This is a genomic window from Ruegeria sp. ANG-R, assembly GCF_000813985.1.
In the GTDB taxonomy this organism is placed as follows: Bacteria; Pseudomonadota; Alphaproteobacteria; order Rhodobacterales; family Rhodobacteraceae; genus Ruegeria.
Map to the genome: position 1 here is coordinate 1 of NZ_JWLJ01000011.1, position 114,484 is coordinate 114,484.

Genomic DNA, 114,484 nt, shown 5'->3' on the forward strand with positions numbered 1-114,484 from the left:
AAAATACCTCCGCCGGAGGCTTGGCTTCTTTGAAGCCAATCAGCTCGCAGGTGTCGACGATACGCCGACCTGCGCCGGACGCAGCAAGCGGTCATGCAACATGAACCCTTCTGCGGATACCTGAATGATATCGCCCGCTCGCGTGCCCGGCACCGGAGCTTCAAACATCGCTTCGTGCACATTCGGATCGAACCGGTCGCCCACTTCGGGCGTGATCACCTCGATCCCGTGCTTCTGGAATACGTCCTTCAGTGCACGCATGGTCAGTTCGACACCTTCGATCAGGCCAGCGGCAACCTCTTTCTGTTCATCCGTCGCAGCTTCGAGCGCGCGTTTCATGTTGTCGTAAACCGGCAGCATATCGCGGGCCAGCTTCGACCCGCCGTACTGTTCCGCATCCCGACGCGCCTTATCGCCGCGTTTGCGCGCGTTTTCGGCATCGGCCAGCGCACGCATGAACTTGTCTTTGTAATCATCACGCTCTGCGCGCAGTTGATCGACCTCAAGCGCCTCATCGCTGATCTCAGCAAATTCCTCGGCAAACTCTTCCGCCTCGGCGGACATGATGTCGTCCAGAAAATCTTCGTTCTTGGGCTCTGCCATCTCTTACCCTCTAGCTCCGGTCGGAAATCAGCTTGCCGACCAGTTGCGCCGTATAATCCACGATCGGCACGATCCGTCCATAATTCAGACGTGTGGGCCCGATGACCCCAACCGCACCGATTATCTTACGATCAGCGTTCATATATGGAGACACCACCAAAGAGGAACCCGAAAGTGAGAAAAGTTTGTTCTCAGAGCCAATAAAAATGCGCACACCCTCGCCTTCCTCGGTCAATTCAAGGAATTCAGCGATGTCACGTTTGCGCTCGAGGTCATCAAACAGGGTTCGGATTCGATCCAGCTCCTCAGTCTGACCAGGCTCATTAAGTAGATTCGCGCGTCCGCGTACGATCAATCGGGCCGAGTCGCTGCCATCCCCGTCCCACGCGGCAATGCCGCTTTCGACCATCTCACGCGCCAGAATATCGATTTCCTGCTTCCGCGCATCTATCTGCGACAACATCTGACGACGCACTTCGCTAAGCGTACGCCCTTCGATCAGCGCATTGAGAAAATTCGCAGCCTCACGCATCGAGCTGGGCGTCTGCCCGGGCGGAGGCGTAAACAGCCGGTTTTCTACCTGCCCGTCCGAAAACACGAGAACCACCAAAGCCCGGTCATGACCAAGTGAGACGAACTCAATATGTTTGATCTCAGCCTCGTGTTTGGGTGTCAGCACCAGCGAGGCGCCTTGTGTCACGTGTGACAATGCCGAACCCACACGATCCAACATTCCACCAACATCGCCTGCGTTAGAGCCTAATGTTTCGTCCAGTTTCTGACGATCATCCGCGCCCAGATCGCCCATTTCAAGCAATCCGTCGACGAACATCCGCAACCCCTGCTGCGTCGGAATCCGACCAGCACTGACATGCGGGCTGTCCAGCAAACCCAGAAATTCCAGATCCTGCATCACGTTACGCACGGTCGCCGCGCTGACTTTTTCCGAAAGCGTGCGTGTCAGAGTGCGGCTGCCGACCGGCTCACCGCTGTCTAGATAGCTTTCGACGATCAGCCGGAACACCTCACGTGACCGGTCGTTCATCTCGCTCAGAATTTTGCTCGCTTCGCTCATCGGCAATCCTGTCTTGGATCGTCATTAAATAGCAGGCACAAGAAAGGTCAATCGGGGTTGCATCGTAACGCTGCAGGGCGGTATCCCCAACCCAGCAAACAAAGGATTTTCCATGCGACCCTCAGGACGTGATCTAAACGAAATGCGCGCCGTTTCAATTGAAACCGGCTTTACCAAACATGCCGAAGGTTCCTGCCTGATCAAGATGGGTGACACCCATGTACTGTGCACCGCCACGATCGAGGATCGCGTACCGCCCTTCATCAAGGGTTCGGGCCTGGGCTGGGTCACCGCCGAATACGGGATGTTGCCCCGTGCGACCAACACGCGGATGCGCCGTGAAGCGGCAAGCGGCAAGCAAGGCGGCCGCACTGTGGAAATCCAGCGCCTGATCGGGCGCGCATTGCGAGCCGGTGTGGATAGAGTCGCCTTAGGCGAACGTCAGATCACCGTTGACTGCGATGTCATTCAAGCCGATGGCGGAACGCGTTGTGCCTCAATCACCGGTGGCTGGGTGGCGCTGCGTCTGGCGGTAAACAAGCTGATGAAAGCAGGCGATGTGATCTCTGATCCTCTGGTTGATCCCGTTGCTGCCGTATCCTGCGGGATTTATGCCGGTCAGCCGGTTTTGGACCTCGACTACCCCGAGGACAGCGAGGCCGGCGTCGATGGCAACTTCATCATGACCGGATCTGGCAAACTGATCGAAGTGCAGATGTCAGCCGAAGGCTCGATTTTTAGCCGCGCCCAGATGGATCAGCTGATGGATCTGGCCGAGAAAGGCGTAGCGGAACTGGCGGCTGCCCAAAAGGCCGCGACCGCATGACCCGCAAGTTCGACGGAGACCGGTTGCTGGTCGCCACGCACAACAAAGGCAAGCTTGAGGAGATGGCACATCTCCTCGAACCCTTTGGTGTTTCCGTCGTGGGTGCTGGCGAAATGGATCTGCCCGAACCAGAAGAAACAGAAGACACCTTCGTCGGCAACGCCCGGATCAAGGCCCACGCCGCCGCTCAAGCCACCGGCCTGCCCGCCCTGTCGGACGATTCCGGGATCACCATCGACGCGCTGGATGGCGCGCCAGGCGTCTACACCGCCGATTGGGCAGAAACCGGCAATGGCCGTGATTTTCAGATGGCGATGAACCGCGCACATAACGAGCTGGAAGCGAAGAATGCTGCCCACCCTCGCACAGCGCAATTCCGCTGTACGCTGGTTCTGGCCTGGCCTGACGGGCATGACGAGGTGTTCGAGGGCGTGGCCCCCGGCCATTTGACCTGGCCGATCCGTGGCAAAGACGGCTTTGGATATGACCCGATGTTTGTCCCCGAAGGGCACGACATTACATTTGCCGAGATGGATCGCTGGGAAAAGAACAAGATCAGCCATCGTGGCCGCGCGGTGGAGTTGTTCGTGAAAGGCTGCTTTGGCGGATGATTGGCGCAACGGTGGCTTCGGCCTGTATGTGCATTGGCCTTTTTGCGAGGCCAAGTGCCCTTATTGCGATTTCAACAGCCATGTTTCAAAAAGTATAGATCAAAAACAATGGCTTAACTCCTATCTAAGCGAATTACCCCGCTCTGCTTCCGAGACGCCGGATCGGGTACTGAACACGATTTTCTTTGGTGGTGGCACGCCGTCATTGATGGCGCCTGAAACGGTTTCGGCAATAATTGACGAGGCCCGCGCGCTCTGGCGACCCGCCAATGATATGGAAATCACACTCGAGGCCAATCCGAGCTCAGTCGAAGCCGGACGTTTCGCTGCCTATCGGGATGCGGGCGTAAATCGCGTATCGATGGGTGTGCAGGCGTTGAACGACGATGATTTGCGCCGTCTGGGTCGCATTCATACCGTGGCCGAGGCGCGTGCCGCATTTGACATTGCCCGCGCCTGTTTTGAACGCGTCAGTTTTGATCTGATCTACGCCCGCCAACACCAAACTCTGGATGATTGGCGTGCAGAATTGACCGAAGCGCTATCGATGGCTGTCGATCATCTGTCGCTTTACCAACTGACCATCGAAGACGGCACCGCCTTTGGTGACCGCTATGCAGTGGGGAAACTTCGCGGCCTGCCCGAAGATGACAGCGCTGCGGATATGTATCTGGCCACACAGGAAATCTGCGAGGCACACGGCCTACCCGCCTATGAGGTTTCAAACCACGCCCGTCCCGGAGCGGAGTCACAACACAATCTGATCTATTGGCGCTATGGTGATTATGTTGGCATCGGACCCGGTGCACATGGACGGATCACCCTCGATGGTCGAAAATACGCGACAGAGACTCACCTGTCCCCGGCTAAATGGCTAACTGCGGTCGAAAATGGTCTGGGGGAAAGCGGTCGATTTGAGCTAAACCACAAAGAACAAGCATCTGAATACCTTATGATGTGTCTTAGGCTAACCGAAGGTCTATATATAGACCGATACGAGCGACTATCTGGTGACGTGTTACCTGAAGGAAAGCTCGACACTTTGATCGATTCAGGCATGATTGCGCTTGATGGTGACCGATTGCGCACCACCGCAAATGGACGCGCAGTACTCAATGCAGTGATCCGAGAGCTATTGGAGTAGCAGATGCAGTATCTCTGGGCCGGATTGGGGTTACTGTGCGTCGCGTTAGCCATGATCGGAGTTGTTTTACCGCTGCTGCCAACGGTGCCATTTCTGTTGCTGGCCGCCTTCTTTTTCGCCCGGTCTTCATCCAGATTGCATAACTGGCTGCTGAGCCACCGAACCTTTGGGCCACTGATTGTAGATTGGCAAAGCTCGGGCGCGATAAGACCCAGCGCGAAAAGGGCGGCCACCATATCGGTTGCCGCCGTATTCGGTCTTTCAATTCTACTTTCTGTGCCCTCTCACGTCCTGGTCATTCAGGCGTTCGTGTTAAGTAGCGTCATGATCTTTATCTGGAGCCGCCCTAACGGCTGAGCTTGGCGCAAAGATCATCCAGTTGATCAAGGTTTTCATAGGCCAAAACCACCTGACCGGATTCCGCACCAGCCTTGTGATTGATGGTTACCTTCATTGCCAGAATTGCCGATAAGTCCTTTTCGAGCGCACGCGTATCTGCGTCTTTCCCGACATTCAGGTTCTTAGACTTTGGAACTTGTTTCTCAGCGCCGCCCTGCTGTTTCTTGACCAAAGCCTCGGTTGCGCGGACAGAAAGCCCTTCGCACACGACCTGTTTAGCCAGACCTGAGGGATCCTCGGCCGTGATCAGCGCTCTTGCATGGCCGGCAGACAGTTTTCCCTCGATCACGAGCGATTGCACATCCATCGGCAAAGACAGCAGGCGCAGCAGGTTGGCAATGTGGCTGCGGCTTTTGCCCAACGCTTCGGCCAGTTTCTCCTGAGTATGTCCAAAGCGATCCATTAATTGCTTGAATCCCGCCGCTTCTTCAACCGCGTTCAAATCGGCGCGTTGGATGTTTTCAATGATCGCGACTTCAAGCACCTCTGTATCGTCAAATTCGCGAACAATGACTGGAATATCATGCAGTTGCGCCATCTGAGCAGCCCGCCAGCGGCGCTCACCAGCCACGATCTCGTATTGTCCACCCGCAATGTTACGGACGATCAGTGGCTGGATGATCCCCTTCTCTTTGACCGAGGCCGCGAGCTCATCCAATTGCTCCTGAGCGAACCGGCGTCGTGGCTGATCAGGGTTCGCCTGCAGTTTCTCGATAGGAACTGTGAGATCCGGGCGACGAGGTTCAGAGGCAATTCGACCTTCCGCCTCAGGTGCAACATCGGCCATCAGCGCCGACAGCCCACGACCTAACCCTCGGGGTTTTCCTTTCCTGGCGTTCATTATGCCCTCCTCATGACCATTTAGATGGCTACTTTGTTGTTCTTGTGCATGACTTCTCTGGCCAGATGCCGATAAGCCATCGCCCCGAGTGAGCCCGAGTCATATTGTAATACAGGAAGCGCGTAGGACGGCGCCTCGCTGACCCGTACATTTCTGGGTATCTTGGTTTTAAATACCATCTCACCCAGATTGTCACGCGCATCCTTTTCAACCTGACGAGACAAGTTGTTGCGGTTGTCATACATGGTCAACACAACACCTTCGATTCTCAAATCAGGATTTGCTGTCTGTCGAACCTCACGAATTGTCAGCATCAACTGAGACAAACCTTCAAGAGCGAAGAATTCGCTTTGCAATGGAACAAGGACCGAATGTGCCGCAACCATGGCATTTACGGTGAGCAAGTTCAAAGATGGCGGGCAATCGATCAGCACGAAATCCAGATCGAAGGCATCGATGGCAGTCTGGCGCAGCGCGTCATGCAATAAGTAGCTGCGTTTTTCATTCGATATCAGCTCAATATCCGCAGAGCTGAGGTCGACGGTGGCCGGAACCACAAACAGGTTACCGATTTCTGTCTCCTGCACCACGGCTTCCAAAGGCGCATCGTCCAGTATGAGATCGTATGTCGTCCAATCCCGGTCTTCGACGCCCAGTCCGGTTGATGCATTTCCCTGAGGATCAAGATCAACCACCAAAACCTTGCAGCCAGCCTCGGCCAATCCGGCCGCCAGGTTTATAGCTGTTGTGGTTTTTCCGACCCCGCCTTTCTGATTGGCAACCGCGATAATCCGAGGCCCGGCAGGACGAGACAGATCAACCACGTGTAACTCCTTTGATTTTCAGGATAACAGACTGGGGTTCCGTTAGACTTGTAATGGGTTCAGCGTCAAATTTCCATTCCTTGCGCGCATCAGAAAGTTCTTTTTCCCAAGTCGCGCCTTTCGGCAACAAAGCCGTGCCATCTGCGCTTAAGTGCCTGTCACAAAAAGACATTAGTGTTGTCAGATCGGCAAGCGCCCGTGCCGATACAATATCTGCACCAAGCGGATCGACAGCCTCGATTCTTCGGGAGATCACGGTGCATCTCGCACCACACTCTCTGGCCACATTTCGAAGGAACGCGGATTTCCTTTGGTCGCTTTCAACCAGCGTAAATCGTGTGGCGGGTGCTGCTTCTATCGCCATGATGGCGCAAACCATGCCGGGAAAACCTCCGCCGCTGCCCAAATCTACCCAATGATCTACCGATTCAACACACCGGAAAACTTGAATCGAATCCAGTATGTGGCGAATCCAAATGTCCTTAAGGCTATTTCGTGACACCAGATTAATCTTGGGATTCCAGCGTTCGAGCAAAGCAACATAATTGGAAAGACGCGCAAATGTTTCACGTGAAACATCCAACGAGTCTGCCGTTACAGCGTTCTGGGCATTCATGCTCTTAGGGCTTTCATATCGCGCCTGAGCTTCGCCAGGACCAGAGTCAAGGCAGCTGGTGTCACCCCTTCGACCCGACCCGCCTGTGCGATGTTGGCCGGCTTCGCCTGCGACAGCTTTTGCTTCATTTCTGCCGACAGCCCATCAAGCGCAAAATAGTCGAAATCCCGAGGGATTTCATGCGCTTCATCTCGTTTCATCGCTTCGACATCTCGTTGCTGTCGCGCAATATAGTTGGCGTAAAGCGCATCGCGCTCGACCTGTCGACGGGTTTCACCATCGGTGTCCGAAAGTCTTGGATCAAGCGGGATCAAGTCTTCGAACGTCACATCCGGGAAGGCCAGCACCGCCATACCGTCACGCCGGTTTCCGTCCTGATTGACGCTAATCCCAGCTGATCGGATTTCTTTGGGTGTATAGGTTTGCGCGGTCAGCCTGTTTTTTGCGACGGCCAACTTTTCCAGTTTTTCCCCAAACACGGACCGACGGTTTTCACTTATACAGCCAAGTTCTTCACCGATGGGCGTTAATCGTTGATCAGCATTATCAGCACGCAGCGACAGCCGAAACTCCGCCCGGGACGTGAACATCCGATAGGGTTCAGCAACCCCGCGGGTTGTTAGATCATCTACCATCACGCCGATGTAACTGTCCGACCGTGTAAAGTACGCCGGCGCACGACCCTGTACCTCTAGTGCGGCATTCAGCCCAGCGACAAGACCTTGGGCAGCCGCCTCCTCATACCCCGTGGTTCCGTTGATTTGACCCGCGAGATACAAGCCAGAAACATCAGGCACCGACAACGACGCTGACAGAACTCGCGGATCGACATAGTCATATTCAATCGCGTATCCCGGTTGCAGAATCTTGGCATGTTCCAGCCCCAGGATTGATTGAACATAGTCAACCTGAACGTCCTCAGGCAGAGATGTTGAAATCCCGTTTGGGTAGACCGTATGGTCCTGTACACCTTCCGGTTCCAGAAAAATCTGATGTGAATCCTTATCGGCAAAGCGTACAATCTTGTCTTCGATCGAGGGACAGTACCTGGGACCGACCCCATCAATATGGCCACCATACATGGCGGACCGGGACAGGTTTTTCTCAATAATCTCATGTGTTTTCGCATTTGTATGCGTGATTCCACATGAGATTTGCGGGGCAGATACAGTACTGGACATAAATGAAAACAAGGTCGGTTCGGGATCACCGTCCTGCCGTTCCAGAATATCCCAGCTAATTGTCCGTCCATCCAGCCGGGGCGGTGTCCCTGTTTTTAAACGCGCCATGGGCAATGCAAACTCATCCAGGCGCTCTGCTAACTTAACCGACGGGCGACCCCCCATACGCCCGCCCGGCCTTGAGACATCTCCGATATGAATTACACCGCGCAGAAAAGTGCCCGATGTCAGAATAACGGTGCGGGCCGGTACCTCGGAATTGTCCGCCAACTTCACTCCGGCCACCCGATGACCATCCATCAGGAAATCAACAACTTCTCCAGTAATAACAGATAAGTTGTCTTGTCTGCGTGTTACATCTGACATCGCTTCCCGGTAAAGAGCGCGGTCCGCTTGTGCCCTCGGGCCCTGAACGGCAGGGCCTTTGCGCCGATTTAACAGTCGGAACTGAATACCTGCGCGGTCCGCTACGCGGCCCATTACCCCGTCAAGCGCGTCGATTTCCCGGACCAGATGTCCCTTACCCAATCCGCCTATTGCCGGATTACAGGACATAACGCCGATGTCTCGGCCAGATAACGTAACCAAAGCGGTATTCGCACCCATGCGTGCTGCGGCATGTGCAGCCTCAGTGCCTGCATGACCCGCACCGATGACAACCACATCAAACTTCGAATGTTTCACGTGAAACACTCCCTATTTTCCCAGGCAGAAACTCGCAAAAATCTCATCCAGAAGGGTTTCGACATCTATTCTGCCAACCAGAGACTCAAGAGACCGAATGGCGGTCCGTAATTCTTCCGCGGCTATATCATACATATCTGGACCTGATTCCAGAACCGTCTGCGAAGCAGCAAGCGATTCGACCGCGTTTGTCATGGCGATGCGATGGCGTTCCCGCGTTGCTATACCATGGCTAGTAGTTCGTTCACTCAGGACACGCGATATATCGTCTATCAGCTGATCAATTCCCTGCCCTGTTTTACCGGAAATCCCACCAGTGGACTCATCGCGTAAATCAGATTTCGGAAAAACATGAATGTCATCGACTTGCATCGAAACACCCAAGATATCAGGAGTATCCGTCAAAAAAACGCGCAAATCAGCGGCTTCTGCCCGTTTACGGGCCAGCTCGATCCCCAGATTTTCGACATGATCCTCAGTTTCGCGTAAGCCAGCCGTATCCAACAGAGTAACTGGTAAACCAGCCAGGTCCATCCGAACTTCGATTATGTCACGGGTCGTCCCGGCATATTCGGATGTAATCGCGGCCTCGCGCCCTGCTAATGCGTTCAGCAATGTCGACTTACCCGCGTTCGGAAGACCAACAATGGCAACTTCAAAACCCGAGCGAATCCGTTCGGCGATCCGAACGCCCTTTGCCTCACGAGTCAGGTCTTCCATGACACCCGAGATCAGCTTGCGAACCTCCGGCGTTACATCTGTCGGAACGTCTTCATCCGCAAAATCTATCACGGCTTCCAATAACGATGCTGCACGGATCAAGTCTCGCCGCCAGCCTTCGGCCAATGTGCCCAATGCGCCAGCCAATATGGTCTGCGCCTGTTTCCTTTGCGCTTCGGTTTCCGCGTCGATCAGATCGGCAAGGCCCTCGACCTGCGCCAGATCCAGCTTACCGTTTTCCAATGCGCGACGCGTGAATTCGCCCGGTTCGGCCAGATGAACATCATTCATATCCGAAAGGCATCCCAGGACGGCGTTCACCGAAGCCATACTACCGTGAATTTGAAGCTCGGCCACATCCTCACCGGTAAAACTGGACGGGGCTTGAAAGGTTAAAACCAAGCCCTCATCCAACCGTGATCCATCCGGCGCGTTCAGTGTTCGAACAGACATCCCGCGTGATGGCAAGCCACCTCCGGCCAACAGGTTCGCAACCGAATGCGCCTGCGGACCGGACAGTCGGATCACAGCAACGCCTGCTTTACCCTGGGCGCTGGCCAGGGCGAATATCGTATCCATTGATAGCCCTCGCGTCAGTGCCAGAACCCTATCAGGTGTTCATCGAATCGAAGAACTCGCCGTTCGTCTTGGTTTGTTTCAACTTGGACAGCAGGAACTCGATCGCGTCGGTTGTGCCCATCGGGTTGAGAATACGACGAAGTACGAAGGTCTTGGCCAGATCGCCCTTGTCGACCAGCAAGTCTTCTTTCCGAGTACCGGATTTGAGGATGTCGATCGCCGGGAACACGCGCTTGTCTGCAATCTTGCGATCCAGAACGATTTCCGAGTTACCGGTGCCTTTGAACTCTTCAAAGATCACCTCGTCCATCCGGCTGCCGGTATCGATCAGCGCGGTGGCGATGATGGTCAGCGAACCGCCTTCTTCGATGTTCCGCGCCGCACCAAAGAAGCGCTTGGGACGCTGAAGCGCATTTGCGTCTACACCACCGGTCAAAACTTTACCCGAGGATGGCACCACAGTGTTAAATGCCCTACCAAGTCTTGTGATCGAATCGAGAAGAATAACAACATCTCGTTTATGCTCGACCAAACGCTTCGCTTTTTCGATGACCATTTCCGACACGGCCACGTGGCGAGTCGCCGGTTCGTCGAAGGTCGAAGACACGACCTCACCCTTCACCGAACGCTGCATATCCGTCACCTCTTCCGGGCGTTCGTCGATCAGCAGGACGATCAGATAACACTCCGGATGGTTCTGTTCGATGGAATGCGCGATGTTCTGCAGGATCACTGTTTTACCGGTCCTCGGTGGCGCCACGATCAGCGAACGCTGACCTTTACCAATCGGCGAGACCAGATCGATCACCCGGGCCGACTTGTCCTTGATGGTGGGATCTTCGATTTCCATCTTCAGACGCTCATCCGGGTACAGAGGCGTCAGGTTGTCGAACAGGATCTTGTGCTTGGCTTTTTCCGGATTCTCAAAGTTGATCTTGGTGACATTGGTCAACGCGAAATAGCGTTCGTTTTCATCGGGTGCTTTGATCTCACCTTCAACCGTATCTCCAGTGCGCAGCGAATGCTTACGGATCATGTCAGGCGAAACATAGATGTCATCCGGACCCGGAAGGTAGTTCGCCTCGGGCGAGCGCAAGAAACCAAAGCCGTCCTGCAGCACTTCCAGCACGCCATCGCCACCGATGGTCCAGCCCTCATCCGCGCGTTCACGCAGAATCTGGAACATCATTTCGCCTTTGCGCATGGTCGAGGCGTTCTCGATCTCAAGCTCCTCGGCCATGGCGAGCAGGTCTTTGGGGCTTTTGGCCTTCAGATCGGCCAGATTCAGAGTTTCAGTTGTCATGATGATACGAGCCTTGGCCGCTTGCATCGCGGCACCAGAGTGGAATTTCAGAACGGAAGATACCTCGCCCGGACGGGCGCGTTATGCGATAGATAAGCGCTTACTCAAAAAGAGTCAAACAGGCCCTCAGAACTTCAGAACAACCGCCAGGACGATGATTACCATCAGAATGGTCGGAACCTCATTCATCATGCGGTATTGCCGCCCAGTGAGCTTATTTCGCCCCTCTGCCAGGTCTTTGCGCCGTGCCATCAGCCAATGATGGAACCAGGTCATCCCGATCACAGCTGCACCCTTGACCCAGGGCCAACTCCAGTCCCATCCGACAATACCGGGCGTGAAGACCATGATCAGCCCGCAAACCCAGGCCACGATCATCGCCGGGCGCATGATCACACGCATCAGCTTTTCTTCCATTTCAAAGAAAATCTGTTGCGCGCCATCGACGGCCTGCGCTTTTTCAACGTGATACACGAACAATCTGGGTAAATAGAACAACCCTGCCATCCATGAAATCACAGCCATGATGTGCAGGGATTTGACCCATGGGTAGATCGTGAAAAGAAGATCGGTCATCGGGCTTTCCGGATTTGCCTGAAACCCTCCTAATAAAAAAAATAGAAAAGAAAAAGGATGATGGTTTTGTAGAGAGATCAAAATCCGTGGATTACTTTTTTGTCCTGCTCTTTTCCCCAGGTGGACAAAAAAGTGAGATTTGGATCTGGATGTGTTGGCTAAATTGAAAATATAATTATTACAAATACTTATGATGGTTTTATGCTGTCTTGATTGTGGATAACCTGTTGAGCAACGCAGGATAGTTCGCTTATCCGAAGTTTCCAACTTATCCTTGTCCCGTCTGGACAGGAACCGGGCGACTCGGGGAAGTCTTACGTCAAATTCCCGGGGTTGCGTGTCAACCGGAAAGCCATACAAACCGTCCAAGAACGTTCAATGATTTGCACACGGGGTTTTCCACATGACTGTCCCCATACTTCTTGCTTCGGGTTCTGCGATCCGGGCGCAGCTGCTGGAAAACGCAGGCGTGCCGTTTTCAGTCCAGGTCGCCCGGGTTGATGAAGAGACCGTCAAACGCGCCCTGCTGGCCGAGGGCGCTTCGCCTCGTGATATTGCCGATGCGCTGGCTGAGATGAAAGCACGTAAGGTCAGCGACAAGGTTCCCGGCGCGATGGTTTTGGGATGCGATCAGGTGCTGGATTTCGAAGGGCAGCTGTTGTCGAAACCGGAAACGCCCGAGGATGCGCTGGTTCAGCTCAAGTCCATGCGCGGCAGGCGTCATATGTTGCTGTCCGCCGCGGTGATCTATCAGGATGGTCAGCCGATCTGGCGCCATGTCGGGCAGGTGCGTCTGAGGATGCGGGCTAGTTCGGATGCGTATTTGCGTGATTATGTGGCACGGAACTGGGACAGTATTCGGCATTCAGTCGGAGCATACAAACTGGAAGAAGAAGGCGTGCGCCTGTTTGCCACCATTGACGGCGACTATTTTAACGTCTTGGGTATGCCTCTGTTGGAGCTGCTCAATTTTCTGGCCGTGAAGGGAGTGATCGATCAATGACGGAGCATCGAATTCCTCTGGCCGGGGTGATCGGGCACCCAATTGCCCATTCCCGATCTCCCAAGCTGCATGGTCATTGGCTGAAAACATACGGGTTGGCTGGCCATTATGTTCCGATGGATGTGGCTCCGGCGGATCTGGAAACCGTTCTGCAGACGCTACCGAAAGCCGGGTTTGTCGGTGCCAATGTAACGGTGCCGCATAAAGAGGCTGCGCTACGTCTGGCGGATCATGCCTCGGATCGTGCCTCGGTGATTGGTGCGGCGAATACACTTGTGTTCCGCAGGGATGGCTCGATTCACGCGGACAATACGGATGGGTATGGCTTCATGGAGAACCTGCGCAGCGGGGCGCCGGATTGGAACCCTCAGGATGGGCCGGCGGTTGTGTTTGGCGCAGGCGGTGCAGCGCGGGCAGTCCTGCAGGCGCTGGCAGAGGCCGGAGTGCCCGAAATCCTGCTGACCAACCGCACTCGCACCCGTGCCGATCATCTGAAAGAAGAGTTCGGGCAACGGATTACAGTTGTCGACTGGGTACAGGCGGGCAATGTGATCGAGGATGCCGAATTGGTGGTTAACACCACGTCGCTCGGGATGCAGGGGCAGCCGGAATTGCGCGTTCCGCTGGACGGATTGCAACCCGGTGCCGTTGTAACCGATCTGGTTTATGCGCCGCTTCAGACGCATTTGTTGCAACAGGCAGAAGAGGCGGGATGCACCACCGTCGATGGTCTGGGGATGCTGCTGCACCAGGCCGTGCCCGGGTTCGAACGCTGGTTTGGCGTGCGCCCCGAAGTGGATGCCGAAACCCGCGCGGCGGCATTGGCATGAGTTTTGCACTCGGGCTCACCGGATCAATCGGGATGGGCAAAAGCACGACCGCTCTGATGTTCGCGGATGAAGGCTGCGCGCTGTGGGATGCGGATGCCGCTGTACATCGGCTTTACGCAGAAGGAGGTGCCGCAGTTGGACCCATGCGAACGCTGTTTCCTTCGGCTGTCGTCGACGACTCGGTCAGCCGCGAAGGGTTAAAGCGGATCATCGCCAGGGATTCCACCGCGCTGAAGACGATAGAGAGCATTGTGCATCCCCTTGTGGCGGCGGACCGCGCAGCGTTTCGTGCAGCGGCGTCTGCCGATATTCTGGTTTTTGACATCCCGTTGCTGTTTGAAACCGGTGGCAATGCCGCGATGGACGCCGTGGCCTGTGTCCGGGTCCCGGCTGACGAACAAAAGCGACGAGTCATGGCGCGTGGCACGATGACAGAGGCGCAGTTTGAGCAGATCCGCGCCAAGCAGATGCCGAATGACGAAAAATGCGCCCGGTCCGATTTTGTGATTGAAACGGATACACTGGACCATGCCCGCGCACAGGTGCAGGATATCGTCAGGCAGATACGGGCAGGAATGGCAGATGCGTGAGATTGTACTCGACACCGAAACAACCGGGTTCGATCCCGAAAGCGGCGACCGGATTGTTGAGATCGGCGCGGTCGAGCTGTGGAACCATGTGGCCACGGGTGAAACCTATCACGTCTATATCAACCCCGAGCGTTCAATGCCGGAAGAGGCGTTTGGTGTGCACGGCATCGGACCGGACTTGCTGGAAAACCCGCGCCCGCCGGAAAATGGCGAGGTGACGCTGAAAGACAAACCGGTCTTTGCCAAGGTCGGGCAAGGATTTCGCGATTTTGTAGGCGACGCCAAGTTGGTGATCCACAATGCCTCGTTCGACATGAAGTTTTTGAATGCCGAGCTGGGGTGGATGGGTGTGTCACTGATTCCGATGGACCAGGCAATCGATACGCTGGCCATCGCCCGCAAACGGTTTCCGGGTTCTCCTGCTTCTCTGGACGCGTTGTGCCGACGATTTGGCATCGACAACTCGAACCGGGTGCTGCACGGCGCGCTGCTCGACTCGGAAATTCTGGCAGAAGTGTATCTGGAGTTGATTGGCGGACGTCAGCCCGATTTTGGGCTGTCGCCCGTCGCCTCAGGTGCGGCGGGCGGTGGTGAGGAATGGCGCCCCTCGGCGCGTCCCACCGTGCTGCCGTCCCGGATCACCGAAGACGAACGTGCGGCACATCAGCAATTTGTCGGGAAATTGGGCGAAAACGCCCTGTGGACCCGCGCCTGATCCAGATCACGCGCGGGTCTCAAGGTGATCAGGCGTCGGCCTGTTGTGTCTGTGCAGCGGCCTGGCGCCGCGCCAGTTCGTTGCGATAAAGCGCCACGAAATCAATATTATCGAGGTTGACCGGCGGATAGCCGCCATCACGTGTGATGTCGCTGACGATACGACGCAGGAACGGGAACAGCATACGCGGGCATTCGATCATCAGGAACGGATGCATCTGATCCTCAGGCACACCTTCCACGTGGAACAGGCCGCAGTAATCGATCTCGCACAGGAACAGAATGTCTTCCAGACCTTTGGCCTTGGACTTCAGGTTCAGTTTGATCGAGACCTCGTATTGATGATCTGTCGGGCGCTTCTTCGCGTCCAGGTTCACCTGAACCGAAATCTCGGGCTGCACATCACCCGAGACACCTTTCTGCGCCATGACGTTTTCAAAGGACATATCGCGAATGAATTGTCCCAGAACGCGCATCTGGATCTGTGGGGCAGCCTGTGCCGCAGTGTTTTCTTGGGGGCTTTCGTCAGCCATGTAACTACTCCGGAAATGAAATTCGCCACTGCTTAACAAGTTGAGCGCGGTAGCTCAATGCTACTGCGGGCCTTCGACCCATTTAGACGGCTTCTCCGGGTTCTGGCGGGGCCTGACTTCGGTGTACTCGCCGTCGATCACGTCATCATTATCAAACGGATTTGGACGTGATCGAAACTGCGCGCCCGTACCCATCTGGAAATGCGTGATTGTCGCCTTCGACTTGAGATAGCGAAATACCGCAACGCGAATGCCCGGTATAAGCAATGCGAAACCAATGGCATCGGTGAAGAATCCGGGTGTCAGCAGCAACACGCCCGACAACAGGATCATCGCGCCATGGGCCAGCGGCTCGGTCGGATCATCCAGTTCAGCGAAGGATCGCTGCAGATTGGCCAGCGCCATGCGACCTTGTGTCCGCACCAGAACGGTGCCCAAAACCGCCGTTAGAACGACAATTGCAAGCGTCGGCCAAAGCCCGATCAAACCGCCAACCTGTATGAACAGGGCGATCTCGATGATCGGAACCAATAAAAAAGCCAGGAACAAGTACATTTGCGGTATCCTTTAGCATGTGCCGGGCTGTGGACTTGCACCCAACTGTCACCTACATAGTGGCAGAGGGCTGCGTATACAAAGCCCGGGTTCTGAAAAGAGGACGAAATGAACTCACCCCTGATCCAGCTTCTGGTGCTGGCCGGAATTGCCGTTTTCCTTATCCTGCGTCTGAAAAGCGTACTGGGTACGCGTGAAGGTTTTGAAAAACCTCCGCTTCAGCAGCAGCCGGATACCAACGGTGCGCGACGTGACTTCGAAGTGATCGAAGGCGGGCCGGATCACGACATCACCGACCATGTGGCGGAAGACAGCGAACAGGCGCAGACCCTGGCCGCGATGAAGCGGGTCGAACCCAGCTTTTCCGTCAGTGAATTCGTGCAGGGTGCGCGCGGCGCGTATGAGATGATCGTGATGGGGTTCGAAAAGGGCAATCTGGACGAGATTCAGCCTTTCCTGTCCGAAGAGGTGTTCGACAGCTTTGTTTCGGTGGTTGCCGATCGCGAAGACAAGGGCCTGACCATCGAGGCCGAATTTATCGGCGTACGCGAAACCACGCTGGCCGATGTGTCGTTCGACAAGGACAGCAATCAGGCCGAGATCACCATGCGCTTTATCGGTGAACTGACCTCGGTCGTGCGCGATCGCGGCGGGGATATCATCGAAGGCAATCCCAATACCGTCAAACGCCAAAAGGACAGCTGGACCTTTGCCCGCGTCATGGGCGCGGACGATCCGAACTGGCTGCTTGTTGCCACGGACGCATGATTGCAGCGCTCCGGTCGCTATTTCTGGGGGTCGTCATGACCACTGCCAGCGCCGCCGGAGCCGAGGCGACGCGATCCATCCTGTCATTCGATGACCTTGATGGCTGGGCTGCCGACGATCACGGGGCAGCCCTTTCCGTATTCCTGAACACCTGCGGTGATCTGAAAGACCCCGATTGGCAGGCATTGTGTGGCGTTGCCCGGACGTACGAGTCCGAGTCCGCCCGATCGTTTTTTGAACTGTTTTTCCGCCCCGTTCTGGTTGAAGACGGAAAGGACGCGCTGTTCACCGGATATTTTGAGCCTGAACTGGATGGCTCGAAATCTCCATCTGGTAAGTATCGCTATCCGCTCTATCGGATGCCGCCCGAGGCGCGCGGGGTCGACCAGTGGCTCAGCCGACGGGATTTGCTGACCGGAGATGCGATGACGGGCCGGGGGCTTGAAATCGCATGGGTCGATGACCCGGTCGAGCTGTTCTTTTTGCAGATACAGGGCTCGGGCCGTATCCGCTTGCCCGATGGCAGTGCGCTGCGGGTGGGGTATGGCGGTGCCAATGGGCATCCTTATCGATCCATTGGTGCTGAACTGGTGCGGCGTGGTGCGCTGGGTGCGCATGAAGTCAGCGCCCAGATGATCCGGGCGTGGGTGCGCAAGAACCCCGAAGCCGGGGCTGAGTTGTTGTTTCACAACCCGTCTTATGTGTTTTTCCGCGAAGTGACGCGGGTCGCGCCCGAATTCGGTCCGCTGGGTGCGATGAACCGCTCGGTCACCACAATGCGCAGCATTGCGGCCGATCCGGCTTATACGCCGTTGGGGGCTCCGGTCTGGGTCGAGAAGGATGGCAAGAATCCCTTGCGGCGGTTGATGATCGCGCAGGATACCGGTTCGGCCATCAAGGGCGCTCAGCGGGCGGACATTTTCTTTGGCACTGGGGATGAGGCGGGACAAGCTGCTGGCCGTCTGAAAGACCCGGGCCGCATGGTTGTGCTTTTGCCGATCCAGCGGGCCTATGCCCTGTTACCGGATGAATTCTGATGACACGGCGCAAACTGACGTCAGACGAGATCGAGCTGTGGCGCAAGGTCGCCAAGCAGGCTGAGCGGCTGCATCCTGAACTTCCGCAGACAGTTCATCCCACAACTCTACCCAAACCCAAGCCGACCAAAGCGCCAATAGCACGGATCGATGTTTTCGAACTTGGCCAGACCGCATCAGCCAAACCGGTGCGGCACAATCTGAAACCCTCTGTGACAGAAGGCCTGCGGGCAAACCCGGTGCAGATGGACACCAAAGCATTTGGTCGCATGAAGCGTGGCAAGCTCAAGCCCGAGGGCAAGCTCGACCTGCACGGGATGCGGATGAATGCAGCCCATCCCGCGCTGGTGCGGTTCATCCTGACGGCGCAGGCGCAGGGCAAGCGGCTTGTTCTGGTGATCACCGGCAAGGGCAAGGATCGCGATGAGCCCGGCCCAATCCCGACGCCACGCGGTGTTTTGCGAAATCAGGTTCCGCACTGGCTGTCTATTCCGCCGCTTGCGCAAGCAGTGTTGCAGGTGACCCCCGCTCATATCAGCCATGGCGGCGACGGCGCCTATTACGTTTATCTCAGGCGCATTCGTTAGGTGTTCCGCAGTTAAGGATGCCGCGGCCCATCTGGTGTGATCATCCAGTTCGACAGGGTTTTGTCCATGTTCCGCATCCGGTGGCGAAGCATGTCGCGTGTCATGCGTGCAAGAGTTGCAGCGTGTTCGGGGCGTTCGGCTACGTTCTCCAGCTCTCCCCGCCCTTTGCCGTCGAATAGTAAAGGCGGCAGATCGGCCGCAAATTGGATCAGCGTGAAACGGTCATCGCGCAGGATGCTCAGGCAGCTATCCTCCAGCCCTGTCTCAAGATCGCGCTGCCAGTGCGTTGGGATCAGCGGATCGGCGAAATCCAGTTCGGAGAACGAATAGCGGCGCCAGTCCATTGGTGGAGTTGGATCGTCATTCTGAACGAACGGCGTTAGCGAACGTCCGTTCATGGAATCCGGTACGGGCTGACCAACCCAGTCGAGAATTGTCGGTACGATATCGATGGATTCCGTCGGCGCCTCTACACGCTTGCCTTGGGCACCGCCGGGCACGCGCAAGATCAGAGGCGTATGGTATGCAGCATCATAAACCGACATCTTGCCCCAGCTGTGCCGATCACCCAGCATCTCTCCGTGATCGGCGGTGATCACCAGCAGCGTATTATCATATTGTCCGGTTTCTTTCAGGAAGGACACGACGCGGCCGATATGATGATCCACTTCGGTTGCCAGACCCAGATAAATCGCGCGCAGCGTCTGCACCACCTCGTCTGTGGGCTCAAGGTCCGGGAAGCCTTCGACGAACCCGGCAACGGTAGTGTTGGTTCGAGCCGGTGCAAAAAACGGATGCAGAGCATCTTCTGCCGCAGGCGTCGGCAAGCGCGATGGCACGGGCAGCGAGGCGGGGTCATACATCCGGTTGTATGGCGCAGGGGCGACCAGCGGCGGATGTGGGCGCAGATAGGTCAGATGCGCAAACCAGCCCCGGTCGTCATCCGCGTAAGCCGGCATGGTGTCCAGAAACCGGTCAGTCAGAAAGGCGGTGTCACTGTCTTCGGCTGCGTAGAAAGCCGGATCATTCAAAGCAGGTGTTCCGCCATCTGCTGCCACCGGTTTGAATACATCGAAATAGGTGTCGAACCGATAACCCCGGTTTTTCAGATGCGACCGCCAGGGAAATGACATCTCCATCCGCATCTCGAGCATTTCCTGAAAACCGGCCATGTGGAATTCATATGATCTGAGGGCCGGATCGCTGGCATCAAACACACGCGGGTCTTGCGAAGTGTCGGTATATCCAAACAACATCGGTAAATACCCGGCCTTGCGCATTTCACTTGCGATTGTTGGGGTATCGTGACGCAAGGGTGTGCCGTTTCGTACAGACCGATGGTTCATCGCGTATTGTCCGGTCAGCAATGAGGCACGCGATGGCCCGCACGGGTTGGTGACCGAAAAATGCCGGGTGAACGAAACGCTGTCCTCCATCAATGCGCGCATATGAGGCAGATCCACATGCGATGCCAACGCTCCGAACAGGCAATCTGCCCGCATCTGGTCGGTTATGATAAACAGGACGTTGCGTTTGTCTTTCATGTCCCGGTGCTCCTGATCGCCGGACCGAATCCTGGTGTCCGGGTGGTTTTCCTGCTTGGCATGTCCTGCGGTATTGCCCGCTTTGCCCATGATTGCGATGCCCAACCCTGAAAATCCACAAAAGGCGGCGCGATTCAACTAAAAACGGAATAATTCAGTTGAGTAAGTTGGTTTTTGTGGGTTAATGTTGGTGTGCTGTGTGGAGATTTGCGAAATTGATACCTCAAATGTGCTGCCAAATGCAGCGTTTCAGAGTGACAATACAACCGGGAAAGCCGTGTGCAACGACGATCCGTTACACATCCCGTTTGTCCGTATCATGAAAGTGCTTCGGAATACCGGACCTGACATTGCGATGAGAGGTGAAACCAGATGCTGAATTCACCCGACGCTGTTGCGACGCCTGACAACACTGCAGATATCGCGACCCACGCGAATGAAATCGCCCGTATCGCCGCAGACGCCGCGCGCGGGTATTTTCGCGGAACACTGGGCGTCGAATTCAAGGCGGATGAAAGCCCGGTCACACAAGCGGATAAGGGTGTTGAAGCCGTGGTGCGGCAGTATCTGGCGGACAAATTCCCCGATGACGGCATTTTTGGTGAAGAACAGGGGTTCGAAGGGCTGGATCGGCAAAATGTCTGGATCGTCGACCCTATAGATGGTACCCGCTCTTTCCTGTCGGGGCATCCGTTGTTTGGGTTCCTGCTGGGGTATCTGACGGACGGGGTACCTCGATTGGGTGTTATCGGAATGCCGGCGCTGAACGAAGTTCTGATCGGCATGAAGGATCAGGGGGCGACGCTGAATGGCAAGCCCGTCAGCGTCAGTGGAACATGCCGGCTGAGCGATGCTGTTCTGTTCGTCAACGAAGGCGATAAGATTTACCGGGATCACCCGGCGCTTTTTGACCGGTTGATGACATCAGGACAGACCCGGCGGTTTGCGTATGACTGCTATCCACATGCGCTGCTTGCGATGGGTCACGTGGATGCGGTGATCGACTATGATCTGCAGCCCTACGATTATCTTCCTGTCACTGCCGTTGTCGAAGCCGCAGGCGGTATCATGAGCGATTGGGACGGAAAACCGCTGGATCTGAATTCGGATGGCCGGGTGATATCGGCGGCTACACCACAATTACACGCAGAGCTTCTTGAATTGGTGAACGGATAGCGGAATGGCGATCGTCAGTTTTCTCATAAGCCTGGCCGGAGCAACAATGTTGCTGCTCTATGCCGTGCGCATGGTGCGCACGGGGATTGAACGCAGCTATGGCGCATCGTTTCAGCGGGTGATGACGACGCAGCGCAGCTACGCGCAGGCGTCGATGGTCGGTCTTGCAATGGCGGTCGTGCTGCAAAGCTCGGCGGCGGTTGCATTGCTGACTTCGGGGTTTGCGGCGGGTGGAATGCTGGCCTTTCCAGCCGGGCTGGCGATGGTTCTGGGTGGGGATCTGGGCTCGGCGCTGATCATTCAGGTGCTTTCATTCAAACTGGATTGGCTGGTGCCGATGCTGCTTGCGGTCGGCGGCTATCTGTTCGTCAAGACCGAGGCGAAGAAGTCGCGCCAACTGGGCCGTATTCTGATGGGCGTCGCCTTCATCCTGATTTCGCTCCGGTTCCTGCGCGAGGCGATGGACCCGATCCGTGACAGTGCGTTTCTGCCTGCCATAGCAGAGTATCTTGCACGCGATTATATCACTGCGTTTCTGGTCGGCGGTGCGCTGGCCTTTGTCATGCATTCGTCGGTTGCGGCGATTTTGATGTGCGTGACGCTGGTGCAGATCGGGGCGATCCCCTTTGCCGCGGGATTGTCGCTGGTGCTGGGGGCAAACTTCGGATCGGCTTTCATCCCGGTCTGGCTGACCCGTGGTATGGCCCAGTCGGCCCGGCGCATCCCCTTCGCCAATCTGGCGCTACGGGGCAGCTGGTCAATCGTTTCGCTGTTTGCGGCGAATCTGGCGCTGCGGGCCGGGGTTTTGGGGGATCTGCAAGGCGGGCAGATGCTTGTGAACGCGCATTTGATGTTCAACGCCTCACTTCTGCTTCTCGCGCTGCCATTTTGCGGTAGGTTGCGCGCCCCGTTCGAACAATTGCTGCCCGATCCGAAAAGCCCCGAAAGCGGCGCACAACCCGGGCAACCGATCAGCGCGCTGGATATCGATACAATCGGCAGACCAAGTCAGGCTCTGTCCAGCCTCAAGCGCGAGCTTTTGCGGATGAGCGACATGGTTGGCTCAATGTTCCGGCCCGCGCTGGACCTCTATCGCAGCGGCGACAAAGAGCAGATCCGCGCGATCCGGGATATGGATGCAAATGTGAATGATTGCCTGTCCGGTATCCGGCGATACGTCGCGGCGATCCCCGCTGACGCGTTTGGCAAGGAGAATGCCAAGATCGCGCGGGACCTGATGGAATACGCCATCCGGCTGGAGACTGCCGGCGACGTGGTGGCCAAGCGCCTGACCGCTCTGGCGGACGACATGCGCAAAAAGGGGGCCTCGTTCTCCAAAGAAGGCTGGTCAGAACTGGTCGAGATGCACGAGGGCATCCTTGCCAATCTGAAACTGGCCTCGAACGTGCTGATTTCGGACGATCTGGAAAGCGCACGCCTGCTGAGCCTCGAGAAGACCGAAATCAAACGCGCCGAGCGCGACAGCCGCAAACGTCACCTGAAACGCCTGCAACATGGCAGCGCAGAAAGCTTTGAGACCAGCGATATCCATCTTGAGACACTGCGCGCCTTCCGTGAATTCAACAGTCACATCGCGGCTGTCGCCTATCCGATCCTGTATCGCAACGGACAATTGCTCGAAACCCGGCTGATTGAAGAATTGCCGCAGATGGAACAAGACGCAGAGACCGAGGTCAAAGGGTGACAAGCGCGGTCACCGACCCGCCTTGCGGGAGCACCCGGGTTGAGCTGACAGTGTCTTTTTCAGGGGCAGTCTGACGGTGAGCATCAGCATTGTCTTCATAATCCTTGCCGCGGCTTTGCTTCATGCGATCTGGAACACCGTTGTCAAAACGGCCGCAGACCGAACTGTTACGCTGGGGCTGGTCGCTCTGGGGCATGTGATACCGGGGGTGTTGATGGTGGCGGTGTTGCCGCTGCCCGGTATCGAGAGCCTGCCCTATCTGGCGGGCTCCACGGTCGTGCACTTCGGGTATTTCTATATGCTGAACCAAGCCTACCGGCACGGTGATCTCAGCGTTGTCTACCCGATCGCGCGCGGTGTCGTTCCCGCACTTGTCGCGCTTTGGGCCGTGATCTTTGCGGGTGAGCATCTGCCCATGCAGGCGTGGGTCGGGATCGCAGTAATCGCCATGGGTATTCAAATATCCAGCTGGTCGGTTCTGAGACAGGGGGTCGGCAGGGCGTCGCTCGTTTTTGCATTGGGAACGGGATTCTGTATTTCCATCTACTCGCTGGTGGATGGTCTGGGTGTGCGGCTGTCGGGCAATATCCTCAGCTATTGGGCATGGCATTCGGTGCTGCACATCTTTGTTGCCGGTTTCGTCGCAATCCGCAGAGGCGCCCTTTTGCTGCAACTGCCGCTGCGGACCTGGGCCGTTGGGCTGGCAGGCGGAATGGTATCGATGACCGCCTATGGCCTGGTGCTTTACGCCAAGAATTTCGCGCCACTTGGCGTTGTATCGGCCTTGCGCGAAACCTCGGTGATCTTTGCAGCTCTGATCGGGTTCCTGTTGTTGGGTGAAGGCAACCCGATGCGTCGGTTGCTGGCGGCGGTGATGATGGCGGCGGGCGTGACAATGATCGCACTGTCGTCATGAACCTATGATGATCTGAGTGCGCTGATTCTTGTGATGGTCTGGAGATTCATCTGCCGTATCGGGTGTGGAAGTAATTTCAACATGCAAAATTGACCGAAAAAGTCAAAAAAACCAAAATTGTCGCAAAAGATTTACATTTGTTGTGGATTTTTACGCGAAAATATGACCGAGTCTAAACATGGATGATGACAGCTTAACCATCCCCCATCGCGGCCGAGAGCTGCTGGATGTGCTGGCGCGGCTGGGCGGTTCAGCGCGCAACACTCAGATCGCCCAGATCATGGACGTTTCTGAGGAAACTGTCCGCCGTCTGGTCAAGGCATTGGCGCGGGCGAACAAGGTCGAGCGCGTGCATGGCGGCACCTATCTGTCGCGTGCGCAGGACACGCCCATGTTCTCGGGCGCGCTGGAATACAACGCCGATGAGAAAACGAATATCGCCAAACACGTCAGCGGGCTGCTTGAGGACGGGATGGTGCTGTTCATTGCTGTTGGATCGACCATGACTCATGTGGCTGAACAACTGCGTGAATTGCGCGGCCTGACGGTTGTCAGCAACTCATTGTCTGTGGTTGCATCTTTGGCCGATCACAATGGTACACGGGCTGTTCTGGCAGGAGGTGAGGTGATCCGGTCTGAACGCGGCAGTTTTGGCCGTGCGGCTGAAGAACTGGCGTGTCAGTATAGCTATGATGCGGTGATCTGCGGCGCGGATGCGCTGTCACTGGTCGGTGGTGTCCTGGCGTCCAATCCGCTGGAGGCAAACTTGACTCGTGCCCTTCGGGGGAATGCGCATCGCATGATTGTTGCGGCGGACCACACTAAGTTTGGCGCGAGGGCAGCCAATGTTTCCTGCCCGTTCGACAAGGTGACGGATCTGGTGACAGATCTCGTTCCGCCAGATGCGTTTGTCCCTGTCTTTGATGAGGCCGGGGTTAAAGTGCATATCGCCTCGGATAACGGAACCGGAAACAATAAGGTGGCCGCGGATACCCGGCTTGAGAAAGTCGCGTCGCGGAAGCGAGACAAAAACAGAGAAGCCACCAAAGGCAAAGCTGTCAAATCGGGTTCTCGGAAACGCAAAAACACAATGAAAGAAACTTAGGGAGAAAACATGAAAAAGCTACTTATGTCTGGCGTGGCCTTTGCCACACTTGGGGGAGCGGCCTGGGCCAATTGCCCCGCAGCAACTGTTGCCGATATGCAGGGCGTATCTGCTGGCGCCTATCCTCAGCAATATAATCTGTCCGAGTTTCAGACGGCCGCAAACTGCACGCTCAGTTTTGCCGAAAACCCGGCGATCGGCGACCTGAATGGCATGATCCGTGGCAATGGCGACTTGCCTGCGGTGGCGGACCGTCTGCCTGCCGAGCCGCTGGTTGTGGTGCCATATGACTCGATTGGTCAGTATGGCGGTGTTCTGGACGCGCTGTCCAACGCCACCGAAAGCGGCACGTCGGACTTCCTATCGGTGCGCCACGTGAACCTGTTCCGGTATTCGGACGACCTGCAGACTCTGGTGCCCAATGTGGCGAAATCCTGGGAATGGAACGACGACTTTACCGAGCTGACCGTAAAGCTGCGTGAAGGCCACAAATGGTCGGACGGTGCGCCCTTTACCTCAGCGGATGTTGTGTTCTGGTACGACAACCTGATGATGGACACCAACGTCATCGCCGAGGCAAAAGACTATGCGTTGGCAGGCGGTGAACCCATGAAGGTCGAGGCGGTGGACGATACCACAGTCCGCTTCACCCTTGCGGCCCCCAAGCCGGGTCTGACCGAGACATTCTCGTTCACCTATGTGCAGCCCTATCAGCCCAAGCATTTCTTTGAAAAGTTCCATCCGGCGCTGGACGAGAACGCCGATGCAAACGCGCAGGCGCTTGGTTATGAGAACGGGTATGAGCTGATCAAAGCCTATTATGGCAATTCGGACTGGATGGATACACCCTCACCGATGCTGACAGCGGGTGACAAGCTGGCCGGTCTTCCGACCGATACAATGCCGACGCTTGAAAGCCACATCCTGGTGAAGGAGAGCACCGAGGGTCGTCACTATGTGGCCAACCCCTATTTCTTCCAGGTCGATACGCAGGGCAACCAGCTGCCTTACATCTCGGAAATGGATGAAACCTATGTTCCGGATGAAGAGGTCCGCACGCTCAAGCTGCTGAACGGCGAGGTCGATTACAAGTCGCAGGGTGTGAACCTGACATCGGCTCCGGTGCTGCTGGAAGGGCAGGAGAACGGAAATTACACGGTCGAGGTGATGCCTTCGATCGGCTACCCGGTTTTGACCTTTAACGTAACTGCGGAAGATGAAGCCAAACGCGCGATCTTCAACGATATCCGGTTCAGAACCGCGATGTCCGTCGCGATGGATCGTAACCAGTTGAACGAGGTTGTCGCCTTTGGTCTGGGTACTCCGACTCAGTACATTGGCTTCTCACCGCGACCTGATTTCATCGATGAAAAGTGGTCGAACCATGAGATCGCCTTTGATGCTGATCGCGCCAATGCGTTGCTGGACGAAGTCGGATTGGTCGATCAGGATGGCGACGGTTTCCGCGACTTGCCGAACGGTGACCCGTTCGTTCTGGACTGGCAGTTCTCTACCCAGCCCGCGTCGGCGCAACTGGTGGAACTGATTGCGCAGAACTGGAAAGACGTTGGCGTCAATACCGCGATCAAAGAGGTCACCTCGGACGAGTTCCGCGCCGCGCAAACGGCGAACTCGCTGGATATGGGTCTGTGGCTGAAAAGCCAGCCTGCCGGGTCGATCCTTGGAGATGGCGAAATCTGGGTGCCTCCGTTCGATGGTTATTTCGACGTGCGCACAGGGATGCTCTGGGCTGAATACATCAGCTCGAACGGAGAAAACGGTGTTGAACCCCCGGCTTGGGTCGCTGATCTGAAGGCCGCATTGGATACTTATCAGTCCAGCGCGCCGGGCTCTGATGCCTCGAAAGCCGCCGCACAGAAGATGGTTGAGATCATGACCGGCGAACTGCTGTTCCTGGGCACCGTCAACGCGCCTGCGCCGATCTATCACTCGAACAACCTGCAGAACTTTACCGAGTTCAAAACGCAGTCCTACGAGTTCTATCGGACCTATCCTTACCGCCCCGCCCAGTGGTGGCTGAGCGAGTAAGGTATAGAAGATAAGAAGGTGGGCGCCCGCGCCCACCTTCGCGCATCCTGCGGGGACAGATATGTTGCAATTCTGCAGATTTGCCGCCACCCGGGCGGTTATGGCGTTGGTCACTCTGGTCATCGTTTCGCTGATTGTTTTTTCGCTGATGGAGCTGGTGCCCGGGGACTGCGCCGAGCGCTATTTGGCGTATAAGAATACTCAAGGTTCCGCGATCACCGTTGCAGATGTTGCAGCCGAACGCGCCCGGCTGGGGCTGGATCAACCGTTCCTGACCCGATGGGCCACATGGCTGTCCGGGGCATTTCGTGGCGATTTCGGCGAAAGCTGTATTCTGCGCGTGAATATCGCACAGCTTCTGGGCGACAAGTTCTGGCTGTCGCTTTGGATCTGTCTTGGCGCTTTGACGCTGGCTTATGCCATTGCCATACCTGTGGGCATCATTTCCGCCGCCTCGCGCAGTGCCGCGCTGAACAATTCATTGCGGATTGTCAGCTATCTGGGCCTGGCAATGCCGAACTTCCTGTTGGCGCTGATGGTGATGCTGGTTTCGACCGTCTATTTCGGCGAAACGCTTACAGGATTGTTTTCACCCGAATACAAAGAGGCGCCATGGTCCTGGGGGAAATTCCTTGACTTGCTGAAACACGCCTGGCTGCCGATCTTCATTCTGGGCTGGTCGGCCACCGCCTTTGCGTTGCAGACCGTTCGCGCGCTGATGTCGGATGAGATCGGCAAGCTTTACGTCACGGCTGCCGCCGCGCGGGGCATCTATGGCCGCCGTCTGTTGTGGCGTTATCCGGCCCGTCATGCGCTGGGGCCCATCGTCAACAGCCTTGGATTTGACCTGAACCGGATTTTCAACGAGCTGCCCATCGTGGCACTGATCCTGACATTGACCGAAGCCGGGGCGCTGTTGCTTGAAGCGTTGGCGCGGTCCAATGACCAACAGCTTGCGGGGGCCATCATTTTCCTGCTGACAGCATCAATCGTGACGTTGAATTTCTTCACCGACATTCTGCTTGCGGTCATCGATCCGCGCGTCCGCAAAAGTATCCTCAGGTGACCAGATGACTGCGACAATCGACAACCAAAAGGCAAAAGAAGCCTATTTCACCGCCTCGCAGCGTCAACTGATCTGGGCCCGGTTCAAGAAACAGCGCGCCGCGATGATCGCGGCCACTGTTCTGGTCGTGCTGATCCTGTCGGGCATTTTTGCGCCGTTCCTGTCGCCTTATGATCCGACGGCGGCAGGGCGCGACAAGGACTATCTGAATGGTGCTCCGCAAATCCCTCAGTTCTGTGACAAGAACGGATGTTCTGCCCGTCCGTTCCTGCATGGTGTGACCCGAGAACGCTCGCTTGCGACGAATTTCCGCTGGGTCGAGAAAGTGAACGAAGACGAGCGCAGATATATCCAGTTCTTCGTGAGAGGCGACAAATACAAGCTGTTCGGCTTCATTCCTGGTGATATCCACCTGTTTGGCGTCGATCAGGGCTATGTCCATCTGTTCGGAACCGACAGTGCCGGCAAGGATATCTTCAGCCGTACGCTGCACGCGGTCTGGACCTCGCTGCAGGTCGGAACGCTCGGGGTGATGATCTCATTCGTGCTGGCGCTCGCGATTGGTGGGGTTGCCGGGTATTACGGCGGAATGGTGGATAGCGTGATCCAGATGATCACGGATGCGATCCGAACGGTCCCGGCCATTCCCCTGTTCATGGCGATTGCGGCCTTCATCCCGCCGGAATGGTCGGCTGAGACAAGGTTCTTTGTCATCACGGCCATATTGGGATTGGTCGGCTGGCCGACGCTGGCACGGCGTGTGCGCACTCATCTGCTGACCGAACGCAATCAGGAATATGTGCTTGCGGCAAAGCTTTGCGGCGCCTCGCCCGGTCATATCATTCGCCGCCATCTGCTGCCCAGCTTCACCAGCTATATCATCGTCGATCTGGTGATCTCGTTCCCCTACATGGTTCTCAGCGAAACTGCGCTCAGCTTTATCGGATTGGGGTTGAAAGACCCGGTCAATTCGCTGGGTGTGATGCTGCAGAACGTAACCAAGGCGGATGTTCTGCTGAATTACCAATGGTACTTCATCCCGGTCATCTTCTTCGTCGTTCTCGTGATGTCTTTCGTGTTCGTCGGCGATGGCCTGCGTGATGCGGCTGATCCTTATTCGGAGACCCGCAAATGAGCTTGATCGATGTTGAAAACCTGTCCGTTCAGTTTAAAACCGACGAAGGCTTGATCACGGCGGTCGAGGACGTTTCGTTTTCACTCGCCCCGGGCGAGGTTCTCGGGCTGGTCGGCGAAAGTGGATCGGGGAAGTCGGTGACGGCAAAATCGCTGATGAAGCTGAACCCGCCCAACGCGATCTATGCGCCGGAAAGCCGGATCGATCTGCATCTGGACAGCGGTCCGGTTGATGTCATGGCGCTGAAGCGGCCCCGGGACATGGAGATTGTGCGCGGCGGTGCGGTCAGCATGATTTTTCAGGAGCCAATGGCCAGCTTTGCCCCCGCCATCACCATCGGCAAACAGATGGTCGAACAATTGTTGATCCATACGGACCTCAGCAAGAAGCAGGCCAAGGACCTGTCGATCGAAATGCTGGACCGGGTGGGCATCCTTGAACCGGCGGCCCGTTTCAACCAGTACGCGTTCGAACTGTCGGGCGGGATGCGTCAGCGGGCGATGATCGCTATGGCGCTGTCGACCAAACCCAAACTGCTGATCGCGGATGAGCCGACAACGGCGCTGGACGTGACCATTCAGGCACAAGTGCTGGACCTGATGAAGGATCTGGTGGCTGAGTTCGGCATGGGCATCGTCTTTATCACCCACGACCTGAGCGTTGTCGCCCAAACCGCCGACCGAGTTGCGGTGATGTATCTGGGCCGGATCATGGAGAGCGGCCCGGTGCGCGAAGTGATCCGTCACCCGGCACATGCCTATACGCGCGGCTTGCTGAACGCATTGCCCAAACTCGACGATCTCGACGCACCGCTGACCCCCATTCCCGGCGACATCCCCTCACCTCTGGAACGGCCATCAGGCTGCGTGTTCCACCCACGCAACCCGGAACTCAAACCCGGATCGCGGTATGAGACCGAACGCCCGCCCCTGACCGAGGTCAGCCCCGGTCATTTCGCAGCCATTTTCCCCGAAGACGTACCGGGTCAGTCATGACAAACGCACTCATAAAAACAGAAAACCTGTCGGTCGAATTTCCCCTTGGTGGCGGGCTATTTAACAAGCGCACGTTGAAGGCGGTCGACAATGTGTCGATCGAAATCCCGCAAGGGGCTTTTGTTGGTGTCGTGGGCGAATCCGGCTCGGGCAAGACAACGCTTGGCCGTGCGTTGTTGAATGCGGTTCCCATCACCAGCGGCAGCGCAAGCTATGACGATGGTGAAGAGCAGTTTGATCTGACCAAAATGTCTGCCACAGACCTAAAGGCTTATCGCCGCCGGGCACAGCTGATTTTTCAGGACCCGTACGCGGCGCTGAGCCCACGCATGACCGTGCGCGACATCATCGCCGAACCGCTGGATGTGATGGGTCTGACCGCATCGCGAGAGGAAACTGACGCGCGGGTACGTGAAATTGCGGGTAAATGCCGTCTGAATCTGGAACATCTGCGCCGCTATCCGCACGCGTTTTCAGGTGGTCAGCGTCAACGGATATCAATTGCACGGGCCTTGGCGTGCAACCCGCGTTTTGTGGTTGCCGATGAATGCGTGGCGGCGCTGGATGTGTCGATTCAGGCGGATATCCTGAACCTACTGAAATCCCTACAGCGGGACATGGGCCTGACCTTCATGTTCATCAGCCATGATCTGTCGGTTGTGGCCCACACCTGCGATTTTGTAGTTGTGATGTATCACGGCAAGATCGTCGAAAGCGCCCCAACGCGCGAGCTGTTTGCCGCGCCAAAGCAGGACTACACCAAGCGCCTGCTGGACGCGATCCCATCGCTGGACCCCGATCACCGGATGCGCGCCTGACCAAGACACGCCAGGGCGGTTTCGCCCCAATGTGATCACGGAGTGCTGACCTGCGCCTGACCGGTTTCGGTCAACACAATCTCGGTCGCGCCATCCCTGCTGCGTTCGCTGGGTGGTACAAGGACATCTATTCCGGGTCGGTCAGGGCCAAAGGTGCTGCTGACCCGGCGGACCGAGCTGAGAATGGCCAGCAATGCGGGCGAGGTCGCGGCCACAAAGTGCGACGAGCCCGCATCGCTGTTGAACGCGGTCGTGTCGATGACGTTGATCGGATATTCGGCCAATGCGTCGACAGAGCTGATATTGCCCAACCTCTCGCTGTCTGCCGTGCCGCGCAGACGGGTTGAGATATTCAGGATCTTGTCCTTCTTCGACACCATCACGACAAACGGGTTTGGCGGATCTGTGATACTGTTCATCTGCGAACGGAACAGGTCCACATCCAGATCGGGTGAAATCAGGATGACCCCTTCCAGATTGCGTTTTGACCAGCCGGGTTCGCGCAGCTCGGCGGTCCGCATCATCTCCATTGAAAGGGCGCTGCCCATCGAATGGGCAATCAGGACCACCCGTTTCACGCCGATTGACTTGAGATATCGGATGGTCTGCTCCAACCCGTCGCGGGCAAACAGCATACTGTCCAGATCATAGGCATACCCAAGCCCGCGCGCCTGGCTGGGCCAGGAATAGATCAGGGTCGTGCCCGGAATGCCGATATCGTGGCTGAGCTGCGCCGCGCGAAAAGCGGTCTCGGTCTGTGTGGCGTTATAGCCATGCACAAAGATCACCACGTCGTCCACGCCGGTCAGACGGGATTTCAGCTCCTGCGGTCCCGCGAATTCGGTGACATCGGCAACAACAAACTGCTTGTTCGGATTTGGATTGGCGTAAGAGAACTCCAGCTCGCCGGGGGTGTGCGAGGGTGGGATCGAGACCGTCAGCTCAAGGTATCGCAGCCCGTCGGCGCGCCTGGAGCCGTAAGAGCCATCCGGTTCGCGCGCACGGGTGGTGGCGGCAAAGATCGTAGCGGGGGTGCCGACTTTCAGCGCATTCGGCATGATCTCGGTCACGGACCGATCCACACAGGCGGTCAGCAAGAACAGGTTCGCGATGATGATCAGATAGCGCAACACGGCCTGCCCTTAAACAGTTACAGGGCCACGCTACCTTATTCCTGCTCCGCGTCCAGTCACAGGGTGCGGGTCGCCGGCAAAAACCGGCTGGCCCTGTTACAAAACGTAACGGCTGAGGTCGGTGGACTTTGTCAGCTCACCCAGATTTTCGTTCACGAATGCTGCATCAACGGTGATCTCGGAGCCGGCCTTATCGGGCGCAACAAAGGACAGGTCTTCGAAAACGCGCTCCATCACGGTGTAAAGCCGCCGCGCGCCGATGTTCTCGATGCTCTGGTTCACATCCGCGGCGATCCGGGCCAGGGCCGCGATCCCGTCTTCGGTGAAGCTGACGGTGACCTCCTCAGTGCCCATCAAGGCGGTGTACTGGAGGGTCAGGGCGTTGTCGGTTTCGGTGAGGATGCGAACGAAATCTTCTTCGGTCAGCGCCCGCAGTTCCACGCGGATCGGCAGACGGCCCTGAAGTTCGGGCAACAGGTCCGAGGGCTTGGCAATGTGAAACGCACCGGACGCGATGAACAGGATATGATCGGTCTTCACCGGGCCATGTTTGGTGCTGACGGTGGTGCCTTCGATCAGAGGCAGCAGGTCTCGCTGCACCCCTTCGCGGCTGACATCGCCGCCGCGCGCGTCCGAGCGGGCGCAGACCTTGTCGATCTCATCCAGAAACACGATGCCGTTCTGCTCGACCGATTCCAAGGCCACGCGGTTGACGGTCTCATCATCCAGCAGTTTGTCAGCCTCTTCCCCGATCAGGGCATCATAGCTTTCGGCGACGGTCATGCGTTTCTTGACCGTGCGCCCGCCAAAGGCCTTGCCGAAGATATCGCCCAGATTCATCATCCCCATCTGGCCACCGGGCTGGCCCGGAATGTCGAACATCGGCATCGGGTTCGAGGTATCGGACAATTCCAGTTCGATCTCGGTATCGTCCAGCTCACCCGCTTTCAGCTTCTTGCGGAACATTTCGCGCGTGGCTTCGCGGGCGTCCGTGCCAGCGATGGCCTCGATCACGCGATCCTCGGCGGCCTGATGGGCGCGGGTTTTGACATCCTCACGCATATACTCGCGGGTTTGCAGGATTGCGGCGTCAGCCAGATCACGCACGATCTGCTCCACGTCACGGCCGACATAGCCGACCTCGGTGAACTTGGTGGCTTCGACCTTGATGAAGGGCGCGCGGGCCAGCCTGGCCAAACGGCGGCTGATCTCAGTCTTGCCAACACCGGTGGGGCCGATCATCAGGATGTTTTTCGGATAGACCTCATCGCGGATGTCATCCGGCAACTGCTTGCGCCGCCAGCGATTGCGCAGCGCGACGGCGACGGCGCGCTTGGCGTCTTTCTGACCGATGATGAAACGGTCGAGTTCCGAGACAATCTCGCGCGGGGTCAGGTCGGTCAAGGCGCAGTCCTTTCGGTCGGCAGGGCTAAACTTGGGCTTAGGTAGTTACCGTTGGAATGAAAACAACAGCGGCAGCGTTGGTTAGCAACGCCCCATCCGGTTTGCAAATGCTTTCCATAGGTGAAACGCGCGCCCTCTGATACTGTGTTATCAAGGTGTTGAGGGTCGGGAGAGTGAAAATGACGAAAATAGCCAAGATCACCCTGTTGTTTGTGGTCTTTGTCGACCTGATCGGGCAAGGGCTGGTGTTTCCGATAATCAACTCACTGCTCATGGAAACAAAGTCGGGATTCCTGCCCGAAAGCACCGCCATGGGGACCCGGCATTTCTACTATGGTTTGGTGATCGGCTGCTTCTTTTTGTCGTGGTTTCTGGGGGTGGTCTATGTCTCGAAGGTCTCGGACTCCATCGGGCGCAAAAACGCGCTTTTGGTCTGTCTGACCGGAGCGCTTATCGGCTATGCCCTGACCATCGCCGCGCTTTATATGAACAGCCTGCTTTTGCTGATCATCGGCCGGTCGATCACCGGGTTCACGGCTGGCAATCAGCCCATTGCGCAGGCGGCAATGATCGACGGCAGTACCGACGCAGCTGACCGAGATCGAAACATGGGCTATATCGTGACCGGCGTCAGCTTTGGCCTTGTGGGCGGCCCGATCATAGGTGCGGTCCTGTCTGATGCCGCGCTTCTGGGAAGTGCCGCGACCTTGAAGACACCGTTCTATGGGGCCTTTGTTCTGGTCCTGATCGCCATCTTCCTTGTGACTACATTCCTCAAGGATACCCGAACCGATCGCGAGCCCTTTGTCTTCCGGCCCCGCGACATCACCGATAGCCTGATTGCGGTGCGAGGGCACCCACTGGTTCTGAAGATCATGCCAGTCTATGCCTTGTTCATGGTCGCTAACGTCACCTTTTATGTGTTCGTCGACAACTTTCTGACCAGCGCCTGGGGCTATGGTGTGATCGGAGGCAGCATGGCGATGGTGGTGATCGGCGTTGCACTGGCCTTTTCCAGCACTTTCCTTGTGAAACCCGCACAGGAAAGGTTCAACAAGCACCAGATCATCTATGCCTCACTGGTGATGATGGTGATTTGCGGCTTTGCTTTCGCCTTCAGCCCCAGCGGGGTGCTGAGCTTTGTTCCGGTCTTCTTCTTCTACTTCTTCTTCGGCGTGTCCTACCCGACGCTGTTGGGCCTGTTCTCCTCCAGCGTTGCCGAAACCGATCAGGGCTGGGTCATGGGCGTGACCACAGCCGTGTTCTGCCTTGCGGGCGGCATCATGTCCCTGATCGGAGGTGGATTGATGAGTATCGATATCCGCCTGCCCTATTACATCGTCATCGCCACGGCCTTCATGGGCCTGATCGGGATGCACATGCGCTGGAAAGGGAAAGAGATCAAAGCGCTGCTGGCGTGAGGATATTGAAGAGTAGGTTTCACACTTGGTCTTCTTCTATTTCTTCCTGCTCCAAAGCCCGTAACTCTTCTTGAAGCGGCGCTCGCTCAATAAGAGCCCAGCCTTCTTTCTTGGACTTTTTCATCCTGGCTCCGCGCGCTTTTAACTCGATTAGAAGGGTGCGTGTTTCGTCAGGCGTGCAGCCGATGGTCCGACTCAATTTTTCAATTGATTTGAAGCGATATTTTGGATCTTCCAGCATAGATTTAAGAAGCGCCTTTCGCGGCTCTTTCCATTCTTTTCGATGCTTCTTCGATTTGTATTCGTCCAGAACAATCGGCCCAATTACACCACCAACCAGTCCGCCCAGTATAGCTGCAAGTACAGTAGTCATTATCCTATTAACTCCACCGTCAGATTGCCGTTGGTATAGACGCAGATATCAGCTGCAATCGCCATGGCCTCGCGGGCCACATCCTCAGCCGGCTTGTCGCTGTCCATCATCGCGCGGGCCGCGGCGAGGGCAAAGTTGCCGCCCGATCCGATGGCGGCCACGTTATGTTCGGGCTCAAGCACGTCCCCTGCCCCGGTGATCACCAACAGGTCCTTGCCGTCGGTGACAATCAGCATCGCCTCAAGCTTTTGCAGATATTTGTCCGTCCGCCAGTCCTTGGCCAGCTCGACCGAGGCGCGAGCCAGTTGGCCCGGCGTCGCCTCGAGCTTGGCTTCCAGCCGCTCCAGCAAAGTGAACGCATCCGCAGTCGATCCGGCAAATCCGGCGACCACTTCGAACCCGCCCGGTGTCAGGCGACGCACCTTGCGCGCGGTGCCTTTGATCACGGTCTGGCCCAGGCTGACCTGCCCGTCCCCGGCGATGACAACCTGCCCGCCCTTCTTGACGCCAATGATGGTGGTGCCGTGCCATCCGGGAAAATCGCTGTCTGCCATGAATGCCTCCGTTATCTGTGGCGGTATATATGGGCCGGGTGCGGGTTCGGCGCAACCGGTTCTCAAACCGCCTAAAAGATATGCAGCAATTGCAGACCGGGGCTGTCGAGTCAGCATTTGTGAGACTCAGCCACCGGAGGTACACGGGGCCTACAACCGACAACGGGTCGGCTGTTTCTGTTTAAAGGACTAAGCACATGGCCAAAGCTATCGCAAAAACCCATGCGCCGCTCGGAGCAGTCACCATCCTGCACGCAGTGGACGCAATCTCGCACACCTTCGAAAACGTTGTCGAATGGTACCAATCGCGCAAGACCCGCAAAGAGCTGGCGCGTTTGACCGATGCGCAATTGGAAGACGTTGGTCTGACCCGCGCCGATATCGGAAAATTCTGATCTAGTATCAGGACAAATCGTAAGATGAGCCGCTCGGACGAGCGGCTTTTTCTTTTTCAGCTTTCGACAAATTTACCTGCCAGATCGGGTAGATATGCCTCAATCGCCGCAGTGGCGACAACATGGCGCCTGCCCGCTTCGGTATCCTCGACATCCAGACCACCTTTGACGGCCCGGACCAAGGCACGCCCCCTTGGCAGATCAGAGGCAACCAGATCGCAATCGACCGCCTCGGGCTGCTGAACACCGATTGTGACCTGAACGCGCATTTCCTCGTGGCTGATGCCCAGCTTGGAAAACAACGTGATCGACGAGTGATGCAGCGCGTCCTGAACGGCGCGGCGTGCGGCCTTGGTATAGTCCTGACCGTAAAGATCGTTCCCGGTGCCCATCTCCAGAATGATGCGTTTGTCGGTCATTGGGCGGGCTCCATATCGAATGAGACCACGATCGCGGCGTTGGCGATCACCGTGCGGCCTTCGGTGTGCGGCTTTTCAATATCCAGCCCACCTTGCGTAACCGTGATGTTGGGTTGGCCGTAGGGAAACACGGCTTTCAACGCTTCGGTATCCACGCGGCCCGGCTGCTGTACTCCGATCTCGGCATCAATGATCATTGCTTCTTTCGGAAATCCGAACAGTTCCGCCATGTTGATCGAGTTATGCCAGAGCGCATCCTTGACGGCGCGCAACGCTGCTTCGGTATAGTCCTCGCGCCGCAGCGAGGTTCCCATCCCGAACTCGACCAGAACCCGTGTCTTTGCCATTGTTGTTCCTTATCAAGTAACACGCTTAAACAAAAAAAGGCGCCCCGGAAGAGACGCCTTTGATCATCTTAAACCACACCGGCTCAGATCGACTCGTCGATCCAGCTTTGCAGGGCTGCCTTGGGCGCAGCACCCGCGCGGTTCGAAACAACCTGACCGTCCTTGAAGATGAACAGCGCCGGAATGCCACGTACGCCCATAGCGGCTGCGGCGTTCGGGTTGCTGTCTACATCGACCTTGGCGATCTTGACCTTGCCGCCGTATTCGGTGGCCAGCTCTTCGAGCGCGGGACCGATCTGTTTACAGGGGCCGCACCACTCGGCCCAGAAATCCACCACAACGGGGATATCGGAATTCTTGACTTCGGCGTCAAAGGTATCGTCGGTAACGGCAACGGTCGACATGTCTGTCTCCTGAATGGGAATGCTTGGGCACAGAACGTAGGTCCGGTGCGGGGAGAGGTCAAGATATAGGGTAACGCGCCAGCGCGTCTCTCACCATATCGTGCGGAAGCCACATCAGATGTGCGGTCCGGGTCCACAGGATCGCGGTGCGGATACGGTGATTGGGATAGATTTGAGCCAGAGCATACGCGTAAGCCCCCATCTGGCGCAACAGTCCCTCGGGGCAGGTTTCCGGCCCGTCCGGGACGGTTGCATTTGATTTGAAATCAACCACATGAACCTCGTCGTCAGAGACGATCAGCCTGTCGATAACGCCATGCATCCGTGCGCCGTGCAGATCGGCGGACACCGGGATCTCGGCCAAAGCGTCGGGTGCAAACACGGGTTTCAGATGTTCTGCGGTCAGTACAGCGGTCGCCTCGTTCAACACCTCGGTGCGTTCCGCGCCCTGCATATCCGCCAACAGCCGGTTGCAGAGCTGCGGCCATTGGTCTCGCGCGACATCAGGCAGATGCTCAAGCAGCAGGTGCAGCCGTGTTCCGCGGCGCTTTGCCGCCTCTTCATCTTGTCCTGCATCTCCGGGCAACGCCTTGGCGCCCCCAAGATCAGACGGGCTGAGCGTCTCAGTCGGTGCTTGCGGCTGCGGCGCGGTCTGATCGAAAAACTCTGGCAGATCTTGCCCGGTTCTCAGGGTGCTTTCACGTTCAACAACGGGCAACGCGTCCCAGTCACCATGCGCCAGCCGCGTGATCTGGGTGCCGGGCACCTGTGTGGCCCCGGCCTGTGCCATCGCGGCCGCGACCATCTGATACCAGCTGCTGCCATCTTTCCCGACATCCCCGGTTGCCGCTACAATCAACCACTTTTCAGCCCGTGTTAGAGCCACATATAAAAGCCGCAATCGCTCATTTTCTTCGCGTATTCGCGCGTCCGCCCGCGCGTTCGCAATCAAAGCCGGAGAGGCATCGGCGGGCACTTTCCACAATGGGGTTTCCCCGGCCATCATGATCTCGGCATCACGCGGAGGCTGTCGTTTGCCGGTATCTGGCAGGATCACGATCGGCGCTTCCAGACCCTTCGAGCCATGCACGGTCATCACCCGGATCATGTTGCCGACACCGCTCATCTGGCGCTTGATTTCAAGATCATCGGTTTGCATCCAGACCAGAAAACCCGTGAGGCTGGGAATATCCGTCCGCTCATAGGCCAGCGCTTGCGACAGCAAGGCGTTGATGCCATCCTCGGCCTCGGCTCCCAGGCGGCCCAGCAGTTTGCGTCGTCCGTCATGCCGGGTCAGAATGCGTTCGATCAGATCGTAGGGGCGCAAGAAGTCGGTTTGCCCGCGCAGATCGTTCAAAACGGCCAGCGTTTCGGGGAATTCCTCGGATCGATTACGCAGAGTGGCCCACAGGTAGGTTTCTTCTCTGCGATGGGCCAGATCGAACAGCTGCTGTTCCGTCCAGCCGAACAGCGGGGATTTCAGCACGGTGGCCAGCGACAGGCTGTCTTCGGGAGTGGCCAGAAAGCTCAGCAGGGCGGCAAGATCCTTGACCGCCAGTTCCGCGCCCACTTTCAGGCGGTCAGCGCCTGCGATGGGCAGATCAGCGGCTTTGCAGGCCCGGATGATCTCGGCAAACAAGTCCGAGCGGCGCTGGACGAGGATCAGAAAGTCTCCGGGTTGCACCTTGCGCCGGACAAAGGTGCCGGGGGGGTCGCCATCTTCGGGAATGGATTCGCCCCGTTCAATCATATCCTTGATGGAACGCGCAACCTGTTGCGCTAGAATGACCGTGTGATGCCGCGCACTGGGTCGGTCCACCGGGTCAGTCCAGTCGGAGTCATCGTCGTCTTCGACCTTCTCGACTACAGGCCACAGATCAACGCGGCCCGGAAGACCGGTTTTGAACGCGCGATGTAGTGCCTCGTCCTGAAAGCCAGCCTCAGCATGTTGCTCGAATAGGACATTGACTAGAGACAGGATCGCACTGGAAGATCTAAACGAATACTCCAGCTCCATTTTTTCCAATTTAGAGCCTGACTCTTGCAGTTTTCTACCAAATTCAGCCCGCATACGGTCGAAGGCTTGCGGGTCGGCCCCCTGGAAGGAATAGATCGACTGTTTCTTGTCGCCGACCACAAAGATCGTGCGCTCAATTCCTGACCGAGCCCCCTCTCCGCTGGTGAATTCCTGCGCCAGTTTTTCGATGACGTCCCATTGGTCCGGGCTGGTATCCTGTGCCTCATCCACCAGAATATGGTCGATCCCACCATCAAGCCGATAAAGCACCCATTCCGCCACGGTCGGGTCGTTCAAAACCCGCCGCGCGCGCAGGATCAGGTCGTCGAAATCCAACCATCCGCGCACTTGCTTACGCCGCTCATATTCTGGCAGGAAGGCAGCGGCAAAACGATGTAAAACATGGGTTTTCTGGGCTGCGACCAGCGCCAGCCGCTGTTCCCGCGCGGCCTCAACGCGCAGCATCAGTGCCTCAAGCTGTGGCATCCGATCAGCCAGAGCGCCTTCGCGCAGTGCCTTGGTCGGGAAGCTGTTGAGTTTGGCTGTAAACGGCTCCTTCGCGCCCTTGCCTGTCAGCAAAACGCTTTCCAATACCAGCAGGTTGCTCAGTCGAGCCTCGGTAAAGCCCGCAAGCTTGTCAGCAGCTTTGGCGTTGTTCCCACCGCTTTCATACAGCGCAGGCAGCATGGATTGGATCAGATCGGTCTCACCGCCCAGAAAGATGGTCTGCAGCAAGACCTGTTCATCGAAACCTTCCGGCAGACCAAACCGTTGCAGAAGGTCCGGCCATTGCAGAACCCGCTCAAACTGATTGCGCCTCTGTGCGATGGCGGCGGTTAGCTTGTCAAAGCCGGTATCCGTGACGAAGCGGGCGACATCCTCGATTAACGCCGCTTGGGGGCCTTGGGCGAAATCCTCGACGATCTCTTCGCGCAGCAACGCGGCGGCGCGGTCCTCCATTTCGGCGAACTGAGGGCTGACGCCGGCCTCCAGCGGGAACCGCCGCAGCAGCGAGGCGCAGAACGAATGGATCGTCTGGATTTTCAGGCCACCCGGCGTCTCGATGGCGCGTGCGAACAGAGTGCGCGCTTGCGCCAGCCGGTCCGGGTCGATCACGCCCGGCACGCCAAGCTCGACCAGCTCGTCCTGAAGGGCGCCGTTGTCCAGCATCGCCCATTTTCCGAGCCGTTTGAACAGCCGGTTCTGCATCTCACTGGCGGCGGCCTTGGTATAGGTCAGACACAGAATGTGCTGCGGCTGTACGCCGTCCAGCAACAGGCGCGCCACGCGGTCGGTCAGCACCCGCGTCTTGCCCGACCCCGCATTGGCCGCCAGCCAGGTTGATGCATCCGGGCGCGCGGCCTGAACCTGCCGTTCGGTTGCGTCATTGCGGAGACTCATCTCAGTTCCTCCGGGTCAGTCTGAGCCGAGCGGTCCCACTCTCCAAACCGGGCAAGATGATCATAATCACCGATATCCGTGTCTTTGTGCAGCATCCGGCGTGAAGAAAATCCCTGATCAGGCTCTAAATAAGCGGAAACAAGTTCTTTCAGTTCTGCCAGAACCTTGTCGGCGGGCTCTTTTTGCAGCGGTGCGGGCACCTCTTTGTACGCTCCGCCCATGCCTATGAAGATCGCCTGCGCAACAGGGAGTGGGTCGAAGCCTTCAATCCCGCCCTGCTCTGCTATCGCGGCCTCGATCAGCAGTTGCTTGTCGAACTTGGCCTGCTGGCTTTCGGTGGGCGGCGCGCCGGTCTTGTAGTCGATGATGCGCAATGCCCCGTGCCCGTTTCGGTCGATCCGGTCAGCGCGCCCGGAGATGGTGAAGTCCAGCGGCGCAAGCGTTATGTTCATTCCCACTTCAAAGGCCACGGGTCCGCCATCGGTGCGCCGCTGAATCTCGGCGGACAGAAAGCTGTCGGTGATCCGTTCCAGCCGCGCCAGCCACAGTTTTTGCGCCGTGGGCCAGGCAACATGTTCCGCAAGCAGCGACTCAGCCCGTTTCAGGAAGTTCTCGCGACTCAGCAAGGCAGGGTCCAGAACGCTGTCGCGAACGAACTGTTCCATAACGTCGTGGATGACGATACCGCGCAACAGGGCGTCAGGGGCCTGAACCAGCGGGTCAAGCGGTTTCAGTCTCAAGACATGCCGGGCGTAGATGGCGTAAGGGTCGCGGATCAGGCGCTTGATCTCGGTTACGGACAACCGCCGGGGCCGCGCAGAAACGGGTGGCCGTGGGGACGGGCGGTGTGCGGGGGCGATCCGGGATGCCTGTTCCAACGTTTCCGCCCAATCCAGCCAGTTCCGGCCCCGCGCACGCATCGCCGCCAGAGCATCCGTCCCACCTTGCTCGGGCAAGCCTTGCAACAGGTTCGTCATGCGGTTCAGCCATCTTGATGGCACGGTTTCCGCATCATCCGAGCGGGTTGCGCGGGTCAGAAACACTTCTGATGCGCCCGCCGCCTGCTGAAAGTCATGCGCGGACAGACCGATCCGGCGTTCGGGCAGCAAAAGACCGGCGGCGTTGCGCATTTGCCGGTTGAGCCAGGGATCGGGGGCCGCAGCCTCGGGCCAGCTGCCTTCGTTCAGGCCGCCCAGAATTAACAGATCTGCGCCCTGTACGCGCGCCTCAAGCGTGCCCCAGATCATCAGATGCGGGTGGGGCGCGTCACGGTCGCGCACTTCTTCGCCTGCCAGCAATGCCCCCAGAAGGTCGGCGAAATCATGGGCTGTCATCGCGCCGCCATGCTGTGCCTCGTCTTCCAGAGCGGTCATGACGGCAAGCGCCTTTTGACCTGCGTTCTTGTCCCACAACGTGCCGGTTTCACCGGTCGCTCCCGCCGAGATCACCTCGGCCAGCGTACGCAGCTTGCCGACCCAATCCGTCAGCGGCCGTTCGCCCGGACTGTACTGATCGCAGAACGTCTCGGTCACCCAACGAACCCAACCCTCGGGCGCCTCGGCGCGAATGGCGAAGGCGCTCAGGCTGGTGCTGTCGGGGAAGGGCGGGCCGTGGCGACGCAGGTCAAGCTCAAGATCACGGGTATGCAACAGATGGCTGCCCCGATCACCGCCATCGTGGCACAGAGGATGTTTCAGCAATGTCAGCAGCCCCTCACCATCGAGACGGCGCGCGAACAACCCAGCGACATGGCGCAGAAACCGCCCCGGCGGAGACAGTTGCAGCGGCAGGCCAGCGCTGTCGTCAGGTAGGATATCCCATCGATCCAATGCTGCGCTGACCTGTCGGGTTAACATCCGGTCAGGTGTAATCAATGCAGCGGTTTGTCCGGTCTCAGCCGCCTGACGCAGACGAAGCGCAATCGCCAAAGCTTCGGCCCGGGGCGAAGACGCCTCGATCAACGTGACATCTCTGGTGGCGCCGTTCAGATCAGGCAGGCGTGGGCCTTCGGTCATCCAGGCGTCAGTCACCGGGGCCGGACGTAATGCAAGCGAAATCAGCTTGTTACGGGCGGGAGACGGTGCCTGATCTGTCGTCCAGGGCAGGATGTGTTCCGGCTTCAGATCTAGCCCGAGCATCAGTTTGCGAAAACGGTACTGGGGGTGGTCCTCGGATGTGAGTGCGTCGTCCAGATTGCGCCAGACGTGGTCGGGCTGGTCGAAATCAAAACCCGGCAACACCAACGCCCCCTGTGGCAAGCGCGCGACGGCCTGCATCAGCATCAGGGTGGTGCCGCGCGATCCGGTAGAGCCTGCCAGAATGACAGGGTGCCCGGGTGGAGCGACCTGCCAGCGTGCGATCAGGTTCCCGACCACCCGTCGTTGCCGCGCCTGAGCGTCAAGCGCATCCGCGCCGGAATGCATGAACTGATCGGCGATGCCGATAAAAGCCTGCGCCCTTGCCCAATGACCGGACATGTCGCTGACATCCAGTTGTCTGATTGCGTCGGGTGAGACCCCTTCCCCCTGCATTTCGTCGATCAGCGCGGCCAGGCTGTCGGACAGATCGAACAGTGACGATCGTGCGGCCAGATCGGGTTGCTGGTCCAGAAGTCTGGCGATCAGCTGGGTCAGCTCCAGCCTTCGGCGCAGGGGCGGGATCGCCGGCGGAACCTGTGCCAGATCCGCGCTTTCCCCGAGATCGGTGACCAGAGACACTCTCGGCAGCAGGCAAGCGGGTCCCTGATCGAACAAATCACGTACCCGGCGCGCCATGCGACGGGTATTGACTACAAGCTGAACTCTGGCCAACGCGTCGGGCGGCTGTCCCTCAAAGCGCCGATGCAGCCCTTCCACCAATACCTTGGGGAAATCCGCACCCGGTGGTGCGGCAAAAACCCGGGGCAGGGCGCTGGGCTCAAACATCGGCGATCAGCCCTTCGGCAAGTTCAATCCCTTCGGGCCGTCCCACATCGCACCAACGCCCGGGGTAAGCGAGCGCAAACAAACGCCTCTGCCGAAGCATCTGATCCCACAGCTGGTTCAGCGAAAACGCATCTCCCTCGATGCGATGCAAACCATCGGTCTTCAGAATCTGCGCACCGCCATAAATCAACCCTGCACCGCGGGTAATCCGTCCGGTGCTGTCTTGGGTGAAGTCGCCGGGGCCTGCATGGCCAAGAGTTTGCCCGACTGGGACACACATCAGCAATGCATCCATTTCGTCAGGATTCCAATGGTCTCGCAGCAGGTGCAGCGGGTTCGGCCCGGCCCAGATCGCATCGCTGTTCAGGGTAAAGACCGGCCCGGAACCAAGCAATGGCAGTGCCGCGCGCAACCCGCCGCCGGTCTCCAGAATGCGCGGTTCTTCCCGCGACAATGCCACGTCCTTGTCCGCCAGATAGTCGGCGAGCTGGTCGGCGTGGTAGTGCAGGTTGGCAACAACGCGCAAGGGCCGCAGCGGATCGACCAGATCCAGCGTATGGTCTATCAGAGGCCGCCCGGCGACCTCGATCAGAGGCTTTGGCCGGTCTTTGGTCAGGGCGCCCATGCGGGTACCAAAACCGGCAGCGAACAGCATTGCAGCTTCGGGCGCGTCGGTCATTGCGATCTCAGCTTTGCCAGGTTTTCGCGGTTTGGATGGGGCAGCGCACCGCGTAGAAGATCGGCCACCGGTATCAGCGCGGGATGTTCAAGGTCGCGCATCAGATGCGCCCATGCCGCCGGAATCAGGTCGACGTAATGAGGTTTTCCATACTCCGTCGCCAGACGGGCAAACCCGCCCAGGATACGCAGGTTGCGCTGGGCGCCCAGCACAGCATATGCGGTGCGGAAGTCATGCCCGTCAGCACCGGATGCGGTGATGTAGCGATCGATCATGCGCATTTCGATCCCGGTGGGAACAGCCCGGCGCACATCCTGCAGCAACGACATCAGGTCATAGGCGGGATGCCCGAGCATTGCGCTTTGGAAATCCAGCAGTCCCACGCGCGCCAGACCTTCGCGCTCGGGCAGCCAGATCAGGTTCTCCGCGTGATAATCACGCTGCACGACAACCCGTGTCCCACCGGTTTCACGGTGCAGGATGTCGGCAAAACGCAGTTCGAACCGGGCGCGGGCCTCTTCGTCATGTGCCCCCAGAATGCCCTGAGCATATTTTGTAAACGAGAGCGCAGCCAGCTCAGTCATCAGGGCAGGGTCGTAACTGTCGAGCGAGATTGTCGGTGCTGCGTGCAGGTGGACAAGCACATCGGTCGCGGCATCATACAAAGTGCGCTCCAATGTGGGATCGTCCCTTAAAACGCGGGCAAAAAGGGCATCGCCCAAATCTTCGAGCAGCAGAAAACCGTATTCGCAATCCTCGGCATAGATTTCCGGCGCGCTCAGCCCAATGGAGCGCAGATATTCCGCCATGCGCACGAAAGGTTCGATGGCCTCTCCCTTTTCGGGCGGGGCGTCCATTAATACGGCGGTCCGGCCGGTGGCCGGATCGGTCAGACGCTCATACCTGCGGTTCGAGGCGTCACCGGCCAGAGGCGTATGTTGGGCTTCGGCCCAGGGGGTTTGCGCGATCAGCGCTTCTGCCAGAATGGCCCGGTTCGTCATTGGATCATCTCCAGCTTGGCATTCCATTTCGGGTCCGACCACGACAGTACAAGATGTCGCGTGTCCTGATCGCCGGGGTCGGCACTGAACCGGATCAGCAGGGCGGATTGCGGCATAAGCGGACCCAGCTTTTCCGGCCACTCGATCAGACAGATGCCGGTGTCGAATGCCTCGACCAGCCCCAGCTCCTCGACCTCTTCCATGGAAGTAAGCCGATAGAGGTCAGAGTGCCAGACCTCGCCAATCTGAGTCTCGTAAACCTGAACAAGGGTAAATGTCGGCGAGGGGACGTCTTCGGGCGCCGCCAGGACCGATTGAATCAACGCGCGCGCGAAATGGGTCTTTCCGCCGCCGATCACCCCTTCAAGCAGGATGGTATCGCCCGTTTGCAATGCGCCACCCATCCGGGCGGCGATATCGGCGGTGTCCTCAGGGGATTTCAGGGTCAGTTCAAGTGGTGCCTTCATGGCGCCACAATGAACCTGCGGTTTGTCGGCTGCAACCCGGTTCAGGCGCTGATTTTCCGCATTTCCGCAATGTCTTTAGCAGCGCTGCCGGGAACGAAACGGACAATGGTCGCCCCGTTCTGCATAGGGCTGACGGTGCACGTCATCGAGCCGCCGGATTTGAGAGTTAGTTCCCCCGACCATTCAGCCCGGTTCTCGCGCCCGGTCACGAATTCCCGGATTTCGCCGAGGATCGGTGTGGCGGTGCAGTGCTCTTGCCACTGGCGGGTAATCTCAAGAACCGTAACCGGCTCAAACCCGGCTTCATCGCTGTCTCCCCACAGCATCTGATAGGCGTAGTTCGTAGTCGCCAGGGTCCCGTCATCCGAGAAAACCGCGATGGCATCGGCCAGCTTGTCCAGAATGGACTGCATCAGATCCATTTCCGCGCGGAACCGCCGGGTTAAGGTGATCTCGGCGGTGATGTCCTCGAACAGGAAAGCGACGGCGCCATCGGGGTGCGGGCGTCCGCTGACCGAATAAACCGAACCCGAGGGAAGCGACCATGTTTCCTGATAGTTGCCGTCTTGGGCGGCCTCAAGCAGATCATTCATCTGGCGCCGCCAACTGCGATAGTTCTTGGGTTCGGGCATCATGTGCTGATCGCGCAACCGGTCGAAGAAGCTGGACAGGCTTGGGCGGAGGCTCAGAAAATCCGGCGGCAGGGTGGTCAGATCGACCAGGGCCGGGTTGAAAAGAGCCAGCTGCCGGTTGCGGTCGAAGATCGCCAGGCCGATCGACAGCTGAGCGAAGGTCTTCGCCATGGTCTGCACGAACTTGCGTTGCGCGGTTTCGGCTTCGACGATCGCATTGATGTCGACCGCGTAACACAGCTGATCCTGATCCCGGGCCACGCGGGTCAGATCAAACCATATTTTGGCACTACCGCCCCTGACCGGGATCGAGACCCGGGTCTTTCGGCCCAGTTGCGCCTCATCTGTAAGCGAAGGAAATAGCGGGTCCGTCAAATCTGCGTCCTGCCCGACGATTTTGCGAACCAGCGAAACATATGCCGCGTTGCACCACTGCACTTTGTTTCGGTTGTCCACCAACCAAACGGGGTAGGGGGCCTGCTCCATTGCCAGCCGGATCGGATCATTCGGGTCGCGTCGCGGATTGGACGCAGTCCCTGTCAGGTCGCGCAGCTGAACCCGGATGATGCCGTCGATCCATTCACAAAGCACTTCCCGTTCGACCGTGCAGTCTATGGCCGAAACGGCTATATTCCCCTCAGACCGCACAATCTCGGGTGTTTCGGGGAAGGCAGGGAAATCGCGTTGCAACAGGCGTCGCAGGTCAGCCCAGTTGCTGACGGATTCGTATCCGGCCAATGCAACATCTGAGTGGCTGATCAACCGGTCGCCATCAAACAGAAATACGACGTTGAACAGCGCCCCGGGTGCCGACAAGCCATAGTCACCCGCTTTGGGCTGACGGCGTGGCAATAGCCATAGTATTGCAAAGCTGGCCGAAACCACGCTGATTGCGGCCAGAACGATCCAATCGGCCATTGGTCCAAAGTCCCTGTCAAAACAACCCGGTCTGTATGAACCGCAATGGTTAACGGGGTCTTAACTCAGATTTGGAAGGGCTGGTTGGCGCCTGACGGTACCGGAGTATCGCCGGTTTGCGCGTCGATCAGTTTGCGCGGCCAGACCACCTTGACAATCGCTCCCCGGCGTTCCGGCTGATCGGTCAGGGTCTGATAGGGGTCTGCACCGTTGGCAAAGTAAAGCTCGGCGCCGCTGCGTTCCAGCAGAGTTTTGGCGATAAACAGCCCCAGACCCATGCCTTCGTATTCAGGTCGGCTGCTGTGATCGGAGCGGCGCCGCCGCATGAAAGGATCGCCGATCCGTCCGATGACATGCGAGGGATATCCGCGCCCGTCATCCATGATCGAGACGCTGATCCGGTCCGAGGTCCACTCGGCCTCGACCCATACATTCGAGCGGGCAAAATCCACCGCGTTCTGGATCAGGTTGCGCAATCCATGGATGATCTCGGGTTTGCGCAGGATCGAGGGTTGCTGCACATCGCCATCGGCGACGGGCCCCTCGTCGAAACGCACTTCTTTGCCCCGGTTTATATGGGGTTCCGCCGCTTCATGGATCACCGTGGACAGCGGAGCCTGACGCAGGTGCAGGTCATCTTTCCCGGCGCGGCCCATATCGCGCAGGATATCGCGGCAGCGGTCAGCCTGTTCGCGGATCAGGGCGGCGTCTTCCCGCAACTCGGGGCGGTCGTCCAGCTCTTCGATCAGTTCCGAACTGGCCAGCTTGATCGTGGCCAGAGGCGTGCCCAGCTCATGCGCGGCAGCGGCCACCACACCGCCGAGATCGGTCAGCTTCTGTTCGCGCGCCAGCGCCATATGCGTTGCCGAAAGCGCTTCGGACATCGACTGAACCTCGGAACTGATGCGGTGGGAATAAGCCCCGATGAACACGATGGCGATGATGATCGCCGCCCAGTTGCCGAACAGCAGAACATCGGGGATATCCAACACAAGCCCCAGATCGGTACGCAACGGCAGGTGAAACTGCGCCAGCAACGTGGTCAGGATCACCGCAACGCTGCCGATGATCAGGGTCGAGCGTGTGCTCATCACATTCGCGGAAATCGTGACGGGACCCAGCAACAGCAGCGCAAACGGATTGTTCAACCCGCCTGTCAGGTACAACAGGATCGACAGTTGCAGCAGGTCGAACAGCACCATCAGAAAGTTCTCGAACTCTGACAGGCGCTTGTTTTCGGGGAACAGCAGGATGGCCGTCAGGTTGCCCATCACCGAAACGCCGATGGCGGAGTAGCACAAAGCCAGCTCAAGCTGGACGTGGTAATATTGCTGCGCGACCGTGATTGCGGTGAACTGGCCGATAATGGCGACCCACCGCAGCAGGATCAGTGTGCGCAACCTGATCCACGTACTGCGTTCCTGCCCACGCCAAAGGCTGGTGTTGGAATCCGTCATCTGTCGATTATGTCCTATTGCGTCGGTCCATCATGTTGATAGGTGTCCCGGCAGAAACGATCAATAACCCCCTTGGTATCAGGATATCCGCCATGGTCCGCCTTTACGCTATTCTCGCAACCGTTGTTCTGGCTGTTGGCCTTGGAACCATGTGGCTGCTGACGCGCGGAGGTACGGACGACAAGTTCGCGCAATGCCGTTCGTCTCAGATCGCAGGTGGAAGCGCAGCCATTGGGGGCCCGTTCGAACTGGTCAACGCCAAGGAAGAAACGGTGACCGACAAGGACGTGATCACCGAGCCCACGCTTGTCTATTTCGGTTACACCTTCTGCCCGGATGTCTGCCCTCTGGATATGTCACGTAATGTCGAAGCAGTTGATCTGCTGGCGGAACGCGGCCAATCGGTAACGCCGCTGTTCATCTCGATCGACCCGGACCGCGACACGCCCGAAGTCATGGGCGATTATGCCTTCAACCTGCACGAGCGCATGATTGCGCTGACCGGATCGCCCGAGCAGGTCAAGGCGGCCAGCAAGGCTTATAAAACCTATTACAAGGCGCATGACAAAAGCGACGAGTATTATCTGGTCGACCATTCCACCTTTACCTATCTGGTCACGCCCGAAGACGGGTTCCTGGAGTTTTTCAAACGGGACGACACGGCCGAGCAGATGGCGGACAAGGTTGGCTGCTTCCTCGACCAGATCTGATGCGCAACAGTCGGTTTGACCTTTGGAATGGCGCTGCTATTACTCATGTTTAAGCCAAGAGGCATGAAATAGCGGAAAGACCCACATATGGCAGACAGTTCCCAGCTTGAAATCGGCCCCGACAAATCGCTGCTTCTGGTCGATGATGACGAGCCGTTTCTGAGACGTCTGGCCAAGGCCATGGAGAAGCGCGGCTTCGAGGTTGAAACCGCCGGGTCCGTCGCCGCAGGCCGCGCCATTTCCACTGCCCGCCCGCCCGCCTATGCCGTGGTCGATCTGCGGCTCGAAGATGGCAACGGGCTCGATGTGGTCGAAGTCCTGCGCGAAAAACGCCCCGACAGCCGGGTCGTCGTTCTGACCGGCTATGGCGCCATTGCCACCGCCGTTGCCGCAGTCAAAATTGGTGCGACCGATTACTTGTCCAAGCCTGCCGACGCCACGGACATTACCAACGCGTTGCTGGCCAAAGGTGACGAGTTGCCCCCGCCGCCGGAAAACCCGATGAGCGCCGACCGCGTTCGCTGGGAACATATCCAGCGCGTCTATGAGTTGTGCGACCGGAATGTTTCCGAAACTGCGCGCCGCCTGAACATGCACCGCAGGACCTTGCAGCGGATTCTGGCGAAGCGTAGTCCAAGGTAAACCTGCAAACTCAGCTGTGCGTGTTTTTTAGACCGTTCCTGACGACGTTCAAGTCGAGTTCTGCGCCTCAGTTTGCAGTCTAAGCGCGTAATGCTTAAGGCAGGCAGAATGCGCGCTACCAACCTCGGGCAATGACAGCAACTCATCCATTTTTGCCTGCAGCCGGTCGCCCATTGCCAACATTCGATCATCCACGACGCTGTTCTGGTTGTACTTGTTCCAGTATCTTTCGCGAAATCGGCTGGACCGGTTGGGTGCATCTGTCGCTTTTGTGCCTTGCCCGCGCTGCCGCTTGAGCGCGAAACTGTCGCGCGTTTTCACCGGGTAGTGAAAGACGGCAGCCCAATCATGTGTGGACAGATGTTCTGGTGCTGCACCCAACGCATGTCTTCGCCGTGATCCCGATCGATACATGTGTTCGTGCATCGGCAGGCCCGCGGCATTTACAAATTGCGATCCATCGTTCCGAAAGTCTGGCCGCAAGTGGGGCCGGTGCAGGCCAAACCCTCTTATTTTATCGGATTTTCGAAAGAGCGTTTTGAAATAGTGATGCAAGTTATGTTCGGTAGCGGCGCGTCTTAAGAACTGTTGCGTAACCAGCCCCGGTTCCCACTTGTCGTTGCCACCATCCCCAAAGATCAACCAATTCACCGCGATGCCCTCGGCGATATCGGAACAGTGCTCAACGAGGTCTGCGACTTGATTTTCATCGTTTGCGCAGAAAAGAAACTCATCGCTATCAAGCCACATCAGCCAATCGGCATCGTCAAGCGCAGGATGTGCATAGGCTGTTTCCGCCGCGGTATGCTGCGGTGCCTGCCCCGGTTTCAAGTCCTGCAGAACATGGGAAATGATCCCGTTCTTATCCAATGAATCCAGCAGTTCGGTGGTGCCGTCCGTCGAGTCATTGCTGTAAATCAGGATCGGATCGAATCCGATCAGCAGATGATATGCGACCCACTCAAGAATAAACGGCCCTTCATCCTTGGCGCAGGAGAACAAACCGACGTTCATATCGGCTCGACCTGAAGGGGTCTGATCATGATCGCGGTTCTTCCTGGCACGGCCTATCTTCTGAAGATGATATTGCGTTGGGTTTGAAAGACATTTTCATATCCGCGATCAGAAAGCGAGGCAAACAGGCCTTTGGCGCTATCGCCAAGATTTACAGTTTCCAGCTGCATGTATTGAGGGAGCGCTTCGTCTTCTGCGGCCTCAAGAAACGGCATGAGAATGCACGCCTCGTGTCCTTCGACATCAAGCTTGGCGAAATCGGCCCCATGCAGATGTGTAAGCTCCAGAAGCGTTCTGGTTTGGACCTGCATAGTTTCGGAATTTGTTTTGTCCGTGGATGCCGGATCGTTGGTCAATTGCGCCTCGCCCAGATTGGTGGCCGTTTCGCCCCGAAGTTTTATGGAAAGCGTTGCTTCTCCGGTATCGCCTGAGATGGCGAACCTGTTCAGATTCACATTGTCGAAACCGTTCAGGCGGCAGTTTGTCGTTAAACGTTCGAACAATATCGGGTTGGGTTCGAATGCATGAATCTGGGAATCTGCGCTGAGAACAGATGCGAGAAAAAGTGAATACAGGCCAAAATTTGCCCCGATATCCAAGACCTTCAAGGATCTACCCGCAAAAGTCTCTTGCAGCCAGTTCAATTCAAGCTCTTCCGGGGTTCGGCCCTTTCGCCAGATCGCAAACTCACTGAAATTGTCATGGGGGTGTAGGTGGATTTTGCAGCCCCTGTATTCGACCATCTGCGGCAGCAACGACTTTCGGATCAGATTACGCACCCGTCCCCGACCTGCCAGGTTGTACGCTTCACGCAGGCAGGCATTGGCATATTGCAACTGCGTGTCCGCGATCTGGCTGTATGCGTCGCTCATTTGAAGCTGTGCCCGAGGATAGTCTTGTTTTAACATGAAGTAGCATAGTCAGAGACGCCGATCTATCTTCAACCTGCCGTCAGCTTGGACCGTCGAAACCTAGACGGTGCGAGCCAGCTATGGGGCGCGATGACAGTGTTCTCTCGAAAACTACAAAGCTACATGTTGTTTATCAGGGCTTGATGTCGCTGGGTGTATGCCCGCCGTACCTCGACAGGCGGGCGCAGTTTTATCTGTAGCCCCTCCAAAATCGCTTTATCGGGGCGACCAAAGAACCTGCTGGCCTCGGCTTCGGAAAATCCTGCGATCTGGGTGGCCTCCATCCAGGCGCTTATCCTGTCAGCCTTCTTGATCTGGCGTTTCACAGTTTTCGGCACCTCTGCGGGCAACCCAAAGCGGATATGGATCGCCGCAGTCAGCCGGTCGTCCAATGCGCCGTAATCCGGGCCTACGGCGGATTTGACCGGTGAAATCATGTCTCCGATCACATATTCAGGTGCGTCGTGTAACAGCGCCGCCAATCGCCATTTCACAGGCGCCTTGGGGGCAACGCGGCCAAAGAGCTCTTCGACCAAAAGCGAATGTTCGGCCACGGAATAGGCAAAATCTCCGGCTGTCTGGCCGTTCCAACGTGCCACAAAGGCCAATCCGTGGGCGATATCTTCGATCTCGATATCCACGGGCGTCGGGTCCAGCAAATCGAGCCGGCGACCCGACAGCATTCGTTGCCACGCTCTGGGTTGTGTTGCCATTCTGCCATGCCTTGTGAAGTTGGACACATTGGTTTTTCGTTTTTGTGCTATGATGTATCTGTCTGGATCACATGCTGCCAACATTTTCTTGAGCATTCGTGCTTTGAACCTACACGATACGATCCCGACATTAAGGACTGAGGGGGGTGCAGACTCCTCCCGGTTGCGCCCCTCTCGAAACGAAACCCGTATCGAAAGGAGCTTGCTATGTTCAAGCGTTTGTTTGCAATAACCCTGACCTTCGGAATGGCCGCGACCGCGCCACCCGCCTTTGCCCAAAACTGTGCAGAACGTGAGCACGTGATTACCAAACTGCAGAAAAACTATGCTGAGGAATTGACCTTTGGCGGCCTGCAGAAATCGCGCGGCGCGCAGTCGGTCATGGAGGTTTGGACCTCAAGGGAAACGGGAAGTTATACCGTTCTGGTGACCCAGGCGAACGGCATTAGTTGTATTGTCGCCGTTGGCACCGATTTTTTTGAAGCGATACCGAAAATCAAGGCAGAGGGTACGCCAAGCTAATATTTTGATACCCGACTTCCCGTTTCCGGCCATCCACATTGCCACCTGTCCCAAGGAATGCTAGGGGCAGCCCGGATCAGTAATTACCGGAGTGGAGCACCTGATGGCCGGGGACTATATCGTCAAAGACATTTCACTGGCCGGGTTCGGTCGCAAAGAGCTGGATATCGCTGAAACCGAGATGCCGGGCCTGATGGCCCTGCGCGCCGAATACGGTGACAGCAAGCCTTTGAAGGGTGCGCGGATCGTTGGCTCTCTGCACATGACCATTCAGACCGCCGTTCTGATTGAAACGCTGGTGGCGCTGGGCGCGGATGTGCGCTGGGCGTCGTGCAATATCTTCTCGACCCAGGATCACGCAGCGGCCGCAATTGCCGAAGCAGGCATTCCGGTCTTCGCCATCAAAGGCCAGACGCTGGAAGAGCATTGGGATTATCTGGACAAGTCCTTCCTGTTCGAAGACGGCCCCAACATGATCCTCGACGATGGTGGCGACGCCACGCTGTACATCCTGCTGGGTGCTCGCGCCGAAGCGGGCGAGGACATCATCCCCGTTCCGGGTTCGGAAGAGGAAGAGGTGATCAAGAAGCAGATCGTCAAGCGCATGGCCGCGTCTCCAGGCTGGTTCACCAAGATGCGCGACCAGATCCAAGGCGTGTCAGAGGAAACCACTACCGGCGTGAACCGTCTGTATCAGCTGGTGAAAGAGGGCCACCTGCCATTCCCCGCGATCAACGTGAATGACTCGGTCACCAAGTCGAAATTCGACAACAAATACGGCTGTAAAGAATCGCTGGTCGACGGTATCCGCCGCGCCACCGATACCATGATGGCCGGTAAGGTTGCCGTGGTTTGCGGCTATGGAGATGTTGGCAAAGGCTCAGCCGCTTCGCTGCGCGGCGCAGGCGCCCGGGTGAAAGTGACCGAAGTTGACCCGATCTGCGCCCTGCAGGCCGCGATGGACGGGTTTGAAGTCACACTGCTGGAAGACGAAGTCGCATCTGCGGATATCTTCATCACCACCACCGGCAACAAGGACGTGATCCGCATCGAGCATATGCGCGCGATGAAGGACATGGCCATCGTCGGTAACATCGGCCACTTCGATAACGAAATCCAGGTGGCGAGCCTCAAGAACCACAAGTGGACCAACATCAAGGAACAGGTGGATATGATCGAGATGCCCTCGGGCAACCGTATCATCCTGCTGTCCGAAGGCCGCTTGCTGAACCTTGGCAACGCCACCGGACACCCGTCTTTCGTGATGTCGGCGTCCTTCACCAACCAGGTTCTGGCGCAGATCGAACTGTTCACCAAAGGTGATCAGTACGAGAATAAGGTCTATATCCTGCCCAAACATCTGGATGAGAAAGTCGCGCGCCTGCATCTGGACCGCATCGGCGTGAAACTGACCCAGATGGACAGCGAACAGGCCGCCTATATCGGCGTTGCGCCCGAAGGCCCGTACAAACCGGAACACTACCGGTACTAATTCGGGATCAAGTGATCCGGAAACGGCGACCAGTTTTGGTCGCCGTTTTTTATCGCAGCGGTGGTATGAATTCACCCCGGCCATCTGGTGTGAAATCCAGCAGATTCCACAATGGCCATGCCGCATCGACATGTCGGGGATGCCATTCGCTGGGCTCAAAGAACATCTCGGAACTCCAGAAATGATGGATATCTGTCGCGTTCCTTTGAAAGACGTTCAGGATTGGGAGCTGACTGCCATCGGCTGACTCGGCCAGGTAATCGCTCTGATATCCGGTTCCTAATGCCGAATAGATCGGCAGGGATGTCCACCCCATTGCCTGCTTTAAAGCTAAGAGCTTTTCGGGCGTATTCTGCGCCACGACTGCGACTGAGACCATTTTTGACAGATGATCGACCTGGCTGTTTAGCGCGTCCAGAAAGGCCGAGCACATCGGGCAAGGCGCGGTGGCGTCCGGCCCGTACATCAGGGAATAGACGATCAGAGAGTTGTGTGCGCCAAACAGGGATGACAGGGGCTTTACTTCATTCTCCAAGTCTCGGAACGCGTAGTCTTCGGGAATTTGACCACCTGACGGCAGTGCGCGTCGCAAGGCTGCAACCTCTTCGATCTTTGTTCTCAAATCGATTTCGGCCGCGAGAAGTGCGTTCCGGGCCAAACGGTATTCGGTGGACTCATTCGGGAGTGAAACAGTCATTTAATGCCTCCAGGTCTCCTTAATTAACGTAAATGTTAAATAATGGTATGCAGAAAATCAAATCCGGAATTTCTGCGGGTATTGGCCAAGGGGGAAACCTGTGGATTTTTCCCTTTGTACAAATAAACAGTACCGCTACCGTGCTGCCTGTATGGGGAAAGCCAAAAACAAACCAGGAGACGACAATGGGAAAACGCGACGAACTGATTGCCAAATACGCGGATGATCTGAAAAGCAAATGCGGGATGGACCCCGATATGGACCTGCTGACCAAGGTCACCATCGGTTGCGGTCCGGCGATCTATGACGCGGATGCATCGACCGTAGCTGCAAGCCAGGAAGGTGAACTTGAGACCGTCAAGAACAACTTCCTCATCAAAAAGCTGGGTCTTTCGGATGGCCCCGAGCTGATGGAAGCGATCAACAAGGCCATGGAAACCTATGGCATGTCCGAACGCAACAAATACCGCGCTGTCGTCTATTACATGCTGACCAAGCATTTCGGCAAAGAGTCGGTCTACGGTTGATCCGACCCTGTATCACTTCAGCACCCGTCGGTTTCACTGGCGGGTGTTCTGTATTTGAATGAAAATCAAAATACTTGGCGTTTGAAACACTGGGTTCAAATCGCCTAAGGTCAAAACATGACCAGGACGGTCAGAACCAACAGAATTCCGAATGCGTGTGGTGAGTTTGGGAGCACGCGGGGTAGGGAAGGTTCTGCAGCCGTCAGGACCTTCCCTTTTTCAGTAGGCACAAGTGCGCGCTTGAAAACAAAAGGGATCACCCGATAGGCTTTAAACACCAGAAAACCACAGGTTAGAGCCGAAAATGCCGCAGTCAGACAAGCCCGAGGGTGATCGCCCGGGCATTTGGATCAAAGAGACAGGCAGTTTCTTTGCGGGCGGACGCAGGGTGACCCTGACCGGTCAACCGATTCAGCAGGTGCAGGTATCACAGAACGCGCCCACCCGTACGGTCGATATGAACGGCGAAAATATAACTGGCCAGTGCTATGTTCAGTACCTGCGTCAGGAGGCTCCCGGTTTCGATACACCATTGATGTTCTGGCACGGCGGCAGCATGACAGGGGCTACATGGGAAACTACGCCGGACGGGCGCCCGGGGTGGCAGAACTTCTTCCTGCAGGCCGGTTTCGATACTTTTGTCTGCGACGCTGTCGAACGTGGACGGGCGGGCTGGTCGCCGTTTCCTCAGATCTACACAGACGCGCCGGTCTTTCGCACCTTGAACGATGTGTGGGCGATGTTCCGCTTTGGCCCGCCTGAGGGGTATTCGCCCGACGCCGCTGCGCGCAGGCCGTTTCCGGGTGTCAGATTTCCGCTGGGCTCGTTGGACGGGTTCGGGTCACAGTTTGTTCCGCGCTGGACGACCCATGCGGAAATGACGCTTGCGGCGTATTATGACGCGTTGCGGCGTACCGGCCCCGTCTGGCTGATCGCGCATAGCCAGGGGGGACATCTTGCGTTGGATGCGGCGGCGACTCACCCGGAGTTCTTCAAAGGCGTCGTGATCATTGAACCTGCTTCGGTTCCGCGCGGAACGGGCCGGGCCGCGCGGGTGCCTCATTTGCTGATCTGGGGTGACAATCTGAACGAACATGCGCTTTGGCGCAGTTATCGGGCCAAGGCAGATCAATACGCCGATCAGCTGCGGTCAGAGGGTGGTGAGGTCGAAATCCTGGACCTTCCTGCGGAAGGGATTACCGGGAACACCCATGCGCTGATGATGGACGACAACGCCGAGCAGATCGCCGCAAGAATCCTCGACTGGATCAAAAAGACCGGCTAGTTCGCTTGTGTTTCCCCAAGTGCACAGATCAACTGCCATTCCGCGTCACTGACCGGTTGTACCGACAGACGGGAGTTCCTGACCAAAACCATCTCGGCCAACCGTTCATCCGCTTTGATCTGGTCCAGCGTGACCGGAACGGTAAAGGAGCGTATGGCTTTGATATCCACGCATTCCCAGCGCTCATCATCGGTAGTGCTGTCTTGATGCGCTTCCGCGCACACCTCGACTATACCAACAATCGCCTTGTCCTTTTGCGAGTGGTAGAAGAAGCCCCGGTCGCCGACCTGCATCTGACGCATGAAATTGCGCGCCTGATAGTTGCGCACGCCGTCCCATTCTTCACCCGCATCCGCTTTGGCGACCTGTTGATCCCAGCTCCAGGTCGAAGGTTCGGATTTGAACAGCCAGTATGCCATCAGCCGATCACCTTTTTCCACGGGATCAGCTCGACCGCGTCGAACAGTCCTGCCAGAGCATAGGGGTCATTGGCGGCCCAATTCTGTGCGGCGGCGAGATCCTCGACATCCAGAATGATCAGTGAGCCAATCATAGAGTCTCCGTCCAGCAGGGGGCCTGCCTGCGCTACAACCCCGGTTTCCTCGATATAGGCCAGATGGGCCGCGCGGTTGTCCAGACGGGTTTGCAGCGCGCCGGATTTGTCGCGGGCGATCAGGGCGATGAGCATTCTATTCCTCCTTGAGTGGGCGACCCAGCAGGGACTGAATCGCGTCGGTCACACTGTAGGCACCGCTGCTGAGTTTCGCCACCGTTGAACTGATGGGCATATCCAACCCTTCACTCGCGGCAATCTCGGACATGGCTTGCGCGGTGGCGACGCCTTCGACAGTTGTCGCGCTGTCAAAGGGCCGATTCAGACCCAAACACAGGCCAAAACGGTAATTTCTTGACAGTTCGGATGAGCAGGTCAGTACCAGATCGCCTAGCCCTGACAGCCCCATCAGGGTATCGGGCCGCGCGCCGCGCAGGGTGGCAAAGCGCTGCATCTCGGCAAATCCGCGTGTAATCAACGCGGCGCGGGCGCTGTCCCCAAGCCTTGCCCCAATCGCAGCGCCGCAGCCGATTGCCATGACGTTCTTCAGCGCGCCACCCAACGCGGCCCCGACCGTATCGGTGGTTCGATAAAGACGCAGGTTGGTGGTCGTGAGTTGCTGCTGAAGGTCCTGCCCCAGCGCCGCATCGGCGCAGGCCAGCGTCAGCGCCGTGGGTAACCCGCGCGCGATATCGTCGGCAAAGCTGGGTCCGGTGAGCAGCGCCGGGTGCGCATCCGGAACCGTTTGCGAGATAACGGCGATGGGACCAAGCCCCGAGGTCAGTTCAATCCCCTTGCAGCAGGCCACCAGTGTTTTGCCACTTAGCCGGTCTGCATAGAGGGTCAGCGCGTCGCGCAGCTTTTGCATCGGCACCGCCAGCAACAGCACGTCGGACCGCGCCGCCTGCTCGAAATCGGCGGTCGCCAGTATATTGTCAGGCAGCGTTACCCCCGCCAGACGGCTGGGATTCTCGCGCTTCTGTCGCATGTGCCGTGCATGTTCAGAATTCCGCGACCAGAGCGTAACCGGCCCATTCCCTGCCAGAGATATGGCCAGAGCGGTGCCAAAGGCCCCTGACCCGAGCACGGAAACGCTCATGCCTTGGCCCCTTTCTTGCCGCCACCCAGCATGGACGGGCTGGTTTGATCTAGTGGCCATCGGGGCCGCGCGGTCAGGTCCAGACCATCCCGTGCGCCAGTGCGAAAGCGTTCGATACCAGCAAAGGCAATCATGGCGGCATTGTCGGTGCACAAGGCCAGAGGTGGGGCTGTAAATCGCGCACCCATTTCGCTACAAACAGTCTCTAACGCGGACCGAATGGCAGAATTTGCTGCGACTCCTCCGGCGACTGCGATGACCGGCTCTGGTGGCGAGCCCTCAAGGTAAAGCGCAATCGCACGGCGGGTTTTCTCGGCCAAGGTATCGACAATGGCCTGTTGAAACCCGGCACATAAATCGGCGCGGTCCTGTCGTGTCAGCCCGTTCTTTTCCGCTACAATCTGATCCCGCATGCGCATCAATGCGGTCTTGAGGCCCGAAAATGACAGGTCGCAACCGGGACGATCCAACAGTGGACGTGGAAAACGGAATCGTTCGGGATCACCCCCGCGCGCCTCAGCCTCAACTGCGGGGCCTCCGGGCTGTGGCAGTCCCAACAGGCGCGCGGTCTTGTCGAACGCTTCGCCGGGGGCATCATCGATCGTTCCACCAAGGCGGGTGAACTGCTCCGGCCCGTGCGCGATCAGGTATTGGCAATGGCCGCCCGATACCAGAAGCATAAGATATGGAAAGGCGATCCCGTCGGTCAGGCGCGGCGTCAGGGCGTGCCCGGCCAGGTGGTTCACTCCGATCAGGGGCAGGCCAGTGGCGGCGCTCAGGCCCTTGGCACACATAACGCCCGACATCACGCCGCCTATCAGGCCCGGACCGGCGGTGACCGCAATGGCGTCCAGATCGCCGAGAGACGTATTTGCCTGTGTCAGAGCCTGTTCAACGCAGATATCCAGCTTCTCGGCATGGGCACGGGCCGCGATTTCAGGGACGACACCGCCATAAGCGCTGTGCAATTCGGTCTGGCCATACACCACCGAAGACAGAATCTCGGCTTGCGCGCCTGGGCTCTGCCGCACGACGGCAGCAGCTGTATCGTCGCAGCTGCTTTCCAGCCCGAGGACGGTAAGTGTTTGCACCATAGGCCTGATCCGTTGCATCATGATTGCCAAGCGGGGTATCACTCCGCGCGGACGCAAACAATCCCAAGGCCGAAGGCGCCGACCGTTGTATTTGTTGATGACCCGCCCTCGCGCCGCCTCGGACAGGTTCGTTGCGCATCTGCCTGACCGCATCAGGTCAGAGGTCGAGGTCATTCATTCACCATTGCTGGAGATCAAGCCGCTGGCGGTACCGGTTAAAACCGATGGTATTGCCGGATTGATCTTTTCATCGGCCAACGGCGTGAATGCCGCAGCTATATTAAATGTGGATCGCGATTTGCCCGCCTATTGCGTCGGCCCCGCGACGACGGACGCCGCAAGGGGGGCCGGTTGGCAAGCGCAAATGCTGGGCCTGACGGCCGAAGAGTTGGTGGCCGACCTGCTGAAACGTGCGCCGGAAAGCCCCCTGCTGCATCTGCGTGGAGAGCACAGTCGCGGTAACGTGGCTGAGCATCTGACCAATTCTGGCCTGACAACCCGCGAACAGCCGATTTATCGGCAGCAGCTTCTGCCTCTGACCGATGAGGCGTCGCTGGCCGCTGAGCGTGATCGGCCCGTTATTGCCCCGCTTTTCTCGCCTCGCACAGCGCGACAATTTGCCGATGTATGGGCGGGAACCGCGCCTTTGTGGCTGGCTGCGATCAGCGAGGCCACCGCTGAACCCCTTAAAAACTTGCCCTTTGAGCGGTTGAAGATCGCGCGCGAGCCCACTCCGGATAAAATGCGGAAAACCGTTAAAAAACTTGTGAAACACGTGATGCGGGTTGAGAGCGCGCCGGGTGCGGATTAACTTGGTCTGGTCTGTTGTTCATGTTTTTTGGGAATCGATAAGGGGATTAACGCGGTGGCTGATAAGAAGAAACCCGATCAGGAACCGATCGAAGACCCCAGCGTCGAGGAGGTGGCGGAAGCCACCGATACCAAAAACGATGCGGTGTCTGAAGAGAAGTCTGTTGACGTTCAGGACCCTGTCGACGAGGTGACTTCCGAAGCCGAAGCCGAAGCCGACCCTGCGCCCGCAGAAGAGAAGGTGATCGAACGTACCGTGGAAAAGCGCGCGGGGTTCGTTCCGGCGCTGCTCGGTGGGGTTGTTGCTGCCGGGATCGGGTTTGCCGTGGGCAGTGGCGGGTTTTTGTCCCAGGGCACCAACGGTTCCGACGCGATTGCCGCGCTCGAATCGAAACTGACAGAACAATCCGATCAGATCGCCAAGCTGACCAAATCCCTGAGCGACAGTCCGGATGTCTCGGGTCTTTCCGATCAGATCAAATTGTTGTCCGACAAGCTCTCGCCGGTTGAAAGCGACCTGAGCAGTTTGAAATCCAGTGTTGATGGTCTGACAAATCAGGTCGACCCTCTGGATAAACGCCTCTCCGCGCTTGAGAAAAAGCCGATCGAAGCGAATGTTTCGCCCGAAGCGACGGCAGCCTTCGAGGCAGAGCTTAAGAAACTGCAGGATTCACTGGCTGCTCAGCGCGGTGAAGTGGAAAAGATGGTCTCGGACGCTCAGGCGCTGGAAGCCAAGGCTTCGGCCGAGGCGCGTGCAGCGACCAATGCCGCCACCCTGTCACGTCTGCGTGGTCAGCTGGAGGCCGGTCAGCCTTATGAGGATTTGGTCGCTGAGTTGAAAGCCGGAGGTGTCGATGTGCCCGACGCCCTGACCGCTTCCGCGAAGGATGGGGTTGAGACGATTTCGGCCCTGCGCTCCGCATTTGCGCCGGCAGCGCGCACGGCCCTTGCCGATGCGCGAGATGCCGACAAAGGCACCGGGCTGGTTGCCTTTTTGCAGCGTCAGACCGGTGCGCGTTCGGTGACGCCGCAAGAGGGCGACGACCCGGATGCGATCCTGTCGCGCGCTCAGGCGGCGTTGGCGGATGGAGACGTCACAAAGGCGCTGACCGAACTGAAAACCCTGCCCGAGGCGGCGCAGACTGCATTGGCGGATTGGGAGCAGGCGGCGCAGACGCGGGTCTCTGCCGTCGAGGCCGCAAATACGCTTGCTTCAAGCCTGAACTCGAACTGAAGGACCTGCCATGCTGTGGTCATTGTTAAAGATCCTTGTTTTTGTTGCGATTATCGGCCTGCTGGCCATGGGCGCAGGGTACCTTATGGAATCGTCGGGCGGCGTGCAGATCACCGTCGCGGGCACGGAATACACGCTGGGGCCGCTGCAATCGGTGATCGCCCTGGGCATTCTGGTGTTTGCGGTCTGGCTGTTCTTCAAGCTGCTTACCCTGCTGATCGCGACGCTGAAATTCCTCAATGGCGATGAAACTGCGCTGACGCGCTATTTCGACCGCAGCCGCGAAAAGCGCGGATATCAGGCGCTGGCCGATGGTCTGATGGCGCTGGCCTCGGGGGAGGGGCGCGTGGCGATGACCAAGGCCAATAAGGCCGAAAAGCTGCTGAACAAGCCGGAACTGACCAATCTTCTGGTGGCACAGGCTGCCGAGATGACCGGCGATACCAAGAAAGCGTCCGAGACTTACAAAAAGCTGGTCGCCAACAACGCCACGCGATTTGTCGGCGTGCGCGGGATTATGAAACAGAAGCTGGCCGAAGGCGATGATGAAACTGCGCGCAAGCTGGCCGAAAAGGCGCTGGCCCTGAAACCCCGGCATGAAGAAACGCAGGATGTGCTGCTGAACCTGCAGACCAAGGCGCAGGACTGGGCCGGGGCGCGGTCCACGCTGTCCTCCAAGCTGAAAGCCGGGTACTTGCCGCGTGACGTGTTCAAGCGGCGCGATGCGGTCTTGGCCCTGTCCGAGGCCAAGCTGCTGCTGGACGACACGGCAACGGTCGAGCAGCAGGAGCACGCGATCGAGGCGAACCGTCTGTCCCCCGATCTGGTCCCGGCGGCCGCCATGGCCGCGCGGGCCTATATCGAAAAAGGCAAGGTGCGGGCCGCGACCAAAATCCTGAAAAAAGCATGGGAGGCTCAGCCACACCCTGATCTGGCCCATGCCTTTGCCGAGATCGCGCCGGATGAAACACCCGAACAGCGGATCAAGCGGTTCACGGCGCTGACCCGCATTCACCCAGAAAATATGGAAACGCGCCTGATCCTGGCCGAGCTGAACATCGTTGCCGAAGACTTCCCCGAAGCCCGCCGCGCGCTGGGCGATGTCGTTGAAAAACAAGGGGATGCACGGGCCTACACGCTGATGGCCGCGATTGAGCGGGGCGAGGGGGCCTCGGATGCGGTGGTTCAGGGATGGCTGGCCAAGGCGCTGAACGCGCCGCGCGGGCCGCAATGGGTCTGCGACAATTGCCACGACATACAGGCCGAATGGGCCCCGGTCTGTCAGAACTGCGGCAGCTTCGATACGCTCAGCTGGCAGACGCCGCAAACGCCCGAGATTGCCACCGCGACCGGTGTCCATATGCTGCCGTTGATTGTCGGAGCGCTGGAAGATCAGTCGGAGACCGAAGAAGCGTCAGATACCGAAGAGGTTGAGGTGGACGAGGTGATCGATGCGAGCGCCGAGCCCGTTGACGCCGGGGACGAGAAGCGGGCCTAGCGGTTCACAACCGCTCTGCAGAGCCCGTGTAAGTCCAGCGGTACTTTGGCGGGGTGGGTCCTTTGTTGCGCCCGCCCTGCTGCATTTGCTCCCACGCATGGGCCAGAATCCCCACCGATCGCGACAGGCAAAACAAGCCGCGCGCAAGAGGTGGCGCAAAGCCCAGTTCAGCGTAGATGACGGCTGTGGCACCGTCGATATTCATCGGAACCGCTTTACCCTTTCGACGCGCAAGCGCAGACTCCACCGCTCGCCCGGTTTTCATGAAGCGACCCTCACACGCCCCTTCATCCACGGCTTCCCGCACCATATCCATCAGCCGAGGCGCGCGCGGGTCCGTCGGTCTATGGAATCTGTGGCCGAAGCCAGGCAGGATTTTTCCATTCGCCGCGATCCAATCGTCCAGCGCGGTGTCCAGATTTTCGGCATGTGCGCCAACAAAGTGGTAAAGCTCGACGGCTTGCTCTCCGGCACCGCCATGGACGTCACCGAGCATGTTCACCGCGCTGGCCATGGCATTGTTCAGCGACACTCCGCAGGTCACCGCCATCCGTGCCGTTGCGATCGAGGGGGCTTGAGGGCCGTGATCAACCGCCGCAACCAATGCGGCCTCGAACAATCGGGCCTGCGCAGGCGTCGGTGTGTCACCGCGTACCATCAACCAGATCATTTCAGCGAATCCGAGGTTCCCGATCAGATTTTGAATCGGTCGTCCGCGCAGCTCGATACGACCGGGTGCCATATCGATGATGGCTGTCTGCCACCAATCGGCTACGTCGCTCATATGATCCCCTCCTTTCGCAGCGTATCGATTTCGGCCTCCGACATGCCCAGTTCGGACCAGATCGCGGAATTGTCGGCACCAAGGGCCGGCGGCGCGGCCTGAGGCATCTTGCGTTCGCCATTCATGACCACCGGACTGCCGGCGAGGCGCATGTCTTCGCCGTGAACCGATAGCTCTCCGATCAGCCCCCGTCGGTCCAGTTGTTCGTCCGACAACGCCTGGGGCACCGATAGTACCTGCCCGGCTGGTACGCCAAGCGCATTCAGTTCGCGAACCCAGTCGGCGGCTGGGCGGGTGACCAGAGTACGCTCCAGCTCCTGCCGAAGGGAATGGCGGTTTTGCTTGCGGTCTTCCCGCGTCCGATAGTCTGGATGAACCAGCAAGTCCTCGCGATCCAGATGTTCTGCAAGCGCCTGCCATTGTTCATCCCGATTGGCCGCGATGTTAATCGGGCTATCGGATGTGGCGAAGGTTCCGGATGGGGCTGACGTGGTGTTTTCGTTGCCGTGCGCGGTGGGTGAAACCTCACCCAAAAGGTAGTTCGAAACAACCCAGCCCATGGTCGAGACAACGGCCTCGGTCATGGCGACATCCAGAAATGCGCCGCGTGGATTGGCATTTAGGGCGGCGCTGATGGCAAACGCTGCGGTCAGGCCGCCGACGGTGTCTGCCAGTGGATAACCCACACGATATGGCGCCGTATCCGGGGCACCCGTGATGGACATGACGCCGCTGATACCCTGAACGATCTGGTCATAAGCCGGATCATTTCGCCGCGGCCCGTCCTGACCGAACCCGCTGATCGCGCAATAGATCAGGTTCGGGTTCTCGGCCCGCAACACGTCATACCCCAGCCCCAGCCGATCCATGACTCCGGGGCGGAAATTCTCGACCAGTACGTCGGCGCTCTGCACCAGTTTTCTGAGCAGCACCTTGCCCTGCGCGGCCTTCATGTTCAGCGTGATCGATTTCTTGTCCGCATTCTGCGCCAGAAAACTGATTCCCATCCCGGCTTTGTTCCGGTCGGGATCGGCACCCAGCACGCGGGCCAGATCACCGCTGCCGGGGCGTTCGACCTTGATTACCTCGGCCCCCATCAATGCAAGCTGATAACAGCAATAGGGTCCGGCCAGTACGTTGGTCAGGTCAAGGACCCGGACCCCCGACAGCGGTTCAGTCGCCATCCGCGATCCCGGCCGCGCGGGCTTTGGCCCGACGCGCACGATAGCTTGGCAACAGGACCAGAAGCACCGCGATCACCAACAGGCCCAGAGTCATCGGACGTTCCCAGATAAATGCGATACCATCGTAGAGCTGCATGGAACGGGAGAAGTTGTCCTCCATCATCCCGCCCAGGATAAAGCCGATCAGCAGCGGAGCGAGAGGATAATCTGCAAATTTCAGCGCCGTCGCGCAGACCCCGAACCCGACAAGTATCAGCAGTTCAGTGGCATTGTTCTGACCGATATAGGCCCCCATCAGAGTGAAGAACAGGATGAATGGAATCAGATAGTTGCGCGGTACCGCCAGCACCTTGGCGATGTAGGGGATCAGCGGCAGGTTCAGGATCAGCAACACGAGGTTGCCGATGAACATCGACATGATGACCGCCCAGAAGATCTGTGGCTCATCAATCATCAGACGCGGGCCAGGCGTGACATTCAAGGCGATCAACGCCCCAAGCAGAATTGCCGTGGTGCCGGACCCCGGTATGCCCAGTGTCAGCAGGGGTACGAAAGAACCGGTACACGCTGCGTTATTTGCCGCCTCCGGCGCTGCAAGACCCTTGATCGAGCCTTTTCCGAACTCTTCCTGCTCTTCTTTCGGGGCAATGTTGCGCTCGACCGCATAGCCGAGGAAGCTTGCGATGGTTGCACCGGCCCCCGGCAGAACCCCGATGAAGAAACCCTGCGCGGATTGGCGCCCGATGACCGGCGCGATTGCTTTGGCCTCGTCTTTTGTAATGCGCAGGTCGCTGATTTTGCCGTCATCCCCGTGCAGGTCCTTGGGTTTGAGGACAAGGAACAGGGCTTCTGGCAATGCGAACATCGCCATGGCCAGCGTGATGAAGCCAAAACCGGATTGCAGGTCCATGATACCCATGGTGAAGCGCGGCAGATTGAACAGTGCGCCTTCGCCGACGGTGGCCATGATCAGGCCCAGGATGGTCATGATCAGGGCCTTGGACACTTGCCCCGAACCCGCGAAAGCGGCGATGGCAGACAAGCCTACAACCATCAGCGCGAAGTATTCCGCGGAATGGAACAACAGCGCGACCGACGACAGGGCAGGGGCGAACACCATCAGCAGAACAGCACCCAGGGTACCGCCCGCGAAACTGGCGATTGCGGCGATGGTCAGGGCCTTCCCGGCCTTGCCCTGCCGCGCCATCGGATAGCCGTCAAAGCTTGACGCCACCGTGCCCGCGACCCCCGGCGCGTTCAGCAGGATCGAAGAGGTCGAGCCCCCAAAGATTGCGCCATAATAAACGCCCGCCAGCAGGATCAGAGCGGCCGAGGGGTCACCCATCGAGATCGCGACCGGGATCATGATCGCGATGATCGACATCGGGCCGAGCCCGGGCAACATGCCGATGAATGTGCCGATCAGGCAGCCTGCCACAACCATTAGCAGATTCTGGAGCGAGAATGCCGTTTGCAGGCCAATCAGAAGTCCTTCGAGCATATCAGCCTCCGAACACGCCCGGTAGGGGACGCATGTAAATTCCAAGAACCTGCTGAACCAGATACCAGACCGCTCCGGTCGCGATCAGGGCCACCGGCACCATGACGTGCCATTTGCGCTCACCCAGGATGTATGAGCCAAGGATAAGGAAACCGGAAGTCGCGATCAGAAACCCGACCGGACGCAAACACAGCGCATAGACGACCATCAGCACCAGCAGGGAAATCGCCTGCCCCAAGTGGTAGTCGCCAAGTCTGCGATAGTCGATATCCGCCTCTTTTACTTCGCTTTTCTCAAAGCCCAGAAGAATGATGGTAGATGCAATTATGCCCAGAACCGAAAGCACTTTGGGAAACGTACTGGGCCAAATGGGATTTCTTTGCATGAAAGGGGGCAGACTGCCGTCCATGGTGAACCAGGCGGCATAGCCATATGTCAAACATGTTCCCAGCAGAACAAGCGCGATCCAGCGATCCAGCGCCATGATGTCCCCTCCCTAGTCGCTTTTTTTGTTGGTGATGATGGCAGAGCGGTTGTCCGCTCTGCCAAAGGTGCGATTAGAGGAAGCCCAGCTTCTTCATCAGATCGCTGATCTGCTGTTCCTGATCTTCGAGGAATGTTTTGAAGTCATCGCCCGAGTTGTGGATGTTCACCCACCCGTTGCGGGCACGTACCTCTTCCCATTCGGGCGTGTCGTACATTTTGGCGATGGCGTCCTGATAGGCGGCCAGCTGGTCTTCGGGCAGACCGGGTGCCGCAAAGAAACCACGCCAGTTTATGAAGGTGGTGTCGATACCCTGTTCCTTCATGGTCTGTGCGTCTGGCGCCGCATCGACGCGTTCCTCGGACGTTACACCGATGATTTTCACCTCGCCCGCATTGGCCAGATCAACCGCTTCTGAAAAACCGGTCGACAGTGCTGCGATCTCGCCGGACAGCAGGGCTGCCATGGCCTTTCCGCCTGCGTCATAAGGGATGTATTTGACGCCGAGCGCGTCCTTGCCCGCGGCTTCCATCACCATGGCTGCAACCAGATGGTCCATGCCGCCCGGTACCGAACCGCCGCCGATGGCCGTGCCGCCCGGATCTGCGTCATAGGCCGCCAGCAAATCTGCCATCGAGTTGATCGGGCTGTCCTTGCCAACGACGATCGCTGCGTAGTCACCGATCGTGCCCGAAACCAGGGTCAGATCGCGGAAGTTATGCGGGAACACGCCGGTCAGAGATCGGATCACGATGGGCGTCGAGTTGACCATCAGCGTTCCGTGGTTGCTTTCGGCGTTTTCGATCAGATAGCCGATGGCTTTACCGCCACCTCCGCCCGACATGTTTTCGTAAGATGCGGTGCCGACAAGACCTGCATTGGTCAGCGCCTCTCCGGTACCGCGCGCGGTACCGTCCCAGCCACCACCGGCGCCGCCGGGGATCAGGAAGTGGATGCTGTCGACCACCTGATCCTGTGCCAGCGATGGTCCGGCCAGACCGAATGCAGCCACGGCTGCGATCAGGGCGCGTCGGCCCAGTTTGAGTGTTGTCATGATGTCCTCCCATTTGACAACCGGCCGCGTGGCGGCTCAGATTACTCTGAACTTTAATCACACGAACCTGACATCAACCTGTCATGCGCAGAGATACTTTCCGAGTCTCATGAAATTCCTTCTGGTCGAAGATAACCTGGATCTCGCGGACGCGATGTGTGCCCGTATGCGGCTGGACGGACATGTCGTTGATCATGCAGCGAAATTGGAGGACGCAACGGCCTATGCCGAGGTCGAGGAATATGATCTGATCCTGTTGGATATCATGTTGCCGGACGGCGACGGGCGGGACTTTCTGGAACGTCACCGGGCCCGTGATCCTGACACTCCGGTCATCGTTCTGACGGCGCGCAGTCAGGTTTCGGATCGAATCGGGTCGCTGGATCTGGGGGCGGATGACTACGTGACCAAACCCTTTGACCATGCCGAGCTTGAGGCCCGGTGCCGGGCTGTCCTGCGCCGTAAATCCGGGATCGCCAAATCCACCATCGAGGTCGGCGGGATCGTGTTCGACCCGGTGGCCGGTCATCTCACCGTCCGGGGTGACACGATATCTCTGCGCAACCGAGAACTGCGGATGATGGAGCTTTTCATCAACGCGCCCGGTCAGGTCTTTTCGAAACAGAAGCTTGCCGACCGGCTGTTTTCTTACGACGATAACGTCTCGGACAACGCGATTGAGGTCTATGTGGGCCGGCTGCGCAAACACCTTGAGAATTCGGAACTGAAAATAACCACCTTGCGTGGGTTGGGCTACAGGCTGGACCATGACGGTTAGCCCGGCTGTTTCAGGATCACTGAGGAACCGGCTTGTGCTGACGTTGATCAGCGGGGCAGCTTTGCTGGCCGTTCTTTTGTTTTTCGCGGTGCGAAACTATGCGGCACAAGTGGCGCAACAGGGGCAGGACAATATCCTCGGCGCGTCGGCCGCTTCGATCCTCGATGCGGCGGCGTTGCGCGATGGGCAGCTCGAGATCGACATTCCCTACGCCGCGTTTTCGATGTTGGCGACGCCATCGGATGATCGCGTGTTCTATGCGATCTTTCAGGATGGCGCGTTCATATCGGGTTACGACGACCTCCAGCTGACGCAGGGTGCCGCCGATGGTAATCCGACATTTGAGGAAACCGAAATGCGCGGAGAACGCATTCGCCAGGTGAATGCCGGCCGCACCCTTGTTGGTCTCGGTCGTCAGACAGAGATTGAGGTTGCGCTTGCGCAGACACAGGACGCTCTGTCTGAGACGCTGGATCAGATTTCACGTAACGCGGCCTTCCTGGGGCTTGGATTCTTCGTGCTGACCGCCGCTTTGTCCTTTTGGGTCACGTCCGCGACAATCGGTCAGCTCAACAAGCTGACGACCTCGGTGACCCGCCGGGGACCGCAGGATCTGAGCCCGTTCAGAAAACCGGTGCCCAGGGAAATGGCCCCTTTGGTGAGGTCCTTGAATTCCCTGATGGGGCGCCTGGATCAGTCTCTCAGTCAATCAGAGGATTTCATAGCCGAGGCGGCGCATCGGGTGCGGACCCCGCTGGCGACGGTTCGGTCTTATGCCGAGGCAACATTGCAGCGGGTCGAGCGGAAGGAAAATCGCGAAGCCCTGCGCGCGATGGTGCGCGCCATCGACGAAAGCTCTCGCGCGGCGGGGCAGTTGCTGGATCATGCCATGATCACGTTCCGCGCCGATCATCTCGAACGCGAGGCAATCGATCTTGTTGCGCTGACCCGTGAACTCGTGCAGCGATTGACACCCATCGCTGAAATGAAAGATCTCTCGCTTACGCTGGCGGGCGATCCGTCCGTGACCTACTCGGGCGATCCGATCCTGCTGCAGAACGCCGTGCGCAACATGGTCGACAATGCGCTTAAATACGCGCCACCCGATAGCACAGTCGAGATCAACGTGGCGGCAAAGCCGAATGCGCAGATCAAGGTCAAGGACTCGGGTCCCGGTTTTCCTCCCGATGAGATCGATATGCTGACACGCCGGTTCGAGCGGGGCCAGAACGCTGCGGGCACCATCGGTTCGGGTCTGGGTCTGACGATCGCTCAGGATGTGGCGACGGCACATGGCGGCACACTTGTCCTGACCAACCAACCAGAGGGCGGCGCATGTGTTATCTTATCGCTTTGATCCTGTTGCTTCTTCCGCAGGTGGCAGCGGCAGAAGACTGGGAAGATCGTCAGGTGTTCAACGATACGGCGAATGGTGTGCAACTTCGCGTCATATCGAGCACCGACACCGTTCTGTTTGCGCCGTTTATCGAAGATTTCGTCGCTGCGAACCCTTCGGTCAGTGTCGAATATCTGGTATCCGGGACCGCCGATATCTACGAGCGTGTTCGCGCAACGCCCGAAGCATTCGATGTCGTCATCTCCAGTGCAATGGACCTGCAGCTGAAGCTCGCCAATGACGGTTTCGCACTGCCTCTTGAAGACATGCCGGTTCCCGCATGGGCGCAATGGCACGACAGCCTGTTCGCCTTCACCTCGGAACCCGCGACCATCGTCGTCAACCGCGCAGCGTTTGAGGGCCAGCGCATTCCGGAAACGCGCCAGGGTCTGATCGAGGCGCTGCGCGAACGGCCCGAGACGTTTCGCGGCAAGGTCGGAACCTATGATGTTCGGCAGTCTGGGCTGGGGTATCTGTTCGCAACACAGGATGCGCGTGTTTCCGAAACCTATTGGCGGCTGATGGAGGTCATGGGAGGTCTGGACGTCAGGCTGTATTGCTGTTCCGGGGATATGATCCGCGACCTTGCCGATGGGAAAATTCTGGTCGCATATAACGTGCTTGGCAGCTACGCAGCGGTTCAGACCGAAGGTCAGGACACGCTGACAATCATATTGCCGTCTGATTTTCAGACAACAATGATGCGTACCGTTATGGTCTCGGTCGCGACGCGTCAGCCCGAGGCGGCTGAGCTGCTGACCCGCTATCTGGTCTCTAACCCGACGGGGTCGTCCGAGAGTATTCCGCTACCCGTTCTACCGAAGTCAGGGGAGAGCGAGCAGGAGGCGATTGGCCTGAACCCGGCTTTGCTGACCTATCTCGATGTCCTGAAAAGAAGAAAATTCATCTCGGCATGGGAAAACGCTGTTATCCAATAGTGATGTCAGCGCCGATTGTCCCAGCCGAATGCGTTTGCTAACGTCACCGTCGCGTCGGGGAGGGCGTTAACACCCAAATGCTGGATTATTCGCATAACGCCTGGCTTGTGGCGGCCTCGTTGGCCGTGGCATTGATGGCGGGTTTTACCGGCCTGTATCTGACGCATGGTGCATCCCAGTTGGACAGCCAGCGGCGTAAGCTTGTGGTTGCTCTGGCGGCGGTCATTCTGGGCGGCGGTATCTGGTCCATGCATTTCGTCGCCATGCTGGGCCTGCAACTGCCCATCCTGTTCTACTATGATGCTCTGATCACTCTGATTTCGGCCCTGGTGGCAATCCTGATGGTCGGGTTGGCGCTGCTGCTGCTGCATTTTCGCCCGCGGACGCACCGTACGATGATCGGGTCGGGCGTAATCGTGGGTCTGGGGATCGTGGTGATGCACTATATCGGCATGGCGGGAATGCAGCTGTGCCGCCCTGTCTACAATGCGCTGGATGTGGTTCTGGCGGCACTGGCCTCGGTGATCCTGTCGGTTGCGGCTATCTGGGTCGCCTATGGTAATCGCACGCAGCGCAACATTCTTTTGGGCACCGTTTGTTTCGGACTGGCTGTGTTTACCATGCATTTTGTGGCCACCGGGCTGACCGATTTTGTCGCCAGCGACAGCGCTGGCGGAGCGGGGCCTGTGCTCGACAATCAGGTGCTGGCGATGGGGGTCACTGTCTCGGTCTTTCTGATCTGTGGAGCATTTCTGCTGACCGGGATTTCGTTCATCGAACCAAAAGAACAGCCCGCAACCGAGCCCGCGCCTGAACCGGCGACATTGCGTGCCGGTGTCCCGTTCGAACGTGAAGGCCAGACTTTTTTCGCCGAACCCGGCCGCATCGCCGCCATCCGGGCCGAGGGGCACTATACGGTGTTATATCTGGATGCCGAGAAATTGTTTTGTCCGTGGTCGATCACCGAGGCCGAAAGCCGCCTGAAGCCAGATGGTTTTCTACGGGCCCATCGCAGCTATCTGGTGAACCCGAGGCATGTCTCAAGCTTTGAGCGCCACAAGGATAACGGAACCTGTTACTTCGATGGTTTTGATGCGCTGACCAAAGTCCCGGTCAGCCGGTCCCGTCTGACGGACATTCGCGAGGCGCTTGGCCTTTGATCGCATCTCGTGCAGCTTATTCGCAGTTGGTGAAACAGGCTGCGCGCCCTGTTTCCGGTAGCTGGAACGCCTGATCCCACCGCTCTTTCCTAACCTCAGGTCCCCCAAGGCATACCGCTCGGACCCAGGGAGGAAAAACATGATACCAGCCGGTTTTGAGTATCACCGGCCAGGCGATATCGCCTCGGCCATCGGCATCCTGCAGGAACACGGAGACGAAGCGCGCGTGATCGCGGGCGGGCACAGCCTGATCCCGATGATGAAGCTGCGCATGGCCGAGATGGGTCATCTGGTCGATCTTCAGGCCATTGACGAATTGAAGGGTATCGAGGTCGGTTCCGACACGGTGACCCTGGGTGCGATGGTCACGCAGCATGAATTGATCACCCATGACGGGTTGGCCACCGCCATTCCTTTGATCCGCGAAGCCGCATTGCAGATCGCTGATCCGCAAGTGCGTTATATGGGTACGGTTGGTGGCAATGTCGCGAATGGAGATCCGGGCAACGATATGCCGGGATTGATGCAGTGCCTGAATGCCTCGTTCGAATTGTCCGGCCCCGACGGCAAGCGCAGCGTCGCCGCGCGTGACTTCTACGAGGCTGCCTATTTCACCGCGCGCGAGGATGAGGAAATCCTGACCCGTATCTCGATACCAGTCCCGGGCGCAGACGTTGGTCAGGCGTACGAGAAGCAAAAGCGCAAAATCGGAGATTACGCCACGGCCGCGGCAGCAGTGATGGTTGGCAATGGAACAGCCTCGGTCGCGATGACCAATCTGGCCGACACGCCGATCTGGTCTGAAGAGGCGGGCGCATGGCTGGCGGGTGGCAATGTGGATGGTTGCGTCGCCGCGATGCTCGATGCCATCGACCCGGTGGCCGACAACCGAGGTCCCGTCGAATTCAAGAAACACGTGGCCGCCGTGGTGCTGCGCCGCGCCATCGACCGTGCGCAAAGCCGCGCGGGTTGAGGGGAGGAAGCAATGTCGAAAATGCACGTCAAACTCACCGTGAACGGCAAGCAGGTCGAAGGTCTGGCCGAGCCGCGCACGCTGTTGATCCACTTCCTGCGGGAAGATCTGAAAATCACTGGCCCCCATATCGGCTGCGAGACCAGTCATTGCGGGGCCTGCACCGTGGATATCGACGGTAAGTCGGTTAAATCCTGCACCACCTTTGTGGCGCAGGTGAACGAAGCCGATATTACCACTGTCGAAGGACTGACCAATGACGATGGCAGCCTTGGCGTTCTGCAGGAAATGTTCCGCGAACATCACGGGCTGCAATGCGGATTCTGTACCCCGGGCATGATCACCCGCGCGCACCGCCTGCTGCAGGAAAACCCGAACCCGACCGAAGAGGACATCCGCTTTGGCATGGCTGGCAACCTTTGCCGGTGCACCGGGTATCAGAACATCGTCAAGGCGATCTCGGCCTCTGCCGACATGCTGAAAGCTCAGAAGGAGGCTGCGGAATGAACGATCAAACCATGACCCCCGAAGAACGCGCCGCCAATCTCAAAGGAATGGGCTGCGCCCGCAAGCGCGTCGAGGATGTGCGCTTTACCCAAGGCAAGGGCAACTATGTAGATGACATCAAGTTGGACGGGATGCTGTTCGGCGCATTCGTCCGCTCGCCTTATGCCCATGCCCGCGTTGTCAGTGTGAACAAAGACGCCGCGCTGGCCGTGCCCGGTGTGGTTGCCGTGCTGACCGCCGAAGATCTGGCTCCGCTGGGTTTGCATTGGATGCCGACGCTGGCGGGTGACAAGCAGATGGTTTTGGCGGACGGCAAGGTTCTGTTCCAGGGCCAGGAAGTCGCCTATGTCGTCGCTGAAAATCGGTACATCGCTGCAGATGCAGCAGAGCTGGTTGACGTCGAGTACGAAGAGCTGCCCGTCCTGACCGACCCGTTCGAGGCGCTGAAATCGGACGTTGTTTTGCGCGAAGACCTCGCAGGTCAGACTGAGGGCGCACACGGACCGCGCAAGCATCACAACCACATCTTCACGTGGGAACAGGGCGACAAAGACGCGACCGAGGCCGTTCTAGGCGAGGCCGATGTCGTGGCCGAAGAGATGGTCTATTACCATCGGACGCACCCCTGCCCGTTGGAAACCTGCGGCTGTGTGGCCTCGATGGACAAGGTGACTGGTAAGCTGACGCTCTACGGTACGTTCCAAGCCCCTCACGCGATCCGGACCGTTGTGTCGCTGATCTCGGGGCTGGCTGAACACAACATCCGGGTGATCAGCCCTGATATCGGTGGCGGCTTCGGTAACAAAGTGGGCGCTTACGCGGGCTATGTCTGCTCGGTTGTTGCCTCGATTGTCACCGGTCAGCCGGTGAAATGGGTCGAGAACCGGATGGAGAACCTCATGTCGACCGCCTTTGCCCGCGACTACTGGATGCGGGGCAAGATTGCGGCCACGAAAGCCGGCAAGATCACCGGTCTTTGGTGTCATACGACCGCGGACCACGGGGGGTTCGACGCCTGTGCCGACCCGACCAAGTTCCCGGCCGGTTTCATGAACATCTGCACTGGGTCGTACGATATTCCTGTCGCCTATTTGGCTGTGGACGGCGTCTACACCAATAAAGCGCCTGGCGGTGTGGCATATCGTTGCTCGTTCCGGGTGACCGAGGCTGCCTACTTCATCGAGCGGATGATCGAGGTTCTGGCCATCAAGCTGAACATGGATGCAGCCGAGCTGCGCCGGATCAACTTCATCAAGGCCGAACAGTTCCCGTACCAGTCTGCTCTGGGCTGGGAGTATGACTCGGGCGACTATCACACTGCCTGGGACAAGGCGCTGAAGGCGGTTGATTATGAGGGTCTGCGGGCGGAACAGGCGCAGCGGATCGAGGACTTCAAAGCCGGAAAGACCCGCAAATTGCTGGGGATCGGTCTGACGCACTTCACTGAGATCGTCGGCGCAGGCCCTGTAAAGAACTGCGATATCCTCGGGCTGGGGATGTTCGACAGTTGCGAAATCCGCATCCACCCGACAGGGTCTGCCATCGCGCGGCTGGGGACGATCAGCCAGGGTCAGGGCCATGCCACGACCTTTGCCCAGATCATCGCCAGTGAAATCGGCTTGCCTGCCGATGACATCACTTTGGAGGAAGGCGATACCGATACCGCGCCTTATGGTCTTGGCACCTATGGGTCTCGGTCGACACCTGTGGCCGGTGCGGCAACTGCGATGGCCGCCCGCAAAATCCGCCCCAAGGCGCAGATGATCGCGGCTTACCTGCTTGAGGTCCATGATAACGATGTCGAATGGGACGTGGATCGGTTCGCTGTCAAAGGTGCGCCCGAGCGGTTCAAGACCATGAAAGAAATCGCCTTCGCCGCATATAATCAGGCCATTCCGGGGCTGGAGCCGGGGTTGGAGGCTGTGAGCTACTATGATCCCCCGAACATGACCTATCCGTTCGGAGCTTATATCTGTGTCATGGAGATCGACGTGGATACCGGCGAATGGGAGGTTCGGCAGTTCTACGCGCTGGACGATTGCGGCACCCGGATCAACCCGATGATCATCGAGGGGCAGGTCCACGGTGGCGTGACCGAAGCGCTGGCCATCGCGATGGGTCAGGAAATCGCCTATGATGAGATGGGGAACGTGAAGACCGGCACGCTGATGGATTTCTTCATCCCGACGGCGTGGGAGACGCCGAACTATACCACCGATCACACGGTGACGCCGTCTCCGCATCATCCGATCGGCGCGAAGGGCGTTGGGGAAAGTCCGAATGTAGGTGGCGTGCCTGCGTTTTCGAATGCGGTGCATGATGCGTTCCGTCCCTTTGGCTTGGTGCAAAGCCATATGCCGCATGATCACTGGCGGATTTGGAAGATCGCCAATGGATTGGGGATGCACGGGTAATCGGGTTCGAACCGGCTGACGCCGGTCCGACCGAGCGGAGGGGCCCCTGCCCCCTCCGGACCTCCCCCGGGATATTTACGGCCAGATGAAGATTGGACCCTGGTTTTGACTTTAAGTGACGTGCAAAATGGATTGGCCAAGCAAGGCTATGTCGCTGACGATAGGTTGGCGATGGCGTTACATCTGGCGCAGGCGCTGGGGCGGCCATTGTTACTGGAAGGGCCCGCGGGCGTGGGAAAGACCGAGGTGGCGAAGGCGCTGGCCGCTTGGCGTGATACTCGTCTTATCAGGCTTCAGTGTTATGAAGGGTTGGATGCCAGCCATGCCATCTATGAGTGGAATTACCAGCGTCAGCTTCTGGCAATCCGTGCAAGTGAAGCGCAGGGTGGCATGGGACAGGCGCAGCTGTTCTCTGATGACTATCTTCTAAAGAGACCTTTGTTAGAGGCCATTTCTGAAGAAGAACCGCCGGTTCTGCTGATTGACGAGGTCGATCGCGCGGATGAAGAGTTCGAAGCCTATCTGCTGGAGATTCTTTCAGATTTCCAGATCACGATCCCTGAACTGGGAACGGTGCAGGCGCGGGCACGACCGATTGTGATCCTGACCGCCAACGGAACCCGCGACTTGTCGGACGCGCTGCGTCGTCGGTGTTTGTACAGCTTCCTCGACTATCCTTCGAAAGATGCGGAGACGGCAATTCTGCAGGCGCGGATGCCAGAGCTCGAAGGGATTCTGGCCCGTCAGATCATCGGAGTCGTTCAGGCGCTGCGTAAGGAAGACCTCGAGAAGATCCCGGGTATTGCCGAGACGCTGGACTGGGCGGCGGCTTTGTCGGGTCTCGGGGTCAATGATCTCGCCAAGTCTCGGGATGAGGTGCAGGCGACGCTGGTTTGCCTGCTGAAGACTGCCGCCGATTATGATGCCGCCCCGCCTGAGGTGATGGATCGTTTGATCGGGAAGGTTGCGTAATGCAGGTGACCCGCTTTCCCTCCCGGGCGTCGGGCCCTTCAGACCGCATGTCGGGGTTTATTGCGCATCTTCGCGTGAACGGGTTGCGTGTCGGGCCGAAGGAGACCGAGGATGCGCTGACGGCTTTGTCTGTTGTTGAAGCAACGGACGCCGATCAGGCCCGGCAGGCATTATGTGCTCTGCTGGCCGGAGATGCCGAGGATTGGCGGCGCTTTGATGAGCTGTTCGATGCCTATTGGTTCAACGCGGGAAAACAACGCAGGGGGATGGCGCAGGACACGCACGTGCGTGTGCAATCCGCAAAACCGATGATCTGGCAGAGTTCGGGGCAGAACACGGAAGATGCGTGGACCGATAGCGTTCAAGAAGCCTCCACTCCAGATTCCGGCGATGGTGAAGCCGAAGGGATGGATGGGAAGCTGATTGCGACCCGAACAGCCAACCTGTCGCGTCGGGATCTGAGAGAATTGATGGATGAACAGGCTCTAAAACGGGCTGAAGCGGCTGCATTGCGGATCGCGAACGCGATTCGGGATCGTCGTTCTCGACGACGCAAAAAGGCGCAGCGCGGGCCCGTTCTGGACATGCGGCGTATTCAGCGGGCCAGTTTGGCGCGCGGGGGTGAGCCCATTGATCTGTACCGCCGCGCTCGCCCACCGCGCCCGATGCGGATCGTGGCCCTTTGTGATGTCAGCGGTTCGATGACTGTTTACGCTCGGGTGTTTCTGGCCTTTCTCAAAGGATTGATTGGCAGCGGAACCGATGCGGATGCGTATCTTTTTCACACCCGGCTGATGCGTGTCACCGACGCGCTGCGCGACCATGATACGCTCCGGGCAGCGGGGCGCTTGTCGCTTATGGCCGAAGGTTTCGGAGGCGGCACCGACATTTCTGGTAGCCTCGAGAGCTTTCTGAATGGGTATGGCGCGCGGGCGTTGAATGGGCGGACGATCGTACTGATCCTGTCCGATGGCTATTGCAGTTCAGAGCCCGAAGCGCTGGGCGCTGTTCTGGCTCGGATCAGACGCAAGGCGCGGCGGATCGTCTGGCTGAACCCACTTAAGGGCTGGGACAGCTACGAGCCCGTGGCCGCCGCCATGCAGGCTGCTCAACCACACCTCGATGCGCATCTGCCCGCCAATACACTTGAGGCGCTGGCCGCGCTGGAACCCCAGTTTCGCAAATTGTGAAAGGAACCCTCATGCCCGGTTTCGACATATTCGACACAATCGAAAATCTGCGCCAGAGCGGGGACAGTTTCTGTGTCGCCACTGTGTTGCGCACTGCGGATGTGACCTCGGCAAAGGCTGGGGCCAAGGCGGCGATTACACGAGATGGCCGAATATTGGGACATCTCGGCGGGGCCTGCGTTCAGCGGGCAGTCAGGGCATCTGCCAAGGCCGCGCTTGAGAGCGGCCAACCAGACATCATCCGCGTGAAACCTTCGGACAAGGTGGTGGCCATGACGGACCCTGACGGCGTGCAGACTTATAAAAGCGGCTGTCCCAGCGGTGGGACCGTGGACCTGTTGGTTGAACCCTATCAGCACGCGCCGAGATTGGTGATTTTTGGTGACTCGCCGATCGCGTCGGCGTTAGCTGCGCACGCAACCCTGGCAGGTTTGCGTGTCTGCGTGCCAAGGGGGGCAGAAGAACCTGATCAGGTCGGATTTGATCCGGATGATTTACCTGCGCTGGGTCTTGAACCCAGAGATTTCGTTGTTGTTGCGTCGCAAGGCAATGGGGATGGCCCGGCGTTAAAAGCGGCTTTGGAGTCTTCGTCACGCCGCGTGTCCATGGTGGCCAGTCGACGCAAGGCCAAGGTGCTGTGTGAAAAGCTGATCGAGCGCGGAATGGAAGAAGGCCGGGCTGCGCAGCTTAAGGCGCCTGCGGGGCTGGATATTCATGCGGTCGATCCTCATGAGATCGCGCTTTCCATCCTGGCCGAGATCGTGCGCTGGCGAAACACTGATACCTCAAAGGAGAGCTGTGATGACGAAAAAATGGCGTAGCTGGATACGACGCTTTTGGCCGGCTCGTCCGGAACTGAGCGCAAAAGAAGCAACGGAAGAGGCGCTACGCGTCTATCCAAGATGTTGTTGATCAAAAGGAAACAGGAATGGAACTAAGTGACGAAATCCGCATCAGCGCCCCGCGCGATGTCGTTTACCAAGCGCTGAATAACGTGGATGTATTGCGCGAGTGTATCCCGGGTTGTGAAGAACTGACTCAGGCAAGTCCGGATCAGCTCGAGGCCAAGGTCGTGCTGAAAATCGGACCCGTTAAGGCGAAGTTCGCGGGTGAGGTCACGCTGGATACGTCGAACGCGCCAGACGGGTTTTCGCTGATGGGCGAAGGCAAAGGGGGTGCTGCCGGTTTTGCCAAAGGCGGAGCGGATGTGACCCTGACAGAAGATGGGGACGAGACCATCCTCAAGTACACCGCCAAGGTCGATATCGGCGGCAAGATTGCGCAATTGGGCAGTCGATTGATTGCTGGGACAGCCAAGAAGCTTTCGGGCAAGTTTTTCACCAAGTTCGGAGAAGTGGTCTCGGAGCAAACCGTCTCGTAACGAGCCACTCTGTCGAGGACCGATACCGGGCATGTTCGGTGCATTTGGGAACTGTGCAAAGCACCGAAGCCGGTTGTTACACCATGAAATCAGGCGTGTTCAGGAGGGTTTGGTACTGCGAGATATGACTCTTCGGGTATCCGCACGACCCCTCTCAGCCCAAGAGCTTTCCGGTCCGACGGATCGAGTTGTTCGATGCCCGACTGGACAGCTTCAAAGATCGCCGCCGGATCGTTCCCCTGTGCGGTGATCAGGGGCAGTCCCGGCGTGGGCTTTGTCCAGTCCAGCACACGCAGATCCGAGGCGAAGCTCTCATGGGCGCACATCAAGCGCCATGAGACCGCATCCAACGCGGCAATATCAGCACGACCTTCGGCAACGGCCTGCGCCGATCTCAGATGCCCCTCGGTTTGCACGCGATTTTCGAACCAGAACCCGTGTGGCTCAAGGTGCCAATAGGGTGCGGCATAGCCGGATTGCGAAAAGGTCTGGTTGTAGGCAAATATCGCATCCCGAAACGCAGCCAGATCATCGCGCGGGTCATCGGCGCGGACGACGAGAGCGCTGCGATAAAAGCCGGGCGGACACCCTTCGAGACCGTAATCAGGCGTTCCGACCAGTGAGACCTGATCGTGCAGCCATGTCCGGTAGGGCATACCGCAGGTTTGGCTCAGAACCAGGTCCGGGTGACGCCAAACATAAAACTCTTCGGCATCCTGTGACAGATGCTCAGGGCAATCGATCCCCGCGCGGTCCAGATTGTCCCGGATCAGTTTCCAGTATCGCTGATGTGCCTGATCGAGCTGAGGGCGGGCGTACATCATCAGGCTTGCGATCATTGCATCTGTCCGAACAGTTCATAAAGTTCGATCGTGGTTTTTACCCCGACCTTCTGCTGAATGCGTCCCCGGTGAATTTCCACGGTACGGGGGCTGATACCCAGTTCTGCGGCAATCTCTTTGCTCGAGGTGCGCGCGGGGTGGGTCAATATATGCTGCAAAACCTGTTCTTCGCGCTCGGTCAAAAGGCCGCGTTTGTCGGCAAGCATCTTACGTCGCGCCTTGTCGCTGCGCAGTTGTGCGCCAACTTCGAACGCGGCCTGTATCCGCTCGATCAACACTGCCAGATCGAATGGTTTTTCCAGAAAATCGATCGCACCCGCTTTTGTGGCGCGCACTGATTCCGGAATGCCCCCATGCCCCGATATGAAAATGACCGGAATGGTCGAGCCCTGCCGGTTCAGATGGTCCTGCAGCTCCAGCCCGTCCATGCCGGGCATCCCGTAATCCAGGATCAAGCAGCCTTTTGCGTCCTCATGCACCTGATTCAGAAATGCCTGAGCGTCTGCAAAGTGCTCGACACGCATACCGCGTTTGCTGAGTGATCGTGACAGGGCGATGCGTACATCCTCATCGTCGTCGACGATAAAGACGACCAGCGACTCAGACGTCATTCCCGCTCTCCCCCAGGCTGGTCACTGCGGCGCAGCGTAAAACAGAAACGCGCACCGGATGTTTCGGTGGGTTCATACCATATCGTGCCGTCATTGGCCTTGATGATGGTTCTGCATATGGACAGGCCCAGACCCATACCGTCCGCCTTCTGAGTATCGAATGTGTCGAACAAGGTGACATCATCGCTGACGCCCGGCCCGTTATCCTCGACGCGCACCTCGACAAGTTCATCGGTAACCCTTGTGGTGATGGCGATCCGGCCCCCTGCGATCGGATCACGGGCCAGCGCGTCGATTGCGTTGCGCAGCAGATTGACCAGAACCTGCGCGATCTGTGTTCGGTTGCCTGTGACGAAAGGAAGTTCGGTTTCATCATAATGCAGCTTGATCTCGTGTATCTTTGCCTCGGAGTCCATCAGGCTGACGGTTTGCCGGATCAGCCCGTTCAGTTCAAACGGGGCCTGACGCCCGCGATCCTTACGGATCACCTCGCGCAGGGCGCGGATGATATCCCCGGCGCGGCGCGACTGACGGTCGATATCCGAGAGGATCTCGGTCAGCTCAGGGTCGGGGTCGCCGATTTCATCCAGGGTGATCTTCGCCGCGTCGACGTTATAGGAAATCGCGCTGAGCGGCTGGTTCAGCTCATGCGCCAACCCCGAGGCCATCTCGCCCATCAGATTGACCCGCGCGACATGGGACAGATCGCGGCTGAGGCGGCCCGCTTCGTCTTCGGCTTTTTTCCGGTCGCTTACATCATCGACAATGGCAACGGCGTGATCGGGAACGCCGTTTTCGTCCCGGATCAGGATTGCATTGACCCTGAGCCATATCGGTGACCCGTCTTTTCGGATAAACTGGTTTTCCGCGATGAATTCGGAATCCTGCAGCAGAGTTTCGCGGAACTTGACCGCGATCTGTTGCCCGTCTTCAGGCAGAATGTCGGCCAGCGTCATCTTTTCCAGCTCATCCGGCCGATATCCCATGATATCGCACAGTTGCTCGTTAACCCGCTGGAACCGCCCCGTTTCCGGAGAAATCTGCGCCATCCCGCGCGAGGCCAGATCGAAGGTGCGGCCATAGGCGGTCTCGAACCGTTGCCGTTGCCGCACCTCCTGCGCCAGTGCCGCGCCGGTATCTTCCAGTTCGCGATAGGGGCTGTGCAGGCCCTCTTCCGGTGTGATCTCTCCGCTGGACAGTTGCTGGCTCTGGCTGGCAAAGGTGCGCACCGGGGCGTAGATCCGGTCTGCCATGGCCAGCCCGATCGCACCGGTCAGAATGGCGATGGCCAGCGCGATCCAGACGCCTTGTGTCCGGTTTTTCTTGATCTCGCCGATAAAGTTGTCCTCGGCCGCATACAGGCCGATCAACCAGCGCAGTCCCGGCTCTGACACCTCGATCAGCATCGCCACATAGTCCTGACCGTTCAGCTGGAAATCCGTGTGGACCGGACCCTGGGCGTCGCTGAGGCCGGTTTGCACCACGTCCCCGAACGCCTTTTGTGCAATGGGGTCGGCGATTTGATCCACCCGTGTCAGCTCGGGCGCTTCCATATGGGCTTCCTGCCGGATCAGCACCAGCGTCGGATGTGCCAATACGGCGCCATCTTCGTTCAGAACCAGCGCCGCACCGCGCCGTTCGGACCAGATGTCCAGCAAGAACCCCGACAGGGCGTCGATCTGGATATCAATGCCCAGAATTGCCCGGATATCCCCGTCCTCGTCCAGGATCGGCACGCCATAGGTGAGCCCCGGCTGTCGCGTCGTGAAGAAGATATAGGGTTCGGTCCAGATCGGCGCTTTGGTCTCGGACACCATCCTGAACCAAGGCCGTGTACGCGCCTCATAGGTGTCGGTCCGGGTGGTGGTCGTTTCAAGCAGGGTGAACTGATCGTTGCGCCATTGAAAATCGGCCGGGTGTTCTTCGGTGCCGGGGGGGAACGGAGGAACGAACTTGGTGCGATAGCGCCCGGGTTCTTCCGAGCGCATGACATAGACGAACCGCCCGGTCTCGTCCGCCAGATACATCCCGGCAAGCTGCGGCGCGACCTGTAGCTGCTGAAAAAAATGGCTTTCCAATACGGCAGGATCGCTGATGTCCAGCACGTCGTTTTCGGCAAGCCGCCTTGTGGCGTCCAGCGCCTGCCGCGCCGGGTTCAGAAAGCTTTTGACCTGACCGATGACATTGACGCTGACCTCGGTCAGCGAATTTCGCGATTGCCGCAGCAGTGCGTCTTCCGAGCTGACAAAGGTCGACAGGATCACCGACAGGATGGCAAGGAACTGCAGCCCGCCCAAACACAACGCAAGCGTGGCGCGCAACGACCTGCGCCTGCGGGCGGGCTCAGTTTGATCCTGACGTATTTCTTGTTGCCCTGCGTAGTTCAATTCTTGCCCAAACGACCTTCTGCACGGGTCGGTACCACAGCCACAGAATGTGATCAGTTACCCTTGTTCCCCTATCTTCGAATCCAAGCCTATACGTAATCTACCGTATAGACACCTGCTGTTTGGTTTCGCTTTCCTCTTTACCATCGGGGGGCCTGATTCCAGTGCGATTTTTTCTGTTGTGTTCTGAAAGGTTTCGGGCGCCCCACAGATCAAAGAAGACTGACAACAGGAGTGTCAAAGTGTTCAAGAAAACCTCAATCACCGCATTTGCCGCGGCGGCCCTGATGGCACCAGCGGCATATGCAGAAGAATTTATCACGATCGGAACTGGCGGAGTCACGGGTGTCTATTACCCGACGGGTGGCGCGATCTGCCGTCTGGTCAACAAGGGCCGGAAAGAACACGGGGTCCGGTGTTCGGTGGAGTCGACTGGGGGGTCGGTTTACAACATCAACACCATTCGCGAAGGCGAGCTTGAGTTTGGGGTGGCACAGTCGGACTGGCAGTACCACGCTTTCAACGGCAGCTCGAAATTCGAAGAAGCCGGCCCGTTCGAGAACCTGCGTGCCGTGTTCTCGGTACACCCCGAGCCGTTCACCGTTGTGGCGCGTGCCGATTCCGGCATCACCAACTTCGAAGATCTGAAAGGCAAGCGCGTCAATATCGGCAACCCCGGTTCCGGTCAGCGCGGCACCATGGAGGTTCTGCTGGGCGAGATGGGCTGGACCACCGATGATTTCGAACTGGCGACCGAGCTGAAGGCGGCTGAACAGTCGGCAGCTCTGTGCGACAACCAGATCGACGCGATGGTCTACACCGTTGGTCACCCCTCGGGCTCGATCCAGGAGGCAACCACCGCCTGCGACTCGGTTCTGGTGAACGTCAGCGGCGACGCGGTTAACAAGCTGGTGGACGACAACTCGTTCTACCGTACGGCGACCATCCCCGGCGGCATGTATCGCGGTTCAGATGGTGATACCCAGACCTTTGGTGTTGGCGCGACCTTCGTGACCTCGGCAGACGTGTCGGACGATGCGGTCTATGCGGTTGTCAGCTCGGTTTTCGAGAACTTCGATGACTTCAAAAAGCTGCACCCGGCATTCGCCAACCTCAAGCCGGAGGAGATGATCGCGGACGGCCTGTCGGCGCCGCTGCATCCGGGTGCCGAGAAATACTACAAAGAAAAAGGCTGGATTCAGTAAACCAGACCTGACGCGGGGCGCCCTGTTTCGGGCGCCCCGATTCACATCCGGGGCAAACCGGTGACAAGAAGGCCGCAAAAACCAGGGCCAAGGACAGGGAGATTTCAGTATGAGTTCCGACACGCAGGGCAATCGCCCTTTATCCGAAGAAGAGCTTCAGGATCTGGTCGCCTCGTCTGATGCGGGTGCGCGCAATCCAGCAGGGAAAGTGGGGCTGTTTCTGGCGATTGTTGCCGTGTTGTGGTCGGTGTTTCAGGTGGTGCTGGCGTCTCCGATATCGAACTATGTGCTGCCGGGCAGTGTGGTGAACAACGCGCGTCAGTTTCACCTTGCCTTCGCGATGTTTCTGGCCTTTTCGGCCTATCCGGCGCTCAAATCCAGCCCGCGGGATTACATCCCGATTCAGGACTGGATCATGGGCGTCGTCGGCGCGTTTCTGGCGCTGTACGGTTATTTCTTCTACCAAAAGATCGTTGATGCGGGCGGCCTTGCGGACGACACCGACAAATGGTTTGCCCTTGTTGGCCTGCTGCTGCTGTTTGAAGCCGCGCGTCGCGCGCTTGGCCCCGCGATGGCGATCATCGCAACGATCTTTCTGGCCTATGTCTTCTTCGGCTCGTCCGAATGGGTACCCGAGGTAATCCGCTGGAAAGGCGCAAGCCTGCAAAAGGCGATGAGCCATATGTGGATCACCTCCGAGGGCGTCTTTGGCATCGCCCTGGGCGTGTCGACCAAGTTCGTCTTCCTCTTTGTTCTGTTTGGCGCGCTGCTCGATAAGGCAGGCGCGGGCAACTACTTTATCAAGATGGCCTTTGGCGCACTGGGGCACCTGCGCGGTGGCCCGGCCAAGGCGGCTGTGGTCGGCTCTGCGGCGACCGGTCTGATCTCGGGTTCTTCGATTGCGAACGTTGTGACGACCGGGACCTTCACCATCCCGCTGATGAAGCGGGTGGGCTTTTCCAGCGAACAGGCGGGTTCGGTCGAGGTCGCCTCATCCGTGAACGGCCAGATCATGCCGCCGGTGATGGGCGCTGCTGCCTTCCTGATGGTGGAATATGTCGGCATCTCCTATGTCGAGGTGATCACCCACGCCTTCCTGCCCGCCGCGATCTCGTACATCGCGCTGGTCTACATCGTGCACCTAGAAGCCGTTAAGCGGAACATGCCGACGCTGGGCGACCGCGTCGTGTCGATGGGCCGCACAATCGGTGGAATGGCGCTGTTCTTCGTGGGCTTTGCCGGGCTGTGTTATGGCATCCAGTACCCGATCAAGGCGATCATAGCGCTCATGCCCGATGCGTCGGGTCTGGTCCTGTCGGCTCTGATCGTGCTGGCCTATCTGTTCCTGCTGAAACTGGCCTCGGGGGTCGAGGATCTGGTCCCCGATGATCCCAACGCCAAAGAGATCGAGCTGCCGGTGATCGCCGAAATCTACAAGGCCGGCCTGCATTACCTGCTGCCGATCATCGTGTTGGTCTATTTCCTGATGATCGAGCAGAAATCGCCTGGCCTATCGGCCTTCTGGGCGACTTCGCTGCTGTTTGTGATCCTGCTGACGCAGAAGCCGCTCAAGTCTATCTTCCGGGGTGAGAGTGACACTGCCAATGCCTTTATGGCCGGTGTCGCCGATCTGTGGAACGGTCTGATCGATGGCGCGCGCAACATGATCGGTATCGCGCTGGCCACCGCCACCGCGGGTGTGATCGTGGGCACCGTGACGCTTACAGGTGTGGGCCAAGTGATGGCCGATCTGGTCGAGTTCCTGTCAGGCGGCAACCTGATCGCCATGCTGGCGCTGGTGGGTCTGCTGAGCCTCATTCTGGGCATGGGCCTGCCGACCACGGCGAACTATATTGTCGTCAGCTCGCTGATGGCGGGTGTGGTTGTCGAGTTGGGCGCGCAGGATGGTCTGATCGTCCCGCTGATCGCGGTGCATCTGTTCGTGTTCTACTTTGGCATCATGGCCGATGTGACGCCACCTGTGGGGCTTGCGAGCTTTGCCGCCGCCGCTGTGTCGGGTGGGGATGCGATCAAGACAGGCTTCACCGCCTTCTTCTATTCTCTGCGCACCGTGGCACTGCCGTTTGTGTTCATCTTCAACACCGATCTTCTGCTGATCGATGTGGGCTGGATACAAGGTATTCTGGTGGCCATCTCCGCCACCATCGCGATCCTGATCTTCACCGCCGGCACCATGGGCTGGTTCCTGACCAAGAACCGGATTTATGAAAGCGTCGCGCTGATCCTGATCGCCTTTGCGCTGTTCCGCCCGGATTTCTTCATGAATCGCATCGCGCCGCCCTTTGCGCAGATCGAACCGGCACAGCTGACGCAGGCCGTGGGTGAGGCTGCTCCCGGAAGCACCATGCGGATCGAAGTTGAGGGTCCGGATTTCGACACCGGCAACATGACCGAGACCACTGTTGTGCTCACTATCCCGGATGGGGCCGATGGTACGGCGCGCGTCGACGCTCTGGGTCTGATCACGCTGGATGAAGATGGTCTGGTCAAACTGGACGAGCCTCTGTTTGGCACACCGGTCGCGGACGAGCTGGATATGTTCGACTATTATGCCGATGAGGCTGTGCGCATCACCAGCGTTCAGGCCCCGCAGAGCCAGCCCCCGAAAGAGCTGATCTTCATCCCGGCGCTGATCCTGTTGGGTCTTGTCGCCTTCCTCCAGCGCGGCCGCGCCGCAAAACAGGGAGAACCCGCATGACCAAAGCTATTCTGTGCGCCGTGGATATCAGCAATGGCGATCTTGATGTTGCTGTCCTAGAACGCGCCGCAGCGCTGGCCGAAATGGATGGCGCGCGGCTGGATGTGGTGACGGTGACGCCCGATTATGGAGAGGGGTTCGTCAGCAGTTTCTTCGAGCCCCACCACCACGAAAAGGTGATTGAAGAGGCTCATGAAAAGCTGGTCGCCCTCTGCGCCGCCACACTGGGGGAAGAGCGTAACGCCAAGATCCGTCATGTGGTGGCCACCGGCAGCGCGTATCAGGAGATCCTCAAAACCGCGGAAGGTGCGGGCTCGGACCTTATCGTGATCGGTGCGCATAAGCCTGATTTGAAGGATTATTTGCTTGGTCCGAATGCGGCGCGGGTCGTAAGGCATTCGCACACGTCAGTATATGTTGTGCGGTAAGTCGATCGGATTTAAGCTGAGAGTCTGCCATTTGACCTTCGTTACTCAGTAGCCGATCACGCAGACCCTTACCGGGAGATTTCTATGATGAAGACGTTCATGACAACCGGCGCCGCTTTGGCGCTGGGTATTATCGCCTGCGCGGCCAGTGCGCAGGACCCCGCGCCGGAATACGGCTATGGTTGGGAAGATAAGAACTCGGTGACAGGCACGGATTTCATGGTGTCCGCCGCCAATCCCATTGCCGCACAAGCCGGATATGACGTGCTGGCTGCGGGCGGCACTGCAGCCGATGCGATGATCGCGGTTCAGCTGATGCTCAATCTGGTCGAGCCGCAATCCTCGGGGATCGGTGGCGGCGCCTTCCTGCTGTACTGGGATGCCTCATCCAGGACACTGACGACATTCGACGCGCGCGAGAAGGCACCCGCCAATGCCACGCCCGAACGCTTTCTGTTGCCAGATGGCGAGAAGATGCCGTGGACCGAGGCCATATCGGGTGGTCAGGCCGTCGGCGTGCCCGGCATCCTGCGCCTGATGGAGGTGACGCACAATCTCTATGGCAAAAAGGACTGGGCGTCGCTGTTCCAATCCACCATCGAACAGGCCGAGCAGGGGTTCGAGGTCTCGCCCCGCATGGCAAACTCGATCCTGAGTACGGTTGAACGCGATCGATCTGTCGGCGTCTTCCCGGCGGCCAGAGCGTATTTCTTCAACAAAGATGGTACTCCGCTACAAGCCGGGACTTTGCTGAAGAACCCGGAATTCGCGCAAACCCTCCGCAACTTGGCCGATCAGGGGGCGGGCGCCTTTTATAGCGGCCCAATTGCCGAGGATATCGTGGCTGCCGTCGATGCGACGTCGAAGGTTGAAAACAACATCACGCTTGAGGATATGGCCGCTTACCGGGTTAAAATCCGCCCCGCCGTCTGCGCGGAATATCGGGATTATGACGTCTGCGGCATGGGCCCGCCGACCTCGGGTGGTCTGACCGTAGGGCAAATTCTCGGGATTCTGAGCAATTTTGACCTCAAGGGCACCGGCTGGAATGCCGAGATGGCGCATCTCTATGCCGAGGCCGCCAAGCTGGCCTATGCGGACCGCGCACTTTACATGGCCGACAGCGATTTTGTCGATGTGCCGGTCAAGGGTCTGCTGGACACGGACTATCTGAAGCTGCGCTCCGAGATGATCGACCCCTCTGCGGCCAGCGAGAAGCGTCAGGCGGGTGAGCCGCCCCGCGATCACACCGCCCTGTTTGCACCGTCCCAAAACCCCGATCGCCCCGGCACAAGCCACATCGTGATCCGTGACCAGTATGGTAACGCGCTGTCGATGACGACCACCATCGAGACCGCCTTTGGCAGCCGGGTTTTCGTGCGGGGATTCCTGCTGAACAACGAACTCACCGATTTTGACCGCGCACCAAAGGATGGCGACCGTTTGGTGGCCAACCGCGTTGAGGGTGGCAAACGCCCTCGCAGCTCGATGTCGCCAACCATCGTGATGAAGGATGGCGCGCCCTATCTGCTGATCGGTTCCCCCGGTGGCAGCCGCATCATCAACTATGTGGCCAAAACGATCATCGCGATCGTGGACTGGGAGATGGACCCGCAGGATGCCATCGAAACGGGGCATTTCGTGCACCGCAACGGGTCTTCGATGGATCTGGAGCAGGGAACATCCGCTGCCGAGTTCGCAGATGCTCTGACCGCCAAAGGGCATGAGGTGAAAGAAGTCGATCTCAACAGCGGGTTGCATGCCATCCTGATCAAGGACGGGCAGCTGATCGGCGCCGCTGATCCGCGTCGCGAAGGCGTGGCTTTGGGCCAATAATCATGAACTGGAAAAGGGCTGCTGGACAATTGTACCACGCAGCCCTTTTCTCTTGCTTTATCAGCATACTCGTCCGATAGGGCGGTATGTTCAAAAGCCGCGCCATAACCTTCATTCTGATCACACTGATGATCGATGCCATCGGTATTGGCATCGTGTTCCCGATCATGCCCGATCTGATGGAACGCGTTGGTGCAGGCGATACCGGGCAAGGTGCCTTTTGGGGCGGGCTGTTGATGGCTGCTTATGCCGGAGCGTTGTTCCTGTGCGGACCTATCGTGGGCAGCATTTCGGATGCGGTTGGCCGCAGGCCGATCCTGATCGCGGCGCTGGCCATGTTGGCACTGGACTATGTCATCATGGCTTTGGCCGACAGCTTCTGGCTGCTTCTTCTGGGGCGAACGCTCGCGGGGCTTGCAGGGGCGACCTATATCACCGCAACGGCTTACATCGCTGACATATCCTCACCGACTGAGAAGGCGGCGAATTTCGGTCTGATCGGGGCGGCCTTCGGGATTGGGTTTGTGCTTGGCCCGGCCATCGGCGGCATCGCTGCCGGGATCAGCATCACTGCGCCGTTCTGGATTGCCGCGGTCTTGTCCGCCGCCAACGCCCTGTTCGGAGTATTCGTCCTGCCCGAAAGTTTGAAACCAGAAAAGCGCCGCCCCTTTGGCAAGCGTGACCTGAACCCGTTCAAATCGATCTTTGACGCCTTCCGCTTTCCGGGGCTGGCAGTGCCGCTGCTGTGCATTTTCATCTTTGAATTTGCCAACATGGTCTACCCGACCCTCTGGGCCTTCTGGATACGAGAGGTGTTTGGCTGGTCCACGCTGTATATCGGCCTGTCACTGGCCGCATACGGCGTGCTGTTGGCCTTCGTCCAAGCCGGACTGATGCCGGTCTTCATTCGCTGGATCGGCGATTACCGGACCCTGCTGCTGGGGATGGTATCGGCATTGGTCGGAATGATCGGCTTTGGGTTTACCGTAACGGTTACGGCCCTTGTCATCTTTATTCTGCTGGCCGCGCTGTCCGACCTCGTGCCTGCCTTGATCACGGCTATGGCCTCGAACCAGGCGGACGAAGACCGGCAGGGCGTTGTGCAGGGGGTCATCGCGTCACTGTCTTCGGTCGCTGCGGTTCTGTCGCCTTTGGTGATGACCGGCATCTTTCAGGCGTCGGTCGATGGCGAAGGCACTTATCTGCCCGGCGCACCGTTCCTTTTCTCGGCTGCGCTGGTGTTGATCATGATGCCTTTTGTGTTCCGCCTGCGCGGGCACGCATCGGTCTGAAACGAAAAACGCACCCGCAGTGGGCTGCGAGTGCGTCAAAATTTCGAGGCATTGGGTGATTACTGAATTTCACCCATGCAGAGATATTTGATCTCAAGGAAATCCTCGGTCCCGTATTTCGAACCCTCTCGGCCCAGACCCGATTGTTTGACACCGCCGAACGGGGCAACTTCGGTTGAGATCAGGCCGGTGTTGACGCCCACCATGCCAGACTCAAGCGCCTCGGCCACGCGCCAGACACGTGCCAGATCACGGCTGTAGAAATACGAGGCCAGACCGAACTCGCTATCATTGGCCATGGCAACCACGTCGTCTTCCTCTTCGAACTTGAACAGGGGCGCAACAGGGCCAAATGTTTCGTCCTTTGCTACAACCATGTCGCGGGTCACGCCGGTCAGAACGGTGGGTTCAAAGAATGTCCCGCCCAGAGCCGAACGTTTACCGCCCAATGTGACCGTTGCACCTTTGGATACCGCGTCCGAGATGTGTTCCTCGACCTTGGCAACCGCTGAGTCGTTGATCAGCGGGCCTGTAGTGATGCCATCACCAAAGCCGTTGCCAACGTTCAGGGCTTTGGTCTTCTCTGCCAGCTTGGCAGCAAACTCGTCATAGACACCCGCCTGCACATAGATGCGGTTGGCGCAGACGCAGGTCTGACCATTGTTGCGGAACTTGGCGATCATCGCACCGTCCACAGCGGCGTCCACATCTGCGTCGTCGAACACGATGAAGGGTGCATTGCCGCCCAGTTCCAGCGACATCTTCTTGATGGTGCCCGCCGCCTGACGCATCAGAATCTGACCCACACGGGTCGAACCGGTGAAGGTGATCTTGGCTACCTTGTCGTTGGTGCAAAGCTCGTTACCTACGCCTGAGCTGTCGGTGCCGGGGATCACGTTCAGCACGCCTGCCGGGATACCGGCACGTTCGCCCAGTACTGCCATCGCCAGCGCCGAAAGCGGCGTCAGCGTCGCTGGGCGCGCCACAAAGGTACAGCCCACGGCCAGCGCCGGGCCGACCTTGCGCGCGATCATCGCGTTGGGGAAGTTCCATGGTGTGATCGATCCCACCACACCCACAGGCTGTTTCAGTACCACGATGCGTTTGTCGCGCTGGTGACCGGGGATCACATCACCATAGATGCGCTTAGCCTCTTCCGAGAACCACTCGATGAACGATGCGCCATACAGAATCTCGCCGCGCGCTTCAGCCCAGGGCTTGCCCATTTCGGCGGTCAGGATCGTGGCCAGATCGTCGGCGTTCTCGACCATCAGATCGTACCACTTGCGTAGGATCGCGCCGCGTTCCTTGCCGGTCTGCGCAGCCCATTCTTTTTTTGCAGCGTAAGCCGCATCGATGGTGCGCTTAGTGCCTTCGATGTCGATATCCGTCACATTGGCGATCAGATCTCCGGTGGCAGGGTTGTGAACGGGAAAGGTCGCCTCACCTTCAACCCATGCACCGTTGATATAGGCGCGGGTTTCCAGAAGGCTGGGATCTTTCAGCTCCAGCTTGGTCACTTTGGTATCCAGCATGTTCAGGCTCCTTTGGCAGCGTCGACCGAGGCTTCGAGGATATCCATGGCCTCGGCGAAGATCTCGTCTTGCACCGTTAGTGGTGCGAGGAAACGAATTACGTTCCCATATACGCCACATGTCAGCAGGATCAATCCACGCTTCAGTGCCTCAGTGCGTACAGCGTTCGCCATTTCCGGGTTTGGGGCACTGCCATCGGTGGTATTGAACTCGGCTGCAATCATGAAGCCGGGGCCGCGGATGTCCACAATCTCGGGTGTGCGAGCACGGATCGATTCCAGCCGCTGTTTCAGGCGCGAGCCCAGCTCGTTGGCGCGGGTGCACAGGTCTTCTTCCTCGATCACATCCATCACTGCATGAGCGGCGGCGATCCCCAGCGGGTTGCCACCATAAGTGCCACCCAGACCACCCGGGTGCGCGGCATCCATCAGCTCAGCACGTCCGGTGACAGCTGCCAGCGGCAGGCCGCCCGCCAGTCCCTTGGCCATGGTGGTGATGTCTGCAGCCACATCATAGGCGTCCATCGCGAACAGGTTGCCGGTGCGGGCAAAGCCAGTCTGAACTTCGTCGGCGATCAGAACGATGCCGTGCTCGTCGCAAAGCGCACGCAGGCCGCGCATCAGCTCAGCGGGCGCAGGGTAGAAGCCACCTTCGCCCTGAACCGGCTCGATGATGATTGCGGCAACACGGCCCGGGTCCAGATCGGCCTTGAACAGTTTGGTCAGCGCGCCCAGCGAATCCTCGACCGAGGTGCCGTGCAGCTCGACCGGGAACGGGACGTGATAGGTGTCGGGCATCATCGCCCCAAAGCCCGCCTTATAGGGCTGCACCTTGCCGGTCAGCGACATGCCCATGAAGGTGCGGCCGTGAAAAGCACCGCCAAAGGCAACTACAGCCGGGCGGCCCGTTGCCGCACGGGCGATCTTGACGGCATTTTCGACCGCCTCGGCACCTGTGGTCACAAAAACGGTCTTCTTGGTGAAATCGCCCGGCACCTTTTCGTTCAGGCGTTCGGCCAGACGGATATAGTTCTCGTAGGGCAGTACCTGATGGCAGGTATGGGTGAAATTGGCTGCCTGTTTCTGTACGGCTTCCATGACTTTGGGGTGGCAATGGCCAGTGTTTACGACGGCAATGCCTGCGGCGAAATCGATGTAACGCGTGCCCTCGACATCCCAGACCTCAGAGTTCACGGCGCGGTCCACATAGACCTGTGTTTGCATTCCCACGCCCTGCGCGATCGAAGTGTTGCGGCGTTCAGCAATCTGAGCGTTCAGCATATTGCGTCCTTTCCGGTTATCGGGCACCCGCGCCCGTATGTCTGACCGCGTGACTGTAGTGGTTGGCGTGGCAGACGAAAGCCTGTTTCTTGTGAATCATAAGCCCTTGATTTACGGTCCCCGCACCCCTCAAGTGTTGCGGATACTGAACATGAAGAACACCAGCCAAGATGATCTGACCCTCGGATTGCGCCTGCGCACCCTGCGCGAACGGGCGGGCCTGTCGCAACGGGCGCTGGCAAAAAAGTCGGATGTACCGAACTCGACCATCTCGTTGATCGAGTCCGGCAAGATGAACCCTTCGGTTGGTGCGCTGCGTCGGATTCTGCAGGGTATCCCGATTGGCATGTCCGACTTTTTCTCGTTCGAGATCGAGCCCGAACAGACAGTGTTCTACGCCGCCGAAGAGCTGACCGAGATCGGCAAAGGTCAACTCTCGCTGCGGCAAGTGGGTTCGAATCTGCATGGGCGCGCGATGATGATCTTGCAGGAAACCTATGATCTGGGGGCTGATACCGGTCGCGTCATGTATGGGCATGAGGCGGAAGAGGGAGGCGTGGTGATCTCGGGCCGGGTCGAGGTGACGGTCGGTGACCAGCGTAAGGTGCTTGGACCCGGCGATGCATATTACTTTGACAGCCGCACCCCACACAGATTCCGGCAGGTCGGCCCTGAGGTCTGCCGGATCGTCAGCGCTTGCACGCCGCCTACATTCTGAGCATCCCGACAGAAATTGCAGCACTATGCATCATAGTGTTGCAGTATCTTCTGGTTTGATCCACAGTATGGTGCATAGTGCGGGAAATGCCTGCAGATAATCCAGGGCGACAGCCGCCCAATTCGGAGAGTACCGGAATGAAAAAGAAGCCTGCCACCTTGCCACGTGGCTATCGCACCTGCACCGCATCGCTTGCCGTCGCCGATGTCGATGCCGCGCTGGCTTTCTACGAAAGCGCCTTTGGTGCGACAATTCAGGCCTATGACGCGGAAGAGGCCCCCGGCTTTGCGTCGATCAAGATCGGCAACTCGATGCTGTTTGTCACCGCCGGATGGGGTGCGCATGGTCCGATGATACCGGGTACGGTCACGCCGGTCGGCCATCACATGTATGTCGAAGACACCGACGCCACTCTGGAGACTGCGCTGGAAAACGGTGCCCGGCTGATCGCTGAGGCCACGGACACCTATTGGGGCGAACGCTGCGCAACGATTGCCGATCCGTTCGGGCATGTCTGGACGTTGGCGACGCGCGTCGAAAACCTGAAGCCAGCGGATATCAGCGAACGGCGCAAGGCGTTGATAGACGCGACACAGACCGAGGCTGCATGAGCGACGCCCCCCTTCCCACATTCACGATCCGTCAAAACGATCTGGGCATTCTTGCAGCTGAGAACCGCATCGGTGACTACCCCGTCGCCGTACGCACGGCGCGTGAGGTGGTCAGCGGCGGCTTTGCCAACCACTCGGCGCATCCCAATACCTGGACTGTGTACTTTCTGGTCGATGGTCAATGGGCGCTGGTCGAATCTACGCGCGGGCTGCGGCGGGAGTGGTCCAGCCTTGATCGGCTCGAGAAATGGTTGCGCAGTTGTGGATTTCGGTTCTTCTGGGTTCGCAACGACATAGATTTTGTGGAACCGTTGGCAGAAGACGTCGCTGAGGAAGCGGCTCTATGAAGGCAAAAACCATAGAAAACCATGGCCTGTGGATAGCGGGCTTGCGTGACCACACAGTTTTGTGTTCCGATGAAGAACGCCGGATAACAACGGTATTCGCAATCGGCAAGAAAATGAGAAGAAACAAAAAATGACCCCTTTTGCGATAACCGGAATCCAGATGCATGTCGGTGCGTTGCAGTCGAATGTCGACGCGATGCTGCATCGGATCGACATCATGATGGCCCGGTTCCCCTGGACCCAGATGGCGCTGTTCAGCGAGTTGGCACCTCATGGCCCGCTTGACCGCTTTGCACAGCCCTTTCCCAATGACGACCTGTCGCGCTTTCAGGATGCGGCGCGGCGCTATGGGATTTGGCTGATCCCCGGCTCGATGTTCGAGAAACGCGAAGACGGGCGGATTTTTAATACCTCGGTGGTGATCAACCCCGAAGGTGAGATCGTCTCGAAATACTCCAAGATGTTCCCGTTCAAACCCTATGAACAGAACATCGCTTCGGGTACCGAGTTCTGCATCTTTGATGTGCCGGATGTGGGCCGTTTTGGCCTTTCGATCTGCTATGACATCTGGTTCCCCGAAACCACTCGCCACCTGACCAGTCAGGGGGTCGAGGTTCTGCTGCACCCGGTTCTGACCGGCACCACCGACCGCGAGGCCGAACTGTCGATCGCCAAGGCGACCGCCGCGCAGTTCCAATGCTATGTGTTCGACGTAAACGGGCTGGCCGCCGGGGGCGTGGGCCGCTCGCTGGTCGTCGACCCGTCGGCCACTGTGCTGCACCAGTCAGCAGGTCAAGAAGATATTTTCCCCATCGAGATCGATCTGGATCAGGTTCGCCGCCAGCGCGAGGTCGGGTTGAAAGGTCTGGGTCAGGTTCTCAAAAGCTTCCGCGACCGCGAGGCGGATTTCCCGGTTTATGACCGGACCAGCGGGGCGGATGCCTATTTGCACACGCTCGGCCCGTTGCGCATTCCGCAGAAAGGCGACGTTGCGGGCGTCGCCGCATCCGATCCCAGAACGGCGCTGGGATATACCGAAGACGCCGCGACCAAGCCCGACAATCTGTATCTCTACAAAGGGCGCTCTGGCACAGACTGATACCAGCCCAACTTTTCGGTATCGGCAGAAAGGACAAATTTCATGCACGGCTTATCCGATAGCGAAAAGCTCCACACTATCTCGGACTACTACAGCGCCTCACAGCTGAGGGCAGACCGATGGAGCGCGCTGCGGGAAACAGCCGAATCTCTGGATCAGAGCGGCGAAGACAAGGACCGGGACCGTGCGCGGCAATTGTTGCAGGCGCTGGCCCCGATCGAGATGTATTTTGCCTTTCCCGGCGGGTCTGCCTTCGACTATCTGCGCCGACTGCTGGATCATGGCAATTTCGCCGATTTCTCGACCGCTGTGCGCCGGGTGTCGCGGGCGCTGACCTCCGGGGCCTTTCGGCGCCGGTCTATCCCTCTGATCGCCGACGAAACCGAAGGCGACGAGTTCGAGGACGAGGCGGCACAGACCCTTGAAGCGCGGGCGCTAGGCAGGCCATATTTCGAAGTGATGATCGTCGACAACGTAAACGAACATCAGGAGCGGTTTCTGCAATCCAGCCTGCAACGGATGCGCCGCAGCGAAGATTCGTTCATCTATGAAACTGTGGTGGTCCCCAGTGTCGAAGACGCCCTGATTGGGGTGCTGTTCAACCAGAATGTGCAGGCCGTTATCGTTCGCCCGGGTTTGACCCTGAAGTCCAAGAACGAAACCAATGTGTTGGGCCGTTACGTCAGCCTGTATGGTGAAGGGGCCGATCTGGACGCGCTGTCGCCCTCGGAATACGGCCCCGAGACCTGCCGTCGTATCGGCAAGCTGCGCCCGGAACTGGATGCCTATCTGATCACCGACCGCTCTGCCGAGGATATCGCGGGGCTTGATCTGGGCCTGTGTCGACGTGTGTTCTACAATCAGGAAGACTTTCTGGAACTGCACCTGAACATCCTGCGCGGCGTGCAGCGGCGGTACAAAACCCCGTTTTTCACCGCGCTCAAGGAATATTCCAAACAGCCGACTGGCGTGTTCCATGCGATGCCGATCAGTCGCGGTAAATCGATCAGCCGCAGCCACTGGATTCAGGATATGGGGGCGTTTTACGGATCGAACATCTTCATGGCCGAAACCTCGGCCACCTCGGGCGGGTTGGATTCGCTGCTGGAGCCGCGTGGCCCGATCAAAGAGGCGCAAGAGGCCGCTGCCCGCGCATTCGGCTCTAAACAGACGTTTTTCGCCACCAATGGCACGTCGACCTGTAACAAGATCGTGGTGCAGGCGCTGGTCCGGCCCGGCGATATCGTTCTGGTCGACCGCGACTGCCACAAGTCGCACCATTACGGCATGGTGCTGGCCGGGGCGAGCGTCGTCTATATGGACAGCTATCCACTGCATGACTACTCGATGTACGGCGCGGTACCGATCCGTGAAATCAAGCACAAGCTGCTGGCTTTGCGGGCCGAGGGCAAGTTGGACCGCGTGCGGATGGTGCTGCTGACCAACTGCACCTTTGACGGCATCGTCTACAACGTGCAGCGGGTGATGCAGGAATGTCTGGCGATCAAGAAAGACCTTGTGTTCCTGTGGGATGAGGCATGGTTCGGCTATGCCCGCTTTGCGCCCAATACCCGCGTGCGCACCGCCATGCGCTCGGCCAACCTGCTGCGCGAACGGTTCCGCACGGCGGAACATGCCGAGGCCCATGCGGCGCAACAGGCTGAGTTGCAGGGCGCGGATGACGAAACCCTGCTGAACACCCGCCTGATCGCGCCGCCTGATGCACGGGTACGGGTTTACGCCACGCAATCGACGCATAAAACGCTGACCGCGCTGCGGCAGGGCTCGATGATCCACGTCAATGACCAGCAGTTCAAAGGCGCGGTGGAAGAGGCGTTTCACGAAGCCTACATGACCCACACCTCAACCTCTCCCAACTATCAGATCATCGCCTCATTGGATGTGGGGCGCAGGCAGGTCGAGATCGAAGGTTATGAATTCGTCCAGCGACAGGTCGAAAGTGCGATGGCGATCCGGCGGGCGGTGACGACCCATCCCTTGTTGAAGAAGTACTTCAAGCTGGTCACGGCGGGGGACATGATCCCCGAGGCGTACCGCGAAAGTGGCATGACCAGCTATTTCGATCCCGGTCAGGGCTGGGCCGATGTCTGGGATTGCTGGGCCAATGACGAGTTCGTTCTGGATGCCACCCGTATCACGCTGCATGTGGGCGCGACTGGTTGGGACGGCGACACATTCAAGACCAAGATCCTGATGGATAAGTATGGCATCCAGATCAACAAGACCTCGCGCAATACCGTGCTGTTCATGACCAATATCGGCACCACGCGCAGCTCGGTCGCCTATCTGATCGAAGTGCTGGTCGAGATCGCCAAGGAGTTGGACGATCTGATGGATGACGCATCCAAGATGGAGAAGCTGGCCTTCGAAAAGCGCGTCAGGAACCTGAGCGAACATGTCCCGCCGCTGCCCGATTTCAGCCGGTTCCACGATGCGTTCCGCTGCGAAGCCGGGACCGAGGCGGGCGACATCCGCACCGCCTTCTTCCTGTCTTACGACGAGGACAATTGCGATTACGTGGAACCCGACAACGAAATGCTGAACCGGTTGGAGGCGGGCGAGGAAATGGTCTCGGCCACCTTCGTGATCCCCTATCCTCCGGGCTTTCCCATTCTGGTGCCGGGGCAGGTGATCAGCCCCGAAATTCTGAAGTTCATGCAGGAACTGGACGTCTCGGAAATCCACGGATTCCGCGCCGATCTGGGCCTGCGCATATTTACCGAAGACGCTTTGAAATCAGTAAAGAACCCCTAAGGGGTCAGGGAGGACAACAATCATGCCAAAGAAGGTGCTGAAAAACATCTCGGAAATCCGCCGGTATTTCCATACCAACAAGGACCCGATCTATTTTGTTTCGGCGACCAATTTCAACCTGTTGGGGCTGGATGAATGGGTGATGAACTTCACCTATATCTGCTACATGGATTGCTTTGATGGGCGACATCCGAACGTGTTCGTGCCCTCTGAGATGCCGCATGATGAGTTCCAGTCGATCGAAGACATCAACAATTATCTGCTGCAGCACAAAGAGGTCATCGATCTGGTCAAGCGGCGTGGTGGAAAGCCGAAGTTCGTTTTCCTGATGTTTGACGAGACGACCGAGAAGCTGGTCAAGGAGCTGGGCGGTCAGCTGTGGTTCCCCAAGGCCAAATTGCGCACCAAATGCGACAACAAGATCGAAACCGTCCGTATCGGCAACAAGGCGGGTGTGCCGTCCGTGCCCAACACGCTGAGTGTTGTCAAAAGCTATGATCACCTGAAGAAAATCTGTGAAAAGGCCGGGCTGGGGAACGATCTGGTGCTGCAGTCAGCCTTTGGCGACAGCGGCCACACGACGTTCTTCATCAAGTCCGAGGCCGATTTCAACAAGCACAAAGACGAGATCATCGGCGAAGGCGAAATCAAGATCATGAAGCGGATCGACTGTCGCGGGGCGGCGATCGAGGCTTGTGCGACCTCGGAAGGTACTATCGTTGGACCGTTGATGACCGAGCTTGTGGGCTTTAACGAACTCACCCCCTATCGCGGCGGCTGGTGTGGGAATGAAATCTTCTCGACCGCCTTCCCGCCCAAGGCCCGCGAACAGGCGCGGCAACTGACCTTCCAGTTCGGGGAAGAACTGCGCAAATCCGGATATCGCGGTTATTTCGAACTCGACTTCCTGATCGATAAGAAAACCGACGAACTGTGGCTGGGCGAATTGAACCCGCGGATCACCGGCGCCAGTTCCATGACCAACCACGCGGCCTTTGCTCATGCTGACGCGCCGCTGTTCCTATTCCATTTGCTAGAATTCTCGAAGAAACCCTTTGAACTGGATGTCGAGGAACTGAATGCCCGCTGGGCAGACCCGGACATGATCGACAGCTGGTCGCAGATGGTGATCAAACACACCGACGACAGCGTCGACCGGATCACTCAGGCCCCGCAATCGGGCATTTACAAGATGCTGGAAGATGGCCGCGTGGTGTTCGACCGGTTCGATTATCACCGCCGCGCTGTGGGTGAGAACGAAGCGTTCTTCCTGCGTATTTCGAATGTCGGTGATTACCGCTATGAGGGCGCTGACCTCGGAATTCTGGTAACGCGTGGACGGTCGATGACCAAAGGCTTTAAACTGACGGACAAGTCGAAAAAGTGGATTCACGGCATCACCTCTGCCTATGCCGCCGAACCGCTGCCCGCAGCACAGCCGATAGAAGACCCAGCGTTCAAAATTATGTAGAAAGCCCCATGGCGCTTGTTTTTCGGTCAATCGACGAAGCGCAGCCCGGTCCCAAGCTGGCCGGGCTGTTTGCCGAATACTGGCCCGCCTACCGCAAATGGTGGGCGCAAGAGGGGTATTCGGCCCGCCCCACCTATCGCGAATGCCTGCGCGCCTTGCAAAAGCACATGCCCGAAATCATGCCGCTTTATGAAGAGGTCGTCGAACTGGTCGGCGGCAGCGACAGCCAGGCGCGGTTTCTCAGCTTTTACTGCCCGCCGAAATACCTGTCGGGCTGCAGCCAGGCGATCTGGCGCGGCAAGACTCCGTTTCTGGTGCGCAACTACGACTACCATCCAAAAACCTTTGATGCGGCGCTGCTCAAAACCCACTGGGACGGGCGCGGCGTCATCGGGATGAGCGACGGTGTTCTGGGTCTGCTCGACGGCATCAACGATGCCGGTCTGACGGTCTCGCTCACCTTCGGCGGACGGCGCGAGGTGGGGGACGGGTTCGGTGTTCCGCTGATCCTGCGCTATATCTTGCAAACCTGCGAGACCACGGCCGAGGCTGTCGACTGTCTGTGCCGCATTCCGTGTCACATGAGCTATAACGTCACCGTTCTGGATGCGAAACATAACCACAGCACAGTGTATCTCGCCCCGGACCGACATCCGCAAATCTCGGACCAACCAGTCGCGACAAACCATCAGGGTCATGTTGAATGGTCCACTCATGCACGCTTTACGGCCACCGTGGAACGTGAGCGATTTCTGTTGAATCGCCTCAATCAAAACCCGGAAAGCGAGAAACGCTTCATTGACGCATTCCTGCGGCCACCGCTTTATTCCACTGCGTTCAAGTCTGGCTTCGGTACGCTCTATACAGCGGTCTATCGGCCTGCGAGCAGGCAGCTACAACTACTCTGGCCCGGCGCGAACTGGGACCTGTCGTTCGATAACTTCAGCGAAGGCGAGTTGAGCTTGTTGCTGCCGGAACATGCCGAGCCAGCGGTATGAGCACGTAAACGAAGCTAGCGTGACAGGACTCTTTTGACGAACTGATAGATCATTACGAAGAACACCGGCACGAAGATAACACCCAACACGGTTGCCGAAACTACTCCGCCCATCACGCCTGAACCCATTGCTGTTCGGCCTCCGGCTCCGGCACCGGTGGACAGAACCAGAGGGAGCACGCCCAGCGAGAACGCCATCGACGTCATCAGAATGGGTCGGAACCGTTGGTGCGCTGCGTCCTTGACGCCCTGCAACAGGGGCTCTCCGGCTGCGACCTTGTCACGGGCGAACTCGACGATCAGGATCGCGTTCTTGCCCGTCAGACCAATCACCGTCAGCAGCGCGACCTGAAAATAAACACCGTTCTCAAATCCGCCGAGCCAGGCTCCGACCAGTGATCCGGTTACACCGATGGGCATGGCAAGCATTACCGCAAACGGGATGGTCCAGCTTTCATACAAAGCAGCAAGACACAGGAACACTGCCGCAAGCGAGAGCGCATACAGCATCCCTGCCTGATCCCCGGATTCCCGTTCCTCAAGCGACAGGCCGGTCCAGGCGATCTGATATCCGGGCGGCAATTGCTGCGCGAGTGTCTCTATCTCGGCCATGGCTTCGCCGGTGGTGAACCCGGGGGCAGGACTGCCCTGCAGCTGAATCGCCGATACACCATTGTATCGATACAGCCCCTGCGGGCCGAACTGCCAGTTCGTGGATGAGAAATTAGACAGTGGTACCAGCCCTCCGGAATCGTTGCGAACCCGCCAGGCCTCGATATCTTCGGGTACCATGCGATAGGGCGCATCACCCTGAACATAGACACGCTTGATGCGGCCCCGATCGAGGAAATCGTTCACATACCGACCGGCCCATGCAACCGACAAAAGCTCGCCCACTTCTTGCGCGGACAGCCCCATGGCACCCGCGGCTCGCCAGTCCAGGTTGATGTTGAATTGGGCAGCATCCTCAAGCCCGTTCGGGCGGATCGACGCAATCTTCTCGCTTTGCCCGGCAAGGCCCATCAGTTGATTTCGTGCCTGCACCAGCGCTTCATGGCTTTGGCCATCACGGGCCTGCAGGTAAAAATCGAAACCGCTGACGTTGCCGAGCTCGATCACCGCAGGAGGAACGATTGGAAACACAAAAGCCTCCTGAATTTGGGAGAATGCTCCAAAGGCCCGACCCGCGATGGCCTGAGCACTGCGCTCAGGGGTTGTTCGTTCATCCCAATCCTTCAGACTGACAAAGGCGATGCCCATGTTTTGGCCCTGCCCCGCGAAACTGAAGCCGCGCACGGTAAAGACCGACGTGACATTGTCAGCCTCATTCTCCAAATAGTACTTTTCGATTTGCTCAAGTACGCCCTCGGTCGCGCCAGCGGTAGAGCCTGTTGGGCCCTGAACCAGAGTGAAAAGGATGCCCTGGTCTTCCTCCGGCAGAAATCCGGTCGGTGTGCGGGCGAAAAGGAAAACCATCGCTGCGCCGATCAGCAAATAGATCAACCCGACGCGCAATGGGCGCCGTATCGAGAAGCCTACCAGTGACGAATAACCCTCGGTCAGCCGATCGAACCCGCGGTTGAACCAGCCGAACAGTCCGCGATTGCGCTTGTCATGATCAGGCTTGCGCAACAGCGTGGCACACAAAGCGGGTGTCAGGGTCAGTGCGACCAAAACAGACAGTGCCATGGCCGAAACGATGGTGATCGAGAATTGCTGGTAAATGACGCCGGTTGATCCACCGAAGAAGGCCATCGGTATAAACACGGCTGACAGCACCATGGCAATACCGACCAGCGCGCCGGTGATCTGACCCATGGATTTCTTCGTGGCTTCGTAGGGGGAAAGACCCTCTTCCTCCATGATGCGTTCAACGTTCTCTACAACAACGATTGCGTCATCCACCAAAAGCCCGATGGCCAGAACCATTGCCAGCATGGTCAGCGTGTTGATCGAAAACCCAAAGGCCGAGATGATCGCAAAGGTGCCCAGCAACACGACCGGCACCGCAAGCGTCGGGATGATCGTTGCGCGTAAGCTCTGCAGGAACAGAAACATGACGAGGAACACCAGAACGATGGCCTCGATCAGTGTGTGAACAACCTCCTCGATCGAGATTTCAACAAACGGGGTGGTGTCATAGGGAATGACATATTCGACGCCCGGCGGGAAAAAGGCCGACACCTCGTCAAGTTGATGTTTCACACGTTCCGCTGTTTCCAGCGCGTTGGCGCCAGACGCCAACTGGATCGCCATACCCGCTGTTGGGTTTCCATTGAACCAGGCCGATGTGGTATAGCTTTCGGCTCCGATCTCGACCCGCGCCACGTCGCGCAGCAGAACAAGCCCGCCATCGGTTTCCGCCCGAACTACGATCTGTTCGAAATCCTCGGGGGTGGACAATAGCGACTGCGCTGTGATCGTTGCGTTCAGGGCCTGCCCTTCAACTGCAGGCAGCGAACCGAACGACCCGGCTGAAACCTGTGCGTTCTCTTCGGAAACGGCTTGTACGATGTCGGACGGGGTCAGTTCGAACGCGGCAAGCTGTTCGGGGTTCAACCAGATTCGCATGGCATATTGCGCACCAAACACCTGAACGTTGCCGACGCCCTCGAGGCGGCTGAACTCATCGACCATGTTCGATACCATGTAATCCGACAGATCCACCGCATCGAGGCGATCATCCGTCGAGACCAACGCCGCCACCAACAGGAAACCGCCTGACGATTTCTGCACCGTAACACCCTGACGCTGCACCGTTTCCGGCAATAGTGGGGTCGCCTGGCTCAGCTTGTTCTGCACCTGAACCTGCGCGATATCCGGGTCGGTTCCGGTTTCAAATGTCAACGTGACCGAAGCCTGGCCGGTCGAGGTTGAAGATGAGTTGATGTATCGCAGCCCGTCCAGCCCGGTCATCTGCTCTTCGATTACCTGCGTTACGGTGTTGTTCACGGTTTCGGCCGAAGCGCCAGAATAAGATGCGTTGATCTCGACCGTGGGCGGCGCGATCTGGGGGTATTGTGCGACCGGCAAACTGAAAACGGCCAATGTGCCGATGCCCATCAACAGAATCGAAATGACCCAGGCGAAAACGGGTCGATCAATAAAGAAACGTGCCATAAGGAACTTTCACATCTGTTTGCGATTCAGGCGTCTCGGCCCATCAACGCTATCTACGATTCTGGTTTTTCAGTTGGTGAAACAGTCGCACCAACGCCAATTTTTTGCAGACCCTCAACGATTAACTTGTCCCCCGCTTCAAGACCCTTGGTCACGATCCACTTGTCGCCCTGGGTACCCCGGACTGTCAGAAGCCGTTCGGCAACCGTATTGTTGTCATCGACAATCATCGCGGTTGGCTGACCGCGCCGGTTACGCCCGACGCCCTGCTGCGGTGCAAGTACCGCACCCTGTAGAACCTCGATCGGCAAATGGGCGGTCACGTACATACCAGGCAGAACGATTTGGTTGGGATTCGGAAACTCGATGCGCAGAACCGAAACGCCGGTCTGCGGATCAACTTGCGGCTCTGCGGCAAGCACCGTACCGGTCTGATCGAAGGTCGAGCCATCCGCAAGTGTCACAGTCACGGTTGGGTCAAGCGATTGAAGTGCCGCGGGCCGCGCTACCAAGGCCCGGTTAAAGCGCAGCACATCCTGAGTAGACACGGCCACATCCACATAGATTTTGTCGATTTGCCGGATCACGGCCAGTGGCTCTGCCTGCTGCGCGGTCACAAGAGCACCCTGAGTAGCCAGAGCACGCCCGACGCGGCCCGCTAACGGTGCACGGACGACTGTGTGTTGCAGGTCGATTTTGGCGGCTTGAAGCTGCGCTTTTGCCACGAGTAAGGCAGCCCGTGCCGCGTCTCTTTCCGCAACCGCACTGTCGACCGCTTGTTGGCTTGCCACATTGCGCAGCAACAGCTCCGCCACGCGCTTTTCTTCCTTTTCAGCTGCGGTTAGCCGGGCCTCGGCCTGAGCGACATTCGCAGTGGATTGCTGTACCTGGGCGTCATAGACGTCATCATCAATACGGTACATTGCATCGCCATCTTTGACGGTGCCGCCTTCCTGAAACAGGCGCTCAACAATTATACCTGAGACCTGAGGCCTGACCTCGGCCACGCCCAACGCGGCCACACGGCCCGGCAGTTCAGAAAATAAAGTTACATCCTCTGCGTCCAGGGTCACGACGGTTACGGGCACAGGATTTGATTGAGCCTGAGCGGCAGACGTCATGCTCGAGAGCAGGACTGTCAGTGACATGAATACAAAGCACCGGGTCCTAAACATCATCTATCTCCACTTGATGCGGACCAGTATCAAACAACATTTGGTCTTTTATGAAAATAGAAGACTTTCGTATGGAGCTGCTCGCGCGCTTCTTCGATCAGAATTTGAACTCGTAGAAGCCGATGCAGAGTTTTTTGCTCAGCACTTAGTTCCGGAGGTGGCAGTTCAGGTCGTTGAAACGTGCGCCTCCCAAGAGATTTCCGTCGTCATATATGCTGTTTCGGCACCGGTACCAGCAAAGCTGCGGGCAACGCCATCGCGTTAGAAAAACCTTGCCAGATGCTGCGAGAAAGTAAATGCCCCCGTCCAAGGGCTCTCGAAACGACAAAAAATCGAGTTCGCAGACCCCTTTTAAATGCCTTGCCCTCAAATGGGGGACGCAATAGTTGAAGCATGTCGTGTGGCGGTTTCACAGATGCCCCGGCAGGTTGAAAATCATACATGTGTACAGCGTGATGGGACCAGATAAAGCATGACCGGAAACTCCCCAGTTTGGCAAAGATCGCTTCCCTATATCGCCACCGCCATGGTGATGGTTGTGGTTTGGGCGTGGCACCTGACCGATCTGGGGGTCGGGAACATCTATCATTATGATGAATTCTACACCTATGACCGCAGCACAGGGTTTGCCCGGAATGGCGACTGGCTGGCCGTCTATTCCAATAACGAGCCAAGTCTGAAAAAGCCGCCTGTTCAATATTGGATGTCGGCGCTGCTGATGGAGTTCGGCGTGTCAGATATTCTGGCCCTGCGCCTGCCGTCGATGATTTTTGCGCTGGGCGCCCTGATGGCGACCGCATTGCTGGCGCGGGTCATGATTCCGCAAAGTCCCTGGGCCATGCTGCCCTCGGTCCTGTTTGTGGCGAGTTCGCTTCAGTTCTGGCAGCACGCCACGTCTGCGATGCTGGATACGGGCGCGGTGTTCTTCTCGACCTTAAGTATTGCGGCGCTGCTGGCCGCGATTGAAAAGCCGAGATACTGGCCTTACTTCGGCGCGACCATCGTTCTGGCCGCTTTGCAGAAAAGCCCGACACCGCTGGCCTTTCTGGCGCTGGCGCTGTTGACGTTAAAGATCACCAACAGATGGCAGGCGGAACCGTTTAGTGAGATCTGGCGGAACAAGACGTTTCGCCGGACGCTTAAGATTGCGATCCCGCTGGCCTTCGCGTGGCCGATCCTGCAAGAGCTTCGGTTCCTTTTTGGTGACTCTTTGGACGGGAATATCAAGGGCGAAATGCTGGATCGCTTCCGCCCGTCGCTCAGCGATCGGGGGTTTGGGAAACTCTATGATCTGATCGTCGCGGGCGAACCGTGGTTGCGCCTGTTGGGCTTCGTCGGCATCTGTGCACTTCCGTTTGTGCAAAAGCGCCCCAGACTGCTGGCGGCGACGGGCATTGCGGTCTTTTTCGTTATCATGATGTGGGCCGCGGCGGGGAAGGTATACGCAAGATACACGCTGCTCATACTTCCGATGCTGATGGTGGCCGCAACCGGCCTGCTGTTTTCGGTCAAGCGCCTGCGCTGGGCTGGTATGGCGGCGGCGCTTGGGTTGAGTGTTCTGGCAGGTGGCCCGTTCTATGATCGTGTGGCAACGGATTTGGGCAAGGGAAGAGTACGCCTAGGCGTGCCCGAGGCGGAGATTCTGACACCGCTCGGCGCGATGTTGCAGCCGGATGAAACGCTGCTGATCTGCGCGCATGACCGGAAGATGCGTGTGCCGCCGGGGGCGGCGTCGGTTTTTGCATCAAATGGCAGGCCCTTCATTTACCTGAGACGTTTGCAGTTGAAAAAATATCTGGAGAGATTCGGCTATTCTTCCGGTCCCTTGCGGGGGCTTTGCACCGAGGCGGAACTTTCCGAACTGGCGCCGGAACTGGTCGGGCTGACCAAGGAACCTACCGCAGTCGACGGTCTGGTCTACTGGTCGGCGACCGGGGTCAAGGGGCTGTCTGAATAGGCGAATTAACGCGATTCAGCGAGCGTCAGGGTGTTGCGCTATGGCTTGCGGTGCGGTCGCCACTTGAATTTCCATCGTTGATCAATCAAAAGCCACTGTGACGGAAACAAACAAAGTTTATCACGATGCATGCTGATCATGATGCCAACGCTGACAATCGACCTACGGTGTCGGTCGTGATTCCCATGCATAACGAGCAGGGGGCCGTTGCCGGTCTTGTGCAGGGCATTTGTGCTGCAGCTTCGGATTTGCCTGCGTTCGAGATTATTGCGGTGGATGACGGTTCAACTGATGGAACCTACGAGGCGCTTCAGGCAATGCAGAAGGATTGCCCGCAGCTGCGTATTTTGCAGCACAAGACTGCCGGGGGCCAAAGCGCCGCTGTCCATTCCGGTGTCAAAGAGGCGCGTGCCGATATCTGCTGCACGCTGGACGGGGATGGTCAGAACCCTCCCGAAGAACTGCCCAAGATCTGGGCGCCGCTGGTGTCCGGCGAAGACGACACCATTGGCCTTGTGGCCGGGCAACGGGTTGGCCGGAAAGATACCGCGTCAAAGAAGCTGGCCTCGCGCTTTGCAAATGCACTGAGGGGCTGGATGCTGAAAGACGGCACCCGTGACACCGGGTGCGGGTTCAAGGCGTTCCGGACACAGGCGTTTCTCGATCTGCCCTTTTTCAATCACATGCACCGCTACTTGCCGGCTCTGTTCAAGGCCTACGGCTGGAACATTGCGTTGGTCGATGTGGCGCATCAGGAGCGCCTGTCGGGCCAGTCCAAATACACCAATTTCGGGCGGGCCATGGTGGGTATCTGGGATCTGTTCGGCGTGGTCTGGCTGACCCGCCGCGCCAAGTCCGTCTCAGCAACCGAGGCATCCCGGTCATGAAGGAAACCATTCTCGAAATCCTGCATGTCGACAGCCCGACCGAGGCGCTCTGGGTCTTTATCGGGTTGGCCGGGCAGTTGATGTTCAGCGCCCGCTTCATCGTTCAGTGGATCACATCCGAACGGGCCAAGAAATCGGTTATCCCGATGGCGTTCTGGTATCTCTCGATCGGCGGTGGGCTTATCCTGCTCAGCTACGCGATTTACCGCCGCGACCCGGTCTTCATTCTTGGCCAGTCGATGGGATTGTCGATCTACCTGCGCAACATCTTCCTGATTCGCGCCGAGAACCGCTGATCAGGCAGCGCGTCTGAAACAATCTGCCCCGCACGGTCGTCCGCCGGTTTTACCCGTTCAGCGGGTTCAAGCCTATGGATTTCTTGTGTGAACAACCCGTTCTTGTTTCTGAGATTTTTATGCTAGTATCGCGCGAATAGATTTTAATATTTGTTGTCGGAGGCTTTTTTCTCTTGCCCGATACCTCATCCAGGCTGTTCAAGCTGCGCCCTCTGGAAAAGACTGATCTCGATACCATCGCCCGCTGGTTTCAGGATGTTCATGATCTGGCCCTGTTCGACCGGACTTTGCGCATCCCGCCAAATCTGTCGCAGACCGAGCAGAACTGGCAGGACGCGGTTTGCCCTTCACGAGAGTGTGACAAGTGCTGGTTTGCAATCGAATCCGACAGCGGCGATCTGGTGGGAATGACAGGACTCGAAGCGATTTCAAGCATTAATCGGGACGCGGTGGTTCCGGTGTTTGTCGACAAGTCCATTCGGCGTCACGGAGTGGCGGTGCGGGCGGTTGCCCTGATGCTGGACTTTGCGTTCCGACAGCTGGGGTTGAATCGCATCACCTCGTATTACAGGGCAGACAATCACAGCAGCCGCGATCTGATCCGCCGGGTGGGCTGCGAGATCGAGGGGACCATGCGTCAGGCCTGGTTCGCTGATGGGCGGTTTCACGATATGGTTGTTGTTGGTATGCTGCAGCAGGACTGGATGGCGCAGCGGCAGGTTCTTGCACGGGAGCTGGGCCGGGAAACAGTGGTCAGTTTTGATGCTTCCGGCTGGTCCTGGCCCCCTGATGTTGACGCGGATGCCTGAAAGGTTGCGAATTTTGCGTCAAATTTTGCTACAACAGTCCTGTCGGATTCGACGAGACAACCCAATCGAGTATTGCCAGTGAACACGACCGGTTCGGACCCATCAATCATACAGAAACTCGGAGCGGTGCTTTTTGCCGATGTCGTCGGGTATTCGCGCCTGATGAGCGAGAACGAGATTGATACGTATAACGCGTTAAAGTCGTTGCTGGCGCAGCTCGAGACGATCTGCTCGAAATACCAGGGCAAGATCATCGAAGTGCGCGGTGACGGCATTCTGGCCCTGTTCGAAACAGCCACCAGTGCAGTCGAATTCAGTATTGAGTTGCACCGGATCGCAGCCCAGCACAACACGAGCCGTTTGGACAACGAACAGATCAAGTTCCGTGCGGGCGTCCATATGGGTGAGGTGCTGATGGATGAACGCGGCATCCATGGCGACAACGTCAACATTGCCGCACGGCTGCAAGAGATTGCCGAGCCCGAGCGGGTTTATGTCAGCGCTGCGGTTTACGAGCAGATTCGCAACCGCCTGCGTTATGGCTATGAATTCCTCGGGCCCAAGCAACTCAAGAACATCATGTCGCCGGTGGCGACCTACTGCGTCCGGACCGAGGTCGAAGGTGCCACGATGGCGGCGACCCTGCGCCCCGAGATGCAACTTGAGGTGCTGGAACGACCCGATATCCCGTCTGTCGCGGTGTTACCCTTTGCCAGTCAGGGTGGAGACGAGGATGACAGTTGGGTCGCCGAAGGGCTGACCGACGACATCATCATGAACCTGTCCAAGTTCCGTAACCTGTTCATCATCGCGCGGAACTCGTCGTTTTTCTTCAAAACCCAGTCAATGTCGCCGCAAGAGGCGGCGCGGCGCCTGAATGTCCGCTATGTGGCACGCGGCAGTGTCCGCCGATCATCCAGCCGCATTCGCATCACGGCCGAGCTGATCGACGCCAACACCGAACGCACAATCTGGGGTGAGCGGTTTGATCGCAAACTCGACGATATTTTCGACATTCTGGATGAGGTGACGGAGTGTATCGTGGCGGCCACCGCCGTGATGATCGAATCGCACGAGAAACAGCGCATGGTGCAGGCCATCCCGTCAGATCTGCGGGCCTATGGGTCGGTGCTGCAGGGTCAGCATCATATCTTCAAGTACACCCGCAACGATAATCGTAAGGCGCAGCATTGTTATGAATCCGCGCTGGAGCGTGACGGCGGATATGCGCGGGCCGCGGCAGCACTTTCACGCACGCTCAATATCGACTGGCGTTATTCCTGGGCGAAAGACCCGAGCAGCGCGCTGGACAAGGCCCTGTCGCTGGCGCAGCGCGCGGTTGAACTTGATCCGACGGATGCGCGCGGATTTGGTGAATTGGGCTATGTACAGCTTTATCGCAAGGAACATGATTCCGCGATCGAATCCTACAAACGCGCCTTGCAGCTGAACCCCAACGATGCCGACATGCACTCGGACTACGCTGATGCGCTGGCCCATTCGGGGGACAATGAGACCGCGATCAAGCATCTTCAGCAAGCGATGCGGTTAAATCCCTATTTCCCGGATCAATATCTCTGGCACCTGGGCGGAGCATATTACAATCTCAAACGCTATGACGATGTCATTACTACGGTCAACAAGATGAACAACCCGACCGAGGGGCAACGCGTTCTGGCCGCAAGTTATGCACATAAGGGTGACATAGATATGGCCCGCCAGATTGCCGACAAGCACAAGGCGGCGCACCCGAATTTCTCACTGAAGCGCTGGGCCACTGTTCAGCCTGACTTACTGACAGACGATACTCAACACTTCCTGGAAGGTTTGAAGAAGGCCGGATTCTGATCGCGAAAAGCGGCTTAGCTCTCAGCGCAGATGTGTTCCGAGAACGTCCTCCAGCAATTCTTGAAATCGGGGGCACTCCAAGTGCGAGGGGGCCGTACAAGCGGCGACGTGTTCCAGCAGGTCCGCCGTAGCCAGCAATTCTTGTGCCTGATCACGCAAATTGGTTGCCTGGCTTCTCAGTTCTTCGCGACTGACGTCCAGCTGTCCTCCTTGTGGACGAAAGAGGGTCGCAATTTCTTCCAGCGAGTAGCCAGCCCGCTGGCCTAACGCAACCAGTGCAAGCCTAGTGAGCACGCTGTCATCATATTGGCGACGTAGCCCGTGTCTGCCATCCGAAACAATGAGGCCTCGCTTTTCATAGTAGCGCAAAGTCGAGGGGGACAAGCCGCTGCGCCGGGCAACCTCTGCAATATCGAGACGGAACATGTTGACTTAAACCTTGCTTCAAGTTGCACAAATTTTGCGGGATTCTTTTGAAGAAGGAAAGCACATGAATTTCGTCGAATTACTGAGTTTCGGGGCCGTCGTTGGACTTGGCGCGACTGTCTTCACCGATCTTGTCGGAATTTTCCGTCAGGGGTGGGCGGCGACAAATGGATTTTATAGCCTCGTCGGGCGTTGGATTGGATCGATTCCCGACGCTGGTCTTGTCCACAGCGACATCCGCAATTCTGCACCGGTAAGTTCCGAGGCTGCGCTGGGCTGGAGCGCGCATCTCATTCTTGGGGGCCTCTTCGGCATCGGGTTTGTCTGTCTGTTTGGCCCAGCCTCACTCAGCGCGCCGAAAGCTTGGCAGGGTCTGAGCTTTGGCTTGCTTACGGTCCTGGTACCATGGCTCATCTTTCAACCGCTCTTCGGTTGGGGTGTTGCCGTTTCAAAAGCACCTGAATCTTGGAAACTGCGTTTGAGAAATCTCGTCACACATTCTGTTTTTGGGCTGGGGCTTTGGCTAAGCGCATTGCTGGTGCAGATAGAGCTCTGACGTTTGTTGCAATGCGGAGATCCGGAAATCTGGGCTCATTCCGGTTAATGAGATGTTGCTGATCACATACCTGCAGGCATGTGACCAGCAATACTTTTTGAGCTCATTCGCCGCGCGCTTTGGCGCCGGACACCTTGGCTCCGCTGACTTTGGCACCGGACACCTTGGCCCCGCTGACCTTCGCGCCGGACACCTTGGCCCCGCTGACCTTGGCTCCGGATACTTTAGCGCCACTGACCATAGGGGCGTCATATTCGAAATAGACATCCAGCAGCACTTCTTCGATCTGACCGGCTGCAATATCCATGCGGATGGTGTAATCGGCCTGATCGTAGTTCCAGACACGAATGTCGCTGGCCATCTGGTAATCCGCCGCTGCCACACCCGAGACCGATGGGTTCATCGGAGCACGCGCTGTCTGCTGCGTGGTGTCGTCTCCGGCTTTATCAAGCTTGAACCCATAGGGCAGGTTGCCGCCTGTGGCACTTTCGCCGTGGCCATGGACCAGAAAGATCGTGGGTTCGGGCATCTCGTAATAGGTGCCGTCGTAGGCGAAGCCGTAAATCCGGGCCAGCCGTGCATCGCCTCCGAACTGGTCTCCGATAAAATTATTTACGCCGCGACCCCTCCTGCGGTCATCCTGTTCGATGAATAGCTGATCCTTGTGCCGGTTCGCGGTTTGCTGC

General features: G+C 58.1%; 108 protein-coding genes (1 of these 108 cut by a window edge). 60 read left to right on the forward strand and 48 right to left on the reverse strand.

Translation table 11 applies throughout. The features are described from left to right. Positions 1-39 precede the first annotated feature (39 nt). Together RA27_RS18325 and hrcA are read right to left on the reverse strand one after the other, a co-directional pair. Positions 40-603, reverse strand: coding sequence for a nucleotide exchange factor GrpE (locus RA27_RS18325; RefSeq protein ID WP_039542520.1), 564 nt, complete (start codon positions 601-603; stop codon positions 40-42). Between the two features lie 10 nt (positions 604-613). After that, complete coding sequence (hrcA, locus tag RA27_RS18330) at positions 614-1,678, reverse strand: heat-inducible transcriptional repressor HrcA (protein WP_039542521.1); 1,065 nt, start codon at positions 1,676-1,678, stop codon at positions 614-616. Between the two features lie 112 nt (positions 1,679-1,790). Between hrcA and rph the strand changes: the two genes are divergently transcribed. The 4 genes from rph to RA27_RS18350 are packed head-to-tail and all read left to right on the forward strand — an operon-like array spanning position 1,791 to position 4,616. Next, entirely contained in the window at positions 1,791-2,504 is a 714-nt protein-coding gene (rph, locus tag RA27_RS18335; protein WP_039542522.1) for a ribonuclease PH, read from the forward strand. Next, a complete protein-coding gene (rdgB, locus tag RA27_RS18340; protein ID WP_039542524.1) occupies positions 2,501-3,115 on the forward strand; it encodes an RdgB/HAM1 family non-canonical purine NTP pyrophosphatase in 615 nt (204 codons plus the stop codon). Before rph ends, rdgB begins: the two co-directional genes overlap by 4 nt. After that, a complete protein-coding gene (gene hemW, locus RA27_RS18345) occupies positions 3,105-4,259 on the forward strand; it encodes a radical SAM family heme chaperone HemW (protein ID WP_039542525.1) in 1,155 nt (384 codons plus the stop codon). The genes rdgB and hemW overlap by 11 nt, the downstream gene beginning before the upstream one ends. A 3-nt stretch (positions 4,260-4,262) precedes the next feature. Further along, on the forward strand, positions 4,263-4,616 hold the full coding sequence (locus RA27_RS18350; protein ID WP_039542527.1) for a YbaN family protein: 354 nt from the start codon (positions 4,263-4,265) through the stop codon (positions 4,614-4,616). Here the strand turns inward: RA27_RS18350 and RA27_RS18355 are convergent. From RA27_RS18355 to RA27_RS18385, 7 genes are all read right to left on the reverse strand, one after another. Then, positions 4,606-5,499 (reverse strand): ParB/RepB/Spo0J family partition protein, encoded by an 894-nt coding sequence (locus tag RA27_RS18355; protein ID WP_039542530.1) that lies wholly within the window; start codon positions 5,497-5,499, stop codon positions 4,606-4,608. The two genes, RA27_RS18350 and RA27_RS18355, sit on opposite strands and share 11 nt — an antisense overlap. A 20-nt stretch (positions 5,500-5,519) precedes the next feature. Then, positions 5,520-6,323 carry an AAA family ATPase gene (locus RA27_RS18360; RefSeq protein WP_039542533.1) on the reverse strand — a complete coding sequence of 268 codons (804 nt, stop codon included), beginning with the start codon at positions 6,321-6,323 and terminating at the stop codon, positions 5,520-5,522. Beyond that, a complete protein-coding gene (gene rsmG / locus RA27_RS18365; protein ID WP_039542537.1) occupies positions 6,316-6,939 on the reverse strand; it encodes a 16S rRNA (guanine(527)-N(7))-methyltransferase RsmG in 624 nt (207 codons plus the stop codon). The genes RA27_RS18360 and rsmG overlap by 8 nt, the downstream gene beginning before the upstream one ends. Further along, positions 6,936-8,804 carry a tRNA uridine-5-carboxymethylaminomethyl(34) synthesis enzyme MnmG gene (gene mnmG / locus RA27_RS18370; RefSeq protein WP_039543176.1) on the reverse strand — a complete coding sequence of 623 codons (1,869 nt, stop codon included), beginning with the start codon at positions 8,802-8,804 and terminating at the stop codon, positions 6,936-6,938. The genes rsmG and mnmG overlap by 4 nt, the downstream gene beginning before the upstream one ends. A 12-nt stretch (positions 8,805-8,816) precedes the next feature. Further along, complete coding sequence (gene mnmE / locus RA27_RS18375) at positions 8,817-10,103, reverse strand: tRNA uridine-5-carboxymethylaminomethyl(34) synthesis GTPase MnmE (protein WP_039542540.1); 1,287 nt, start codon at positions 10,101-10,103, stop codon at positions 8,817-8,819. Between the two features lie 31 nt (positions 10,104-10,134). Beyond that, the gene (gene rho, locus RA27_RS18380; RefSeq protein WP_039543178.1) at positions 10,135-11,406 is read right to left on the reverse strand and encodes a transcription termination factor Rho; all 1,272 of its coding nucleotides are present in this window, start codon (positions 11,404-11,406) and stop codon (positions 10,135-10,137) included. A gap of 126 nt (positions 11,407-11,532) precedes the next feature. Further along, the gene (locus RA27_RS18385; RefSeq protein WP_039542542.1) at positions 11,533-11,982 is read right to left on the reverse strand and encodes a CopD family protein; all 450 of its coding nucleotides are present in this window, start codon (positions 11,980-11,982) and stop codon (positions 11,533-11,535) included. Positions 11,983-12,385: 403 nt separating this feature from the next. Between RA27_RS18385 and RA27_RS18390 the strand changes: the two genes are divergently transcribed. Genes RA27_RS18390 through dnaQ form a run of 4 tightly spaced genes read left to right on the forward strand, consistent with a single transcriptional unit; the run spans position 12,386 to position 15,120 of the window. Continuing rightward, a complete protein-coding gene (locus tag RA27_RS18390; protein ID WP_039542543.1) occupies positions 12,386-12,985 on the forward strand; it encodes a nucleoside triphosphate pyrophosphatase in 600 nt (199 codons plus the stop codon). Next, the gene (locus RA27_RS18395; protein ID WP_039542550.1) at positions 12,982-13,815 is read left to right on the forward strand and encodes a shikimate dehydrogenase; all 834 of its coding nucleotides are present in this window, start codon (positions 12,982-12,984) and stop codon (positions 13,813-13,815) included. Before RA27_RS18390 ends, RA27_RS18395 begins: the two co-directional genes overlap by 4 nt. Next, positions 13,812-14,405 carry a dephospho-CoA kinase gene (gene coaE / locus RA27_RS18400; protein WP_039542553.1) on the forward strand — a complete coding sequence of 198 codons (594 nt, stop codon included), beginning with the start codon at positions 13,812-13,814 and terminating at the stop codon, positions 14,403-14,405. The genes RA27_RS18395 and coaE overlap by 4 nt, the downstream gene beginning before the upstream one ends. Further along, a complete protein-coding gene (gene dnaQ, locus RA27_RS18405; RefSeq protein WP_039542556.1) occupies positions 14,398-15,120 on the forward strand; it encodes a DNA polymerase III subunit epsilon in 723 nt (240 codons plus the stop codon). The genes coaE and dnaQ overlap by 8 nt, the downstream gene beginning before the upstream one ends. A 28-nt stretch (positions 15,121-15,148) precedes the next feature. Here dnaQ and secB read toward each other — a convergent pair whose 3' ends face one another. Both secB and RA27_RS18415 read right to left on the reverse strand, forming a co-directional pair. Then, positions 15,149-15,652: a protein-export chaperone SecB gene (secB, locus tag RA27_RS18410; protein ID WP_039542559.1), complete on the reverse strand. Its 504-nt coding sequence runs from the start codon at positions 15,650-15,652 to the stop codon at positions 15,149-15,151. Between the two features lie 60 nt (positions 15,653-15,712). Further along, the gene (locus RA27_RS18415) at positions 15,713-16,207 is read right to left on the reverse strand and encodes an FxsA family protein (protein WP_039542561.1); all 495 of its coding nucleotides are present in this window, start codon (positions 16,205-16,207) and stop codon (positions 15,713-15,715) included. Positions 16,208-16,315: 108 nt separating this feature from the next. Between RA27_RS18415 and RA27_RS18420 the strand changes: the two genes are divergently transcribed. From RA27_RS18420 to RA27_RS18430, 3 genes are read left to right on the forward strand one after another with little or no spacing between them, the layout of a single operon-like run. Continuing rightward, on the forward strand, positions 16,316-16,975 hold the full coding sequence (locus RA27_RS18420) for a Tim44/TimA family putative adaptor protein (protein ID WP_039542564.1): 660 nt from the start codon (positions 16,316-16,318) through the stop codon (positions 16,973-16,975). Beyond that, positions 16,972-18,012: a murein transglycosylase A gene (locus RA27_RS18425; RefSeq protein WP_039542567.1), complete on the forward strand. Its 1,041-nt coding sequence runs from the start codon at positions 16,972-16,974 to the stop codon at positions 18,010-18,012. The genes RA27_RS18420 and RA27_RS18425 overlap by 4 nt, the downstream gene beginning before the upstream one ends. Beyond that, on the forward strand, positions 18,012-18,599 hold the full coding sequence (locus RA27_RS18430; RefSeq protein WP_039542570.1) for a Smr/MutS family protein: 588 nt from the start codon (positions 18,012-18,014) through the stop codon (positions 18,597-18,599). The genes RA27_RS18425 and RA27_RS18430 overlap by 1 nt, the downstream gene beginning before the upstream one ends. Before the next feature lie 11 nt (positions 18,600-18,610). Here the strand turns inward: RA27_RS18430 and RA27_RS18435 are convergent, their stop codons facing one another. Continuing rightward, entirely contained in the window at positions 18,611-20,143 is a 1,533-nt protein-coding gene (locus tag RA27_RS18435) for a sulfatase-like hydrolase/transferase (protein WP_039543179.1), read from the reverse strand. Positions 20,144-20,515: 372 nt separating this feature from the next. Here RA27_RS18435 and RA27_RS18440 point away from each other — a divergent pair, with 372 nt between their 5' ends. From RA27_RS18440 to RA27_RS18480, 9 genes are all read left to right on the forward strand, one after another. Beyond that, positions 20,516-21,319, forward strand: a complete 804-nt coding sequence (locus tag RA27_RS18440) for an inositol monophosphatase family protein (RefSeq protein WP_039542573.1) — start codon at positions 20,516-20,518, stop codon at positions 21,317-21,319. Positions 21,320-21,323: 4 nt separating this feature from the next. Next, positions 21,324-23,024 carry a Na/Pi cotransporter family protein gene (locus tag RA27_RS18445; RefSeq protein WP_039542576.1) on the forward strand — a complete coding sequence of 567 codons (1,701 nt, stop codon included), beginning with the start codon at positions 21,324-21,326 and terminating at the stop codon, positions 23,022-23,024. A 76-nt stretch (positions 23,025-23,100) separates the two neighbouring features. Beyond that, positions 23,101-23,940 carry an EamA family transporter gene (locus RA27_RS18450; protein ID WP_039542579.1) on the forward strand — a complete coding sequence of 280 codons (840 nt, stop codon included), beginning with the start codon at positions 23,101-23,103 and terminating at the stop codon, positions 23,938-23,940. A gap of 178 nt (positions 23,941-24,118) precedes the next feature. Continuing rightward, a complete protein-coding gene (locus tag RA27_RS18455) occupies positions 24,119-25,045 on the forward strand; it encodes a DeoR/GlpR family DNA-binding transcription regulator (RefSeq protein WP_082025192.1) in 927 nt (308 codons plus the stop codon). A 9-nt stretch (positions 25,046-25,054) separates the two neighbouring features. Beyond that, positions 25,055-27,094, forward strand: a complete 2,040-nt coding sequence (locus RA27_RS18460; RefSeq protein ID WP_039542582.1) for an ABC transporter substrate-binding protein — start codon at positions 25,055-25,057, stop codon at positions 27,092-27,094. 61 nt (positions 27,095-27,155) lie between these two features. Then, the gene (locus RA27_RS18465; RefSeq protein ID WP_039542586.1) at positions 27,156-28,160 is read left to right on the forward strand and encodes an ABC transporter permease; all 1,005 of its coding nucleotides are present in this window, start codon (positions 27,156-27,158) and stop codon (positions 28,158-28,160) included. Between the two features lie 4 nt (positions 28,161-28,164). Then, positions 28,165-29,295: an ABC transporter permease gene (locus RA27_RS18470; protein WP_039542589.1), complete on the forward strand. Its 1,131-nt coding sequence runs from the start codon at positions 28,165-28,167 to the stop codon at positions 29,293-29,295. Next, the gene (locus RA27_RS18475; protein WP_052265378.1) at positions 29,292-30,290 is read left to right on the forward strand and encodes an ABC transporter ATP-binding protein; all 999 of its coding nucleotides are present in this window, start codon (positions 29,292-29,294) and stop codon (positions 30,288-30,290) included. The genes RA27_RS18470 and RA27_RS18475 overlap by 4 nt, the downstream gene beginning before the upstream one ends. Next, the gene (locus RA27_RS18480; RefSeq protein ID WP_052265379.1) at positions 30,287-31,108 is read left to right on the forward strand and encodes an ATP-binding cassette domain-containing protein; all 822 of its coding nucleotides are present in this window, start codon (positions 30,287-30,289) and stop codon (positions 31,106-31,108) included. The genes RA27_RS18475 and RA27_RS18480 overlap by 4 nt, the downstream gene beginning before the upstream one ends. Before the next feature lie 35 nt (positions 31,109-31,143). Here the strand turns inward: RA27_RS18480 and RA27_RS18485 are convergent, their stop codons facing one another. Then, positions 31,144-32,241, reverse strand: coding sequence for an alpha/beta fold hydrolase (locus RA27_RS18485; protein ID WP_052265380.1), 1,098 nt, complete (start codon positions 32,239-32,241; stop codon positions 31,144-31,146). A 96-nt stretch (positions 32,242-32,337) separates the two neighbouring features. Then, positions 32,338-33,645 (reverse strand): ATP-dependent protease ATPase subunit HslU, encoded by a 1,308-nt coding sequence (gene hslU / locus RA27_RS18490; RefSeq protein ID WP_039542594.1) that lies wholly within the window; start codon positions 33,643-33,645, stop codon positions 32,338-32,340. Positions 33,646-33,824: 179 nt separating this feature from the next. Between hslU and RA27_RS18495 the strand changes: the two genes are divergently transcribed. After that, positions 33,825-35,066, forward strand: a complete 1,242-nt coding sequence (locus RA27_RS18495) for an MFS transporter (protein WP_039542596.1) — start codon at positions 33,825-33,827, stop codon at positions 35,064-35,066. A gap of 19 nt (positions 35,067-35,085) precedes the next feature. Here RA27_RS18495 and RA27_RS18500 read toward each other — a convergent pair whose 3' ends face one another. Both RA27_RS18500 and hslV read right to left on the reverse strand, forming a co-directional pair. Continuing rightward, on the reverse strand, positions 35,086-35,439 hold the full coding sequence (locus RA27_RS18500) for a hypothetical protein (protein ID WP_039542598.1): 354 nt from the start codon (positions 35,437-35,439) through the stop codon (positions 35,086-35,088). Next, a complete protein-coding gene (hslV, locus tag RA27_RS18505; protein ID WP_039542600.1) occupies positions 35,439-35,993 on the reverse strand; it encodes an ATP-dependent protease subunit HslV in 555 nt (184 codons plus the stop codon). Before hslV ends, RA27_RS18500 begins: the two co-directional genes overlap by 1 nt. Positions 35,994-36,190: 197 nt before the next feature. On the opposite strand from hslV, the gene RA27_RS18510 reads away from it, so the two are divergent. Further along, complete coding sequence (locus RA27_RS18510) at positions 36,191-36,388, forward strand: DUF1127 domain-containing protein (RefSeq protein ID WP_039542602.1); 198 nt, start codon at positions 36,191-36,193, stop codon at positions 36,386-36,388. A 56-nt stretch (positions 36,389-36,444) separates the two neighbouring features. On the opposite strand, the gene RA27_RS18515 is transcribed toward RA27_RS18510, so the two are convergent. The 10 genes from RA27_RS18515 to RA27_RS18560 all read right to left on the reverse strand — a co-directional run bounded on the left by RA27_RS18515 (position 36,445) and on the right by RA27_RS18560 (position 49,054). Next, on the reverse strand, positions 36,445-36,807 hold the full coding sequence (locus tag RA27_RS18515; RefSeq protein ID WP_039542605.1) for a Lin0512 family protein: 363 nt from the start codon (positions 36,805-36,807) through the stop codon (positions 36,445-36,447). Continuing rightward, positions 36,804-37,154 carry a Lin0512 family protein gene (locus tag RA27_RS18520; protein WP_039542607.1) on the reverse strand — a complete coding sequence of 117 codons (351 nt, stop codon included), beginning with the start codon at positions 37,152-37,154 and terminating at the stop codon, positions 36,804-36,806. The genes RA27_RS18515 and RA27_RS18520 overlap by 4 nt, the downstream gene beginning before the upstream one ends. 83 nt (positions 37,155-37,237) lie before the next feature. Further along, complete coding sequence (gene trxA, locus RA27_RS18525; RefSeq protein WP_039542610.1) at positions 37,238-37,558, reverse strand: thioredoxin; 321 nt, start codon at positions 37,556-37,558, stop codon at positions 37,238-37,240. A gap of 58 nt (positions 37,559-37,616) precedes the next feature. Further along, on the reverse strand, positions 37,617-40,976 hold the full coding sequence (gene addA / locus RA27_RS18530) for a double-strand break repair helicase AddA (protein WP_039542612.1): 3,360 nt from the start codon (positions 40,974-40,976) through the stop codon (positions 37,617-37,619). Next, positions 40,973-43,900: a double-strand break repair protein AddB gene (gene addB / locus RA27_RS18535; protein WP_039542616.1), complete on the reverse strand. Its 2,928-nt coding sequence runs from the start codon at positions 43,898-43,900 to the stop codon at positions 40,973-40,975. The genes addA and addB overlap by 4 nt, the downstream gene beginning before the upstream one ends. Then, a complete protein-coding gene (locus RA27_RS18540) occupies positions 43,893-44,579 on the reverse strand; it encodes a nucleotidyltransferase family protein (RefSeq protein WP_039542620.1) in 687 nt (228 codons plus the stop codon). The genes addB and RA27_RS18540 overlap by 8 nt, the downstream gene beginning before the upstream one ends. Next, complete coding sequence (locus RA27_RS18545; RefSeq protein WP_039542624.1) at positions 44,576-45,580, reverse strand: phosphotransferase; 1,005 nt, start codon at positions 45,578-45,580, stop codon at positions 44,576-44,578. Before RA27_RS18545 ends, RA27_RS18540 begins: the two co-directional genes overlap by 4 nt. Continuing rightward, complete coding sequence (tsaE, locus tag RA27_RS18550; protein WP_039542627.1) at positions 45,577-46,047, reverse strand: tRNA (adenosine(37)-N6)-threonylcarbamoyltransferase complex ATPase subunit type 1 TsaE; 471 nt, start codon at positions 46,045-46,047, stop codon at positions 45,577-45,579. Before tsaE ends, RA27_RS18545 begins: the two co-directional genes overlap by 4 nt. Positions 46,048-46,088: 41 nt before the next feature. Continuing rightward, entirely contained in the window at positions 46,089-47,597 is a 1,509-nt protein-coding gene (locus RA27_RS18555; RefSeq protein ID WP_039542630.1) for a PAS-domain containing protein, read from the reverse strand. 65 nt (positions 47,598-47,662) lie between these two features. Further along, positions 47,663-49,054 (reverse strand): ActS/PrrB/RegB family redox-sensitive histidine kinase, encoded by a 1,392-nt coding sequence (locus tag RA27_RS18560; protein ID WP_039542634.1) that lies wholly within the window; start codon positions 49,052-49,054, stop codon positions 47,663-47,665. Positions 49,055-49,146: 92 nt separating this feature from the next. Between RA27_RS18560 and RA27_RS18565 the strand changes: the two genes are divergently transcribed. Further along, entirely contained in the window at positions 49,147-49,764 is a 618-nt protein-coding gene (locus RA27_RS18565; protein WP_039542638.1) for an SCO family protein, read from the forward strand. 87 nt (positions 49,765-49,851) lie between these two features. Continuing rightward, the gene (locus tag RA27_RS18570; RefSeq protein ID WP_039542641.1) at positions 49,852-50,406 is read left to right on the forward strand and encodes an ActR/PrrA/RegA family redox response regulator transcription factor; all 555 of its coding nucleotides are present in this window, start codon (positions 49,852-49,854) and stop codon (positions 50,404-50,406) included. A gap of 48 nt (positions 50,407-50,454) precedes the next feature. Here the strand turns inward: RA27_RS18570 and RA27_RS18575 are convergent, their stop codons facing one another. From RA27_RS18575 to RA27_RS18585, 3 genes are all read right to left on the reverse strand, one after another. Beyond that, positions 50,455-51,420, reverse strand: a complete 966-nt coding sequence (locus RA27_RS18575; protein WP_039542644.1) for a glycosyltransferase family 2 protein — start codon at positions 51,418-51,420, stop codon at positions 50,455-50,457. Positions 51,421-51,473: 53 nt separating this feature from the next. Further along, positions 51,474-52,292: an FkbM family methyltransferase gene (locus RA27_RS18580; protein ID WP_039543185.1), complete on the reverse strand. Its 819-nt coding sequence runs from the start codon at positions 52,290-52,292 to the stop codon at positions 51,474-51,476. Between the two features lie 158 nt (positions 52,293-52,450). Beyond that, the gene (locus tag RA27_RS18585) at positions 52,451-53,044 is read right to left on the reverse strand and encodes an HD family hydrolase (RefSeq protein ID WP_039543186.1); all 594 of its coding nucleotides are present in this window, start codon (positions 53,042-53,044) and stop codon (positions 52,451-52,453) included. A 207-nt stretch (positions 53,045-53,251) separates the two neighbouring features. Here RA27_RS18585 and RA27_RS18590 point away from each other — a divergent pair, with 207 nt between their 5' ends. After that, a complete protein-coding gene (locus RA27_RS18590; protein WP_039542646.1) occupies positions 53,252-53,566 on the forward strand; it encodes a hypothetical protein in 315 nt (104 codons plus the stop codon). A 103-nt stretch (positions 53,567-53,669) separates the two neighbouring features. Beyond that, a complete protein-coding gene (ahcY, locus tag RA27_RS18595) occupies positions 53,670-55,058 on the forward strand; it encodes an adenosylhomocysteinase (RefSeq protein ID WP_039542650.1) in 1,389 nt (462 codons plus the stop codon). Positions 55,059-55,107: 49 nt separating this feature from the next. Here the strand turns inward: ahcY and RA27_RS18600 are convergent, their stop codons facing one another. Further along, positions 55,108-55,755 carry a DUF899 family protein gene (locus RA27_RS18600; protein WP_039542653.1) on the reverse strand — a complete coding sequence of 216 codons (648 nt, stop codon included), beginning with the start codon at positions 55,753-55,755 and terminating at the stop codon, positions 55,108-55,110. Between the two features lie 185 nt (positions 55,756-55,940). Here RA27_RS18600 and RA27_RS18605 point away from each other — a divergent pair, with 185 nt between their 5' ends. Both RA27_RS18605 and RA27_RS18610 read left to right on the forward strand, forming a co-directional pair. Continuing rightward, positions 55,941-56,282 (forward strand): DUF2853 family protein, encoded by a 342-nt coding sequence (locus tag RA27_RS18605; RefSeq protein ID WP_039542656.1) that lies wholly within the window; start codon positions 55,941-55,943, stop codon positions 56,280-56,282. Between the two features lie 304 nt (positions 56,283-56,586). Then, the gene (locus RA27_RS18610; protein WP_052265381.1) at positions 56,587-57,567 is read left to right on the forward strand and encodes an alpha/beta fold hydrolase; all 981 of its coding nucleotides are present in this window, start codon (positions 56,587-56,589) and stop codon (positions 57,565-57,567) included. On the opposite strand, the gene RA27_RS18615 is transcribed toward RA27_RS18610, so the two are convergent. From RA27_RS18615 to tsaD, 4 genes are read right to left on the reverse strand one after another with little or no spacing between them, the layout of a single operon-like run. Further along, positions 57,564-57,986, reverse strand: coding sequence for an EVE domain-containing protein (locus RA27_RS18615; protein WP_039542657.1), 423 nt, complete (start codon positions 57,984-57,986; stop codon positions 57,564-57,566). The genes RA27_RS18610 and RA27_RS18615 overlap by 4 nt on opposite strands. Continuing rightward, the gene (locus RA27_RS18620; protein WP_039542661.1) at positions 57,986-58,255 is read right to left on the reverse strand and encodes a YciI family protein; all 270 of its coding nucleotides are present in this window, start codon (positions 58,253-58,255) and stop codon (positions 57,986-57,988) included. The genes RA27_RS18615 and RA27_RS18620 overlap by 1 nt, the downstream gene beginning before the upstream one ends. A gap of 1 nt (position 58,256) precedes the next feature. Continuing rightward, entirely contained in the window at positions 58,257-59,219 is a 963-nt protein-coding gene (locus RA27_RS18625) for an NAD(P)H-dependent glycerol-3-phosphate dehydrogenase (protein ID WP_039542664.1), read from the reverse strand. Next, on the reverse strand, positions 59,216-60,313 hold the full coding sequence (tsaD, locus tag RA27_RS18630; RefSeq protein WP_039542669.1) for a tRNA (adenosine(37)-N6)-threonylcarbamoyltransferase complex transferase subunit TsaD: 1,098 nt from the start codon (positions 60,311-60,313) through the stop codon (positions 59,216-59,218). The genes RA27_RS18625 and tsaD overlap by 4 nt, the downstream gene beginning before the upstream one ends. 97 nt (positions 60,314-60,410) lie before the next feature. On the opposite strand from tsaD, the gene RA27_RS18635 reads away from it, so the two are divergent. Genes RA27_RS18635 through RA27_RS18645 form a run of 3 tightly spaced genes read left to right on the forward strand, consistent with a single transcriptional unit; the run spans position 60,411 to position 63,855 of the window. Then, on the forward strand, positions 60,411-61,124 hold the full coding sequence (locus RA27_RS18635; protein ID WP_039543189.1) for a uroporphyrinogen-III synthase: 714 nt from the start codon (positions 60,411-60,413) through the stop codon (positions 61,122-61,124). Positions 61,125-61,178: 54 nt separating this feature from the next. Beyond that, on the forward strand, positions 61,179-62,357 hold the full coding sequence (locus RA27_RS18640; protein ID WP_039543190.1) for a hypothetical protein: 1,179 nt from the start codon (positions 61,179-61,181) through the stop codon (positions 62,355-62,357). Between the two features lie 10 nt (positions 62,358-62,367). Then, on the forward strand, positions 62,368-63,855 hold the full coding sequence (locus tag RA27_RS18645) for a heme biosynthesis HemY N-terminal domain-containing protein (protein ID WP_039542671.1): 1,488 nt from the start codon (positions 62,368-62,370) through the stop codon (positions 63,853-63,855). 4 nt (positions 63,856-63,859) lie between these two features. On the opposite strand, the gene RA27_RS18650 is transcribed toward RA27_RS18645, so the two are convergent. From RA27_RS18650 to RA27_RS18670, 5 genes are all read right to left on the reverse strand, one after another. Further along, positions 63,860-64,639, reverse strand: a complete 780-nt coding sequence (locus RA27_RS18650) for a citryl-CoA lyase (protein WP_039542673.1) — start codon at positions 64,637-64,639, stop codon at positions 63,860-63,862. Next, entirely contained in the window at positions 64,636-65,823 is a 1,188-nt protein-coding gene (locus RA27_RS18655; RefSeq protein WP_039542676.1) for a CoA transferase, read from the reverse strand. Before RA27_RS18655 ends, RA27_RS18650 begins: the two co-directional genes overlap by 4 nt. Beyond that, positions 65,813-67,324, reverse strand: a complete 1,512-nt coding sequence (locus RA27_RS18660; protein WP_039542679.1) for a tripartite tricarboxylate transporter permease — start codon at positions 67,322-67,324, stop codon at positions 65,813-65,815. The genes RA27_RS18655 and RA27_RS18660 overlap by 11 nt, the downstream gene beginning before the upstream one ends. 1 nt (position 67,325) lies before the next feature. Next, on the reverse strand, positions 67,326-67,808 hold the full coding sequence (locus RA27_RS18665; protein WP_039542682.1) for a tripartite tricarboxylate transporter TctB family protein: 483 nt from the start codon (positions 67,806-67,808) through the stop codon (positions 67,326-67,328). A 73-nt stretch (positions 67,809-67,881) separates the two neighbouring features. Continuing rightward, complete coding sequence (locus tag RA27_RS18670; protein ID WP_039542685.1) at positions 67,882-68,862, reverse strand: tripartite tricarboxylate transporter substrate-binding protein; 981 nt, start codon at positions 68,860-68,862, stop codon at positions 67,882-67,884. Between the two features lie 109 nt (positions 68,863-68,971). On the opposite strand from RA27_RS18670, the gene RA27_RS18675 reads away from it, so the two are divergent. The 11 genes from RA27_RS18675 (at position 68,972) to RA27_RS18725 (ending at position 80,571) form a co-directional block, all read left to right on the forward strand. Then, positions 68,972-69,640 (forward strand): response regulator transcription factor, encoded by a 669-nt coding sequence (locus tag RA27_RS18675; RefSeq protein WP_039542687.1) that lies wholly within the window; start codon positions 68,972-68,974, stop codon positions 69,638-69,640. After that, positions 69,630-70,997: a sensor histidine kinase gene (locus RA27_RS18680; RefSeq protein WP_039543191.1), complete on the forward strand. Its 1,368-nt coding sequence runs from the start codon at positions 69,630-69,632 to the stop codon at positions 70,995-70,997. Before RA27_RS18675 ends, RA27_RS18680 begins: the two co-directional genes overlap by 11 nt. Continuing rightward, positions 70,976-71,974 (forward strand): extracellular solute-binding protein, encoded by a 999-nt coding sequence (locus tag RA27_RS18685; RefSeq protein ID WP_039542689.1) that lies wholly within the window; start codon positions 70,976-70,978, stop codon positions 71,972-71,974. The genes RA27_RS18680 and RA27_RS18685 overlap by 22 nt, the downstream gene beginning before the upstream one ends. A 77-nt stretch (positions 71,975-72,051) precedes the next feature. Further along, entirely contained in the window at positions 72,052-73,134 is a 1,083-nt protein-coding gene (locus RA27_RS18690; RefSeq protein ID WP_039542691.1) for an MHYT domain-containing protein, read from the forward strand. A 139-nt stretch (positions 73,135-73,273) separates the two neighbouring features. After that, entirely contained in the window at positions 73,274-74,107 is an 834-nt protein-coding gene (locus RA27_RS18695; protein WP_039542693.1) for a xanthine dehydrogenase family protein subunit M, read from the forward strand. Positions 74,108-74,119: 12 nt separating this feature from the next. After that, positions 74,120-74,614: a (2Fe-2S)-binding protein gene (locus RA27_RS18700; RefSeq protein ID WP_039542695.1), complete on the forward strand. Its 495-nt coding sequence runs from the start codon at positions 74,120-74,122 to the stop codon at positions 74,612-74,614. Continuing rightward, positions 74,611-77,028: an aerobic carbon-monoxide dehydrogenase large subunit gene (locus RA27_RS18705; protein ID WP_039542696.1), complete on the forward strand. Its 2,418-nt coding sequence runs from the start codon at positions 74,611-74,613 to the stop codon at positions 77,026-77,028. Before RA27_RS18700 ends, RA27_RS18705 begins: the two co-directional genes overlap by 4 nt. 105 nt (positions 77,029-77,133) lie before the next feature. Continuing rightward, the gene (locus tag RA27_RS18710) at positions 77,134-78,000 is read left to right on the forward strand and encodes a MoxR family ATPase (RefSeq protein ID WP_039542698.1); all 867 of its coding nucleotides are present in this window, start codon (positions 77,134-77,136) and stop codon (positions 77,998-78,000) included. After that, positions 78,000-79,190: a VWA domain-containing protein gene (locus RA27_RS18715; RefSeq protein ID WP_039542701.1), complete on the forward strand. Its 1,191-nt coding sequence runs from the start codon at positions 78,000-78,002 to the stop codon at positions 79,188-79,190. The genes RA27_RS18710 and RA27_RS18715 overlap by 1 nt, the downstream gene beginning before the upstream one ends. 11 nt (positions 79,191-79,201) lie before the next feature. Further along, on the forward strand, positions 79,202-80,011 hold the full coding sequence (locus RA27_RS18720) for an XdhC family protein (protein ID WP_039542703.1): 810 nt from the start codon (positions 79,202-79,204) through the stop codon (positions 80,009-80,011). A gap of 107 nt (positions 80,012-80,118) precedes the next feature. After that, complete coding sequence (locus RA27_RS18725; protein ID WP_039542706.1) at positions 80,119-80,571, forward strand: carbon monoxide dehydrogenase subunit G; 453 nt, start codon at positions 80,119-80,121, stop codon at positions 80,569-80,571. Between the two features lie 89 nt (positions 80,572-80,660). On the opposite strand, the gene RA27_RS18730 is transcribed toward RA27_RS18725, so the two are convergent. The 3 genes from RA27_RS18730 to RA27_RS18740 are packed head-to-tail and all read right to left on the reverse strand — an operon-like array spanning position 80,661 to position 84,345. Then, positions 80,661-81,410 carry a PhnD/SsuA/transferrin family substrate-binding protein gene (locus tag RA27_RS18730; protein WP_039542709.1) on the reverse strand — a complete coding sequence of 250 codons (750 nt, stop codon included), beginning with the start codon at positions 81,408-81,410 and terminating at the stop codon, positions 80,661-80,663. Then, entirely contained in the window at positions 81,407-82,024 is a 618-nt protein-coding gene (locus RA27_RS18735) for a response regulator (RefSeq protein WP_039542712.1), read from the reverse strand. Before RA27_RS18735 ends, RA27_RS18730 begins: the two co-directional genes overlap by 4 nt. Continuing rightward, positions 82,021-84,345 (reverse strand): ATP-binding protein, encoded by a 2,325-nt coding sequence (locus tag RA27_RS18740; RefSeq protein WP_241484111.1) that lies wholly within the window; start codon positions 84,343-84,345, stop codon positions 82,021-82,023. The genes RA27_RS18735 and RA27_RS18740 overlap by 4 nt, the downstream gene beginning before the upstream one ends. A gap of 308 nt (positions 84,346-84,653) precedes the next feature. On the opposite strand from RA27_RS18740, the gene RA27_RS18745 reads away from it, so the two are divergent. From RA27_RS18745 to RA27_RS18765, 5 genes are all read left to right on the forward strand, one after another. Next, the gene (locus RA27_RS18745) at positions 84,654-85,616 is read left to right on the forward strand and encodes a TAXI family TRAP transporter solute-binding subunit (protein WP_039542716.1); all 963 of its coding nucleotides are present in this window, start codon (positions 84,654-84,656) and stop codon (positions 85,614-85,616) included. Between the two features lie 109 nt (positions 85,617-85,725). Then, positions 85,726-88,335, forward strand: a complete 2,610-nt coding sequence (locus RA27_RS18750; protein ID WP_039542719.1) for a TRAP transporter permease — start codon at positions 85,726-85,728, stop codon at positions 88,333-88,335. Beyond that, positions 88,332-88,763: a universal stress protein gene (locus RA27_RS18755; RefSeq protein WP_039542721.1), complete on the forward strand. Its 432-nt coding sequence runs from the start codon at positions 88,332-88,334 to the stop codon at positions 88,761-88,763. The genes RA27_RS18750 and RA27_RS18755 overlap by 4 nt, the downstream gene beginning before the upstream one ends. Positions 88,764-88,847: 84 nt before the next feature. Then, entirely contained in the window at positions 88,848-90,599 is a 1,752-nt protein-coding gene (gene ggt / locus RA27_RS18760) for a gamma-glutamyltransferase (RefSeq protein WP_039542724.1), read from the forward strand. An 86-nt stretch (positions 90,600-90,685) separates the two neighbouring features. Next, complete coding sequence (locus RA27_RS18765) at positions 90,686-91,891, forward strand: tetracycline resistance MFS efflux pump (RefSeq protein WP_039542725.1); 1,206 nt, start codon at positions 90,686-90,688, stop codon at positions 91,889-91,891. Between the two features lie 59 nt (positions 91,892-91,950). Here RA27_RS18765 and RA27_RS18770 read toward each other — a convergent pair whose 3' ends face one another. Together RA27_RS18770 and RA27_RS18775 are read right to left on the reverse strand one after the other, a co-directional pair. Further along, a complete protein-coding gene (locus RA27_RS18770; protein ID WP_039542728.1) occupies positions 91,951-93,426 on the reverse strand; it encodes an NAD-dependent succinate-semialdehyde dehydrogenase in 1,476 nt (491 codons plus the stop codon). Between the two features lie 2 nt (positions 93,427-93,428). Beyond that, positions 93,429-94,706, reverse strand: a complete 1,278-nt coding sequence (locus RA27_RS18775; RefSeq protein WP_039542731.1) for a 4-aminobutyrate--2-oxoglutarate transaminase — start codon at positions 94,704-94,706, stop codon at positions 93,429-93,431. 151 nt (positions 94,707-94,857) lie between these two features. Here RA27_RS18775 and RA27_RS18780 point away from each other — a divergent pair, with 151 nt between their 5' ends. The 7 genes from RA27_RS18780 (at position 94,858) to RA27_RS18810 (ending at position 102,725) form a co-directional block, all read left to right on the forward strand. Beyond that, positions 94,858-95,424, forward strand: a complete 567-nt coding sequence (locus tag RA27_RS18780; protein WP_039543193.1) for a cupin domain-containing protein — start codon at positions 94,858-94,860, stop codon at positions 95,422-95,424. 137 nt (positions 95,425-95,561) lie between these two features. Continuing rightward, the gene (locus RA27_RS18785) at positions 95,562-96,035 is read left to right on the forward strand and encodes a VOC family protein (RefSeq protein ID WP_039542734.1); all 474 of its coding nucleotides are present in this window, start codon (positions 95,562-95,564) and stop codon (positions 96,033-96,035) included. Next, positions 96,032-96,382 carry a hypothetical protein gene (locus RA27_RS18790; protein WP_039542737.1) on the forward strand — a complete coding sequence of 117 codons (351 nt, stop codon included), beginning with the start codon at positions 96,032-96,034 and terminating at the stop codon, positions 96,380-96,382. The genes RA27_RS18785 and RA27_RS18790 overlap by 4 nt, the downstream gene beginning before the upstream one ends. A 130-nt stretch (positions 96,383-96,512) precedes the next feature. Then, positions 96,513-97,481, forward strand: a complete 969-nt coding sequence (locus tag RA27_RS18795; RefSeq protein WP_039542739.1) for a carbon-nitrogen hydrolase family protein — start codon at positions 96,513-96,515, stop codon at positions 97,479-97,481. A gap of 42 nt (positions 97,482-97,523) precedes the next feature. Then, the gene (locus RA27_RS18800; protein WP_039542741.1) at positions 97,524-100,256 is read left to right on the forward strand and encodes an aminotransferase class I/II-fold pyridoxal phosphate-dependent enzyme; all 2,733 of its coding nucleotides are present in this window, start codon (positions 97,524-97,526) and stop codon (positions 100,254-100,256) included. Between the two features lie 22 nt (positions 100,257-100,278). Beyond that, positions 100,279-101,727, forward strand: coding sequence for a biotin carboxylase (locus tag RA27_RS18805; protein ID WP_039542743.1), 1,449 nt, complete (start codon positions 100,279-100,281; stop codon positions 101,725-101,727). An 8-nt stretch (positions 101,728-101,735) separates the two neighbouring features. Then, positions 101,736-102,725 carry a C45 family peptidase gene (locus RA27_RS18810; RefSeq protein WP_039542745.1) on the forward strand — a complete coding sequence of 330 codons (990 nt, stop codon included), beginning with the start codon at positions 101,736-101,738 and terminating at the stop codon, positions 102,723-102,725. Between the two features lie 14 nt (positions 102,726-102,739). On the opposite strand, the gene RA27_RS18815 is transcribed toward RA27_RS18810, so the two are convergent. Both RA27_RS18815 and RA27_RS18820 read right to left on the reverse strand, forming a co-directional pair. Next, on the reverse strand, positions 102,740-105,844 hold the full coding sequence (locus tag RA27_RS18815) for an efflux RND transporter permease subunit (protein WP_039542746.1): 3,105 nt from the start codon (positions 105,842-105,844) through the stop codon (positions 102,740-102,742). A gap of 53 nt (positions 105,845-105,897) precedes the next feature. Then, a complete protein-coding gene (locus tag RA27_RS18820; protein ID WP_039542748.1) occupies positions 105,898-106,992 on the reverse strand; it encodes an efflux RND transporter periplasmic adaptor subunit in 1,095 nt (364 codons plus the stop codon). A 499-nt stretch (positions 106,993-107,491) separates the two neighbouring features. Between RA27_RS18820 and RA27_RS18830 the strand changes: the two genes are divergently transcribed. The 5 genes from RA27_RS18830 (at position 107,492) to RA27_RS18850 (ending at position 112,816) form a co-directional block, all read left to right on the forward strand. Further along, a complete protein-coding gene (locus RA27_RS18830; protein WP_039542753.1) occupies positions 107,492-108,976 on the forward strand; it encodes a glycosyltransferase family 39 protein in 1,485 nt (494 codons plus the stop codon). A gap of 125 nt (positions 108,977-109,101) precedes the next feature. Beyond that, positions 109,102-109,863 carry a glycosyltransferase family 2 protein gene (locus tag RA27_RS18835; protein WP_039542756.1) on the forward strand — a complete coding sequence of 254 codons (762 nt, stop codon included), beginning with the start codon at positions 109,102-109,104 and terminating at the stop codon, positions 109,861-109,863. Continuing rightward, positions 109,860-110,159: a lipid-A-disaccharide synthase N-terminal domain-containing protein gene (locus RA27_RS18840; protein ID WP_039542759.1), complete on the forward strand. Its 300-nt coding sequence runs from the start codon at positions 109,860-109,862 to the stop codon at positions 110,157-110,159. Before RA27_RS18835 ends, RA27_RS18840 begins: the two co-directional genes overlap by 4 nt. Before the next feature lie 173 nt (positions 110,160-110,332). Beyond that, a complete protein-coding gene (locus RA27_RS18845) occupies positions 110,333-110,968 on the forward strand; it encodes a GNAT family protein (protein ID WP_039542762.1) in 636 nt (211 codons plus the stop codon). 78 nt (positions 110,969-111,046) lie between these two features. Next, complete coding sequence (locus RA27_RS18850) at positions 111,047-112,816, forward strand: adenylate/guanylate cyclase domain-containing protein (protein ID WP_039542764.1); 1,770 nt, start codon at positions 111,047-111,049, stop codon at positions 112,814-112,816. 21 nt (positions 112,817-112,837) lie between these two features. On the opposite strand, the gene RA27_RS18855 is transcribed toward RA27_RS18850, so the two are convergent. Beyond that, positions 112,838-113,242: a helix-turn-helix domain-containing protein gene (locus tag RA27_RS18855; protein WP_039542767.1), complete on the reverse strand. Its 405-nt coding sequence runs from the start codon at positions 113,240-113,242 to the stop codon at positions 112,838-112,840. 13 nt (positions 113,243-113,255) lie between these two features. On the opposite strand from RA27_RS18855, the gene RA27_RS18860 reads away from it, so the two are divergent. Continuing rightward, a complete protein-coding gene (locus RA27_RS18860) occupies positions 113,256-113,798 on the forward strand; it encodes a DUF2938 family protein (RefSeq protein WP_152610747.1) in 543 nt (180 codons plus the stop codon). Between the two features lie 103 nt (positions 113,799-113,901). On the opposite strand, the gene RA27_RS18865 is transcribed toward RA27_RS18860, so the two are convergent. Then, positions 113,902-114,484, reverse strand: the 3' portion of a protein-coding gene (locus RA27_RS18865; RefSeq protein WP_039542772.1) for a hypothetical protein. The gene runs 329 nt beyond the window's last position; 583 of the gene's 912 nt are visible here — the last part of the coding sequence; its start codon lies beyond the right edge, outside the window; it ends in the stop codon at positions 113,902-113,904.

Bases quoted from the DNA above. Each gene is read 5' to 3' on its own strand.
- RA27_RS18325 (WP_039542520.1), bottom strand. From the start codon at position 603: ATGGCAGAGCCCAAGAACGAAGATTTTCTGGACGACATCATGTCCGCC.
- hrcA (WP_039542521.1), bottom strand. From the start codon at position 1,678: ATGAGCGAAGCGAGCAAAATTCTGAGCGAGATGAACGACCGGTCACGT.
- rph (WP_039542522.1), top strand. From the start codon at position 1,791: ATGCGACCCTCAGGACGTGATCTAAACGAAATGCGCGCCGTTTCAATT.
- rdgB (WP_039542524.1), top strand. From the start codon at position 2,501: ATGACCCGCAAGTTCGACGGAGACCGGTTGCTGGTCGCCACGCACAAC.
- RA27_RS18350 (WP_039542527.1), top strand. From the start codon at position 4,263: ATGCAGTATCTCTGGGCCGGATTGGGGTTACTGTGCGTCGCGTTAGCC.
- RA27_RS18355 (WP_039542530.1), bottom strand. From the start codon at position 5,499: ATGAACGCCAGGAAAGGAAAACCCCGAGGGTTAGGTCGTGGGCTGTCG.
- rsmG (WP_039542537.1), bottom strand. From the start codon at position 6,939: ATGAATGCCCAGAACGCTGTAACGGCAGACTCGTTGGATGTTTCACGT.
- mnmE (WP_039542540.1), bottom strand. From the start codon at position 10,103: ATGGATACGATATTCGCCCTGGCCAGCGCCCAGGGTAAAGCAGGCGTT.
- rho (WP_039543178.1), bottom strand. From the start codon at position 11,406: ATGACAACTGAAACTCTGAATCTGGCCGATCTGAAGGCCAAAAGCCCC.
- RA27_RS18385 (WP_039542542.1), bottom strand. From the start codon at position 11,982: ATGACCGATCTTCTTTTCACGATCTACCCATGGGTCAAATCCCTGCAC.
- RA27_RS18390 (WP_039542543.1), top strand. From the start codon at position 12,386: ATGACTGTCCCCATACTTCTTGCTTCGGGTTCTGCGATCCGGGCGCAG.
- RA27_RS18395 (WP_039542550.1), top strand. From the start codon at position 12,982: ATGACGGAGCATCGAATTCCTCTGGCCGGGGTGATCGGGCACCCAATT.
- coaE (WP_039542553.1), top strand. From the start codon at position 13,812: ATGAGTTTTGCACTCGGGCTCACCGGATCAATCGGGATGGGCAAAAGC.
- dnaQ (WP_039542556.1), top strand. From the start codon at position 14,398: ATGCGTGAGATTGTACTCGACACCGAAACAACCGGGTTCGATCCCGAA.
- secB (WP_039542559.1), bottom strand. From the start codon at position 15,652: ATGGCTGACGAAAGCCCCCAAGAAAACACTGCGGCACAGGCTGCCCCA.
- RA27_RS18415 (WP_039542561.1), bottom strand. From the start codon at position 16,207: ATGTACTTGTTCCTGGCTTTTTTATTGGTTCCGATCATCGAGATCGCC.
- RA27_RS18420 (WP_039542564.1), top strand. From the start codon at position 16,316: ATGAACTCACCCCTGATCCAGCTTCTGGTGCTGGCCGGAATTGCCGTT.
- RA27_RS18425 (WP_039542567.1), top strand. From the start codon at position 16,972: ATGATTGCAGCGCTCCGGTCGCTATTTCTGGGGGTCGTCATGACCACT.
- RA27_RS18430 (WP_039542570.1), top strand. From the start codon at position 18,012: ATGACACGGCGCAAACTGACGTCAGACGAGATCGAGCTGTGGCGCAAG.
- RA27_RS18435 (WP_039543179.1), bottom strand. From the start codon at position 20,143: ATGAAAGACAAACGCAACGTCCTGTTTATCATAACCGACCAGATGCGG.
- RA27_RS18440 (WP_039542573.1), top strand. From the start codon at position 20,516: ATGCTGAATTCACCCGACGCTGTTGCGACGCCTGACAACACTGCAGAT.
- RA27_RS18445 (WP_039542576.1), top strand. From the start codon at position 21,324: ATGGCGATCGTCAGTTTTCTCATAAGCCTGGCCGGAGCAACAATGTTG.
- RA27_RS18455 (WP_082025192.1), top strand. From the start codon at position 24,119: ATGGATGATGACAGCTTAACCATCCCCCATCGCGGCCGAGAGCTGCTG.
- RA27_RS18460 (WP_039542582.1), top strand. From the start codon at position 25,055: ATGAAAAAGCTACTTATGTCTGGCGTGGCCTTTGCCACACTTGGGGGA.
- RA27_RS18465 (WP_039542586.1), top strand. From the start codon at position 27,156: ATGTTGCAATTCTGCAGATTTGCCGCCACCCGGGCGGTTATGGCGTTG.
- RA27_RS18470 (WP_039542589.1), top strand. From the start codon at position 28,165: ATGACTGCGACAATCGACAACCAAAAGGCAAAAGAAGCCTATTTCACC.
- RA27_RS18475 (WP_052265378.1), top strand. From the start codon at position 29,292: ATGAGCTTGATCGATGTTGAAAACCTGTCCGTTCAGTTTAAAACCGAC.
- RA27_RS18480 (WP_052265379.1), top strand. From the start codon at position 30,287: ATGACAAACGCACTCATAAAAACAGAAAACCTGTCGGTCGAATTTCCC.
- RA27_RS18495 (WP_039542596.1), top strand. From the start codon at position 33,825: ATGACGAAAATAGCCAAGATCACCCTGTTGTTTGTGGTCTTTGTCGAC.
- RA27_RS18500 (WP_039542598.1), bottom strand. From the start codon at position 35,439: ATGACTACTGTACTTGCAGCTATACTGGGCGGACTGGTTGGTGGTGTA.
- hslV (WP_039542600.1), bottom strand. From the start codon at position 35,993: ATGGCAGACAGCGATTTTCCCGGATGGCACGGCACCACCATCATTGGC.
- RA27_RS18510 (WP_039542602.1), top strand. From the start codon at position 36,191: ATGGCCAAAGCTATCGCAAAAACCCATGCGCCGCTCGGAGCAGTCACC.
- RA27_RS18515 (WP_039542605.1), bottom strand. From the start codon at position 36,807: ATGACCGACAAACGCATCATTCTGGAGATGGGCACCGGGAACGATCTT.
- RA27_RS18520 (WP_039542607.1), bottom strand. From the start codon at position 37,154: ATGGCAAAGACACGGGTTCTGGTCGAGTTCGGGATGGGAACCTCGCTG.
- trxA (WP_039542610.1), bottom strand. From the start codon at position 37,558: ATGTCGACCGTTGCCGTTACCGACGATACCTTTGACGCCGAAGTCAAG.
- addA (WP_039542612.1), bottom strand. From the start codon at position 40,976: ATGAGTCTCCGCAATGACGCAACCGAACGGCAGGTTCAGGCCGCGCGC.
- addB (WP_039542616.1), bottom strand. From the start codon at position 43,900: ATGTTTGAGCCCAGCGCCCTGCCCCGGGTTTTTGCCGCACCACCGGGT.
- RA27_RS18540 (WP_039542620.1), bottom strand. From the start codon at position 44,579: ATGACCGACGCGCCCGAAGCTGCAATGCTGTTCGCTGCCGGTTTTGGT.
- RA27_RS18545 (WP_039542624.1), bottom strand. From the start codon at position 45,580: ATGACGAACCGGGCCATTCTGGCAGAAGCGCTGATCGCGCAAACCCCC.
- tsaE (WP_039542627.1), bottom strand. From the start codon at position 46,047: ATGAAGGCACCACTTGAACTGACCCTGAAATCCCCTGAGGACACCGCC.
- RA27_RS18555 (WP_039542630.1), bottom strand. From the start codon at position 47,597: ATGGCCGATTGGATCGTTCTGGCCGCAATCAGCGTGGTTTCGGCCAGC.
- RA27_RS18560 (WP_039542634.1), bottom strand. From the start codon at position 49,054: ATGACGGATTCCAACACCAGCCTTTGGCGTGGGCAGGAACGCAGTACG.
- RA27_RS18565 (WP_039542638.1), top strand. From the start codon at position 49,147: ATGGTCCGCCTTTACGCTATTCTCGCAACCGTTGTTCTGGCTGTTGGC.
- RA27_RS18570 (WP_039542641.1), top strand. From the start codon at position 49,852: ATGGCAGACAGTTCCCAGCTTGAAATCGGCCCCGACAAATCGCTGCTT.
- RA27_RS18575 (WP_039542644.1), bottom strand. From the start codon at position 51,420: ATGAACGTCGGTTTGTTCTCCTGCGCCAAGGATGAAGGGCCGTTTATT.
- RA27_RS18580 (WP_039543185.1), bottom strand. From the start codon at position 52,292: ATGAGCGACGCATACAGCCAGATCGCGGACACGCAGTTGCAATATGCC.
- RA27_RS18585 (WP_039543186.1), bottom strand. From the start codon at position 53,044: ATGGCAACACAACCCAGAGCGTGGCAACGAATGCTGTCGGGTCGCCGG.
- RA27_RS18590 (WP_039542646.1), top strand. From the start codon at position 53,252: ATGTTCAAGCGTTTGTTTGCAATAACCCTGACCTTCGGAATGGCCGCG.
- ahcY (WP_039542650.1), top strand. From the start codon at position 53,670: ATGGCCGGGGACTATATCGTCAAAGACATTTCACTGGCCGGGTTCGGT.
- RA27_RS18600 (WP_039542653.1), bottom strand. From the start codon at position 55,755: ATGACTGTTTCACTCCCGAATGAGTCCACCGAATACCGTTTGGCCCGG.
- RA27_RS18605 (WP_039542656.1), top strand. From the start codon at position 55,941: ATGGGAAAACGCGACGAACTGATTGCCAAATACGCGGATGATCTGAAA.
- RA27_RS18610 (WP_052265381.1), top strand. From the start codon at position 56,587: ATGCCGCAGTCAGACAAGCCCGAGGGTGATCGCCCGGGCATTTGGATC.
- RA27_RS18615 (WP_039542657.1), bottom strand. From the start codon at position 57,986: ATGGCATACTGGCTGTTCAAATCCGAACCTTCGACCTGGAGCTGGGAT.
- RA27_RS18620 (WP_039542661.1), bottom strand. From the start codon at position 58,255: ATGCTCATCGCCCTGATCGCCCGCGACAAATCCGGCGCGCTGCAAACC.
- RA27_RS18625 (WP_039542664.1), bottom strand. From the start codon at position 59,219: ATGAGCGTTTCCGTGCTCGGGTCAGGGGCCTTTGGCACCGCTCTGGCC.
- tsaD (WP_039542669.1), bottom strand. From the start codon at position 60,313: ATGGTGCAAACACTTACCGTCCTCGGGCTGGAAAGCAGCTGCGACGAT.
- RA27_RS18635 (WP_039543189.1), top strand. From the start codon at position 60,411: ATGACCCGCCCTCGCGCCGCCTCGGACAGGTTCGTTGCGCATCTGCCT.
- RA27_RS18645 (WP_039542671.1), top strand. From the start codon at position 62,368: ATGCTGTGGTCATTGTTAAAGATCCTTGTTTTTGTTGCGATTATCGGC.
- RA27_RS18650 (WP_039542673.1), bottom strand. From the start codon at position 64,639: ATGAGCGACGTAGCCGATTGGTGGCAGACAGCCATCATCGATATGGCA.
- RA27_RS18655 (WP_039542676.1), bottom strand. From the start codon at position 65,823: ATGGCGACTGAACCGCTGTCGGGGGTCCGGGTCCTTGACCTGACCAAC.
- RA27_RS18660 (WP_039542679.1), bottom strand. From the start codon at position 67,324: ATGCTCGAAGGACTTCTGATTGGCCTGCAAACGGCATTCTCGCTCCAG.
- RA27_RS18665 (WP_039542682.1), bottom strand. From the start codon at position 67,808: ATGGCGCTGGATCGCTGGATCGCGCTTGTTCTGCTGGGAACATGTTTG.
- RA27_RS18670 (WP_039542685.1), bottom strand. From the start codon at position 68,862: ATGACAACACTCAAACTGGGCCGACGCGCCCTGATCGCAGCCGTGGCT.
- RA27_RS18675 (WP_039542687.1), top strand. From the start codon at position 68,972: ATGAAATTCCTTCTGGTCGAAGATAACCTGGATCTCGCGGACGCGATG.
- RA27_RS18680 (WP_039543191.1), top strand. From the start codon at position 69,630: ATGACGGTTAGCCCGGCTGTTTCAGGATCACTGAGGAACCGGCTTGTG.
- RA27_RS18685 (WP_039542689.1), top strand. From the start codon at position 70,976: ATGTGTTATCTTATCGCTTTGATCCTGTTGCTTCTTCCGCAGGTGGCA.
- RA27_RS18690 (WP_039542691.1), top strand. From the start codon at position 72,052: ATGCTGGATTATTCGCATAACGCCTGGCTTGTGGCGGCCTCGTTGGCC.
- RA27_RS18695 (WP_039542693.1), top strand. From the start codon at position 73,274: ATGATACCAGCCGGTTTTGAGTATCACCGGCCAGGCGATATCGCCTCG.
- RA27_RS18700 (WP_039542695.1), top strand. From the start codon at position 74,120: ATGTCGAAAATGCACGTCAAACTCACCGTGAACGGCAAGCAGGTCGAA.
- RA27_RS18705 (WP_039542696.1), top strand. From the start codon at position 74,611: ATGAACGATCAAACCATGACCCCCGAAGAACGCGCCGCCAATCTCAAA.
- RA27_RS18715 (WP_039542701.1), top strand. From the start codon at position 78,000: ATGCAGGTGACCCGCTTTCCCTCCCGGGCGTCGGGCCCTTCAGACCGC.
- RA27_RS18720 (WP_039542703.1), top strand. From the start codon at position 79,202: ATGCCCGGTTTCGACATATTCGACACAATCGAAAATCTGCGCCAGAGC.
- RA27_RS18725 (WP_039542706.1), top strand. From the start codon at position 80,119: ATGGAACTAAGTGACGAAATCCGCATCAGCGCCCCGCGCGATGTCGTT.
- RA27_RS18730 (WP_039542709.1), bottom strand. From the start codon at position 81,410: ATGATCGCAAGCCTGATGATGTACGCCCGCCCTCAGCTCGATCAGGCA.
- RA27_RS18735 (WP_039542712.1), bottom strand. From the start codon at position 82,024: ATGACGTCTGAGTCGCTGGTCGTCTTTATCGTCGACGACGATGAGGAT.
- RA27_RS18750 (WP_039542719.1), top strand. From the start codon at position 85,726: ATGAGTTCCGACACGCAGGGCAATCGCCCTTTATCCGAAGAAGAGCTT.
- RA27_RS18755 (WP_039542721.1), top strand. From the start codon at position 88,332: ATGACCAAAGCTATTCTGTGCGCCGTGGATATCAGCAATGGCGATCTT.
- ggt (WP_039542724.1), top strand. From the start codon at position 88,848: ATGATGAAGACGTTCATGACAACCGGCGCCGCTTTGGCGCTGGGTATT.
- RA27_RS18765 (WP_039542725.1), top strand. From the start codon at position 90,686: ATGTTCAAAAGCCGCGCCATAACCTTCATTCTGATCACACTGATGATC.
- RA27_RS18770 (WP_039542728.1), bottom strand. From the start codon at position 93,426: ATGCTGGATACCAAAGTGACCAAGCTGGAGCTGAAAGATCCCAGCCTT.
- RA27_RS18775 (WP_039542731.1), bottom strand. From the start codon at position 94,706: ATGCTGAACGCTCAGATTGCTGAACGCCGCAACACTTCGATCGCGCAG.
- RA27_RS18780 (WP_039543193.1), top strand. From the start codon at position 94,858: ATGAAGAACACCAGCCAAGATGATCTGACCCTCGGATTGCGCCTGCGC.
- RA27_RS18785 (WP_039542734.1), top strand. From the start codon at position 95,562: ATGAAAAAGAAGCCTGCCACCTTGCCACGTGGCTATCGCACCTGCACC.
- RA27_RS18790 (WP_039542737.1), top strand. From the start codon at position 96,032: ATGAGCGACGCCCCCCTTCCCACATTCACGATCCGTCAAAACGATCTG.
- RA27_RS18795 (WP_039542739.1), top strand. From the start codon at position 96,513: ATGACCCCTTTTGCGATAACCGGAATCCAGATGCATGTCGGTGCGTTG.
- RA27_RS18800 (WP_039542741.1), top strand. From the start codon at position 97,524: ATGCACGGCTTATCCGATAGCGAAAAGCTCCACACTATCTCGGACTAC.
- RA27_RS18805 (WP_039542743.1), top strand. From the start codon at position 100,279: ATGCCAAAGAAGGTGCTGAAAAACATCTCGGAAATCCGCCGGTATTTC.
- RA27_RS18810 (WP_039542745.1), top strand. From the start codon at position 101,736: ATGGCGCTTGTTTTTCGGTCAATCGACGAAGCGCAGCCCGGTCCCAAG.
- RA27_RS18815 (WP_039542746.1), bottom strand. From the start codon at position 105,844: ATGGCACGTTTCTTTATTGATCGACCCGTTTTCGCCTGGGTCATTTCG.
- RA27_RS18820 (WP_039542748.1), bottom strand. From the start codon at position 106,992: ATGTCACTGACAGTCCTGCTCTCGAGCATGACGTCTGCCGCTCAGGCT.
- RA27_RS18830 (WP_039542753.1), top strand. From the start codon at position 107,492: ATGACCGGAAACTCCCCAGTTTGGCAAAGATCGCTTCCCTATATCGCC.
- RA27_RS18835 (WP_039542756.1), top strand. From the start codon at position 109,102: ATGCATGCTGATCATGATGCCAACGCTGACAATCGACCTACGGTGTCG.
- RA27_RS18840 (WP_039542759.1), top strand. From the start codon at position 109,860: ATGAAGGAAACCATTCTCGAAATCCTGCATGTCGACAGCCCGACCGAG.
- RA27_RS18855 (WP_039542767.1), bottom strand. From the start codon at position 113,242: ATGTTCCGTCTCGATATTGCAGAGGTTGCCCGGCGCAGCGGCTTGTCC.